A 111,989-nucleotide genomic window follows, 5' to 3' on the forward strand; every position below is an offset into this window, starting at 1 on the left:
AGTTCTCCGAGGTGGTCGACTTCATCCGGGCGGTCGCCCCGCGCCGGGCGTACGCGTTGCACGACGCGCTGCTCAACACGAACGGGCTGGGTGTGCTGGACCGCCAGTACACGGCGCTGTCCCACACCGAGTACCAGCGGCTGGAGCCCGGTACCCGGCTGGACGCCTGACGCGATGGCCGACCCCTCCGCCGAGCTGGTGCGGCAGCTCTACAGCACGCCCCCGGACCGTTTCGTCGCGGCCCGGGACGCGGCGGTCGCCGAGGCCCGGGGTGCCGGTGACCCGGCCGCCGCCCGGCAGATCGCCCGGCTGCGCCGCCCGACCGTGGCCGCCTGGCTGGTGAACCTGCTCGCGATCCGCCGGCCCGAGTTGGTCGCCGACCTGGTGCAACTCGCCGAGGCGTTGCGCACCGCCCAGCGCGAGCTGCGCGGGCCCCGGCTGCGGGAACTCTCCGCGCAGCGGCGGGCGGTGGTCGGCGCGCTCGTCGCCGAGGTGCGCAAGCTCGCCGCCGGGGAGGCCGGCGCCCCGTCGGCCGGGAAGCTGCCGTTGGCCGAGGTGGAGGCGACCCTCAACGCGGCGCTCGCCGACACCGAGGTGGCCGAGCAGATCCAGGCCGGGCGGCTGCTCCGGGCGGCCAGCTACGCCGGCTTCGGCGAGACCCCCCGCCCGCAGCTGCGCCTGGTCACCGGGGGCGACGAGGAGGGCGAGGAAGCGGCGGAGCGCCGGACCCGGCGGGACACCGGACGCGCCCCGGCCCAGCGACCGCCGGGCGGCCGGTCGGCCGACCGGGCCGCGGAACGTGCCGCCCAGGCCGAGCGGGCCGCCCGGGCCGAGCGGGCGCGGCAACGCCGGGCGTTGGAGCGGGAGCTGACGAAGGCGCGTACCGATCAGCGGCGCGCCGAGTCGGACCTGGCGGACGCGACGGCGGCCGAGCGCGACGGCGCTGCCGCACTCGACGGGATCGAGACCGAGCTGGCCGAGCTGGAGCGGCGGCGGGCGGTCGCCGAGCAGGAGCTGAGCCGGGCCAAGCTGGCCCGGCGCGGGGCGGAGCGGACGCTCACCACGGCCCGGCGGCGCACCGGCGAGGTGGAGGCGGCGGTGGAGGCGCTGGAGGCCGACGAGGGGGCTGCCGGGACGGGCGGTGAAGAGGCAGACTGACCTCGATGGACGGACGTGGGATGCGGGCGGGACCGGCCCGCTCCGGCGCGCGCGGGCAGGCCCGATGACGCCGGAGCAGGTGGCCGCGGCCAGCAAGCCGATGGTGCTCGACCTCGGCGACGCGTTCAGCCGCTGCCCGATCACCCTGCGCCGGGCGCGACTGCTCGGCATCTCCGGCTGGGCCTTCTACGTCAGCGGCCGGGCCGGCGCGCTCGGTGACGTACGCGCGGAAACGGCGGCCGCCGCGCTCGGCTTCATCGCGCCGGACGCGGTGGCGGACGGCTGGGACGGCGCGGCCCGCACCGTCCGGCCGTTCGAGGTGGCCGCCGCGACGCTCGCCGAGTGCTGCCGGTGGGGCTCGCAGCACCTGGACAGCGTCCCCGGGGTCGACCGGCTCGCCGGGCTGCTGGAACGCGCGGTCGGCGCGGCCGACGCCAGCGGCATGCCACTCTTCGCCGCGTGGCGGGCGATGCCGGTGCCGGGCCGGACGGCCGGGGCGCGGGCCGCGGCGGCGCTGCGACTGCTCCGGGAGCACTTCGCCGGCGCCTACCTGCTCGCCGTCCGGGCCAGCGGGATGACGCCGCTGGAGTCGGTGCTGGCCGGGCCGGAGGGGGAGGCGGGCGCGATGGCCTGCGGATGGGCGCCGCCCTACCCGCCGGTCGGGCCGCTGGTCCGCCGCCGGCTCTGGGCCGAGGCGGTGACCGACCGGCTGGCCGCGCCGGCGTTCGCGGCGCTCGGCCCGGTCGACGGCGTCGAGCTGCTCGACCTGCTGACCGCCGCCCGGGCGCAGTCGGCCCCGGTGGCCCGGTCCGGCCCGGCCGCCTGATCGGCGATCGCCGCCGGGCGCCGGGCGGTAAATCGGCGGCGCGGCGGGTCGTCCCCTGCCAGGATCGCCCGTGTGACCCTTCCCGCTGGCTGGAGCGCGCGCCGGCCCACCCTCGACGACGTCCCCGCGATCCTCGCCGTGGTGCACGCCGCGGACACCTTCGCCGTCGGCTATCCCGACTTCGACGCCGAGGACGTCGAGGCGGCGCTGACCGGCCCGTACGTCGATCCGGCCCGGGATCACTGGCTGGCCCTGGACCCGGACGGCACGGTGGTCGGTTGGGCCAGCGTCGACAACCCGACCGGCGTGGGGCGGGAGTTCGTGGAGGTCTACGTCGACCCGGAGCAGGGGCACCAGGTACGCGGCCCGCTGCTGGCCCGCCAACTGGACCGGGTCGCCGAGCGGGCCACCGAGCGTGAGCTGCCGGCGCTGACCGTGCGGTGCGCGGTGTTCGAGCCGGAGCGCGACTGGCAGCGCGCCCTGGGCGACGCCGGCTTCACCCTGGCGAAGCGCTACGTCCGGATGCGCCGTTCGCTGGCCGACCTGCCCGCCGAGCCGCCCCCGCCGCCCGGGGTGACGGTCCGCCCGGTCCGCCCCGACGACGAGCTGGACCTGCGGGAGTTCCACCGGATCTTCGACACCGCGTTCCGGGACACCCCCGACTACGAGCCGCTCGGCTACGCCGAGTGGCGCAAGAAGATCACCCAGCACGGCACCACCTGGGACGAGTGGTTCGTCGCCGAGGTGGACGGGGTGGCGGCAGGCGGGCTGCAATCCTCCGACCAGGCGCTCGACCAGAACGAGGGCTTCGTCCGCAGCCTCTCCGTGCTGCCCGCCTTCCGGCGTCGGGGGGTGGGCGCCGCGTTGCTGCGCCGGGCGTTCGCCCGCTACGCGGAGAAGGGCCGCAGCTCGGCCGGCCTCGGGGTCGACCTGGCCAACCCCACCACCCCGCTGTCGCTCTACCGCTCGGTGGGGCTCGCCGAGACCCGGTGGACCGACATGTACGAGCTGGTCGTACCGGCCGCGCCGGGGGCCGGTGTGTGATTGACGACGCTGCCCGGGGTCGGCGAGCGGCCCGGGTCGCGGCGGTAGCAGACTGGCGGTGTGCGACAGCCTCTAGGCCGACGCGGTGCCGGTGGGGCGGGACCGCAGCTCGGTGACGTAGTCGTCCGGCGCGCCCGCCTTCTCGGCGGCGGTCGCGATCTCCGAGAGGTACCACGCGGTCGGCAGGCCACCCTCGTAGCCGTCGAAGACGTAGACCCACGCGGTCACGTCGCCGTCGAGGGTCGAGACCCGGACGTGCAGCTTGCGGTACGTGCCGGCGGTGACGCCCTCGATCTCGTCGAGCTGGGCGGCGTCGTAGGGGTGGATGTCGTAGAGCGCCGCGAAGACCCGGTCGCCGGGGGACTCGACCACGGTGCTCACCGCGCCCTCCCAGCCGATCACGTCGGCGCCGGCGAAGGTCAGCCGCCAGCCCTCCAGCCAACCGGTGCCCACCATCGGCGAATGCGGGCAGTAGGCGCGCATCCGGGCGGGATCCAGGTTTGAGCCGTAGGCGGCGTGAAGACGCACGGCGATGACGATAGCCCGGCGGGCGGGTGGGGGAGAATACGACAGTGCGTGTCGGACGCGTTCGGGAGAAGAAAGTCACTGTGAGCATCGACGAAGGGCGAAGGCTGTGAGCCGGATCGTGATCATCGGCGGGGGGCCGGCCGGCTACGAGGCGGCCCTGGTCGCCGCGCAGCTGGACGCTGAGGTCACCGTGGTGGAGGCCGAGGGCGCCGGCGGGGCCTGCGTGCTGTCCGACTGCGTACCGTCGAAGACCTTCATCGCCAGCTCCGAGGTGGTGACCGGCTACCGGGACACCGAGGAGTTCGGGGTGCACTCCGACGGGCTGGAGGCGGTCACCGTCGACGCCCGGGCGGTGCACGAGCGGGTCAAGCGCCTCGCGTTGGCCCAGTCGGCCGACATCCACGCCAAGCTGCTCAAGGCCGGGGTCACCTTCGTGGCCGGCACCGCCCGGCTCGGCGAGGACACGCTCGGTCACACCCACCGGGTGTTGGTCACCCCGACCGACGGCGGCGACGAGTACTCGATCGAGGCGGCCACCGTGCTGGTCGCCACCGGCGCCACCCCGCGCCAGCTGCCCACCGCACTGCCGGACGGCGAGCGCATCCTGACCTGGCGCCAGGTGTACGACCTGCCGGAGCTTCCCGAGCACCTGATCGTGGTCGGCTCCGGCGTGACCGGCGCCGAGTTCGCCAGCGCGTACCTCGCGATGGGGGTCGAGGTCACCCTGGTCTCCAGCCGCGACCGGGTGATGCCGCACGAGGACGCCGACGCGGCCTCGGCGATCGAGCGGGTGTTCCGGGCCCGGGGGATGAGCATCCTCAACAACTCCCGCGCCGACGCGGTCCGCCGCACGGAGGCGGGCGTCGAGGTCGAGCTCTCCGACGGTCGCAAGGTGTACGGCTCGCACGCGCTGATCGCGGTCGGCTCCATCCCCAACACGGCCAACCTGGGGCTCGCCGAGTACGGCGTCGAGCTGGCCCGCGGCGGCTACGTCACCGTCGACCGGGTGTCCCGGACCAACGTCCCCGGCATCTACGCCGCCGGCGACTGCACCGGGGTGCTGCCGCTGGCCAGCGTCGCGGCCATGCAGGGCCGGATCGCGATGTGGCACGCGCTCGGCGAGGCGGTCCGCCCGCTGCGGCTGCGCACCGTCGCCGCGAACGTCTTCACCGACCCCGAGCTGGCCACGGTGGGGGTCTCCCAGGACGAGGTGGACGCCGGGAAGGTCCCGGCCCGGCAGGTGATGCTGCCGCTCTCCGGCAACGCCCGGGCCAAGATGGACGACCTCGCCGACGGCTTCGTGAAGCTCTTCTGCCGCCCGGCCAGCGGCCAGGTGATCGGCGGTGTGGTGGTCGCACCGAAGGCCAGCGAACTGATCCTGCCGATCACCATGGCGGTGGAGAACAACCTGACCGTCAACGAGCTGGCCCAGACCATCACCATCTACCCGAGCCTCTCCGGCTCCATCACCGAGGCCGCCCGCCAGCTCATGCTCCACGAACTGGAGTAACCCCCTTCGACGCGCCGATCATGGAGTTGTGGTGGGCGTTCCGGGGCGGAACGCCCCTTTCGCGAGGCACCACAACTGCATGATCGCCCGGTGCCCTGCTGAAGGTGAGGGCGATGGTGGCGAGGACGGCGACCTCGGCGAGGATGAGCAGCCGCTCGGCCAGGCCGATCAGCAGCCGGTCGCCGGGGTAGGCGGACCAGATCATCGCCGCCGCGAGGACGAGGCTGGTCAGCACCAGGCCGCGTAGCAACCCGGCGACCGGGGCGAGGTGGGCCCGGCGGGCGAGCAGCCAGCCGGCGACCGGCAGCGCCAGGAAGGCGACCACCGAGGCGTACCGGTGCAGGTACGCGGCGGTGGTCATCGGCGTACCGGGCTCGTTCGTCGGCACGAGGGCGGCCAGCAGCAGCCCGGCCACCCAGGCCCCGAGCAGCAGTTCGGCGGCGGGGGCGCGGGCCCCGGTGCGGCGCAGGCCGGGCAGCAGGACCGCGGTGGCGAGCGCGAGCAGCACCATGGCGACGTCGATGACGCCGCCCCGGTCGGAGACCGCGAAGTCGCTCACGGTCAGCGCCCACGGGTTCAGATCGTCGTTGACTTCGAGGTGACCGATCACGGCGAGCAGGGCCGCGACGGCGATTCCGCCGAGGGCGAGCAGGCCGGCGCTCCGGGTTCCAGGCATGCCTCAGCCTGTCGCCGGAAGCACCCGAAGCGGATCGGGGCCGGCCACCGAAATCGATCCCCGGGACCACCCCTAGGACGCGCGGTCACGCCCCCTGCGGGTACGCCTTCCGGCGCCGGACGCCGCTCATCGACGGATGCGGCCGACGGCCCATGGCGGCGGGCAGGTCAGTCGACCGGGACCTCGGCGCGAGCGTGCCGGGCACTGACCAGGGTCATCGCCCAACCGGCGGCGGCGAAGCCGGCCGCCGCCACGACGGCGATCACCGCGAGCCGCCAGGCCGATTCGGTCAGCGCGGTCCCGCCGAGGTGCCCCACCATCGCGCCGTAGGTCGCCCAGCCGAGCGCGGCGGCCGTCTCGTAGATCATGAAGAGTCGGTACGGGTAGCGGCTGCGGCCGGCCGAGAAGTGGGCCGCCATCCGGCCGCCGGGCACGAACCGGCAGAGCAGGATCACCAGCGGCCCGGGGCGACGTAACCCCTGGGTGACCCGGTCGGCGACCCGCCGGGTCCGGCTCGGCTCGGCATGTCGGGGGGCCCGACGGTCGGGCGCGCTGCGGCCGAGCAGGTAGCAGGCGAGGTCCCCGGCGAGCACCCCGAGGGTTCCCACGGCGATGGTCAGCGGCAGGTCCAGCCCGCCGTACACGGTGAGCGCCCCGCTGGTGATCATGATGACCTGGGTGGGGATCACCGGGATGAAGGCGTCCGCCGCCAGGAGACCGAGCAGCGCGAGGTACGCCCACGTCGGCGAAGCGACGTCAGTTAACAGTTCGGGCACGCCTGCCACCTCGCCGGATCCGGCCGATTGGGTGTACTGAGCCTGACGGCGTGTCCGGCGTCACCGTGGACAGCCCTGGCCGGTGGTGACCGCCGACACGGCAGGGCCACCCAGGTACAACGACCGTCCGGGCCCGCAGGTCACGGGCTGCGTGACGGTCGGCGGATCGGCGTCCGTCGGCGTACCGTTGTCGGCGCGCGGCCCCGTGACCGTCGGATCCCCCGTTTCCGACGATCGGGCCGCGGAGGGCGGCCGGCAGGTCCCGTGCCGGCCGCCCGCCCCTCTCGGGGGCCTGACGACCCAGCCGGAAATTCGCATGATCATCTGCCCCGGTCGGCCGGGGCACGCCGGTACGGTCGGCCGCATGGCCCGGCTTTCTGAGATCACCTTCCGGCTGCCCGACACGCCTGAGGCGCACGCCTTCCTCACCCACCTGCGCACGCTCCTCGCCGACGTGCCGTACGCCTCGGAGGCGGTCGGCCGCCTCAGGCTCACCCCGCCGCGGCCGGACGGAGCCCGGCCGGTGACCACGTTCCTGCTGGCCGACGTGCCGGAGCCGGAGATCGCTCTCGACACCGGGCAGACCATCGGCGGCGGCGGTGGGGCGGCACCCGACGAGCAGGGCCCGCCGGCCGGGATCGAGCTGGCAGAGCTGGCCCGGCGGCTCGCCGGGCACGTCCCGCGCGTCGACCACACGGGGGTGAACCTGCCCACCTGCGCCGTCCGGCCCGAGCAGTGGCAGAGCCTGGTGGCTGCCGTCGCCTCGACCGCGACGATGTACCGCTATCCCACCGGTGAACCGTGGCCGTTCGTGCTTCCGTCGAGCGCTGACGAGCTCCGGCACGGCATCGCGGACTTCGTCGTCGGGCGGGAGCCCCGATTCGAACTGGTCCACGACCCGTGGCGGACGTATCCGGAGTGGCAGTTCGCCCTCTGGACCGACCTGACGCGTGCCCAGCTCGAACTGCTCTTCCCCGACCCTCAGGGGATGACCGCTCCGGGTCTGGAGGACATTTTCCGGGTCGTTCCGATCCGCAGTCCCTGGTCGGGACTCGGGATCCGCTTCGACCTCTGCTACCGCATCGACAACGGCCCGTCGGACTGGGAGACCGGCGAGTGGCTCGTGCGGGCCGGCGGCCGGATCCCTCCGACGCCGTAGGCCGCCGGCGCTGTCCACGGACGGCCCCGGCCACCCGCCGGCGCCGTCCACGGCCGGCCGCGGCCATCTGCCGGTGGAGGGTGGAGCGGGAGGCCCGACCGGAAATCCGGGTGCGGACGCGGCTGACGCACGGATACCGTCGCCGCATGCGCAGCGCGGATCTGACCACGACGCCGGGAATCCCCGGCGCGCCGCACTGACGTCTTCGTCGACGAGGCCCCGGGGCGATCCGCCCCCGACGGCCGCGCGGCGTTCGGTGACCAGATCGCCTCCGGGTCGTACCCGATCAAGGAGAGCGACATGATCGACCACCGCAGGCTCGGCCGTGAGCTGGACCTGTTCGTCTCCCACCCGCTGGCCGGCGCCGGGCTGCCGATCTGGCTGCCCGCCGGCGCCGCCGCCCGGCACGCGGTCGAGGAGTACGTCCGGGAGTTGGAGCGGCGGGCCGGCTACCAGCACGTCTACTCGCCGCCGCTGGGCAAGCGGGAACTCTTCGAACTCTCCGGCCACCTCGGCTACTTCGCCGACGACATGTTCCCGCCGATGCAGGTGAGCGACGACGACGAGTTCGTGCTCCGGCCGGCGCTCTGCCCGCACCACGCCCTGGTCTTCGCCGCCCGGGGCCGCTCCTACCGGGAGCTGCCGCTGCGCATCGCCGAGCTGGGCGGAATGTACCGGTCCGAGCGCTCCGGGGTGCTCGGCGGGCTGTCCCGGGTACGGGCCATCTCGCTCAACGACGCGCACAACTTCTGCGCGCTGGACCAGGTGGGGGAGGAGGTCGCCGAGATCCTCCGGCTGATCCGCGAGGCGCACGCCGCGCTCGGCGTCCGCCCGGCCGGGTTCCGGCTGTCGCTGCGCGGACCGGGGCAGAAGTACGTCGGCGACGACGCCCAGTGGGCGCGCGCCGAGGAGCTGCTGCGCGCCGCCCTGGCCGGGTTGGAGTACGCCGAGGCGCCGGGGGACGCGGCCTTCTACGGGCCGAAGATCGACATCCAGATCGTGGATGCCGCCGGCCGCGAGTCGACCCTCGCCACCGTCCAGCTCGACTTCGACAAGCCGGAGCGGTTCGACCTGTCCTACACCGACCGGGACGGGTCGCGGCGGCGGCCGGTGATGGTGCACCGGAGCCTGGTCGGCAGCATGGAGCGGCTCTTCGCGTACCTCATCGAGGTGCACCAGGGCGCCTTCCCGGCCTGGTACGCGCCGGTCCAGCTGGCGGTGCTTCCGGTCGACGACGGGCAGGCCGCCGCCGCGGCCGACCTCGCCGGGCGGGGCGAGGCGGCCGGGCTGCGGGTCGAGGTGGACGCCGCCGGATCGCTCGGCGCGCGGGTCCGCGACGCGGTCCGCCGCCGGGTGCCGTACGTCGCGGTGATCGGTGCCCGGGAGGCCGCCGGCGGGCTGGTTGCCCTGCGGTTGCGCGACGGCCGGGGGTTGGACCCGATGCCGGTCGAGGCCGCGCTCCGGCTGGTCACCGGCGTGGTGGCCGCCCGCAGCGCCGACCTGCTGCCCAGCTGAACCGGACCCCGCGCCGGCGCGCCGTGCGCCGGGCCCGGCGCCGGCACCCGGCACCTCGAACCCGGCGCCGGCGCCCGGCAGGTCGGTCACGACGACAGCGCCCCCTGGGCCGGCGCGGGCCGCCGGGCGGCGCCGTCGTCGGGCTCGTCGGAGTCGGTGAGCGCCTGGCTGAACTGCGACCGGTACAGCTGGTGGTACGCGCCGCCGGCGGCGACCAACTGCTCGTGCGTGCCCTGCTCGACGATCCGGCCGTTCTCCATCATCAGGATCAGGTCGGCGTCCCGGATGGTGGAGAGCCGGTGCGCGATGACGAAGCTGGTCCGGTCCGAGCGCAGCGCGGCCATGGCCCGCTGGAGCAGCACCTCGGTGCGGGTGTCGACCGAGCTGGTCGCCTCGTCCAGGATCAGCAGGGACGGCTCGGCGAGGAACGCCCGGGCGATCGTGATCAGCTGCTTCTCGCCCGCGCTGACGTTGCTCCCCTCCTCGTCGATGACCGTGTCGTAGCCGTCCGGCAGGCTGCGCACGAACCGGTCCACGAAGGTGGCCCGGGCCGCGGCCAGGATCTCCTCCTCTCCTGCGTCCGGGCGTCCGTAGGCGATGTTGTCCCGGATGGTGCCGCCGAAGAGCCAGGTGTCCTGCAGCACCATGCCGATCCGGCCCCGCAGGTCGTCGCGGCGCATGGTGGTGATGTCCACGCCGTCCAGGCTGATCCGGCCGGCGTCCAGCTCGTAGAACCGCATGATCAGGTTGACCAGGGTGGTCTTGCCGGCGCCGGTCGGCCCGACGATCGCCACGGTGTGCCCCGGCTCGGCGACCAGCGACAGGTCGTCGATCAGCGGCTTGTCCGGCTCGTACCGGAACGAGACGTGGTCGAACTCGACCCGTCCGTGCGGGTCGGTCACCCGGGCCGGCACCGCCGGGTCGGGGCTCTGCTCGTCGGCGTCGAGCACCGCGAAGACCCGCTCGGCCGAGGCCACCCCGGACTGGAGCAGGTTCGCCATCGAGGCCACCTGGGTCAGCGGCTGGGTGAACTGCCGGGAGTACTGGATGAACGCCTGCACGTCGCCGAGGCTCATCGACCCGGACGCGACCCGGAGGCCACCGACCACGGCGATCGCCACGTAGCTGAGGTTCCCGATGAACATCATCGACGGCATGATGATCCCGGAGACGAACTGCGCACCGAAGCTGGCGCGGAACAGCTCGTCGTTCTTCTCGGTGAAGGCGGCCTGCACCTCGCGCTGGCGACCGAAGACCTTGACCAGCTCGTGGCCGGTGAACGCCTCCTCGATCTGGCCGTTCAGCTCGCCGGTGTGCCGCCACTGGGCGATGAACTGCTGCTGCGACCGCTTGGCGATCCGCTGGGTGACCAGCACCGACAGCGGTACGGCGACCAGCGCCACCAGGGCCAGCAGCGGCGAGATCCAGAACATCGCGCCGAGCACGCCGACCACGGTGAGCAGCGAGGTGAGCAGCTGGCTCAACGTCTGCTGGAGGCTCGTCGAGATGTTGTCGATGTCGTTGGTGACCCGACTGAGCAGCTCGCCCCGGGGCTGCCGGTCGAAGTAGGGCAGCGGCAGCCGGTTGAGCTTTGCCTCCACGTCGGCACGCAGCGTCAGCACGGTGCGTTGCACCACGCCGTTGAGCAGCCAGCCCTGCCACCACATGAGCAGGCTGGCGGCGAGGTAGAGGGCGAGCGCCAGCGAGAGCACCCGGCCCAGCGCGCCGAAGTCGATGCCCGCGCCGGGCACCGGGTTCATCCGGGCCAGCATGTCCGCGAACGCGTCGTTGCCGGTCGCCCGGGCCGCCGCCACGGCCTGCTCGGTGGTGCTCCCCGCCGGGATCTGCCGGCCGATCACGCCGGTGAAGATCAGGTCGGTGGCGTGGCCGAGGATCTTCGGTCCGGCCACGCTGAACCCGACGCTCACCACCGCGAGCGCGATGATCGCCATCAGGTGGAGCCGGTGCGGGCGCAGTCGGCCGAGCAGCCGTCGGGCGGACGGCACGAAGTCCATCGACCGCTCGGCGGGCATCCCGGCGCCCATCCACGGCGGGCCGCCGCGCTGCCCGCCGGGCGGCAGCCGCTTCGGCGTCCGCCCTTCGCCGGCCGGCTTCTGCGCGGGTACGGCGGCACCCGGCCGTCCGTTCGCGGTCATGCCGGCACCTCCGCGGTCTGCTGCGAGGCGACGATCTCGGCGTACGTCGGGCAGCTCTGCAGTAGTTCCTCGTGTCGTCCCACTCCGACGACTCCCCCGTCCTCGAGCACGATGATCTGGTCGGCGTCGACGATCGTGGAGACCCGTTGGGCCACGATCACCACGGCGGCGTCGGCGGTGACCGGCCGCAGCGCCGCCCGCAACCGCGCGTCGGTGCCCAGGTCGAGCGCGGAGAACGAGTCGTCGAAGAGGTAGATCTCCGGCTTGCGTACCAGGGCGCGGGCGATCGCGAGGCGTTGCCGCTGCCCGCCGGAGACGGTGGTGCCGCCCTGCGCGATCGGGGCGTTGAGCCCGTCCGGCATCTGGGCGACGAAGTCGGATGCCTGGGCGATCTCCAGCGCCGCCCACAGCTCCGCGTCGCTGGCGTCCGGGTTGCCGTAGCGCAGGTTGCTCGCCACCGTGCCGGTGAAGAGGTAGGGCCGTTGCGGCACCAGGCCGATCCGACGCCACAGCTCGTCCGGCGCCAGCTCCCGGACGTCGACCCCGTCGACCAGGACGGCGCCGTCGGTGACGTCGACCAGCCGGGGGATCAGCGAGAGCAGGGTGGTCTTTCCCGCGCCGGTGCTGCCGATGATCGCCGTGGTCGTTCCCGGGGTGACCCGGAACGAGATGTCCCGCAGCACCGGCTCGGCCGCGCCCGGGTACTGGAAGCGCACCCCGCGCAGCTCCAGTTCTGCCCGGCGCGGCGGCTCGGCGACCGGGCTCGGGGCCGGCACCACCGACGAGTCGGTGTCCAGCACCTCGGTGATCCGTTCGGCGCAGACCGCCGCCCGGGGCACCATCATCAGCATGAAGGTCGCCATCATGACGGCCATCAGGATCTGCATGAGGTACTGGAGGAACGCGGTGAGCGCGCCGACCGCGATCGCCCCGGAGTCGACCCGCTGCGCGCCGAACCAGAGCACGGCGACGCTGGAGACGTTGAGCACCAGCATCACCACCGGGAAGATCAGCGCCAGCAGCCGGCCGGTGCGCAGCGCGGTCGCGGTCAGATCGGCGTTGGCGACCGCGAAGCGGTCCGTCTCGTACGGCTCCCGGACGAACGCCCGGACCACCCGGATGCCGGTGATCTGCTCGCGCAGCACCCGGTTGACGGTGTCGATCCGGGTCTGCATGAGCCGGAAACCGGGCACCATCCGGCGGATGACCAGGCTCAACGCGACGGCCAGCACCGGCACGCTGACCAGCATCAGCCAGGAGAGCCCGAGGTCCTCCTGGAGCGCCATCACCACCCCGCCGACGCTCATGATCGGCGCGGCGACCAGCATGGTGCAGCTCATCAGCACGAGCATCTGCACCTGTTGAACGTCGTTGGTGTTGCGGGTGATCAGCGAGGGCGCGCCGAATCGGGCCACCTCGCGGGCGGAGAAGCGGTTGACGTGCCCGAAGATCGAGGCCCGGACGTCGCGGCCGAAGCCCATCGCGGTCCGCGCGCCGAGGTAGACCGCCGCGATCGAGCAGATGATCTGGACGAGGCTGACCAGCAGCATCCAGCCGCCGGTGCGCATGATGTAGGCGGTGTCGCCCCGGGCGATGCCCTGGTCGATGATGTCGGCGTTGAGGCTGGGCAGGTAGAGCGACGCCATCGTGCCGATGAGTTGGAGCAGCACCACCAGGGCCAGTGGCCGTGAGTAGGGGCGCAGGTGGCCGCGGAGCAGTCGGATCAGCACTGCTGGCCGCCCGGCAGGTCGGTGGGTTCGGTCATGCGTGGGTCCTCTCCACTACCGATGACTTCCAGCAGGAACGCCCGGATCACCGCCTCCTTGGCGGGATCGGCGTCGACCGAGGTGAGCGGCCGGCCCGCTCGGATGAGGGCGCCGATCGCGGCGACTCGCTCGCGGCCGGCCGGGGTGATGGCGAGCCGGACGCTGCGCCGGTCGTTGTCGTCGCGCTGGCGTTCGACCAGCCCGTCGCGTTCGAGGGTGTCGATGATGCCGGTCAGCGTCGCCGGCCGGACGAAGCAGCGTTGGGCCACCTCGCGGTGCGGCAGCGCGCCGTCCTTGTCGAGGGTCATGAGGGTGACCATGCCGGCCTGGGTGAGGTTGAACTTCTCCGCCAGGAAGCGGTTCCACCGCTGGCCGACGAGGTGGCCGGCGACCACCAGGAGTCGGCCCATCGGCACGTCGTTGAGGGTTACCAGGTCCACGGGGAGCAGATTAGCTCCCTGATAGTCAGGGGCCAAACGAAATAACGGTGGCGGCGGCGATGAAGACGAACTGCAGCGCGGTCCGCCTCGCCAGTGGAGTGACCGGTCGCCCGGCCAGGGTGAGGCGGCGTCGGGCCGCCGAGACGTTGGCCGGGAACATCGCGAGCATCAGCAGCCCGAGCGCCGCCGCGGCCCAGCGCGCGGTCGCCGGCACGAGCAGCGCCACCGCCCCGGCGGACTCCAACAGCCCGGTGAGGGTCACCAGCAGGTCCGGCCGCGGCAGCCGGGGCGGCACCATGGCTATCAGGTCGTCGCGGCGCCCGCCGGTGAAGTGCGCGGAGGCGGTGAGCGCGAACATCAGGGCCAGCCCGATCCGCAGGGCGGGCTGCCAGCCGTCGAGCGCGTCGATCCCGACCAGTCCGGCCAGCCGGGCGAGCCCGGTGCCGACGATCAGTGCGATCAGTGGAGCCATGATCTCCTCCTCGTTCGAACTTGTCGATGACAAGATGCCTCGCCGAGCGACATCTTGTCAATGACAAGTTAGGATCGCGGCATGAGCGGAACGCGTGGCTACCATCACGGCGACCTGCGCCGTGCCCTGCTCGACGCGGCGGTGGAGGTGATCGACGAGTCCGGGCCGGCCGCCGTCAGCCTGCGGGATCTGGCCCGCCGGGCGGGGGTCTCGCACGCCGCACCGGCGCACCACTTCGGCGACAAGGCCGGCCTGCTCACCGCGCTCGCCGTGCAGGGCTTCGAGATGCTGGCCGACGCGCTGCGCGAGGCTGGCGACGACCTGCTCGACGCCGGCGTGGCGTACGTCGACTTCGCGGTGCGACACCGCGCGCACTTCGAGGTGATGTTCCGGCCCGAGCTCTACCGCGCCGACGCGCCGGAGGTACGGGCGGCCCGGGAGGGGGCCGGCGACGCGCTGCGGGCCGGGGTGGCCGGCCGCGCCGCCCGCGACGGCGGCCCGGCCGACCCCGGGCGGGACGCGCTCGCCGCCTGGTCGATCGTGCACGGCTTCGCCACGCTCTGGCTCGCCGGCGCGCTACCGACCCGGGTCGGCGACGACCCTCAGCGGGCCGCCCGAGCCGTGATCCGCCGCCTCTTCGAATAGCCCACCGACTTCTCGCGGCGGGCGTGCAACCGAACGTCCGGTGGCGGCCATCCCCTCAGTAACGGGTGAAACGGGAGGGGATGGCCGATGCATGGATTGGTTACGCAGCATGGCGCCGGGTCGAGCGGCGCCGTCAGGTGACCCGGCGGATCGAGGACGACCGGGTGATGGTGGTCGTGTGGCGCGCCCTGCTGGTCGCCGCCGCGCTGGCCGTCGTCGGGGCCGGCGCGGCCGTCGTCGGCTGGGCCGGCTGACCGGCGGGCCCACCGGTCACCAACTGGTCGGCAGCGGCATCCCCTCGGTGTAGCCGGCAGCGCTCTGCACACCCACCAGGGCACGCTCGTGGAACTCCGACAGGTCCCGCGCGCCGGCGTAGGTGAAGGCGCTGCGTACCCCGGCGATGATCTCGTCGATCAGGTCCTCCACCCCGGGGCGGTTCGGGTCGAGGTACATCCGGGCGGAGGAGATGCCCTCCTCGAAGACCGCCTTGCGGGCCCGGTCGTACGGGCTGTCGTCGGCGGTGCGGGCGCTGACCGCCCGGGCCGAGGCCATGCCGAAGCTCTCCTTGTAACGCCGGCCGTCGGCCTCGGTGTAGATGTCGCCGGGGGACTCGTAGGTGCCGGCGAACCAGGAGCCGATCATCACGTTCGAGGCGCCGGCGGCGAGCGCGAGCGCCACGTCGCGCGGGTGCCGGACGCCCCCGTCGGCCCACACGTGCCGGCCGAGTTCCCGCGCCGCCGCCGCGCAGTCGAGGACGGCGGAGAACTGGGGGCGTCCCACGCCGGTCATCATCCGGGTGGTGCACATCGCGCCCGGCCCGACTCCGACCTTGACGATGTCGGCGCCCGCCTCTACGAGGTCGCGTACGCCGTCGGAGGTGACCACGTTGCCGGCCGCCACCGGTACCGCCGGGTCGAGCTTGCGGACCGCCCGCAGCGCGGAGATCATCCGCTCCTGGTGGCCGTGCGCGGTGTCCACCACCAGCGTGTCCACCCCGGCCTCCAGCAGCGCCGCGGCCTTGCCGGTGACGTCGCCGTTGATGCCGACCGCGGCGGCGATCCGCAGCCGCCCGCGATCGTCCACCGCGGGCCGATAGAGGGTGGCCCGCAGCGCGCCCTGCCGGGTCAGCACGCCGACCAGCCGGCCGTCCGCGTCGACCACCGGGGCGAGCCGACGGCGGCCCGCGGAGAGCAGGTCGAAGCCGGTACGCGGATCCGCGTCCGCCGGCACGGTGTGCAGCTCGGTGGACATCACGTGGCGCAGCTGGGCGAACCGGTCGACGCTCACGGTGTCCGCCTCGGTGACCACGCCGAGCGGCCGGCCGGCGGCGTCCACCACGATCACCGCGCCGTGCGCGCGCTTCGGCAGCAGGTGGATCGCGTCGCCGACGGTGTCCGTCGGGCCGAGGGTGATCGGCGTGTCGTAGACCAGATGGCGCTGCTTGACCCAGGCGACGACGGTCGCCACCACCTCGATCGGGATGTCCTGCGGGATGACCGCGATCGCTCCGCGCCGGGCCACCGTCTCGGCCATCCGCCGTCCGGCGACCGCCGTCATGTTCGACACCACCAGCGGGATGGTGGTGCCGGTGCCGTCGCCGGTGGAGAGGTCGACGTCGAGGCGTGAGCCCAGGTCGGACCGGGCCGGTGCCATGAAGACGTCGTTGTAGGTCAGGTCGTGCGCGGGAACCGCGCCATGTAGGAACCGCACCCGGCCATCATTCCTGGCCGCGGGCCGTCCTGCCGCCGCTGGTCATGGAAAACACCTTCGCCGCCGGTTGATCAACCAACCAGCAGCGTCACGGCCAACCCGGCCATCAGCACCGCTATCGCGCCGTCCAGCCACCGCCAGGCGGCGGCGCGCGCCAGCAGCGGCCCGAGGCGGTGTGCGCCGGCGCCGAGCGCGGTGAACCAGCCGACGCTGGCCAGAGCCGCCCCGACGCCGAAGGCCCACCGGTCCGGGTGCTGCTGCGCGAGGCCGCCCAGCAGCAGCACCGTGTCCAGGTAGACGTGCGGGTTCAGGTAGGTGAAGGCGAGGCAGGCCAGGATCGTCGCCCGCAGCGTCGCCGGCGGCCGGTCGGTCGGCACCAGCGCCCCGGGGCGCAGGGCCCGGCGGGCGGCGAGCGCCGCGTAGCCCAGCAGGAAGGCGGCGCCCGCCCAGCGGATCGTGGTCACCAGCGCCGGCCGGTCGGCGACCAGGGTGCCGACCCCGGCGATGCCGGCGGTGATCAGCGCCGCGTCGGAGAGGGCGCAGGTGAGCACGACCGGAAGCACGTGCTCGCGGCGCAGCCCTTGGCGCAGGACGAAGGCGTTCTGCGCCCCGATGGCGACGATCAGGGCGAGGGAGAGTGAGAAGCCGGCGACGGCGGAGCTGAGCACGCTCCGACGGTAGGTGCGCCGATGGCATGAGTCGAACTAAAGATTCTGAACCTGGTTAAGCTGAGCTGATGGACGGCCTCGACTCCACCCAGCTGCGGACGCTCGCGGCGGTGGTCGCGGAGGGCAGCTTCGAGGCGGCGGCCCGGCTGCTGCACATCACACCCTCGGCGGTGAGCCAGCGCGTCAAGGCGTTGGAGGAGACGGTCGGGCAGGTGCTCGTCCGGCGGGCCCGCCCCTGCTTGGCCACCGCAGCCGGTGCGCCGCTGCTGCGCCTCGCCGGGCAGCTCGTGCTGCTCGAACGGGAGGCGCTGGCCGACGCCCGCGGCCCGCTGACCGGCGGGGGCGCCCGGACCCGGCTGGCGGTGGTGGTGAACGCCGACTCGCTCGGCACCTGGTTCCCGGCCGCTCTGGCCCGGGTGCCCGAGCGGCTCGGGCTCTCTTTCGACATTCGCCAGGACGACCAGGAGCACACCGCCGAACTGCTCCGCGACGGCGCGGTGACGGCGGCGGTGACCGCCCAGCGCGAGGCGGTCCAGGGCTGCCGGGTGCTCCCGCTCGGCGCGATGCGTTACCGCGCGCTGGCCGCGCCGCCGCTGGCCGTCGCGCACTTTTCCGGCGGACTCACCGCGGCTGCCCTGGCCGTCGCGCCGGTGGTCGTCTTCGACCGCAAGGACCGGGCGCAGCACCGCTTCCTGCGGGCGGTCACCGGCCGGTCGCTCGACCCGCCGGTGCACTACGTCCCGTCGGTGCCGGCGTTCAGCGCCGCGATCCGGCTCGGGCTGGGTTGGGGCCTGGTCCCCGAGCAGATCGCCGACGACGACCTGGCGGCCGGGCACTGCGTCGACATCGCCCCCGGCCGGCAGGTGGACGTCCCCCTCTACTGGCAGCACTGGCGGCTGGAGTCAGAGGTGCTGACCGCCGTGACCGCCGCCGTTCGCGAGGTGGCCGCCGAGACCCTGCGCTGAGCGGGCCGCCCCGCCCGACGACTGACCGCCGGTCAGGAGATGGTGCAGATCGCCGCGCCCGCGCTGATCACCGCGCCGACCTCCGCGGTCAGCCCGCTGACCGTGCCGCCCTTGTGGGCGTGCAGCGGCTGCTCCATCTTCATCGCCTCCAGCACCACGACAAGGTCGCCCTCGGCGACGGTGTCCCCGTCGGCCACTGCGATCTTGACGATGGTGCCCTGCATCGGCGAGGTGAGCGCGTCACCGCTGACCGTGGCGCCGGCCTTGGCGCCGCCGCCACGGCGGGCCGGCTTCCGGGCGGCCGGCGCGGCGCTGGCCGTACCCGCGCCGACGCCGGCGGGGAGGGTGACCTCCAGCCGCTTGCCACCCACCTCGACCACGACGGTCTCCCGCTCGGCCGGCTCGGCCGCGGGGCCGGCGGTGGCGGTGAACGGCGGGACGGTGTTGTCGAACTCGGTCTCGATCCACCGGGTGTGCACGGTGAACGGCTCGGCGGTGAACGCCGGATCCCGGACCACCAGGCGGTGGAACGGCAGCGCGGTGGCCATCCCGTCGACCACCATCTCGTCCAGTGCCCGGCGGGCCCGCTCCAGCGCCTCCGTCCGGGTCTCCCCGGTGATGATCACCTTGGCCAGCAGCGAGTCGAAGTTTCCGCCGATCACGTCGCCGGCCGAGATCCCGGTGTCGACCCGGACACCCGGGCCGGTCGGCAGCCGCAGCGCGGTGACCGTGCCGGGCGCGGGCAGGAAGTTGCGGCCCGGGTCCTCGCCGTTGATCCGGAACTCGATGGAGTGCCCGCGCGGGGTCGGGTCCTCGGTGATCCGCAGCTTCTCGCCGTCGGCGATGCGGAACTGCTCCCGGACCAGGTCGATGCCGGCGGTCTCCTCGGTCACCGGGTGCTCGACCTGGAGCCGGGTGTTCACCTCGAGGAAGGAGATGGTGCCGTCCGCGCCGACCAGGTACTCCACCGTGCCCGCGCCGTGGTAGCCGGCCTCGCGGCAGATCGCCTTGGCACTGTGGTGGATCTGGGCCCGCTGGGCGTCGGTGAGGAACGGCGCGGGCGCCTCCTCGACCAGCTTCTGGTGCCGCCGCTGGAGCGAGCAGTCCCGGGTGCCGACCACGATGACGTTGCCGTGCTGGTCGGCGAGGACCTGGGCCTCGACGTGGCGGGGCTGGTCGAGGTAGCGCTCGACGAAGCACTCGCCGCGACCGAACGCGGCGACCGCCTCCCGGGTGGCCGACTCGAAGAGTTGCGGGATCTCCTCCATGGTGCGAGCCACCTTGAGCCCGCGCCCGCCGCCACCGAAGGCTGCCTTGATGGCGACCGGCAGGCCGTGGTCCACGGCGAATGCCATCACCTCGTCCGGGCTGCCCACCGGGTCGGGGGTGCCGGGCACCAGTGGGGCGCCGGCGCGCTGCGCGATGTGCCGGGCGGTGACCTTGTCGCCGAGGTCGCGGATCGCCTGCGGGGTGGGGCCGATCCAGGTCAGCCCGGCGTCGATGACGGCCTGGGCGAAGTCGGCGTTCTCGGAGAGGAAGCCGTAGCCGGGGTGCACCGCGTCGGCGTCGGCCTTCGCGGCCACGTCGAGCAGCTTGTCGATGCGCAGGTAGGTGTCGGCCGCGGTGTCCCCACCCAGGGCGTAGGCCTCGTCGGCGAGCGTGGCGTGCAGGGCCTCACGGTCCGAGTCCGCATAGACCGCGACGCTGCCGAGACCGGCGTCGCGGCAGGCGCGGATGACGCGGACGGCGATCTCGCCGCGGTTGGCGATGAGTACCTTGCGCACCGTGGGGGCTCCTCCCAGGAGGTCGTTGACCGGGAGTGTATCGGCCACCCTGCGGGCCCTAACGATCGCTCAGTGTGGGATGCCGCACTGTGTCCACCGGGCCTTAGTCAAACTTGGTTATTACGCTTGCCCGGTGTCTGCAACTCGGATGATGATTCTCGGTCTGGTCAAGTGGATGCAGCCGGTGCACGGCTACGACGTGCGGCGCGAACTGCTCAGCTGGAACGCCGACAAGTGGGCGAACGTGCAGCCCGGCTCGATCTACCACGCCCTGCGCAAGCTGACCGAGGAGGGACTGCTGCGGGCGGTCGCGACCGAACAGGTCGGCGGCCGGCCGGCCCGCACCACGTACGAGGTCACGCCCAAGGGCGACGACGAGTTCGAGACGCTGCTGCGCGGTCTGTGGTGGAAGGTGCACGAGGTCCCGGACCCGTTCACGGCGGCCTTCTCCTTCCTGCCGGCGATGCCGCGCGAGGAGGCGGCCGCCGCCCTGCGCAACCGGGCCACCCAGCTCGGCGCGGGGGTCGAGTGGATGCGGGCCTCGCTGGAGTCGGACTGGATCCGCGACACCAAGCCGGTGCACGTGGCGTGGATGTTCGAGCTCTGGTCGGCCCGGGCGGAGGCCGAGATCGCGTGGTGCGAGCGGATCGCCGAGCGGATCGAATCCGGAGTGTCGTACCTGCCTGCTGGGCTGGACCAGGCGCAGGGTTGGTCGGGCTGGCAGGAGCGGCTGCCGGATCGGCCGGCCGACGCGGAATAATCAACGTTGACCACAGAAGCTATATCGCGTTAGCCTGCTCCCGGCACCACGGGGGGAGTGCGCCGCGCGGCGTCCCCAGGGCAGGCGGCGGCCGGCACGGCCCGGCCCGGACGACCAGGAGCAGAGATGATCGAGACCAGAGGGCTGCGGAAATCGTTCCGCTCCCGGGCGGGTCGGGAGACGAAGACCGTCGACGCCGTACGGGGGGTGAACCTGGAGGTCGCCGAGGGGGAGATCTTCGGCTTCCTAGGCCCCAACGGCGCCGGCAAGACCACCACGCTGCGGATGCTCGCCACGCTCATCGAGCCCGACGGCGGCGAGGCGACCATCGCCGGCGCCGACCTGCGCAAGGCCCCCGGTGAGGTGCGCCGCCGGATCGGCTACGTCGCCCAGGGCGGCAGCACCTGGGACGAGTCCACCGCCCGCGAGGAGCTCGTCCTCCAGGCCCGGCTCTACGGCCTCAGCAAGGCCGAGGCGAGCCGCCGCGCCGTCCGCGCCCTGGAGGCCTTCCAGCTCACCGAGTACGCCGACCGCAAGTGCAAGACCTACTCCGGTGGGCAGCGCCGGCGGGTGGAGATCGCGCTCGGCATCATCCACGAGCCGAAGATCGTCTTCCTGGACGAGCCGACCACCGGCCTCGACCCGCAGAGCCGAGCCCACATGTGGGACGAGATCCGCAGGCTGCGCACCGAGGGGATGACGGTCTTCATCACCACCCACTACCTCGACGAGGCCGACGCGCTCTGCGACCGGATCGCGATCATGGATCACGGCGAGGTGGTCGCCGAGGGCACCCCGGTCGAGCTCAAGCGCGAGATCTCCGGCGACGTGGTGCTGGTCGGGCTGGAGGCCGCCGCGACCCCCCAGGCCGCGCAGGCGCTCGACGGCGAGGCGTACGTCAACAAGCTGGAGACCGCCGACGAGGGCGGCCTGCGGCTCTATGTCGACGAGGGCGCCACGGCGATCCCGCAGATCCTGCGCCGGCTGGACCAGGCCGGCCTCACGCTCGCCTCGATCGAGCTGCACCGGCCCAGCCTGGACGACGTCTTCCTCACCAAGACCGGCCGCTCGCTGCGCGAGTCCTGAGAATCGGAGACCTTGATGAAACTCGCCCGCGACACCTGGCTCATTTTCGAGCGCCAGTTCCAACTGCTGCTGCGCAACCCGGTCTGGGTCTTCGTCGGCGTCTTCCAGCCGGTGATGTACCTGCTGCTCTTCGCCCCGCTGCTCAAGCCGGCGCTGAACGCGCCGACCCAGGCCGAGGCCTACAAGATCTTCGTACCCGGCCTGCTGGTGCTGCTGGCCATCTTCGGCGGCCTGTTCCAGGGCTTCGGCCTGATCGCCGAACTGCGCGCCGGGGTCATCGAGCGGTCCCGGGTCACCCCGGTCAGCCGGCTCGCCCTGCTGCTCGGCCGCTCGCTGCGGGACGTCGTCTCGCTGCTGGTGCAGGCGGTCATCATCACGCTGCTCGCGCTCCTCTTCGACCTGCGGGTGGTGCTCGGCGACCTGCTGCTGGCCTACCTGATGCTCGCGCTGATCGCCCTGATGACCTCGGCCGTCTCCTACGGCGTCGCACTGAAGGTCAAGAGCGAGGACGCCCTGGCGCCGCTGATGAACACCGTCGCCCAGCCGGTGCTGCTGCTCTCCGGCATCCTGCTGCCGCTCACCTTCGCGCCGGGCTGGCTGCAGGGCATCGCCGACTGGAACCCGTTCTCCTGGGCGGTCGACGGCACCCGCGCGCTCTTCGCCGGCGACCTGGCCAACGACAAGGTCTGGCAGGGGCTGACCATCACCGCGGTCCTCGCCGTCGCCGGCGTCTACTGGGCGGCCCGGCAGTTCGCCCGCAGCGTCCGCTGATCGGGAGAGCTGCCTCTCAGTCGAGGCGGGGCATCGGGCCGGCGCTTGTAGCGTAAGGCCCGTGCCCCGCCTCACCCGTGACCAGATCACCTGGTTGGCCTACGCCCAACTGGGCCTGTGGGGCTTCTTCCTCTACGGCTTCGGCCCGGTCGTCCCGCTGCTCCGCGACGAACAGGGCACCAGCGCCGCCGTAGCCGGGCTGCACAGCACCGCCATCGCGGTCGGCTCGCTGATCGGCGGCGCGCTCTTCGCCCCGCTGGCCGGCCGGATCGGTCGGGGCCCCGCGATCTGGACCGGTCTGGCCGGCGTGGCCGTCGGCGTAGCCGCGTTCGGCACCCTCCGCGCGCTGCCCGCCACCCTCGCCGCAGTTGCCGTGATCGCCACCTTCGGCATGGCCGTGATCAGCGGCGTCAACGTGGTGCTCGTCGCCCAGCACGGCCGTGCCGCGCCCGCCGCGCTCGCCGAGGCGAACGCCGCCTGCGCCGGCATGGGCATCCTCGCCCCGTTGGTGATCGGCGCCTGCGTCGACGCCGGGCTCGGCTGGCGGCCCGCGATGGCCGTCGAGGTCGGGCTGATCGCGCTGGTCGGGCTCGTCGCGCTGGCGTCACGGGTACGCCAGCCGAAGCCGTCCTCTGCCCTTGTCGGCGCCGATGCCGCGGCTGCCGGCGGCGATCCTGCCGTTGCCGGCGCTGGCCTCGCCGTTGGCGGCCCTGACCTCGCCGTTGCCGGCCCTGACCTTGCTGATGCCGGCCCCGATCTTGCCGTTGTCGGCGTTGGTCCTGCCGTTGGCGGGCAGGAGACCATGGTGGCGCGGCGGGCGGAACCGGCCGACGTGGGCCGGCGGCTGCCCCGGCCGTACTGGATCGCCTGGACGCTGATGTCGGTGACCGGCTCGATCGAGGTCTGCCTGTCGCTCTGGACCGCGGACGTGCTCCGCTCGCACGCCGCCATGAGCGCCGGCAGCGCGAGCGCCGCCGTCGCCGCGATCGTCTGCGGGATGTTCCTCGGCCGGTTGGCCGGCGGCCGGATCGCGCTGCGGCTGCCGCCGGTACCGCTGCTGCTCGGGGCGCTGGGGATGTCGCTGGCCGGCTTCGCCGTCTTCTGGTCCGCGTCGATCGGCTGGCTGGCGGTGGCCGGGCTGGTCGTGCTCGGCCTGGGCAACGCGCTGCACTATCCGCTGGCCATCTCGATCGCGCTCGCCGTGGCCGGGCCGGCCGCCGACCGGGCGGCGGGCTGGTCGGCGTACTCGATGGGGATCGGTTTTGGCATCGCCCCGGTGCTGCTCGGCCGGGTGGCCGACGGGATCGGCCCGCACCTGGCGTTCCTGCTGCTCCCGGCGTTCATCGCGGTCGCTGCGCTGCTCGCCGTCCGCCTCGGCCGCTCGCTGCGGGCCGCCCACCCGACCGCGGAGCGCGAGCCGGCGACGGTGTTCACGAGCTGACCGGGCGCACGACGCCTGATCAACACAAGGTCGGCGATATTGCGGTGTCCGACCCGCCTGGACACCGCAATATCGCCGAAATCGAGTGGATCAACGACTGCCGGCGGCGCTGATCGCTCGTCGGCGGCCTGGTGGCCGTCGCGGCGGTGCCGGTCCGGGCGTCGGAGCCGGTCAGTGCACCCGGGCGAGGGTGAGCCCGTCGGCGATCGGCAACATGACCGCGTCGACCCGCACGTCGGCGAGCACCTCGTCGTTGAACGCGGCGATCGCCCGGTCGCTGACGTTCTGCGGAGCGAGCACCCGCCCGCCGCGCAACACGTTGTCCACGGCGATGACACCACCGGGCCGCATCCGGGGCACCAACTCCGCCCAGTAGATCGGGTAACCCGTCTTGTCCGCGTCGATGAACGCGAAGTCGAGGTGGCGCTCGTGCGGCAGTTCACGCAGGGTGTCCCCGGCCGGGCCGATGCGCAGCTCGATCCGGTCGGCCACCCCGGCCCGGGCCCAGTAGCGGCGGGCGATGCCGGTGTACTCCTCGGAGATGTCGAAGCAGGTCAGCCGACCGTCGTCGGGCAGCCCCCGGGCGATCGCCAGCGAGGAGAGCCCGGTGAAGGTGCCCACCTCGACCGCCTGCCGGGCCCCCAGCAGCCTGGTGAGGAAGGTCAGGAACGCGGCCTGCTCCGGCGCGACCTGCATCGTCGCCTCGTCCGGGAGCGCGGCGCGGGTTTCCTCGGCAAGGTCGCGCATGATCTCGTCCGGCGGAGATCCGTGCCCGACCAGGTACGCGTGCAGGTCGTCGGTGAGCGGGATCGACTTCGTGGTCATGACTGGACGCTAACCGAGCGGCTCGACCGATTGGCCGCCCGGCGCGACCTTCGTCCAGAGGTCCGTGATCCGCAGGTCCAACTCGGCGAGGAGCCGGCGCAGCAGCGGCAGCGACAGCCCGACGACGGTGCTCTGGTCGCCCTCGATCCGCTCGACGAACGGGCCGCCCAGCCCGTCGATGGTGAACGCGCCGGCCACCGCCAGCGGCTCACCGGTGGCAACGTAGGTCTCGATCTCGTGGTCGCTGATGTCGGCGAAGTGGACGGTGGTCGAGGCGACCGCCTCGGCGCGCCGCCCCGCCGTGACGTCGATCAGGCAGTGTCCGCTGTGCAGCACCCCGCTGCGTCCCCGCATCCGCAGCCAACGCTGGGTCGCGTCCGCCGCGTCGGCCGGCTTGCCGAGGATCTCGCCGTCGAAGCCGAGCACCGAGTCGCAGCCGATCACCAGCGTCCGCTGGTCGGTGGCCGGACGCAGCCGGGTCAGCACCGCCTGCGCCTTCAGCCGGGCCAACTCAAGGCAGAGTTCCTCGGCCCGGTCGGTGACCACCAGAGACTCATCGACGCCGCTGACCAGCACATCCGGCTCGATGCCGGCGGCTTGGAGAATCTTGCGGCGGGCGGGACTGGCCGAGGCGAGCACGAGACGGAGCGGCAGCTGATCAGGCACCTGACCGACGTTACCGGCTGACCCACGGCCGTGCGCGGCACCACCTCTCGACACGTCGCCGGCCGAGCGCCCTTGCGGGTGATGTCATCCCAGCGCGGGTCAGTGACTGATCCGCGGGGGTGGATCATCCCCGCGCCGACGCCGGCGGGCCAGGACGACCCAGGTCGTACCCGCGGCCACGATCACCCCGAGCGTGACCAACCCCCGGACCGTGGCGGCCGAACTGTCCTCGTCGGAGGGCGCCGCCGCCCCCGTCGTACTCGGGTCGCCACCGGCGGTGGCACTCGCCGTCGCAGACTCAAACCCGAGCGGCGGTACGTCTGCGGTCAGCGCCGCCACAATGTCGATGACGCCGTAGCCGTACTCGTCGTCCCGCCCGGGCGGCCCCTTGTCGACCGCCGTGGCAGTAAGCCGGTGCGCAACTTCACGGGCCGGGAGGTAGGGATACTTCGACCGAATCAACGCCGCCGCCCCCGCCACAATCGCCGTAGCGCCCGAGGTGCCGGTGCCCTTCGAATACTTCCCGTCGTAACTGGTGCTGTAGATATCTACTGCGGGTGCCGCTATGTCGATCTCTGGCCCGACTACAGAGACCGTGGCATGTATGCCGCTGCGGTCAACCCCCCCAACCGCAATCACGCCACGATGTGAAGCCGGGTAACCGACGCCTGATCCTTGGGTGGTGTTTCCGGCAGCCGCTACTACCACAATGTCCGCGGCAATTGCTGATTCGATCGCCCTTGCCAGGCGTGGGCTAGACGTTCCTCCGCTGGAGATACTGACCACCCGGGCACTCTGTGAGACGGCGAACTCTATGCCCGCCGCCAAATTGTCTGCCTCACCAAAGTTGTCGGCTGTGGACGACCTAATTGGAAGAATCTTAGCTCTCGGCGCAATGCCGAGTGCTCCAACCTTGTCGCTGCCATGTGCGGCGATCAAACCAGCCATGCTTGTGCCGTGGCTGTTGGGGTCATGTCTGCCATCGCCGGAACCGCCAGCGACGAGGTCGACCCCCCGCAGCAGGTTATTCCGTAAGTCAGGGTGGGGATCTACTCCTGTGTCGGGCACGCCGACGATAACGCCCTCACCCTGGCTGACCTTTTGCGCATCTTCAATATTCAAGTATCGAAGGTGCCACTGATCGGTGCGAATTGACATTGCACCGTCAGGCTTGGGGGCTTGATTCTGGGTATGCGCTTTGGCTGGAAAGGGTGGGAGCAGAACTGTCACTACGAGAGGCAAGACTGATAGCGCCGCCCGATCAACGCGCAACTTCACCTGCTCAGGCCGATAGCTGGACCTGGATCTATCGGCCCCTCCTCGTCTGGGGGGCGGACCACTGGAGGCACGCCTTTACCGGTCTCCCATGGGTTGTCTGGATCCCATTGGGGCTTGTCGCTCGCTTGCTCTTGACGACCCAATCGGCCAGGTGCCTGATTGGGACCACGACCCATGCCGTTGCTGCCAGTCATCCCGGGACTGCCGCCGATCGGTGGCAGGCTATGGGCCGACCCGAGCCCGCGACCCATTCCGGGCCGGGAGCCAGCGCCTCCGGCGGGAGCGGTACCGGCGCCGCCGCCACCGATCACCCCACCTACAGGGTTGATTCGACGTGGAGGGTTGGATCCAGTGCCCGGCTGGCCCAGGCCCATGCCGGGCGCGCCGCCGATCAGTCCTCCCGGCGCCATCGGTCGAGCGGTGACGGGTGGCGTCGAAGGTGGGAAGCCACCTCCGCCTCCGCTTACCGGTCGGCCCATTGACCCGGGCTCTATCGGAAAAGATCCAGTGGCGGGAAGCCGGGGAGGGGCCCCGGGCGGTAGAGCTGGCGTGGCAGTAGCACCAGCAATCGGCGTGGGGGATGGAGGCGCTGACGCCGCAGTCGGGCCTTGGCCAACCGGCGAAGGTGCCAGCCCTGGCCCTGCGCCTCCGAGTACAGGGCCGGTGGTGGGAGCCTTCGGTGTCGGGACCGGGCTCCTTGATGCGTCGGACTTCGGCCCCGGCGAAGCAGTGTTGTTAGTCATCGGAACCGGCACGATCGGGGGTATGACCGGCGTCGCTCCATGGCCACCATAAACGTCCGGGTCGCTGGTCTGATGCCCCGGCCGTGGTGGTGGTGGAGGTGGTTGGCGGAGTGCTACTTGGGCGTGTTGGAGTTCGCTGCTGAGGCCGTACATGATGCCGCGCGCTTGGACGTTGAGGGTTTCCAGGTCGGCGTCGGTCACGGGTTGGTCGGGCACTCGGCTGCCCATGGCGGCCTTCGGGTCGGCGGCGGTCGCCTCGTACGCCTGCTTCTGCTGGAGCTTGGCCGCGTACACCTCGTGGATCTTTTGAAGCGCGGTGCGGGTGCCGCTGATGGCCTGGGTCGCGGCGGCCAGCGCGGTGTAGTTGGTGGCGGCGGCGTCGTGGGTGCGCTGGACCTTGTCGATCAGCTCGTCCAGCTCGGCGAGGTAGGCGCGGGAGGCCGCGTTCGTTGCGGGCGGCCAGGCCTCGGCGAGGCCGCGGCGGTATTCCTGGAGCCGGCTCAGGTGGGTCTGCGCCAGGTCGCAGACCTTGCGCCAGCCGGCCACCTGCTTCCAGTGGTTGGTGGTGTCGTGGTCCTGCAGGCAGGCCCACATGCTGTTCACGTCCATCAGGTGCCAGTCGGTGAGACCGGAGGTGCGGCCGCTGCCCCGTTCGATCACGGCAGCACCACCGAGCCGTCGTCGGGCGCGGTCGGGTCGCGCAGGACCACCGACGGGGCGGCGGGCACCACCGTGCCGGGGCTGGTGAGGGCGTGTTCGACGTCGACCACGCGGGCCGCGGAGAAGGCGTCGGTGCCGGCGTAGTGGTCGGCGACTGTGCCCGCGGCAGCGGCCAGGTGGCCGGTGGCGCCCTGGACGCCCCAGACCATGTCGACGGCCGCCTGCTGGGTCTCGTGATGTGCGCGCAGGAAGTTGACCAGCTCGATGAAGGCGTCGCACGGATTGGGCAGCGGGGCCTTCATGTCGTCGGCGATGTAGGACAGGTGTGGCGCATAGTTGCGCTCCACCTCGGCCGTGAGCCGGTCGGCGAACTCGCGCAGCTGGCGAATGTCGGCCTCGATGCCGCCGTAGCCGCTCAGCCAGGCCGCTGGGCGGCCCTCCTCAGGGATCATCGATCCTCCCCCACCGTCACGGCACCGTTTCCCTGAGTGAGGTTAGCCGCTAGGGCCGACCCTGGCAGCCCCGGACCGCCGATGGGATCAGCGGGGCAGGCCGGAGGCGCGCCAGGCGCCGGCACCCGCAGCGGGTGCCGCGCCGGTCGGTCGTCCGCTGCGCGCCCAGGCGGACGCGGCCACCGGCGCGGGCGCGGTGGCCGGCCGGGTACGCGCCACGATCGCGCCTACCAGCGCGGCCAGTTCCTCGGCGGTGGGCACGCCGCGAACGACCCGGAACAGCGGCTCTTCGGCAGACATGCGGCCAGGGTACGCGTCCAGAACTTGACCTTCGCCGCACAGTGGCGTGCCGGCGGTGTGAGTGTCACGCCCGCCGGGTACCGTCTCAGCGATGTCGAACGCGCTTCCCCAACTCGTCGCTGACCGTTACCGGCTTATTTCGCCGCTCGGTCAGGGCGGCATGGGTCGGGTGTGGAAGGCGCGCGACGAGGTGCTGCACCGGGACGTGGCGATCAAGGAATTGGTCCCGCCGCCCGGCCTCACCGATGACGAGCGCCGTGAAATGCGGGAACGCTCGCTGCGCGAGGCTCGGGCGATCGCCCGGCTCAACAACGTCAACGTCGTGCGCATCTTCGACGTGCTGCGTACCGACGGCGATCCGTGGATCGTCATGGAGTACGTCGCGTCGAAGTCGTTGCAGGACACTCTCGCCGAGTCCGGCCCGGTCACGCCGGCCCGCGCGATCGACATCGGCCTCGGGGTGCTCGGCGCGTTGAAGGCCGCGCACAAGGCCGGGGTCATGCACCGGGACGTCAAGCCGGGCAACGTGCTGCTCGGCGACGACGGCCGGGTGGTGCTGACCGATTTCGGTCTCGCCACCATCCCGGGCGACCCGAACGTGACCCGCACCGGCATGGTGCTCGGCTCACCCGCCTACATCGCGCCGGAACGGGCCCGCGACGGCACCGCCGGGCCGGAGGCTGACCTCTGGTCGCTGGGCGCCACGCTCTACGCGGCGGTCGAGGGCAAGTCGCCGTACGCGCGGCCGTCGGCGATCGGCACTCTCGCGGCGCTCGCCACCGAGCCGATGCCGCCGCCGAAGAACGCCGGACCGCTGAAGCCGGTGCTGCAGGGCCTGCTGCGCAAGGACCCGACCGAGCGGATCACCGCCGAGGTGGCGGAACGGTTGCTGCGTCGGGCCGACGGCAAGCGTTCGCGGGGCATCTCGCTGCTCGACGGCGTACGCCGGCCGGGGCCCAACGGTCCGCGCCTGCCTCGCCCGGCCGTGGTGCCGGCCCCGCGCCCGCCCGAGCGGGTCGACCCGCCGGCCGCTCCGCCGGCGCCTCGCACGCCCCCGGCGGCGGCTGCCGCCGCGGCGGCCCCGGCCGCCGCGGTCGGTGCGGACGACGTCACGACGAAGGTCCCGGCCAGCGCCGACGCCGCGCCGACCGCGAAGGTGGACCGACCGACGGCCGACGCCGACCCGACAAGCAAGCTCGAGGCACCCACGTCACCGGCCTCGGCACTCACGTCCCCGGCCCCGACGGACACGCGATCCGACGCGACCGCGACCGACGAGCCCGGCGACGAGCCGACGGCGGTGGCCGAGCAGGTCCCGGCGGATCCGGCCGGGGCGGCCAATCCGACCTCGGTGCTGCCGGTCAGTCCGTCGGCCGCGCCGGCCGGGCGGGCGCCGATCCCGTTGCCCACCGGGGCGCCGGCCGACCGGAAGCGACGCAATCTGCTGATCGGCGTGCTGGTCGCCGTCCTGCTGCTCGGCCTCGCGATTGTCGTGCCGCTGCTGTCCAGCGGTGACGACCCCGAGGACGGCAAGGCCCCGCAGGCCAACGGCGGTAGCGCCAGCTCGCCGTCGGCGGCACCGCAGACCTCCGCGCCGGCCGCCCCACCGCCGACCAGCGGGGCGCCCAGCGCCACTCCCTCGGCGACCCCGTCCGTCGACCCCAATGCGTTGCCGCCGGGCTGGAAGCTGCACAAGGACCCGGTCGGCTTCGCCCTGCCACTGCCCGACGGTTGGGTGCGTCGCCAGGTCGACTCCACCACCATCGTCTTCGACCAGTCGAACGGGGTCGGTGAGCTGCTGGTCCAGTGGACGGGCACGCCGAAGTCGGACGCGTACGCCGACTGGAAGCGGATCGAGCCGGACCGCAAGAAGCTCGTCAACAACTACCAGTACCTGAGCATCAAGCGCTGCGACTTCTGGAAGACCTGCGCGGACTGGGAGTGGCTGGAGAGCCGGGACGGCACCCGGATCCACGTCCGTAACCGCGGCTTCGTGACCGCCAGCAACCGCGGCTACGCGCTCCGGTGGGAGGTCGCCGAGAAGGACTGGGCGGCCAACCTGCCGAACTTCGATCGGATCGCGAACGGGTTCGTGCCGGACCGCAAGGACTGATCAGCGGGAATCGCATCCGCACGAAACTGATTCGCATGGCCTTCCGTCGTTCGGGGTACCTGATCCTCGACGACGGAAGGAGGTACGACATGAGTTACCGACGGAGGGACACCCGGCCGCGGTTGGCACTGTGGATGCTCGTCGCGCTCGGCGACGCGATCCTGGTCCTGGCCAGCATCGGGATCCCGGTGCTCATCGCGCTGTTCAGCGTCGTGGCCGTCACCGTCGCCGGGGTGAGTGCCCGGCTGCTGATGCGGCGCGGGGCCCTGGTCCGTGAGGAGGCGGTTCCCGCCCGGGTCGCGGTGCCGATGGGCAGCCGGCGCCGGGCCTGACCGACCGGCGTCGAGACTGAGCCGCATAGGTGGCGTGGCGGCAGCCGGACCAGTTGTCAACCGTACGGTGACAGCCGATCCCGCTGCCGCCAACTGCCGGGCCGGGCGGATCAGGCGGTGTTGTTCGCGAGCGCGATCAGCCGGGTGCGGTCACCGTTCCAGTAGTTGCGGTCGACGTTGCCGCTGATCCCGGAGACGGTGCCGGTGCTGGTGTACTGCCAGAAGCTCCAGACGGGCGCGCCGGCCGGCAGGGTGCCGGGAGCGCTGGCCCAGCGGGCGACCCAGAGCGGGTGGTTCGCCCACGGCCCGGTCCAGCTGCCGGTGCACTGGTTCCAGAAGCTGGTCGTGGTGTAGATGACCGCGTAGCGGCCGGTGCGCGAGCGGTAGGTGTTGAGGAAGTCCTGCACCCAGTTGCGCATGCCGGTGGTGCTGAGGCCGTAGCAGTAGCCGCCGCTGTACGGGTTTGCCTCCAGGTCCAGCGCCGCGGGGAGGGTGCGGCTGTCCGCAGACCAGGCGCCGCCGTTGGAGGCCAGGTAGTTCGCCTGGACCGCGCCGGAGGAGATGTTGGGCCGGGCGAAGTGGTACGCCCCGCGGATCACCCCCGCGTTGTACGCGTTGACGTAGTTGGCGTTGAAGTTCGGGTCCTTGTAGCTCGTACCCTCGGTGGCCTTGATGAAGGCGAACTGGATGCCGGCGTTGCGCACGCTCGTCCAGTTGATGCTGCCCTGGTAGCGCGAGACGTCGATGCCGGGGGTGGTGGCGGCTGCGGCCGGGCCGGCGGTGGCGACGAGCCCGGCGGCCGCGGTGGCGAGGACGGTGAGGCCGGCCGCGAGGAGCCGACGCAGCGGAGATCTGGTGGGGGTCATGGGTCCCTCCAAGTAGCCATCGATTGATGCCCATCTTTGGAGGTAATCGCCCATGAACACAAGAGGGGTTAAAGAAACTTTCATTGACGGCGGCGCGGCAGGCTCCGTCATCGACGCCTTGTGCCGGTCGCCGCACAGCCCGTGACGGGCGTGATCGCCCCGTCGGGTGGGGACCTGGCGACGAGCGTGTGGGCCGGTAGGCTCGCGCCCCATGGTGTCGTTCGACGGGCTGACCAACCTCTGGGACCGGCTGATCAGCGCGCAGCCCGACCCGCCGCCACTGCTGGTGCTGCTCACCGCGCTCATCGCGCTGCTGGTGGTCTCGACCCGCCTGCCCTGGCGGGTCGCCCGTAACGCGATCACCATCGCCCACGAGGGCGGTCATGCCCTCGTCGCCCTGCTCACCGGCCGGAAACTGCGCGGCATCCGACTGCACTCGGACACCTCGGGGCTGACCCTTTCCGCCGGCCGGCCGAGTGGGCCCGGCATGATCCTCACCCTGCTCGCCGGATACATCGCCCCGCCGCTGGTCGGGTTGGCCGGCGCGTGGCTGCTCGGCGGCAACCGGATCACGCTGCTTCTCTGGGTGGCTGTTGTGCTGCTGCTCGCCATGCTGGTCATGATCCGCAACGCCTTCGGCGTGGTCTCGCTGCTGGTCACCGGCGGCGTGGTGCTCGCCGTGTCCTGGTACGCCTCGCCGCAGGTGCAGGCGGCGTTCGCGTACACCGGGGTGTGGTTCCTGCTGCTCGGCGGCGTGCGGCCGGTGGTGGAACTGCAGCGGTTGCGCGCGCGGGGGCGGATGCCCGCCTCCGACGCCGACCAGCTCGCCGGGCTCACCCCGTTCCCGCCGTTCTTCTGGGTCACCCTCTTCGCCCTGGTCAACCTGGTCGTGCTGGTGGTCGGCGCCCTGCTCCTGACCGGCCCCATCCTGACCGACGCCGGCCTCACCCTGTAACGGATCGCATCGATCATGCAGTTGTGGTGCCTCACGTAAGCCATGCGACGGGACAACCCGGGCACCACAAGTCCATGATCGACGGTGTGGGCGCGAGGCAGAATGGGCGGATGCGATATGTGATCATCGGGGCCGGGGCGGTTGGCGGGACGATCGGTGTGCGGCTGGCGGAGGCGGGACACGAGGTCACCCTGGTGGCCCGGGGCGCGCATCTGGCGGCGATCCGGGAGCGGGGGCTGACCCTGCGCCAGCCGGAGCAGGAGCTGACCGTGCGGCTGCCCGCGGTCGACGCCCCGGACGGGCGGCCGTTGCCCGCCGACACCGTGCTGGTGCTCACCGTCAAGTCGCAGGACACCGCGACGGCGCTGGCCACCTGGGTGGACGCCCCGGTGGTCGGCGGCGGCACGGCCGGCGAACGCCTGCCGTTGTTCACCGCGCAGAACGGGGTGGCGAACGAGTCCACCGCGCTGCGGCTCTTCGCCCGGGTACACGGGGTGTGCGTCTGGCTGCCTGCCACCCACCTGGAGCCGGGGGTGGTGGTGGCCAACGGCCACCCGCACCCGGGGATGCTGCACCTCGGCCGCCACCCGTCCGGATCGGACGACACCGACCGCGCGGTCGCCGCCGAGCTGACGGCCGCCGGTTTCGTAGCGCCGGTCCGGCCGGACGTGATGCGTTGGAAGTACGGCAAGCTGCTCGGCAACCTGGGCAACGGACTTCAGGCGCTCCTCGGTCGGGACATCCCGGAGGAGTTGGCCGGCCGGGTGCGGGCCGAGGGCGAGGCGGTGCTCGCCGCGGCCGGGATCGCGCACACCAGCCAGGACGAGGAGACTTCCCAGCGGGGCGACCTCGTGCAGCACCGGCCGGTCGGCGGCGAACAGCGGGCCGGTGGCTCCACCTGGCAGAGCCTGGCCCGGGGCGTCGGCTCGGTCGAGACCGACCACCTCAACGGCGAGGTCGTGCTCCTCGGCCGGCTGCACGGCGTACCGACGCCGGCCAACGCCGCAGTGCAGCAGGCGGTACGCCGCGCGGCGCGGGAGCGGATCCCGGCCGGCGAGTTCCCCCGGGTGGAGCTGGCGAAATTGCTCGGCTGAGCAGGCAACCGCCCGCACCGGCCGGCGCGTGTCCACTGCGACCGCCACGGGGAGGTAGCCAGGTGCCGGACGTCGAGGGATTCGACGAGTTCTACCGAGGTAGCCGACAACGGCTGCTCGGCTTCGTCTACGTGCTCACCGGAGATCTCTCCGAGGCTCAGGACGCGGTCCAGGAGGCGTACATCCGGGCCTGGCAGCGCTGGTCGACGGTGAGCGGCTACGACGACCCGGAGGCGTGGACCCGGGTGGTCGCCGCCCGGATCGCGGTGAGCCGTTGGCGCAGCCTGCGCAGCCGGGCCCGGGCCTACCTGCGGCACGGCAGCGTCGAGACCACCCCGGGCCCGGGCACCGAGACGGTCGAGGTGGTCGCCGCGTTACGCCGGCTCCCCGAGGAGCAACGCACCGCGATCGCGCTCTACTACCTGCTCGGCATGCCGGTCGCCGAGGTGGCCCGGGAGACCGACGCCCCGGTGGGCACCGTCAAGGCCCGCCTCTCCCGGGGGCGCGCCGCGCTCGCCGGGCTGCTCGCCGTCTCTGACCTTGAGGAGGCCGCTGATGCGTGACGACCTGACGTTCGTCGAGAAGGTACAGCGGGACCTGCGTGACGTGCGCTGGCCCGGCCCGGAGGAGATCCGGGCCCAGGCCCGCCGCCGCAGCCGTCACAAGGTGATGGCCGCGTCGACCGCGGTGCTCGCGCTCGCCGCAGCCTCCGCCATCGGGGTCGTCGCACCGGGTCGATTCTCGACACCCCCGACCGCCTCGGTCGATCCGAGCGTGCCCGTCCGTGCGGAGATCACAACAGAGGCTCTGCTCCGGCCGGCCGATCTCGGGCTGGCGTCGGCGGATACCCAGCTCACCGGGTCGGGGCTGGCGGAGCCGATCCGGATCGACGACATGCTCGGCGCCTGCCGGACGAGCCAGGGGCTGGCGCAGACCTGGCCGTCCCGATGGTCGCGATCGCAGACCCTCCTGACCGAGCGGCGGGACGGCGTCGACCTCGCGCCCGGCGACGTGCTGGCGATGCAGGACGTCTACCGACTCACGCCGGAGGGGGCCAAGGCGTTTCTCGCCGACCTCGACCAGATCATCGCCCCGTGCGTGCAGTGGCGCAGCGTCGGGCCGTACGAGTCGAAGGGGCGGGCCGGCACGGCGGAGGCGGTACACCAGTGGCGGATCGTCCAGCGAGACTTCGCGGGGGACGATGCCGCCATGGTGCAACACGTCGTGTCCGGGGCCCGCGATGTGAAGACCGGCGAGACGTTCGGCGACGTGCCCCAGCCGACCTACAAGGCGATCATCCGGGTGGGTGACCTCGTCGCGGTGCTCGGCCTCGGGCGATCCGGCACCGAGTCCGAGCTGCTCCAGCTCGCCACGGTGGCGGCCGGACGGTTGTGTCAGGCGGCGAACCCAAGCTGCTGAGCCCGCCGTTGATCCCGCACAACTTCAGGGAAAGTGTCGCCTCCGGGCCGCGGGAGGCCGCAGTTTCCCTGAAGTTGCGCGGATCTTGCCGTGGGCGGCGGGGTCTACAGCGGGATGTTGCCGTGCTTCTTGGGGGGCAGGGTCTCCCGCTTCGTGCGCAGTACGCGTAGCGCCCGGACGATCTGGGTGCGGGTCTCGTGCGGCGGGATGACCGAGTCGACATATCCGCGCTCGGCGGCCACGTACGGGTTGGCAAGCGTGTCCTCGTACTCGGCGATCTTCTCGGCCCGCAGTGCGGCCGGGTCGTCCGCGCCCGCCAGTTCCGACCGGTAGAGGATGTTGACCGCCCCCTGCGCGCCCATCACCGCGATCTGCGCGGTCGGCCAGGCGAAGTTCAGGTCCGCGCCCAGGTGCTTGGAGCCCATCACGTCGTACGCCCCGCCGTACGCCTTGCGGGTGATCACGGTGACCTTCGGGACGGTGGCTTCGGCGTACGCGTAGATGAGCTTGGCGCCCCGGCGGATGATGCCGTCCCACTCCTGCCCGGTGCCGGGCAGGAAGCCGGGAACGTCCACGAACGTCAGCACCGGGATGTTGAACGCGTCGCAGGTGCGGACGAACCGGGCGGCCTTCTCGGAGGCGGCGATGTCGAGCGTGCCGGCGAAGTGCATCGGCTGGTTCGCCACCACGCCGACCGGCCGCCCCTCGACCCGGCCGTAGCCGACCACGATGTTCTGCGCGTAGAGCGGTTGGACCTCCAGGAACTCCCCGTCGTCCAGCACGTGCTCGATCACCCGGTGGATGTCGTAGGGCTGGTTGGCCGAGTCCGGGATCAGCGTGTCCAGCTCCCGGTCCTCGTCGGTGATCTCCAGGTCGGCGTCGGCGGGGTAGACCACCGGCTCGTCGAGGTTGTTCGACGGCAGGTACGACAGCAGCGCCTTGACGTACTCGATCGCGTCGTCCTCGTCGCTGGCGAGGTAGTGCGCGTTGCCGCTGCGCGAGTTGTGGGTGCGGGCACCGCCCAGCTCCTCCATCGCCACGTCCTCGCCGGTGACCGTCTTGATGACGTCCGGGCCGGTGATGAACATGTGCGAGGTCTGGTCGACCATCACGGTGAAGTCGGTGACCGCCGGGGAGTAGACCGCCCCACCGGCACAGGGCCCCATCACCAGCGAGATCTGCGGGATGACCCCGGAGGCGCGGACGTTGCGGAAGAAGATCTCGCCGTAGAGGCCGAGGCTGGCCACGCCCTCCTGGATCCGGGCGCCGCCGGAGTCGTTGATGCCGACCACCGGGCAGCCGATCTTCATGGCCAGGTCCATGACCTTGACGATCTTCTCGCCGAAGACCTCGCCGAGGGAGCCGCCGAAGACCGTGAAGTCCTGGGCGAAGACGCAGACCTGCCGGCCGTCGACGGTGCCGTAGCCGGTCACCACGCCGTCGCCGTACGGGCGGGTCTTCTCCAGGCCGAAGGTGGTGGACCGGTGCCGGGCCAGCTCGTCGAGCTCGACGAAGGAGCCCTCGTCGAGCAGCAGCTCGATCCGCTCCCGCGCGGTCTTCTTGCCCCGGGCGTGCTGCTTCTCGACCGCGCGCGCCGACCCGGCGTGCACCGCCTCGTCGACCCGGCGCTCCAGGTCCGCCAGCTTGCCCGCGGTGCTGTGGATGTTGATCCCGGTCTCGGTAGTCACCCAGGGAATATAACGATGGTTCAGGTCGGCGCCGTTGTGCAGTTCGCCTCAGCTCTGCGCCGAGGGGCCGCAGGTAGGCGCGGGGTGCGCCGTAGGCTGGCGGAATGCCGGGCTCGCCGTACACCGATCTGGACCGCCCGCCGCTCTCGGCGGCGCGGCTGCGGCGGGCGCTGGTCGCCCCCTACGGCCCGTGGGCCCGGCTGGAGCTGCGGGCCGAGACCGGCTCCACCAACGCCGACGTGGCCGAGGCGGCCCGGGCCGGCGAGCCGGAGGGGCTGGTGGTGGTCGCCGAGCGGCAGACCGCCGGCCGTGGCCGGCGCGGCCGGGTCTGGCAGTCGCCGCCGCGGGCGGGCATCGCGACCAGCGTGCTGCTCCGGCCCGGCGAGGCCGTCGCCGAGCGCGGCTGGTCGCCGGCGCCACCCACCGGGTACGGCTGGCTGCCGCTGCTCGCCGGGGTCGCGCTCGTGGAGGCGGTGACCCGGCTGGCCGAGCTGGATGCGGTGCTGAAGTGGCCGAACGACCTGCTCATCGACGGCGCGAAGTGCGCAGGTGTGCTCCTCGAGGCGGTGCCCGGTGGGTCGCCGGCCGCGCCGCCGGCCATCGTGCTCGGCATCGGGCTCAACGTGACACTCCGCGCCGACGAGCTGCCGGAGAACCCGACCGGGCTGCCGGCAACCTCGCTGCGACTGGCCGGGGCCACGGCCACCGACCGTGACCCGCTGCTGCGGGCGCTGCTGCGCTCGGTCGCCGACTGGTACGACCGCTGGCGCACGGCCGGTGGGGACGCGACGGCCAGCGGCCTGCGGGAGGCCTACCTCGCCGCCTGCGCCACGGTCGGTCGCCCGGTACGTGTGCTGCTGCCCGGGGGGCAGGAGCTGACCGGCACGGCCACCGGGGTGGACCCGGACGGCCAACTGGTGGTCGACACCGCCGACGGCGAGCGTCATCTCGCCGCCGGGGACGTGCTGCACCTGCGCTGAGTGCCGGCTCCGGCACGGGGTGCGGTCGTGCGCCGGTGAGCGGAGCGCGCAAGATCACCTCGCTGGGTCGGTGCCGGCCGCGCGGCTGATGGCCCGTCGCGCCGTGACCGGTTACGGTCAGCGCGTCCGTTCCTGCGAGGAGGTTTCCGTGGCGTTCCCCGAAGACGTGCTCACCGAGGACGAGCACGTCGTGCTGCACCTGCATCCGCACTGGAAGGCGCTGATCCGGCCGGTCGCGGTGCTGGTGCTCGCCGTCGCCGCGGTGGTGGTCGGCGTGCTCCTGCTGCCCGCGGGCGGCGGTGGCTCGATCGCGCTCGCCGTGATCGGCGTCATCGCCCTGGTGGCGGTGCTCTGGCTCGCGCTCTGGCCGTTCCTGGTCTGGCGCACCACGCACTATCTGTTCACGAACGAGCGGGTGCTGCTCCAGCAGGGCGTGTTCTCCCGGGATCGGCGGGACATCCCGCTCACCCGGATCAACGACCACGCGATGAACCAGCGTTTCGTCGAGCGGCTGCTCGGCTGCGGGACGCTGACCATCGAGTCGGCCGGCGAGCGCGGGCAGTCCGTGCTCACCGACGTGCCCCGGGTGGGCCAGGTGCAGACCAAGCTCTACGAGTTGGTCGAGGCCCACCACGACAAGCACTCCCTGGGCGACGGCGAGATGCGGGAGATCCTCGCCGACATGCGCGAGGGCAAGCCCCTCCGCGACCCCACCGCCTAACCCACCCGTCCCCGCGCGTTTCGTCCGCGCGTTCGTCCGCGTTGATCATGAAGTTGTTGTCCCGACACGCCGTGCCCGGTGGCAATAACTTCATGATCAACGCAGTTGCCCCCGGCCGAAGCGGCCGGGGGCTCTCGCGTGGGTTGGGTTGGTCAGCGGCGGGGCGAGCGGCGGGTGGCGGCGGCCTGGAGTTCGGCGGCCAGCTCCGCGTCCAGATCCGTACCGGCCAGGCGAGCGTCCATGACGCCCGGGCGCCCCTGGGTGGGCGCGCCGGGCTGGCCGGCTCCGGTCGCCGCTCCTGGTTGGCCAACCGACGGCTCGGACTCCTCGAGCTCGGAGACCGACTCGGCCAGCTCGGCGACCGGATCCATCTCGGCCATGGTGTCCCACTCGTCACGTGGGATGCGGTGCCAGTTCTCCTCCTCCGGCGCGGGAGCCGGCTGGAAGACGAACGTCCGGTAGGACCAGAACCGGAACAGGGTGGCCAGCAGGACACCGCCGGTCTTCGCCACGTTCAACGCCAGCAGGCTGTTCACGCCGAGGCCGTACTTGGCTGCGGCGAGTACGCCCAGCTCGATGAAGAGACCTGTCGCGTTGAAGAGGAAGAACAGGACGTACTCGCGCCGTAGCGCCGATTTGGGTCGGTCCCGGTACGTCCAGTGACGATTCATCAGATACGACGTGATCGTCGCCACCACGGTGGCGATCACGGTCGCCTTCAGCTGACCGTCGACGAAAACTGTCAGTGCCAGGGCATTGAACACCGCGTAATTGATGACGGTGTTGATGCCGCCGACGATGCCGAATTTGAGCGCCTCGTGGATGAACTTCTGCCAGCGCTCAGGCAGCAGACGGACAAGACGCATGCGGAACACCTTAGGGCAGTCGGTTTAGCCGGCAGGCTCCGGCCGGACGGGATGGGCGGCAGGTCACGCCCCGTGGTCTCGGTCGTGCTTCACTTCCGGAACGGTTGGGGTTCCCGCTTCCACGAAGACGAACCGTCGGTAGGACCAGAATCGGAACAGCGTCCCGAGCCCGGTGCCGACGATGAAGCTGGCGATGTTGTCGGCCAGCGGGGTCTGGAAGACCTCCGGCCAGATGCTGCCCAGCCCGTAGCGGCTGATGGCGAGGCAGGCCACCGCGATGCCGAGCCCGACGGCGTTGAAGAAGAAGAACAGCGCGTACTCGCGCGCCGGGTTGTTGCGCTGGCGGTGCCGCCAGGTCCAGAACCGGTTGCCAAGGAAGGCGATCGTCGCGGCGATCACGGTGGAGATCGTCTTCGCGGTCACCTGCTCCATGCCCCGCATGGTGGTCAGGTAGTTGAAGAGCGCGAAGTCGAGCAGGAAGGCGACCCCGCCCACGGTGGCGAACTTGCTCAGCTCGTGGATGAGGTGACCGAACCGGTTCAGCAGGGCGCCGATCAGACCCGTGCGGGTCTGCGGAGAGCCCGGTTGCTCTCCGGTCATCGTCGCGGCCACCCGCCGAGCCTACCGGCTGCTGACACGTCGCACGGGTAGCAACGGCGAGCAGGGGCGGCCGGCACGGGCGGGCCGCGCGGCGTCCGCGATGGACATGAACAGAGCGTAACCGCAGGGACTGCGGATCCGGACCGGATTCGGCGATCCGGGAGGCATCGACGCCAGCCGTGCGGGTACTCGATGTGTGCCGCGCGATCCAGGCGCGGTGGAAGGTCCACCGCAAGATTTGCGTGAAACTGCGCGGAAAAACGGGTATCAGCTCGCGATGTCGCAGCGTGGCCGTACCTTGTGCAGTTCTTCACAACCAGTCCCACTGACTCGGGAGGCTGCCCGGTTTACGCTGAGCGCAATCCCAGGTTTCCACGATGGCGACGCGGTTCCCGCCCGCCAAGACTCGTGCATCCCATAGATCGGTCAGCGTCGACCACAAGGAGATGTGTCATGGTTGCTCCGGCTGTTGTTCGGGGTATCGATCAGGCCCCGACGTCCCATCCCAAACTTCTTGCCTGGGTCCGTGAGGTCGCGGAACTGACCACCCCCGAGCGGGTGGTCTGGGTGGACGGGTCCGACGAGGAGTGGCGCCGCCTCACCGATGAGCTGGTGGAGGCCGGCACCCTGATCCGCCTCAACCCGGAGAAGAAGCCGAACTCGTTCTACGCGCGCACTGACCCGTCGGACGTCGCCCGGGTCGAGGAACGCACCTACATCTGCTCCGTCGACGAGGCGGACGCCGGCCCCACCAACAACTGGATGGCGCCGGCCGAGATGAAGCGCACGATGACGGACCTCTACCGCGGCTCGATGCGGGGCCGGACGATGTACGTCATCCCGTTCGTGATGGGGCCGGTCGAGTCCGAGAGCCCCATGTTCGGCGTCGAGATCACGGACAGCCCCTACGTGGTCGCCTCGATGCGGATCATGACCCGGATGGGCGCGTCGATCCTCGAGGCGATGGGGACCGACGCCGACTTCGTGCACGCGCTGCACTCGATCGGCGCGCCGCTCGCCCCCGGCCAGCAGGACGTGGCCTGGCCGTGCAACGAGACCAAGTACATCTCGCACTTCCCGGAGACCCGGGAAATCTGGTCGTACGGGTCCGGTTACGGCGGCAACTCGCTGCTCGGCAAGAAGTGCTACTCGCTGCGGATCGCCAGCGTGATGGGGCGCGACGAGGGCTGGCTCGCCGAGCACATGCTGATCCTCAAGATCACCTCGCCGGAGGGCAAGGTCTACCACATCGCAGGCGCGTTCCCGTCCGCCTGCGGCAAGACCAACCTGGCGATGGTGGAGCCGACGATCCCGGGCTGGAAGGTCGAGACCATCGGCGACGACATCGCCTGGATGCGGTTCGGTGAGGACGGGCGCCTCTACGCGGTCAACCCGGAGTACGGCCTCTTCGGCGTCGCGCCGGGCACCGACTGGAAGACCAACGCCAACGCGATGCGCACCCTCGACCGGGGCAACTCCATCTTCACCAACGTGGGCCTCACCGACGACGGTGACGTCTGGTGGGAGGGCATGGGCGAGCCGCCGGCGCACCTGATCGACTGGAAGGGCAACGACTGGACGCCGGAGACCGACAGCCTCTCCTCGCACGCGAACAGCCGGTTCTGCACCCCGATCACCCAGTGCCCGATCCTGGCCGAGGACTACTACGACCCGAACGGCGTGCCGATCGACGCGATCCTCTTCGGCGGCCGTCGTAAGGACACCATCCCGCTGGTGACCGAGGCCCGCGACTGGGTCCACGGCGTCTACATGGGTGCCACGCTCTCCTCGGAGACCACCGCCGCCGCGTCCGGCGCGGTCGGCGTGGTGCGGCGGGACCCGATGGCGATGCTGCCGTTCATCGGCTACCACGCCGGGGACTACTTCCGGCACTGGATCGAGATGGGCAAGGGCGCCGACGGCGACGAGGCCAAGCTGCCGAAGATCTACTACGTCAACTGGTTCCGTAAGGACCCGGAGGGCAACTTCCTCTGGCCGGGCTTCGGCGAGAACTCCCGCGTGCTCAAGTGGGTCGTCGAGCGGATCGAGGGACGGGCCGACGCGGTGGAGACCCCGGTCGGCATGGTGCCGGCGCCCGACGCGCTGGACGTCGACGGTCTCGACATGACCCCGGAGGACGTCCGGATCGCGCTGAAGGTCGACCCGGACGAGTGGCGCAACGAGCTGCCGCTGGTCACCGAGTGGTTCGAGAAGTTCGGCGACAAGCTGCCCGGAGTCCTCTGGGCGGAGTTGGACGCGCTGCGCGCGCGGCTCGACGCGGAGCAGCCGCAGCGGTAGGTGTACCGCTTGCCCGCGCGGGGCATCATCGGATCCCATGAGGACGGCCGCCGAGACCGAGGTCCGGCGGCCGTCCGCCGTCCGGGCGCTGACCTCGCTGCTCGCGGTCACGGCGGCGGCGACCGTCGTGATCGAGCTGCTCAACTGGTGGTACGCCCCGGAGCAGGGCTTCGGCCTCGCGGTCCGGACCGGCTGGGCGATGCTGCGCTCGCTCGGCTTCCTGGTGCTGATCGGGCACGTCCGTCGCGGTAGGACGGTGGCCCGGCCGTTCGGGCTGATCCTCGCCGTGACCACGGTCTTCGCCGTCGGCCGGCTGATCGTGCCCCGGCAGGGGGTGCCGCCGCTGCCCGGGATATTCGGCTTCGCCCTGCTCAGCGCGCTCTGCGTGGCAGTGGTCTGGCTGCTCTACCGTTCCCCGGCGCTCGCCGACCATCTGGTCAGGCACCGGCCCCGGCTGGTCATCGACCGCGCCGGCATCTCCTGGCGCGAGGTGCCACCGCGTCGCCCGGAGGCCAGCGGCTGGCTGCTCACCAGCCGGGTGGCGGCGTTCACCTACAGCCCGCTCATGCTGGTACCCGCGCTGATCGCCGGCGGCGCGGTGCTGGACGGGCGGTTGGTCGCGGTGCCGGCCGTGCTGCTCTGGTTCGGCGCCGGGATCGTGGCCAGCTACGCGGTGCTCTTCTGCACCGCTTTCCTCATGCGTGGTCGGCGTTGGGCCCGGGGCCTGCTGGCGGCCGTGACCGCGGTGGTGCTCGCCGTCGACCTGCCGCTCTGCCAGTGGTTGCTCGGCCTGGACGGGCTGATCCGCGACGGCGGCCCGCTGGTGGCCGCCGCCGGGGTGGCGCTCTACGGGCTCTGGCGCGCGAACCGCGCCGAGCAGACCGGCTGACCCGCCGCTGGCCGACCCTGACCTCGTGCCCCGGATATGGGGCAGGTCGACAGCATCGACGCGCCTGGGGCCAGCCGGATCGGGACGACGTCCGTCGCCGCACGGTGCAGGGATCGAAGAACTTCCGGTGCGGTATCGGCGATGGTGCCCGCTGACCGGGGAGGATGGGGCTCGGCGGGCGCCGGTCGGGAACTGCGGGGGCCACGCCGGGGGCGGTGGGCCGCAGATGCTGCCGAAGGAGGGCGACGCGATGAGCGACGAATTCGACGTGGTGGTGGTCGGGGCAGGTCCGGCGGGGTCGGCCGCCGCGTTGGCGGCCCGCCGGGGCGGTGCCCGGGTGCTGCTGCTGGACCGGGCCGACTTCCCCCGGGACAAGGCATGCGGGGACGGCATCGCCGCGCACGCGCTGGACGTCCTCGACGAGCTGGGGGTGCGGGACGCGGTGGCCGGGTACCGCCCGCTGCCGGCGCTGCGGCTGGTCGGCCCGGGCGGCGACACCGTCGCCCGGACGCTGCCCCGGCCGGCGTACACGGTGCCCCGGGAGGTCTTCGACGCCCGGCTGGTGGCCGCGGCGGTGGCCTCCGGCGCGGAGCTGCGCCGGCACGCCGTCCGCCGGGTCGAGCAGCGCGACGACCGGGTGGTGCTCGACGGGGAGCTGGCCGCGCGGGTGGTGGTCGGCGCGGACGGCGCCGGGTCGGTGGTCCGGCGGGCGCTCGGGCATCCGGTGAACCCGGACCGCCATCTGGCGCTGGCCATGCGGGGGTACGCGGCCGCCCGGCCCGGGCCGCCGGAGCAGCTCATCGTCACCGCGGACGCCCGCTGGCCCGCGTACGCCTGGTCCTTCCCGATCGGCGACGGGCGGGCGAACATCGGGTACGGGGAGGTGCTGCGGGGCGAGCCGCTGACTCGGGAGCACCTGCTCGACCGGCTCGCCGCGCTGCTGCCCGGGACGGACCCGGCCGCCGTCGACGGGTTGCGCGCCCACCACCTGCCGCTGTCGACGCACCGGCCGTCGCCCGGCCGGGGGCGGGTGCTGCTGGCCGGTGACGCGCTGTCACTGATCAATCCGTTCACCGGCGAAGGGATCTTCTACGCCCTGCTCTCCGGAGCGCTGGCCGGCGCCGCGGCGGCCGGGTCGCCGGGGCGCGCCGCCGCGCGGTACACCGACAACCTGCGCCGCCGGCTCGGTGCGCACCTGCGGCACAGCTCGATGGCGGCCTGGCTGGCCCGGCACCGCCGGGTGGTCGACGCCGCGATCCGGGCCGCCCGGCGCGACGACCGGGTCTACCGCAGCGTCGTGGAGCTGGGACTCGGCGACGGACGGCTGGACGCGCGCACTCTCGGCATGATCGGCATCGGTCTCGCGCGGCCGGATCAGCCTCCGAGGCGGTGATCCCACCAGCAGGTCGCTACGCTGCTAGGTGATGTCTCTGCGGAACCTTATCTACTCCGTGTACGAGCGCCGCCTGACGGCGAAGCTCGTGGGTAAGCCGGTGCCCCGACACGTCGGAGTGATGTGTGACGGCAACCGGCGGTGGGCCAAGGAGATGGGCTACGTCGACCCGAACGACGGGCACCGGGTCGGCGCCGCCAAGATCAAGCATGTGCTGGGCTGGTGCGACCAGGCCGGTATCGCGCACGTCACTCTCTACCTGCTGGCCACCGACAACCTGCGCCGGCCGGCCAGCGAGCTCGACCCGCTGCTCCAGATCATCGAGGACCTGGTGGTGGAGCTGGCCGAGGAGGGCAACCCCTGGCGGCTGCGGATGGTGGGCGCGCTCGACCTGCTGCCCGCGCAGACCGCGGCCGCGCTCAAGGCGGCCGAGGAGCGCACCCGGGACCGCAGCGGCGGGGCCGAGGTGAACATCGCGGTCGGCTACGGTGGCCGGCGGGAGATCACCGACGCCGTCCGGTCCCTGCTGCTGGAGCACGCGGCCGCCGGCGGCACCATCGAGGAGCTGGCCGAGGTGCTGGACGTCGAGCACATCGCCGAGCACCTCTACACCCGTGGCCAGCCCGACCCTGACCTGGTCATCCGGACCAGCGGCGAGCAGCGTCTCTCCGGCTTCATGCTCTGGCAGTCGGCGCACTCCGAGTTCTACTTCTGCGAACTCAACTGGCCCGACTTCCGGCACATCGACTTCCTCCGGGCGCTGCGCTCGTACGCCAACCGCCAACGCCGCTACGGCACCTGACCCCGAGCGGGCGGCCCGGAGGCCGGGGGCCGGCTCTCAGGCGAGGCGGTGGGTGGCCTCGGTGAGGAAGTCGCCGAGGTCGGCGGGGGAGTCGATGGTGAGGTCGGCCGCGGTGGCCACCTCCTGGCCGGTCTCCGGGTTGGCCACCGCCACGCAGACGGCGAAGAAGTCCGGGTCGGCGGCGGCCCGCGCGCGCAGCGCGGCGAACGCCTTGATGTCGGAGACGTCGTCGCCGAAGTACCAGGCGGCACCGGCGTCGCGGATCACCTCGCCGATCACCATGCCCTTGTCCCGATCGACCGGGGGCTTGAGCTCGAGCACCATGCGACCCGCCTGCACCCGCAGCCCCAGGCGGTCGGCCTGGGCCCGGCCCCACTCCTGCACCGCCTCACCGAGCTGCGGCGCGGTGCGCCAGTGCAGCGCCACGGAGAGCCGCTTGAACTCGACGAGGGTGCCCGCGGGAAGTTCGCGGCGGGCCAGGTCGGCAAGCTCGCCCATGGTCGGCACCCAGGGCAGCGCGGCCGGTTCGGTCACCGTCTCGCCGCCCGAGTGGCTGTGCTCCAGGCCGTAGAGGCCGTAGAGGTCGACCCCGGCGAGGCCGCCGAGGTGCTCGCGGAGGAACTCCACCGGACGGGCCGAGACGATCGCGACCCGTCGCACCAACGGCGCGAGCGCCTCGATCGCAGCCACCACCTTGGGGGCGGGCTGCACGGCGGTCGGGTCGTCGTCGACCGGCGCGAGGGTGCCGTCGAAGTCGAAGAAGAGCACGGTTCCGGCCGCCCGATCGGCGGTCGTCTGCCAGGCCTCATCGGCGTTCAACGGGGTCCTCGGCTGCTGGTTGCCCAGATTCAACGGCGGCACGCGCGTCAGCGTACCCCGCTTCCGGCGGCGCATTCGTGGCCGAGACGACCCCTTGGCGAGGGCGCGGGAATCAGCGTTCGGCGGCTCCCCGTCCACGGCGTCCGAAGGGCACCACCGCCGCCTCCTGGCCGTGGCTGAGCAGGTAGCCCTCCACGAAGCCGGTGTTGCGGTCGCCGGTGTGCGACTCGATCTCGTTCAGCCGCGCCACCAGGAACTCGGTGAGCGCGCTGACCCGGTCGTTCAGCCGTTCGTGCAGCTCGGCCAGCACGGCCAGGATGACCGCGGTGCCGGCGATGGTGAGCGCGAAGAGGTTCACGAGCAGCGGAAGCTGCCCGCCGTCGACCGCGAGGGTCACCGCGTTCCCGGTGACGCACAGCGTCAGCGACACCGTGGCCACCACAACTGCCAACCATTTCAGGGTCATGGACAGACCCCTCCTTCTGTCCCGCAGGGCTGGGTTCGGCCTTGTCCCGTCCCCCCGCCGACGACGAGCCCAAGCAGTACGAATAGGGACGCTAGCGTGCCCGTTCCTGCCCCGGAGCGAAACGAATGAGTCTGACCTGCCGTTCTTTCGCCATCTGAGGAACTACCCGGCTTGTTTCCCTCGCTTTCGGACATCGACCGGGAGAGTTGGGCGATAAGCGAGGTAGCGAATGGTTTCACGGATGTGGAACTTCTCCGCGTCCGACACGTTCGGGTCGACCAGCCGGCGCAGCAGCGCCTCCACGTCCGGGTCCATCGGCGGGGCGGGCTGACCGCCCCGTGGGGCGGCGGCGGTGCGGTCCCAGCCGAGAGCGGCGAACGCGGCGGCCGGATTGAGGCCGAGGCCCTCGCAGAAGGCCACCACCCGTTCGGCCTCCGGGTCGCTGGCCCAGTCGCCGCGGACCCACCGGTTGATGGTCTGCCGGGAGACGCCGGTGCGTCGAGAGACCTCGGTGCCGCTCCACGCCCGGGTGGCACGCGCCTCGTCGAGCGCGCGTCGGACGAAGGTGGCGAAGGCGATCTTTCGTGCGTTGGCCGTCTCGGTCACCTCGTGACGGTACGGCCAGTCGGCCCGGGACGGGGTCCCCGGCACGCTGCTGTCACGCGAACGTGACGGGAGGTTCGGATTCCCGGTAAACGATCCACGGCCGCTTCTGAGGGGTGTCACCTGGGCAGAATAGATCACCGTAGGTGTCAGGGTAAACGGACGAAAAGCTGATACTGTCACGCCCATGGGACAACCTACGGTGTGTCACGTGCCTGAGACGATTGGTGCTCACATGCGTCACGCCCCCGGTGCGAGGGGGGTGTGGTGACCGAACTCGCGACCCGTGCCCAGGCCTTCAGCCTGATCGCCCAGGGGGTCGAGGCCGGCCTGAGCGCCCCCTGGCGCCTCTACCTCGCCCGGGGCTGCCGGTACCTCTCGCTGAGCGTGGGCGACCGGGCCGAGTGGAACGCCTGGCGCACCCACCTCAACTGCCCGGAACTGAGCGTCCGGGTCTACGACGCCGGCGGGGAGATCCGCCGGTCGTCGGTGGCCGAGGTGGTCCTGGACGGCTGCCGGATCAGCGTCGAGCTGGTCGAGGAGGTCAGCACCGACGACCTGGACCGGCTGCTGGTCGCCGATCCCACCTCGGTCGAGCCGGAGGAACGATGACCCGGTATCCGCGGCACACCGGAGCCGCCCGATGAGCCCGTTCCTCGCGATCTTCCTGGTGTTGGTGCTCGGCGCGACCAGTTACGCCGCCGGCCGGCTGCACGGGCAGCTCAGCTACCGCATCGGCTACCGGTTCGGCTACCGGCAGGGCTACTTCGACGGCGACCGCGGCGCCTGGAACCGGCGGCGCCGGGACGCGCAGGCCGCCATCGCGTCGGCGCTCTCCGCGACCCCGCCGAGCACGATCCGGGTGGGCGGGACGGTCGTCCGCCCCGGCACCACCTACACCGGCTCGTCGTTCACGGCGCCGGCCGCCCCGGTCACCGGGCGGCACCCGACCGGCACCCTGGTCCGACGGACCGGTTGAGACGGCCGGTGGGGCAACCCCGGGCGGGGCGCCCCACCGGCCGGCGACCAGACGCGGTGCGTCGTCCGCGGCGGACACGCACCGTCGGGGCCACGTCAGACCGGTGACGGTGGCCCCACCGGCCGGGATGCGCGCAGGGGGCATGCATCCCGGCCGGCTCCGCCGCCCGTGGCTCGGCAGCCGGCGTGCCCGATCGCGCCGGCTGCCGCTGGCCGTCCGGCCGTTCACCGGGCGGTCTCCGAAGATCCACGATCGCCCTCTAGCCGGGATGCCCGGACGCGGCTAGCGTCTAGGCATGGCACGGGGTTCTCCCGGGCCAACCGGCCGCCCGGACCTGCGACCTCGCGCACGGGGCCCCGCATCCGACCCCGTGTCCCCGGGCACCGGAGGAGGCGGAACACGGGTGGCGGGTGCCCATCCGTCGGAGCAGGCCTGTGACGACTCGCCGTAACACCGCCGGTGCCGACCAGATCCCGGCCGCGACTGCCACGACCCGCCGAGCAGGCCGGAGCCGCCGTACCGCGGCCGCCGCGCCGGCCGACCCGAAGGAGCCGCGACCAGCAGGCCAGGTCTTCGTCCTGGACACCTCGGTACTGCTCTCCGATCCTGCCGCGTTCCACCGCTTCGCCGAGCACGAGGTGGTGCTGCCGCTGGTGGTGATCTCCGAGTTGGAGGGCAAACGGCACCATCCCGAACTCGGCTGGTTCGCCCGTCAGTCGCTGCGCATGCTGGACGAGTTGCGGGTACGCCACGGCCGGCTGGACCGGCCGGTGCCGGCCAACGACGCCGGTGGCACGCTGCGGGTGGAGCTGAACCACAGCGACGACGGCGTGCTGCCGCCCGGCTTTCGTACCGAGTCCAACGACGCCCGGATCCTCTCGGTGGCGCTTAACCTGGCCACCGAGGGCAGGGCGGTGACCCTGGTCAGCAAGGACATGCCGCTGCGGGTCAAGGCCGCCTCGGTCGGCCTGCGGGCCGACGAGTACCGGCACGGCCAGGCCGGCGACCCGACCTGGACCGGGATGTCGGAGCTGGAGCTCAGCGAGGAGCAGATCGGCCGGCTCTACGCCGGTGAGGCGCTCGACCTGGACGAGGCGGCCGGGCTGACCTGCCACACCGGCCTGGTGCTGCACTCGGGGCGGGGGTCGGCGCTCGGTCGGGTGCTGCCGGACAAGACCGTACGGCTGGTCCGCGGCGACCGGGAGGCGTTCGGTGTGCACGGGCGCTCCGCCGAGCAGCGGATCGCACTGGACCTGCTGCTGGACGAGTCGATCGGCATCGTGTCGCTCGGTGGGCGGGCCGGCACCGGAAAGTCCGCCCTGGCGCTCTGCGCCGGCCTGGAGGCGGTGATGGAGCGGCGCCGGCACAAGAAGGTGGTCGTCTTCCGCCCGCTCTACGCCGTGGGCGGCCAGGAGCTGGGCTACCTGCCCGGTTCCGAGTCGGAGAAGATGTCGCCCTGGGCGCAGGCGGTCTTCGACACCCTCGGCTCGGTGGTGCACGAGAACGTGTTGGAGGAGGTCACCTCCCGCGGCCTGCTCGAGGTGCTGCCGCTGACCCACATCCGGGGGCGGAGCCTGCACGACGCGTTCGTGATCGTGGACGAGGCCCAGTCGCTGGAGCGGGGGGTGCTGCTCACCGTGCTGTCCCGGATCGGGCAGGGCTCCCGGGTCGTGCTCACCCACGACGTCGCGCAGCGGGACAACCTCCGGGTCGGCCGGCACGACGGGGTGACCGCGGTGATCGAGGCGTTGAAGGGCCATCCGCTCTTCGCTCACGTCACCCTCAGCCGTTCGGAGCGGTCTCCGATCGCCGCGATGGTGACGGATCTTCTGGAGGACACCCCCGGTTGATGACCGTTATGTAGCTATTCGTCCGCATATTTTTTGTGGTGCAAGTCACAAAGGCGTCTCTTGGTTTCCCATCAGCCTCACTGTGCGCGATGGTGTCCCACGAGCGCCCGCGCCCCGGAAAGATCGTCGAGAATCGTTCGCCCCACTGGAGCGAGATCGGCGGATGCCGGTCCGTCGGCGTTGGCCGGCGACGGTCGGGGCGCTCACGGCGCGGGATCGGCCTCGACGGTCCGGGACCGCGCCGTGTCCTTGCCCCCGACGAAGGGAAACTTCGTGAGTCGGCTGTGGAGCCGGTTGGGTGCCCGTACGGCCGCCGTCGCACTGCTCTCCGTGGGCGTTGCCGGCGGCTTCTATCTGGGCGAAGACCGGGAGACCCAGCAACAGGGCCTCACCGCGCAGGTCGGCGCGGAGGTCGACCAGGCGGAGTACGACTATCAGCGTGAGCGGCAGGCCGCCCACCAGATGCAGTCCGCCAAGCAGCGCGCGGCCGAGTACCAGGCCAAGCTGCGCGCCGCCGAGGCCGCCAAGGAGGCCGCCGAGCGGGCCCGCAAGGCCGAGCAGGCCGCCGCGTCCCGCAAGCGCGACCGGGAGGCGGCCCAGAAGGCGGCCGCCAAGCCGTACACCGGGCCGATTCCCGCCTCCTGCTCGGAGTTCAGCGGCAACCGGAAGATCGGCTGCGCGGAGATGATCAAGGCGGGCTTCGGCATCGCGGAGTTCCCCTGCCTGGACAAGCTCTGGACCAAGGAGAGCGGCTGGAACCACAAGGCCCGCAACTCCTCGTCCGGGGCGTACGGCATTCCGCAGGCGCTGCCGGGCAGCAAGATGGGCTCGGTCGCCGACGACTGGCAGACCAACCCGGCGACCCAGATCAAGTGGGGCCTGGGCTACATCGAGGGCCGCTACGGCACGCCCTGCAAGGCGTGGGCGCACTCGCAGGACGTGGGCTGGTACTGATCCGGATGTGAGACCGGCGGGGCGGATGGATCACCATCTGCCCCGCCGTCGCCGTCCGGGCGGCCGGGACGCGAGTGGCGGTCGGCCCCGTTTGCTGATAGCAGTTGGAGGGTGACCCTGCTCCCCGGAAGTGGCGACCCCCACCGGTTCGGTACCGAGGCGTTCTACGCCGCCCTCGGTCGGGCCTTCGTCGCGATGTGCGCGGTGGTGCCGTTCCTCTTCCTCATCGAAGCCCTCGACCAGGGTCTCGCCTTCAGTCTCGACACCACGGCCGGGATCATCCCGCAGCGCATCGACGGCCTCGACGGGGTCTTCTTCTCGCCGTTCCTGCACCACGGCTTCGACCACCTCTACAGCAACAGCATCCCGCTGATCCTGCTCGGCACCTTCGTGCTCGCCGCGGGCGCCCGCCGGTTCCTCTGGTCCACCCTGGTGATCATCCTGGTCAGCGGGCTCGGCGTCTGGTTCACCGGCTCGCCCAACTCGGTGGTGGTCGGGGCGAGCGGCGTCATCTTCGGCTACCTGGGGATCCTGCTCACCCGCGGCATCGTCGAGCGCAGCTGGTGGAACTTCGCGGTCTTCCTGCTGGTCGGCCTGCTCTACGGCTGGCAGTTGGTCGGCATCCTCCCCACCGACGAGCGGATCTCCTGGCAGGGGCACCTGTTCGGGCTCCTCGGCGGGGTCGTTGCCGCGATCCTGTTCCGCCGGCGTCGCATCGACCGGGGTGGCCCCTACCACTCGGAGTCCTCGCTAACCCTGCCCTGAGCCGGGCCGCGCGGCACCCCGTTCGGATCGACGACCCGGCCGCGCCGGATCGGGACGTGCTTGCCCGGGCGGCGTCGCCGCCCTACCGTCGGCATCAGCACGCGTTGATCCGCGAGCGGGAAGCGACGGTACTCCATGCGCGAGGTCGATGTCGCCGTGATCGGGGCCGGTCCGGCCGGTCTCTTCGCCGCGTACTACGCCGGGTTCCGGGGGCTCTCGGTGGCGGTGATCGACGCCCTGCCCGAGCCGGGCGGCCAGGTCACCGCGATGTACCCGGAGAAGCTGATCCTCGACGTCGCCGGGTTTCCGTCGATCAAGGGCCGTGACCTGGTGGCCAACCTGGTCGCCCAGGCGGCGCCGTTCGACCCGGGCTACCTGCTCGGCACCCGGGCCGAGAAGCTCTCCTACGCCGACGGGCGGCCGGTGCTCGGCCTCGCCGGCGGCGAGCAGCTCAGCTGCGGCGCGGTGATCGTCACCGGTGGGTTGGGCAGCTTCACCCCCCGCCCGCTGCCGGTCGCCGAACACTTCGTCGGCGCGGGAATCGTCTACTTCGTACCGCAGCCGGCCGAGCTGGCGGGCCGGGACGTGCTGATCGTCGGGGGTGGCGACTCGGCCTTCGACTGGGCACTCACCCTGCATCCGCTGGCCCGCTCGGTGACGCTGGTGCACCGGCGGGAGAAGTTCCGGGCGCACGCCGCGACCGTCGCGAGGGTGCTGGCCCTGCCGATCCGGGTGGTGGTCAACGCCGAGCTGACCCGGCTGCACGGCGACGGCGCCGTCACCGGTGCCGAGATCACCGTCCGGGGCGGCGCGGCCGAGACCCTGCCGGTCGACACGGTCGTCGCGGCTCTCGGCTTCACCGCCGACCTCGGACCACTCGCCGAGTGGGGGCTGCGACTGGACCGCCGGCACATCGTGGTGGACAGCGCCATGGCCACCAACCTGCCGCGGATCTTCGCGGCCGGTGACATCACCGAGTACCCGGGCAAGGTCCGGCTGATCGCCACCGGCTTCGGCGAGGCGGCGACGGCGGTGAACAACGCGGCCGTGGTGATCGACCCGAGCGCGCACCTCTTCCCGGGCCACTCCTCCGACGGCAGCTGACCGGGACCGGTACCGGAAGCTGTTCCTGGCGTGGCCGGATCGAGATCCGGCGCTGCGACCGTGAGCCGATGACCGACCTGTCCCCGCCCCGCGACAGCGCGCCGGTGGCCCTGGCCTGGCTGGGGCACCCGTTCTCCGTGGCCGCCCTGGTCCTGCTCGTGGTCAACGACCAGCTGCTCAAGGCGGCCTTCCCGGGGCTGGTGACCGGCAAGCTCAGCGACGTCGCCGGCCTGGTGATCGCGCCGCCACTGGTCGCTGTCCTGCTGACCCTCGTGGCGCCCCGGCTGCCGGTCCGCGCCGCCGTCGGGGTCGGGCTCGGTCTGGTCTGCGTCGGCTTCGCGGTGGTGAAATCGAGCGGGTACGCCGCCGCCGGCGCCTCGGCGGTCTGGAGCGTGGTCAGCGGGCCCTCGCTGGTCCGGGCGGACCGCACCGATCTGCTCACCCTGCCCGCGCTGCTCGTGGCCGCCTGGAGTTGGTCCCGAGCCCGGCGTGAGCCGGTAGGCCGTCGCTCGGCGCGGCTCGTCCGGCTGCTGGTGCTGCTCCCCGCGGCGATGTTCGCAGTCGCCGCGACGAGCCCGGTGCACTACCCCGACGCGGTCCAGGCGACGGTCGCCGACGGGCGGTTGGTCGCCGGCTTCGGGACCGGTTACGACAGCTACGCCTCCTTCGCCAACACCTGGCGGCTGAGCGCGGACGGCGGAACGACCTGGCGGGATCCGACCGGGACCGAGGAGGAGGCGCTGAGAAGCCGGATCCTGCCGGCGGCCGAGCCGGTCCGGCAGGGCTGCTCGGCCGCGGTGCCGGCGCGGTGCTACCGCCTGGCGTCGGGACGGATCCGTGTGGAGCAGAGTGACGACGCGGGCCGGACCTGGCGCCTGGCCTGGGAGGTGACCAAGGCGCAGCGGGCCGTGCTGATCCAGCAGTACCAACAGCCCGGCCGGGGTGGCGAACGGGTCGCCGGACAGGAGTTGACCGTGCAGGACACCGACGACGGCCGGCACGTGGTGCTGGTCGCCAACGGCCGGGACGGCTTCGCCCTGCGCCGAGCGGATGGTGTCTGGGAGCGGGTCGGCTTCGCCGGAGCCGTGGTGCGTAACCATCCGTTCGAGGGACGGCCACCGACGCTCGGCGGGAGCACCCCGGCTGACCGGGGCACGGATCCGCTCCGGGCGGTGCTCCTCGGGCTCGCGCTGATCGCGACGGTGCTCACGGTCTCCGGCGCCCGGGCCGGGCGTCGCGCCGGCATCGGCTCGTGGCTGCCGGGCACCCTGGTCGGGCTCGGAATCCCGGCCGTGGCGCTACTGGTCGCGGTCTGGCTCGACAACTCCATTCTGGCCACGGTGGAGTTGGTCGCGTTCCTGCCGTTGCTGGTCGGCGTGCCGCTGCTGGCCCTGATTCCGGCCTGGGCTCGCGGCGCCCCCGCCCAGTGGACGGTGGAGGTCTTCCTGGCCGCCGCGCTCGCCGCCGCACTGGCCGTCCTGCCGCTGGGCGGCTGGCTCTACGGGCGGCCCGCGTACACCTGGGCGGCGGTGCTGCTGGCCCTGCTGGCCAGCGTGCCGGGGTTGCTCCTGGGGTGGCGCGCGGCCCGGCTGGTCGGACGGCCCACCGCTACCGCCGCGACCACCGATCCGCCATATCCGCCGCTGTCAATCATGTCGACCGGCTGACCGGCCGCGGGTCAGGGTAGGCCGATCAGGTCGGCCATCAGCGCGGTCTGACCGCTCCGGCCTCGGGCGCTCGCTCAGCTCGGCCGGGCTGGCGCCAACGCGGCGACGAGCACGGCGACCAGGGTGAGGGCGGCGCCGAGCAGGGTGGTGAGGCTGGGGTGCGAGGCCTCCGTCGGGAGGGCCAGGTCCAGCAGGACGGCGCCGACGATCTGACCGGCGATGGTGGCCAATCCGAGCAGCAGGACGCCGGTGAAGCGCACGATGGCGGCGGCGAGCGCGATGAACACGATGCCGATCGGGCCGCCCAGGTAGAGCCAGGGCTCGGTCGGCAGGCTCCCGGCCGGCCAGCCGCGTACCGCGATGTCGATGGCGAACGCGACCAGCAGCGCGGTCGTGCCGACGGCGAAGTTGATCAGGGTGGCGGTCAACGCGCTGTCCGCGGCGGCCCGGACCCGTCCGTTGACCGCCTGCTGCCAGGCGATGCCGATCCCGGCCAGCAGCGGCAGCACCGCCAGCACCAGGGCACCCGGGTCGCCGAGCCGGTCGCTGACCGCCAGCAGTACCGCGACCACGGTGAGTGCGGCGCCGGTGAGGCGCTGGGCGGTGACCGCCTGTCGGCCGGTCGGGCCGATGCCGGCCCGGTCCACCGCCAGGCTGCTGCCGGACTGGCCGGCGACCACCGCGACGGTGAACACCGCCACGCCGAGCGTGCCGATGGTGAGCCCCTGGGTGGCCACCAGGAACGCGCCGCACACGCCGCCCAGGCACTGCCAGGGTCGCAGGGCGCCGGCAGCGAGTGCCCTGCGGACGGCGACCAGGCCGCGCCGCCCGGTCGGGGTGGCGGGGACCAACGCCAGCAGCACCAGCAGACCCACGCCGAAGGAGACCACCGCGGCGGCGAAGCCGTCGGCCAGGCGTACGCCGAGTTCGCCGTTGATCCGGGACTGCCCGGCCACGGCGAGGCCGGAGACGGTCGCCAGGCCCACCCCGACGATCCGCTGGGTCGCCGGCAGGGTGGCCTGTTCGGTTGTGCCCGCGCTCACTCCTGTTCGGCCAGGGGCCGGCCGTCGAAGTCGACGGCCGAGTAGAGCGCCAGCTTCTCGAGCCGGTGGTACGAGTCGATCACCCGGATCGTGCCGCTCTTGGAGCGCATCACGATCGACTGGGTGTACGCGCCACCGGCCCGGTAACGCACCCCGCGCAGCAGGTCGCCCGAGGTCACGCCGGTCGCCACGAAGAAGCAGTTGTCCCCGGTGACCAGGTCGTCGGTGGTGAGTACCCGGTCCAGGTCGTGCCCGGCGGCCAGTGCCTTCTCCCGCTCCTCGTCGTCCTTGGGCCAGAGCTTCGCCTGCATCACCCCGCCCATGCACTTCAGCGCGCAGGCTGAGGTGATCCCCTCCGGGGTGCCGCCGATGCCCATCAGCACGTCGACGTCCGACTCGCCCCGGGCCGCCGCGATGGCGCCTGCGATGTCGCCGTCGGAGATGAACCGGATGCCGGCGCCGGCCCGCCGGATCTGGCTGACCAGGTCCTTGTGCCGGGGCCGGTCGAGGACGCAGACCGTCACCTCGGAGATGTCGGTGCCCTTGACCTTGGCGATCCGGCGCAGGTTGTCGGCCACCCCGGCGTTGATGTCCACCACGTCGGCGTAGACCGGGCCGACGGCGAGCTTCTCCATGTAGAAGACCGCGCTGGGGTCGAACATCGCGCCCCGCTCGGCGACCGCCAGCACCGCGAGGGCGTTCGGCATGCCCTTGCTCATCAGGGTGGTGCCGTCGATCGGGTCGACCGCGACGTCCACCTCCGGACCGGTCCCGTCACCGACCTCCTCACCGTTGAAGAGCATCGGTGCGTTGTCCTTCTCGCCCTCGCCGATCACCACGACGCCCCGCATCGGGATCGAGTTGATCAGTTTGCGCATGGCGTCGACGGCGGCCCCGTCGCCGCCCTCCTTGTCGCCACGGCCGACCCACCGGCCGGCGGCCATCGCCGCTGCCTCTGTGACGCGGACCAGGTCGAGGGCAAGGTTGCGGTCCAGATTCTGCGGGATCCGGGTCCTGGTGTTCGTCATGACGGCTCCTCCTCGCGACGGTGCGGGGTGGACCGGCGGTACGGGCGTCCGCTGCCGCCGGCTTTGTCGCTGATCCTCACACGATGGCGGATCGGGTGCCGGGCCGGGGCGGTGATGGCCCGGATACCGCCGGTCGGGCGGCTGCGAGAATGGTGGGGTGGAACCCGCACAGCCTGCCGACCGCGTACCCGCCGAGCCGACGCCGACCGGCGACCCGACCCCGACCGGCCCGGGCGTCCCGCCCGCCGACGCCCAGGCTGCCGACGCCCGGGCCGCCGACGCCACCGCGGGCGAGCCGGCCATGGTCGAGCCGACCGGTCCCGGGCCGCAGGTGCCGCCGTCCGTCGCCGGGCGGCAGCCGATGGTCGCCGCGCCGCTGGATCCGCCGGCTCCGCCGGCCGCCGTCGACGCCCGCCGATCGGAGCGGTCGCCGAAGGACATGGCGATCTCGCTGCTGGTACTGCTGATCCCGATCGCTCTGCTGCTGGCGTTCTACCGGGGCTTCCTCGGCGGGGACCAGGCGAGCACGGTCGACCCGACGGCCGCGATCGACCAGGCCCGGTCGGCCAACGCCTTCCCGGTCAGCCAGCCGGCCGACCTCGGCTCCGACTGGCGTACGGTCAGCGCCAACTACCAGACCGTCGAGGGCGGCGCGAACCTGCGGATCGGCTACCTGACCCCGGAGGGCCGGGGCGCCCAGCTGGTGCAGAGCAACGTGCCGGCCGAGCGGCTGCTGCCCGCCGAGCTGACCGACCAGGCGCAGCCGCAGGGGCAGGCCGACCTCGCCGGGCGGAACTGGCAGCGGTACACCGCGCGCGGCAACGAGCAGGCGCTGGTGCTGCTGGAGCCGGGCCGGACGGTGATCGTGGTGGGTGACGCCCGGGAGACCGAGCTGCGTCAGCTGGCCGCCGCACTTCGCTGACCGTCCGGCGCGCCTCTTCGCGGTCCGGCTTCACCGGCTCCTCCGCCGCCCCTTTCGCGTACCCGAACGGGGTAACCGGACAGAACGGTGATTGTGCGACGCCCCGACAGGGAACAGGAGAGGAGCGGACCCGGCCGGCTCGGGTTCGCGCGGCGCAGTCGACGGTCGTGCTGCGTCGCCCGGTTTCCGGCGCCGTCAACGCGTCGGGTGACCCCCTCTTGGGAGACGCAGATGACTGTTCGACGACTGAGCGCCGGCCTGGTGGCCGCCGCGTTGTTCACTCCCGGCCTGGCCGCCTGCAACGCCGCCGGCACACCGGGCAGCTCCGCCTCGCCGAGCGCCTCGGGAACGGCCACGGCCACCGCCGGTGGCACCGCGTCGCCGGCGGCGGGCGACGCCAAGCAGGCCCTGCTCGCCTCGACCACGGCGATCCGGGACGGAAACTTCCGGTTCAGCATGACCGGCGGGGGCAGCACCGCCGAGGGACTGGTGCACGAGCCGTCCCAGAGCGCCCAGATGCGGGTGTCGATCGGCGACGCATCCTCGGACCTGTCGATGACGCTCGACGTCATCCACTCCCGGCCGGACAGCTGGGTGAAGGTGGACCTGGGCGGCAAGGCGGCCAGCAGCGTGCCCGGCCTGCAGAAGCTGAACCTCGGCAAGTACCAGCACCTCGACCAGACCCGGATCAAGGGCAACCGCAACCTCGGCTTCGACTTCGACAAGCTCGACCCGGCCGGCAGTGAGGTGCTGACCCAGGGGGTCACCGAGGTCCGGCAGACCGGCGAGGGCACGTACGCCGGCACCATCGACGTGTCGAAGGCCGCCGAGGCCGGCTCGCTGGACGCCACGATGATCACCGCGCTCGGGCCGCAGGCCCAGTCGGTGCCGTTCACCGCGAAGGTGGACCCGCAGGGCCGGCTCAGCGAGCTGGTGATCCAGATTCCGGCGGCGGGCCAGGCCAAGGCGCAGGACGTCCGGATCACCTACTCCGACTACGGCAACGCCACGGCCGCGCAGAAGCCGCCGGCGGCCCAGGTCGTCGAGGCCCCGCCGGAGCTGTACAACCTCTTCAACTGACCCTCGTCGCGCGGGCATGGGGAGCCTCCCCGTGCCCGCGCGTCGCTCCGGCCGGGCGGGTCAGGAGGCGGGTTCCTGCCGGGCCGCGTCGATCCGGGCCCGGGCACCGTCCAGCCAGCGCTGGCAGATCACCGCCAGCGCCTCGCCGCGCTCCCAGAGCGACAGCGACTCCTCCAGCGAGGTGCCGCCGGCCTCCAGCCGCTCCACCACCGACGCCAGTTCGGCGCGAGCCTGCTCGTAGCTGAGCCGCTCGTCCGGCCCGGCCTTCGTCTCGTCAGTCATCGGCTCCATCCCAGCACACGCCGGCGCGCCGGCTCATCCGTCCACCGTCGCGGCCAGTTCGCCGTCGGCGAGGCGTACCCGCAGCGGGTCGCCCTTGCCCACCTCGGAGGCGGCGCGGACCACGTGCCCGTCGGCGCGCTGCACGATCGCGTACCCCCGGTCGAGGGTGGCGGCCGGGGAGAGCGCGCGCAGCCGGGCCAGGGTGTGGCGCAGCTCGTCGCCCGCGGCGGCCAGCCGGTGGTCCAGGCAGCGGCCGGCCCGCTGGCGCAGCGCGGTCAGCTCGGTGGCCCGCTGGTCGACCATCACCTGCGGGCGGGCCAGCACCGGCCGGGAGCGCACCGCGTCGAGGCGGTGCGCCTCGCGGTCGACCATGTTGCGCACCGCGCGCTCCAGCCGGTTGCGGGCCTGGCCGATGAGGCGTACCTCCTCGGCGAGATCGGGGACGACCCGCTTGGCCGCGTCGGTGGGGGTGGACGCCCGCACGTCGGCGACGTAGTCCAGCAACGGGGTGTCCGTCTCGTGGCCGATGGCGCTGACCACCGGCGTACGGCAGCCGAAGACCGCCCGGCAGAGCGCCTCGTCGGAGAAGGGGAGCAGATCCTCGATGCCGCCGCCACCACGGGCGATGATGATCACGTCGATGGTCGGGTCGGCGTCGAGCACCTTGAGCGCGTCCACGATCTGCGGCACCGCGCTCGGGCCCTGCACCGCCACGTTGACCGTCCGGAACTCCACCGCCGGCCAGCGCCGCCGGGCGTTGGTGAGCACGTCCCGCTCGGCCGCCGAGGCCCGACCCGTGATCAGCCCGATCCGGCGGGGCAGGAACGGCGGGCGGCGCTTGCGGGCCCGGTCGAAGAGCCCCTCGGCCGCGAGCAGCTTTTTGAGCTTCTCCAGCCGGGCCAGCAGCTCACCGAGGCCCACCTGGCGGATCTCGTCGGCGCGCAGGCTCAGCGTGCCGCGCGCGGCGTAGAACTCGGGCTTGGCGTGCAGCACCACCCGGGCGCCCTCGCTCAACTCCGGAGCGCCGGAGTCGAGGACGTCCCGGTTGGTGGTGACGGTCAGGCTCAGATCGGCCGACGGGTCGCGCAGGGTGAGGAAGACCGTGCTGGCCCCGGGCCGGCGGCTGATCTGCGCCACCTGCCCGTCGACCCACACCCAGCCGAGCCGCGCGATCCAGGCGCCGACCTTCTGGCTGACCACCCGGACCGGCCACGGCTCCTCGGACGTGCTCCGCCCCACCTCGTCCGTGCTCACCCGCCCACCCTACGGACCTCCCCGGTGATCAAGAAGTTTGCGTCACCCCAGGCGCGTTTCTGACCCGAATCTCTTGATCACCGGGCCCGGGGTCACGCGCGCAGCGGATGTCCCCTTCTCGGCCGGCACGTACGATGGGCGGGTGACCGAGGTTCAGGCGACTCCCCAGACCGGCAAGCGCGTGCTCCTGGCCAAGCCCCGCGGCTACTGCGCGGGCGTCGACCGTGCGGTGCAGACCGTGGAGGAGGCGCTCAAGCTCTACGGCGCGCCGATCTACGTCCGCAAGGAGATCGTGCACAACAAGCACGTGGTGCAGACCCTTGAGGCGCAGGGCGCGATCTTCGTGGAGGAGAACGACGAGGTGCCGGAGGGCGCCACCGTCATCTTCTCCGCACACGGGGTCGCCCCGGAGGTCTACGAGCAGGCCCGGGCGCGCTCGCTGAAGGCGATCGACGCGACCTGCCCGCTGGTCACCAAGGTGCACCACGAGGCGAAGCGGTTCGCCGCCGACGACTACGACATCCTGCTGATCGGTCACGAAGGGCACGAGGAGGTCATCGGCACCGCCGGTGAGGCCCCCGCGCACATCCAGCTCGTCGACGGGCCGGAGGATGCCGACAAGGTCACGGTCCGCGACCCGAACAAGGTGGTCTGGCTCTCCCAGACGACCCTGTCGGTGGACGAGACGCTGGAGACGGTCGCGCGGCTGAAGAAGCGGCTGCCGATGCTCCAGTCGCCGCCCAGCGACGACATCTGCTACGCCACCTCCAACCGCCAGCACGTGGTCAAGGAGATCGCCGCGGAGTGCGACGTGGTGATCGTGGTGGGCTCGCGCAACTCGTCCAACTCGGTCCGCCTGGTCGAGGTGGCGCTGGATGCCGGCGCCCGCGCCGGCCACCTGGTCGACTTCGCCCACGAGATCGACGACGCCTGGCTGGAGGGGGCCCGCACGGTCGGCCTGACCTCGGGTGCCAGCGTGCCGGAGGAGCTGGTTTCGCAGGTGCTGGCGCACCTCGCCGCGCGCGGTTTCGCCGACGTGGAGGAGATCACCACCGCCAACGAGCGGCTGACCTTCTCGCTGCCGCAGGAACTCAAGCGGGACATGCGGGCCGCCGCCGCGGCCCGAGGCTGACCGCGCCCGGGAACGACCGGCCACCCCGGCACGTCTGATACGGGTATGAAGACCCTTCGACTCACCGTCGTAGCCCTGCTCGCCGGCGTGGCCCTGACCGCGTGCGGCGCGGCGGACGACGCCGGCACCCCCACCTCCACGGCGACGGGAGCACCCCCGGTGACCGAACAGCCCGCGACCCCGGCGACGACCCCCACCCCGGCGACCCCGCCGGCACCCTCGACCAGCCCGACCCGCCCGCCGAAGAGCCCCGGTGGTCCCACCCTGCCGCCGCCGGTGGGCGCCACCACGCTGACGGGCACGATCGCTCCCGGGGTCGAGCCGGGCTGTCTGCTGCTCGACGGCTACCTGCTGGTCGGCGGCCCGCGCAACGTGCTGACCGCGGGAGCGAAGGTCACCGTCAGCGGCCGGGTCGAGCCGAACATGATGACCACCTGCCAGCAGGGCACCCCGTTCGTGGTGGAGAGCGCGCAGCGGGCCTGACCAGGCCTGACCGAGCCGGCCCGCCGGATCAGCGGGCCGGCAGCTCGCCGTCGGTCGAGTCGAGCAGCTCCGGCGCCTGCGGCTGCCGGGGCGCCAGCTCCACCTGCGGCGGCGCCGTCAGCTCCTGGTCGGAGACGCCCAGCTCGGCGAGCTTGCGGGCGCTGACCAGCACCCGGGCCTCCAGCGAACCGACCGCCCGGTTGTAGGCGGTCACCGCGCTACCCAGCGCGGAGCCGAGCTTGCCGACGTGGTCGCCGAGGGTGGCGAGCCGGCCGTGCAGCTCCCGGGCCAGCGAGTGCACCGCCACCGCGTTGCGGGCCAGCGCCTCCTGCCGCCAGGAGTAGGCGACGGTGCGCAGCAGCGCGACCAGGGTGGCCGGCGTGGCCAGCACCACGTTGCGGGCGAAGGCGTGCTCCAGCAGCGTCGGGTCGCGCTGGAGGGCCACGTCGAGGAACGGGTCGGCCGGCACGAAGAGCACCACGAACTCCGGCGTGCTGTCGAAGGCCGACCAGTAGGACTTGGCGGCCAGCGCGTCGACGTGCGCGCGCAGGTGCCGGGCGTGCGCGTCGAGGTGGGTGTCCCGGCCCCGCTCGTCGCGCGCCTCCATCGCGGTCAGGTAGGCGTCGAACGGCGCCTTGGCGTCGACCACCACCGACCGGCCGCCGTGCAGCCGGACCACCAGGTCGGGGCGGACCACCTGCTGGTCGGTGGTGGTCGAGGTGACCTGCTCGGCGAAGTCGCAGTGCTCCAGCAGACCGGCCGCCTCGATGATCCGGCGCAGCTGATGCTCGCCCCAGCGCCCGCGTACCTGGGGTGCGCGCAGCGCCGCCACCAGCTGTTTGGTCTCGGTGCGCAGCTCGCCGGAGACCGCGCTCATCGAGCGGACCTGCTCGCGCAGCTCGGCGTAGGCGTCGACCCGGTCGTGCTCCAGCTCCGCCACCCGCTGCTCGTAGCGGCGCAGGGTGTCGTGCAGCGGGGCGACCGCCCGGGCCACCGCCTCCTGCGACTGGGCCGTCGCCTCGTAGCTCAGCGCCCGCATGGACTGCTCAAGGCGCCCCTCACCCTCCCGGGTGGCACGCAGCGTCGCGTCCAGCCGGGCGATCTCGGCCGCGGAGCGGGACCGGGCCGCGAGCCAGCCCACCGCGCCGCCGGCGCCGAGGCAGAGCACCACCACGGCCAGCGTCGGGAAGTCCATCACTGAAGCTTGCCAAACGCGTACGACGTTGCCTGCCCGGGTACCTTCGTGCCCATGGAACTTCTGCTGGTGGTCATCCTGGTGGTGCTGCTGCTGGGGGCGTTCGTCTGGTGGCGGCGGGAGGCCGCCGCGCGGGAGGCCCGGAGCCTGGCCGACGTGCGGGCGGACGCCCAGCGCTGGTACGAGCGCCTGGGCGGTCAGGTGATGAACCTGCACGGCGACGCCCCGGCGGTCCGGCAGGCGCTCGTCGACGCCGGTGAGCGGTACAACGCGGCCGGCAGCCAGCTCGAGCAGGCCCGCACGGTGCAGCAGTACCGGCTGGCCCGGGAGACCGCGCTGGAGGGGCTCGCCTACGCGCGGGCGGCCCGGATCGCGCTCGGCATCGACCCTGGGCCCGAGCTGCCGCCGCTCGCCGCCGCGACGGGCACCGGCGAGCTGACCCGGGAGCGCCAGGTCGAGGTGCAGGGGCAGACCTTCAAGGCCGGCCCGCAGCCGGGCCGGGACACCCCCTACTACTACCCGGGCGGGCGCTACCAGGGGCGTCCGGTGCCGGCCGGTTGGTACTCGACGCCGTGGTGGAAGACCGCCCTCGGCGCCGGTGCCGGTGTGCTGGGCGGCATGTTGATCGCCGACGCGCTCTTCTCCCCGGCCTTCGCCGACCCGGGCTACGGCTACGAGGCCGGCTACCAGGAGGGCTTCGGCGACGGCGCCGACTACGGCGACGGCCAGGGCGGCGACGGTCAGGGCGGCGAGGCCGGTGGTGACCAGGCCGGCGACTTCGGCGGTGGGGACTTCGGCGGCGGCGACTTCGGTGGTGGGGACTTCGGCGGGGGCGACTTCGGCGGCGGCGGCGACTTCTGATCCTGCTGACGACTGAGCGGCAGCCACCTGACAGGCGGCTGCCGCTCACTCGTGTGTCGGGTCGGGTCAGCCGGTGTTGCGCATCCCGGCGGCGATGCCGTTGACCGTGGTGAGCAGGGCGCGCTCCAGCGCCGTACCGTCGCTCGGCGCCCGGCGGCCGCCCGGCGCGGTGGCCACCGCCCGACCCGCCGCGCCCGACTCCCGGTACTGCCGCAGCAGCGCCACCTGAAGGTGGTGCAGCGGCTCCAGGTAGGTGTCGCGCACCGCGAGGGTGCGCTGCAGGACCGGGGAGTTCTCCAGCAGCGCGGGGGAGGCTGTCACCGCCAGCACCTCGCGCTTGGTCAGCTCGTACTCCTGCTCGATCTGGTGGAAGATCGGGTGCAGCGCCTTGGGCACCAGCGTCTCGACGTAGCGGCGGGCGATGCTCAGGTCGGTCTTGGTGAGCATCATCTCCACGTTGGAGAGGAACGTCCGGAAGAAGTGCCAGTTCCGGTGCATCTCGGCCAGTACGTCCGCCAGCCCGGCCTCGCGGGCCGCGGCCAGCCCGGAGCCCACGCCGAACCAGCCGGGCACGATCTGGCGGGTCTGCGTCCAGCCGAACACCCACGGGATGGCCCGCAGCCCGGCCAGGCCGGCGCCGGTGTTGGGCCGCTTCGCCGGGCGTGAGCCGATGTTGAGCGCGCCGAGCAGCTCGGTCGGGGTGGACGCCCAGAAGTACGCGGGCAGGTCCGGGTCCTCGACCAGCGAGCGGTACGAGCGGTACGCCGAGTCGGAGACCACCTCCATCGCGGCGTCCCAGCGCTCCAGCAGCTCGGCGGGCTGCCGGGGTGCGGTGTGCAGCAGGGTGGCCTGGAGCACCGCGGCCAGCGTCAGCTCCAGGTTCTCCCGGGCCAGCGACGGCAGGGTGTACTTGTCGGAGATGACCTCGCCCTGCTCGGTCACCTTGATCGCGCCGTCCAGCGTGCCGTACGGCTGGGCCAGGATCGCCTCATGCGTGGGCCCGCCGCCGCGTCCCACCGTGCCGCCCCGGCCGTGGAAGAGCCGCAGGTGCACCCCGTGCCGGGCGGCCACGTCACGCAGCGCGCGCTGCGCCCGGTGGATCGACCACTGGCTGGTGGTGATGCCCGCCTCCTTGTTGGAGTCGGAGTAGCCGAGCATGACCTCCTGCACGTCGCCCCGGGCCGCGACCAGCGCCCGGTACGCCGGCAGGGAGAGCAGCTCGTCCAGCAGCTCGCCGCCCGCGTTGAGCTCGGCCGGGGTCTCCAGCAGCGGGACGAAACCGATCCGGGCCCGGCCGGTGTGCACGTCGACCAGCCCGGCCTCCCGGGCGAGCACCACCGCGGCAAGCACGTCGTCCACGCCGAGGGTCATCGAGATGATGTACGACTCGATCACCTCGGCGCCGAACCGGTCCTGCGCCTCCCGGATGGTGCCGAAGACGTCGAACGTCTTGCGGGCCGACTCGGTGAGCGGAGTGTCCACGGTGGAGAGCGGGCGGCGGCCGGTCAGCTCGTCGGCGAGGAGCTTGGTCCGCTCCAGCCGGGTCAGCGCCGGGTAGTCGGAGACCTCGCCGACGGCCGCGTAGAGCTGGGCCAGCACCTCGTGGTGCTTCTCGGCGTGCTCCCGGACGTCCATCGTGGCCAGGTGCAGACCGAACGCGGAGACCGTCCGGATGGTGGAGGCCAGTCGGCCGACCGCGGTGAGCTGGCCGGAGTTGCGGGCCAGTGAGGCGCGCAGCAGCTCCAGGTCGGCGATCAGCTCGGCCGAGCCCCGGTAGTCGCGACCGGGCACGTGTGCGGTGCCCTGGCGCAGCCGCTGCCGGGTGTTGGTCAGCTTCGCCTTCACGCAGCGCGCCTTGAGCCGGTAGGGCTCCTCGGCGTTCACCCGGCGGAACCGGGGCGCCACCTCGGGCAGCGCGTCCAGGTCGGCCGCGAGGCTGGCCGAGAGGTCCAACGACACCCCGCGCAGCCGGCGGGAGACGGAGACCTCGTTGATCAGGTGGTCCATCGCCTTCTCGGTGGCCGCGATGCCGTGCTCGTGCTGGATGCTCAACACGTCACGGGTCACGGTCGGGGTGACGAACGGGTTGCCGTCCCGGTCACCGCCGATCCAGGTGCCGAAGCTCAGCGGCCGGGCCGTCGGCGAGGTCTCCACGCCGAGGGTGCGCAGGGTGTCGGCGAGGTCGTCGAGGACCTGCGGGGCGGCCTCGGCGTAGAGGTCGCGCAGGTAGTAGATGGCGTTGCGCGCCTCGTCGGTCGGGTCCGGCCGGTCCAGCCGCAGCTCGTCGGTCTGCCACATCAGGTCGAGCAGCTCGGCCAGCCGCCGGTTCGCCGGCCCCTCGTCGCTGGCGCCGTAGAGGATCGCGTTCGCGGTCTCGGCGTCCAGCTCGTCGGCGATCGCCCGCAGCTTCGACAGGATCGAGCGGCGGGCCGCCTCGGTCGGGTGGGCGGTGAAGACCGGTCGGACCGCCAGCCGGCGGGCCACCGCGGCGATCTCCTCGGCCGGCACCCCACGTTCGGCGATCATCTTGGCCGCCTGGTCGAGCCAGCCGCCGTGCACCGCCCGACGGCGGCGCAGGTCGCGGGCCCGGTGCACCTGCTCGGTGATGTTGGCCAGGTGGAAGTAGGTGGAGAAGGCCCGGGCCAGCTTGGTGCCGGTGGTGACGTCGAGCGTGCCGAGCCGCTGGGCGGCGGTCGGGGCGTCGGACCGGACCAGCGCGCGGATCTCCTCGACAAGGTCGAGCAGGGGGCGGCCCTCCTGGCGGGCCAGGGTCTGCCCGAGCAGGGTGCCGAGGCGGCGGATGTCGGCCCGCAGTGCGGCGTCGGGGCCGTCGTGGTCGTGCTGGTCGGTCACGATGCGCTCCTTACGTGGATACGAAGGACAGCGCTGTCCGACTCCCTGGATGGTATCCGCGCGGACCCCGAAGGCAGGAGGGGCCCCGGAAGATCCACTCTCCGTCCAGCGGCCTTTTGCGGCGTGATCTCAGCCACCCTGGTCGCACGCCGGCGAGCGGGGCGGGCCGGCGCGGCGGCCGCGGACCAGGCTCGCGGCGACCAGACCGACCCCGCCGGCCAGCGCCCAGAGCGCGAGCAGGACGGCCGGCCAGCCGGCCGACCACCAGTCGAAGTACACCGCGGACTTGGTCAGGTCGTTGGCCAGCCCGGGGATGTTCCAGCGGTGCATCGTTCGTAGCCAGCCGGGCAGGAACTCCGGGGCGAAGATGCCGCCGGATCCCGGATTGCCGAGCACCACCAGGAGCAGGATGACCAGCGCGGTGCCGGCGATGCCGAGCCAGCCCTGGACGGCGCTGGCGATCATCGCGGCGGCGAAGACGGCCAGCGCGCCGACGGCGGCGATCGTCAGCAGCTCGTCGTTCCAGATTCCCAGGCCCGGCCCCACCACGAGCGAGCCGGCGACGCCGAGCAGCACGCTGTAGACGGCGAGCGCGGCGATCCGCAGCCCCGCCCGGCGGGGCGAACGGGGGGTGGTTCCGGCGGCGATCCCCAGCACGGTCGAGGCGAGATAGCCGCCGAGCACGTACCCGACGTTCAGGTAGAAGGGCACCACGCCGCGTGGGTCGGCCGACACGACCCGCACCTCGTCGGTGATCTTCAGCGGGGTGCCGGCGCGCTCGGCGGCGGCGCGGAGCACCTCGGTGATCGCCCCGGTGGCGCTCGGCCCGGACGCGCTGGCGATGGTGAGCAGCAGACCTTCCGGGCCGGCGGTGAGCACCCCGTACACCTGGCGGTTCTTCAGGCCGTCCGCGGCGGCGCCCGGGTCGTCGTACTCGATCGGTTTGATGATGTCGGTCTGGCCGCGCACGGCGGCGAGGACCTCCTCGGCGCGCTGGTCGCCAAGGGCGAAGCCGACCGGCAGGTCCCGCGGGGTGGGCTGGTGCAGCGCGCCGACGTAGGCCGCGATGAACGCGGTGGCCAGCGCGAGGGTGCCGAGCAACAGACCGGCGGTACGCGCCAGTGAGTCGCGCGCCCGCACCTCCCGCGCCTCCCGCGCCTGGTCCACGCCGCCAGCCTAGGGCCGGTTCAGCAGCATTTGAGGTGATTCGCCGGGCGGAAATCGGTTGGCCGGTCCGCTAGCTTCTGATCATGGTGACGTTGCGCTACCCCCCGAAGCCGCGCCCCGGTGACCGGGTCGCGGTGGTCTCGCCCTCCGCCGGCCTGCCGGCCATCTTCCCGCACGTCCACGAGCTTGGGCTGCGTCGGCTGCGCGAGGAGTTCGGCCTGGAACCGGTCGAATACCCGACCACCCGGGTGCTCGGCGCCGACCCCCGGGACCGGGCGCGGGATCTCACCGCCGCGTTCGCCGACCCGTCGATCACGGCCGTGCTGGCGACCGTCGGCGGAGACGACCTGATCACCGTCACCCCGCACCTCGACGACGCGGTGCTGCGGGCGAACCCGAAGCCCTACTTCGGCTACTCGGACAACACCAACGTGCTCAACCACCTGTACCGGCTCGGCATCGTCGGGTACCACGGCGGGTCCGTCCTTGTGCACCTCGGCCGGTCGGGCACGCCGCACCCGTCGACCTTCGACTCGCTGCGCGCGGCGCTCTTCACCACCGACTGGTACGACCTCAGCCCGGCCACCGAGTGGGGCGACGAACCCCGCGACTGGCAAGATCCAGCGTCCCTCGCCGACGAGCCGGTGATGTTCCCCGGCGCCGGCTGGCACTGGCAGGGGCCGGCGACCGTGGTGCACGGCCGCACCTGGGGCGGCAACCTGGAGATCCTGCACTGGCTGATGGCGGCCGACCGGGTGCCGTCGGCGGCGGAGCTGGCCGGCTCGGTGCTGATCTTCGAGACGTCCGAGGAGCTACCGTCCGCCACCGAGGTCTTCCGGATCGTGCGGAACATGGGGGAGCGAGGGCTGCTCGCCGCCTTCCCGGCGGTGCTCGTCGGCCGGGCCAAGGCCTGGGACTTCGACCGCCCGCACACCCTCGACCAACGGCGGGCCTGGGCGGACGACCAGCGCGCGGCCGTCACTCGGGCGCTCGCCGACTACGCCGACGACCCGGTCGTGGTCTTCGACGTCGACCTCGGTCACACCGACCCACAGTTGATCATCCCGTACGGCGGAGAGGTCCGGGTCGACGCCCTCGAGCGCCGCATCTCGGTGCGCTACTGAATCCCGTCCGTACCGGCGGCCGTTGGCGTCCCGTGGCCGACGGTGGCCTGTGGCGGCCCGGCGTCTCGTTTCGACCGGCATTCCGTGGCCGCCGCGTGATCGACTCCGTGTCGCCGATATTGCGGTCTCCAAGGCGGTCGGAGACCGCAATATCGGCGATCTGGTGATGATCTCGGCCGGCGGACGATCGGCCGGCGGACGATCGGTCGGCGGTGGGCGGCCGCCAGCCGGCGGTCAGCGGTCGGGCGGTTGGTCGTCGGCCCCGGCCTCCTGCGCCTACCGAGGCGAGGTCAGGTGTCCAGGACGGCGAAGGCGCGGACCGGGAAGGTGCCCATGCCCGCGACCAGCGGCGGCGCGGCGGTGAACCGGAAGCCGTCCGGGGGCAGGGCGCCCAGGCCGGTCAGGTGCTCCACGATCGGGATCCCGGCAGCCAGCAGAATGCTGTGCGCGGGGCGCTCGCCAGCCGCCGCCGGGCTCATGTCGTCGATGTTGATCGAGTCGATGCCGACCAGCGCCGCGCCCGCGTCGGCCAGCGCCCGGGCCGCGTCCCCGGTCAGGTACGGCGCCTCCGGCGCGCCGTACCGGTCGGTGCCGAAGTGCGCGTCCCACCCGGTCTGCAACAGCACCGCGCGACCGGCCACGTCGTACGGGGCGAGCATCAGTCGCTCCACCGCCCGGGTGCCGGTCGGTACCCGGACCACGATGCCGGGCAGGTCGGCGAGCCGGTCCAGCGGCAGCCCGGACAGGTCGGCCCCGTCGGCCCAGCGGTGCGATGGTGAATCCAGATAGGTGCCGGTGTTGGCGATCATGTCGACCCGGGTCACCTGGAACTCGGTGCCCGGGGCGTAGTTCGCGCGCGACGCCTCGCGGCTCAGCCACTCGGTGATCCGCGGCCCCGGCCAGCCGGGCAGGGTGGTCATCCCGTCCCGGATCACGTGGCTCAGCTCGACCAGCCGCCGACCGGCGTCACCGCCGGGCTGGCCACCCGTGACGCCGCGCCCGCCCTTGTGCGGCTCCTGGATCAGCGTCTTGTTGCTGATCCGTACCTCGGCGACCATCAGCAGGCCGAGGTGCCGGACCAGCAACGCGGCCAGGTCTTCGTCGCTGATCTCCTGGCCCGGTATGTCCAGCCGGAACCCCTCGGTCCGCAGCCCGCCACCGTTGGCGAAGCTGACCTCCGCATCGAACTGCGCCCGCCACTCCTCACTCATCCCCGAACCCGATCACGCCCGCCCCGAACGGTCAAGATCCACCCAGCCGGCCGTGCCGGACCGTGCCGGACCGGGCCGGGCCGGGCCGGGCCGGGCCGGGCCAAGATCCACACAACTTCCCGGAAACTGTGGTGTCGCGGCCGGTCGGAGGCCCCAACTTCACGGAAGTTGCGTGGATCTTGGCCACGGCCCGCGGGGAGCGGGCGGGGCAAGGGGGTGCGGGCGTGGCCTGGGCGGGAAGGGGGTGGGTGTCGGTCGGCGGAGATAGGCTGGCAGTCGTGCACCCCCCGTCCGGCCGGACGCGGGGGATCTGTCGTGTGCACCGACTCCCCTGGAAGTGATTCGCATGCTCACCGGACTCTTCTCCGCCGCGCTGGCCGACCCCGGGCTGGCCCGGGCGCGTGACCTGGCGCGCACCGGTGCCGCGCAGGTCGACGGGCTCGACATCACCGCCCCGCCGGCACTGCGCCCCTTCGCGGTCGCCGCCGTCGCCGCGGACGCCGCCGAGGCCGCCGAGGCCGCCGAACGGGGCAGCGCCGCACAGCCAGGCGCCGGGCAGCCAGGCGCCGGGCAAGCAGGCGCGCGCCAGGGTGGCGCAGGGCGGCCGGTGCTCGCGGTCACCGCGACGACCCGGGAGGCCGACGACCTGGCCGCCGCGCTGGGCAGCCTGCTGCCGTCGGAGCAGGTGGCGGTCTACCCGTCCTGGGAGACGCTGCCGCACGAGCGACTCTCGCCCCGCTCGGACACCGTCGGCCGGCGGCTCGCCGTGCTGCGCCGGCTGGCGCACCCGGAGTCGGTCGACTCGCACGGTCGTAGCGGGCCGCTGCGGGTGGTCGTGGCCCCGGTGCGCTCGCTGCTGCAACCGCAGCTCAAGGGGCTCGGCGACCTGGAGCCGGTGCAGCTCGCGGCCGGCGAGGAGGCCGACCTGGAGGAGGTCGCCCGCCGGTTGACCGGCATGGCGTACGCCCGGGTCGACCTGGTCACCAAGCGCGGCGAGTTCGCGGTCCGGGGCGGCATCCTCGACGTCTTTCCGCCGACCGACGAGCACCCGTCGCGGGTCGAGTTCTGGGGCGACGAGGTGGAGGAGATCCGCACCTTCGCCGTCGCCGACCAGCGGACCATCGAGCAGGTCGCCCAGCTCTGGGCACCGCCGTGCCGCGAGCTGCTGCTCACCCCCGCGGTGCGCGAGCGGGCCGCGGCGTTGGCGGAGCAGCACCCGGAGCTGATCGAGATTCTGGACAAGCTCGCCGAGGGCATCCCGGTCGAGGGGATGGAGTCGCTGGCTCCGGCGCTGATCGGCGCCGACTCGATGGAGCTGCTGCTGGACGCGATGCCGGCCGGCACCCACGTACTCCTTTGCGACCCGGAGCGGATCCGCACCCGGGCCCACGACCTGGTCCGTACCTCGGAGGAGTTCCTCCAGGCCAGTTGGGCCGCGGCCGCGGTCGGCGGCCAGGCCCCGGTGGACCTGGGCGCCGCCGCCTTCCGCAGCCTCGCCGAGGTGCGCGCGGCGGCCGGCAAGCTGGGCCAGCCGTGGTGGACGCTCTCCCCGTTCGGCCTGGCCGAGCCGGCGGCCGTCGAGGCGCGCCAGCCCTGGGAGGACGCGCCGGAGGCGGTCAGCGTCACCCCGGACGACGCGATCGCGGTCACGCTCGCCGCCCAGCCGGCGCCGCTCTATCACGGCGAGACGTCCCGGGTGGTCGACGACCTGAAGCGCTGGGCCGGCGAGGGCTGGTCGATCGCGCTGGTCTTCGAGGGGCACGGCCCCGCCCAGCGCGCCGTCGAGGTGCTGCGCGACGCGGGGCTGGGCGCCCGGCTGACCGAGACCGTGCCGGTCGCGCCGGACGCGGGCGAGGTGCTGGTCACCTGCGGCTCGCTGGGCGCCGGCTTCGTCGACGAGTCGTCCCGGTTCGTGCTGCTCACCGGCAACGACATCACCGGCGGTCGGGGCACCTCGACCCGCGACATGCGCAAGATGCCGAGCCGGCGGCGCAACACCATCGACCCGCTGGAGCTGAAGGCCGGCGACCACGTCGTGCACGAGCAGCACGGCATCGGCCGCTACGTCGAGCTGGTGCAGCGCACGGTCAACGGCGCCTCCCGGGAGTACCTGGTCATCGAGTACGCCGCCAGCAAGCGCGGCCAGCCCGGCGACCGGCTCTTCGTCCCCACCGACCAGCTCGACCAGCTCAGCCGGTACGTCGGCGGCGAGCAGCCGACCCTGCACAAGATGGGCGGCTCGGACTGGCAGAAGTCGAAGGCCCGGGCCCGCAAGGCGGTCCGCGAGATCGCCGCCCAGCTGATCCAGCTCTACGCCGCCCGCAAGGCGTCCAAGGGGCACTCGTTCGGCCCGGACACCCCGTGGCAGCGTGAGCTGGAGGACGCGTTCCCCTGGCAGGAGACGCCCGACCAGCTCGCGGCCATCGAAGAGGTCAAACGGGACATGGAGCAGACCGTCCCGATGGACCGGCTGATCTGCGGCGACGTCGGCTACGGCAAGACCGAGATCGCGGTGCGGGCGGCGTTCAAGGCCGTCCAGGACGGCAAGCAGGTGGCCGTGCTGGTGCCGACCACGCTGCTCGTGCAGCAGCACTACAACACGTTCGCCGAGCGGATGGGTCAGTTCCCGGTGACGATCCGGCAGCTGTCGCGGTTCCAGACGCCGAAGGAGGCCGAGCAGGCCCTGACGATGGCGGCCGAGGGCACCGCCGACATCGTCATCGGCACCCACCGGCTGCTCCAGGCCGCCACCCGGTTCAAGTCGCTCGGGCTGGTCATCGTCGACGAGGAGCAGCGGTTCGGCGTCGAGCACAAGGAGCACCTGAAGTCCATGCGTGCCTCGGTCGACGTGCTGAGCATGTCGGCCACCCCGATCCCGCGGACGCTGGAGATGGCGATCACCGGCATCCGGGAGATGTCCACCATCGCCACCCCGCCGGAGGAGCGCCACCCGGTGCTCACCGCCGTCGGGGCGTACGACGACCGGCAGGTGGCCGCCGCCATCCACCGGGAGCTGCTCCGCGACGGGCAGGTCTTCTACCTGCACAACCGGGTGGAGTCGATCGATCGGGCGGCCCGGCGGATCCGCGAGCTGGTGCCCGAGGCGCGGGTCGCGGTGGCGCACGGCCAGATGGGTGAGGAGGCGCTCGAGAAGGTCATGGTCGGCTTCTGGGAGAAGGAGTTCGACGTCCTGGTCTGCACCACGATCGTGGAGTCCGGCATCGACATCCCGAACGCCAACACCCTCATCGTGGAGCGCGCCGACCTGCTCGGCCTGTCCCAGCTGCACCAGATCCGCGGCCGGGTGGGCCGGGGCCGGGAGCGGGCGTACGCCTACTTCCTCTACCCGGCGGACAAGCCGCTCACCGAGAACGCGCACGAGCGGCTGGCCACCATCGCGCAGCACACCGAGCTGGGCGCGGGCATGTACGTGGCGATGAAGGACCTGGAGATCCGGGGCGCCGGCAACCTGCTCGGCGGCGAGCAGTCCGGGCACATCGAGGGCGTCGGCTTCGACCTCTACGTGCGGATGGTCGGCGAGGCGGTGCAGGCGTTCAAGGGCGAGCGTCCGGAGGAGGAGGTCGACGTCAAGATCGACCTGCCGGTCGACGCGCACCTGCCGCACGACTACGTCGCGGTGGAGCGGCTGCGGCTGGAGATGTACCGCAAGCTCGCCGAGGCGCGCGACGACGACCGGCTGCGCGAGGTGGTCGCCGAGATGACCGACCGGTACGGCGAGCCGCCGGCCCCGGTGCAGAACCTGGTCGCGGTGGCCCGGTTCCGGCTGCTCGCCCGCCGCTACGGCCTCACCGACGTCTCGATGCAGGGCAAGCACCTGCGCTTCGGTCCGCTGCCGCTGCCCGACTCGAAGCAGCTGCGGCTCAAGCGCTACCACCCGGATTCGGTCTACAAGCAGGCCACCGACCAGGTGAGCGTGCCGCGGCCGAGCACCCGGCGGATCGGCGGCGAGCCGCTGCGCGACCAGGCTCTGCTGGAGTGGTGCGCCCAACTGCTCACCGACGTCCTGGGCGCGCCGGCCTCGGCCGTCCCGGCGGGGGCGAGCGCCTGACCCGTCAGGCTCCTGTCGACTGGGGAAGGTGTCGGCGCCCGGGCGGCGGCGGCACCTTCCTGGTCGTCGTGCCCGGGACCCCTCGGGTGGGGCGGTGGGGGGCGTCACAGCGACGGGTGCTGGCGTGAGAGAGTGACCGTCATGCGTGCTCGCCGTCTTGTCGCCGTCGCCAGCGTGGCGGTCGGTCTCGTCGCCCTTGCCGGTTGCCGTACCGAACCGGGGGTCGCCGCCTATATCGGTGATCACCGGATCACCGAGGAGCAGGTCACCTCGATCGTCGGGGAGTTGAGGCCCGAGACCTCGGCGAGTCCGTCGGCGAACGAGGAGCAGGCGGCGAATCCAGCGCAGGCCGCGGCGCCGGTGGTGAGCCGCGGCGAGGTGGTGACCACCCTGGTGCTGCTCGACGTGTGCCGGCAGCTCTCCGCCGACAACAGCTACGAGCCGCGCGGGCAGGTGAGCCCGGAGCAGGTGGCCCAGCAAACGGGGCTCCCGGCGGAGGCCACCTACGTGAAGCGTTTCGCCGAGTTGCACACCTGCATGTCCGGTGTGCCGGGGTCGCAGCCCGTCGCGCCCACCAAGGCGGAGCTGGACAAGGTCATCGAGATCGGGCGGGCCGCGGGGTCCATCCCCGCGGACGTCACCGACGAGCAGGCCGCCAGCCAGTTGGACGGCGACCAGCTGCGGGCGGCGCTGGCCAGCCGCAAGACCCTCGTCGACGCGATCGACGGCTACGACGTCTCGGTCAACCCCCGCTACCGTCCGCTGGCGTACCCGCTGCTCAGCTTCGAGGCCGGGGTGCCCGCCGTCAGCGTGCCGCTCGGTGAGGAGGGCTCCGCGGTGACCGAGGTGTCCACCCCGGAGCCGGTTCCGTCGAGCGAGGCTCCGGAGGCCGAGGGCACGGAAAGCTGAGCATGTCGGCACGGATCGTCCTGCTGGTCACCTCGCCCCGACTGCCGGCCGGCCTGCTGACGGCGGCCGCCTGGGACGTCGTACGGTCCGCCCCGGTGTTGACCGGCGCGGAGAGCGAGCTGACCGCCGCCGTGCGCGCGGCGGGCGCCGAAGTCACGGTGGTGGACGGCCCGGCGACGCAGGCGCTGCTGGACGCGGTGGCGGCGCACGGCACCGCGGTCTGGCTGGCCGGGCCGGCCGGCGACGAGTCGCTCGCCCGGGAGCTGGGGCTGCGGTTGGCCCGGGAGCCGGGCCTGGCCGAGCTGGAGCTGATGTACGGCTCGTGGGATCCGCCCGGCGCCCGGCTGCTCGACGCGGTCGCGGTGATGGACCGGCTCGCCTCGCCAGGCGGCGACCCGTGGAAGCGGGCGCAGACGCACCAGAGCCTCGCCGGCTTCCTGCTGGAGGAGTGCTACGAGGCGTACGACGCGATCAGCGCCGGGGACACCGACGCGCTGCGCGAGGAGTTGGGCGACGTGCTGCTCCAGGTGGTGCTGCACGCCCGGCTCGCCGAGGAGCTGCCCGAGGGCGAGCGGTGGAACGTCGACGACGTGGCCGGCGGGCTGGTCGACAAGATGATCCGCCGTAATCCGCACGTCTTTGCCGGGGCGGAGGTGGGCACGCTGGACGAGATCACCGCGAACTGGGAGCGGATCAAGCGGGCCGAGAAGGCGCGGGGTTCGGTGCTCGACGGCATCGCCTTGAGCCAGCCCGCGCTGGCCCTGGCCGCGAAGATCCTGGAGCGCGCCGGCCGGGTCGGCCTGGCCGTGCCGCCACCGCTGGCGGAGTCCCAGGTGGACCCGGAGGCGCGGCTCGGCGCCGGCCTGCTGGCCACGGTCGCCGCCGCCCGCGAGGCCGACCTCGACCCCGAGGCGGCTCTCCGCCGTGCCGCCCTCGCCTACGCCGACGCCGTCCGCGCCGCCGAACCCCCACCCGACCAGTAGATCGATCATGAACTTGTTGCCCGGACACGCCGGTGTTCCTGGCAACAACTTCATGATCAACGTGTGCCGGGCGACCAGGTGGTGGGGCCGGTAGGGTCGGTGGGTGGAATCGTTCGTGCCGCTCGCTGAGCGGATTGTTGACGCGCTGCTGGAGAGCCGGCCCGGGCTGGCCACGTCGGCCGGCGACCACCGCTACGACGACCGGCTGCCCGACTTCTCCCCGGACGGGCGCGCCGCCGACCGAGCCATGCTCACCGACGCGGCCAACGCGCTCTCCGAGCTGGACCCGGAGGCGTTGGAGGTCGAGGAGCAGGTCGACCACGCGCTGCTCAGCGCCCTGGTCGACCGGGAGCTGTTCGAGCTGACCGAGATCCGCGGCTACGAGTGGGATCCGCTGCGGCACAATCCCGGCCCGCTGCTGCACGCGCTGATCGCCCGCCCGTACGCCCCGGCCGAGGTGCGGCTGACCCAGCTGGCCGGGCGGCTCGCGGCCGTGCCGGACGCGCTGGCGATCGCCCGCGGGACGCTGCGCGACATGCCCCGGATCCACGCCGAGACGGCGGTCGGGCAGTTCACCGGCGCCGCCGCGCTGATCCGCGACGAGGTGCCGGCGCTGCTCGCCCAGGTCCCCGGCCTGCACGGTGTGGTCGAACCGGCCGCCACCGCCGCGATCGCCGCGCTGGAGGAGTTCGTCGCCTGGCTGCGGATCGGGCTGGCCGGCGACGCCGGGCCGGGTCGTGATCCGCGGCTGGGCCGGCGTCGCTGGGAGGCTCGGCTCTGGCACACCCTCGACACCGAGCTGGGCGCAACGGAAATCCGCCGCCGTGCCTGGGCCAACCTCGACCGGGTGACCGCGGAGATCCGGGAGGCGGCGGTCGAGCTGGTCGGCGGCCCGGCCGACGACGAGACGGTCCGACGCGCGCTGAACCTGCTCGCCGCCGAGCACCCGGACGACCACACCATCGTCGACCTGGCCGGGGTGACCCTCGACGAGGCGACCGACTTCGTCCGCGCCCACGACCTGGTGACCCTGCTCGACGACCCGTGCGTGATCCAGGAGATGCCCGAGTTCGCCCGGGGCGTGGCCGTCGCCTACTGCGACTCACCCGGCCCGCTGGAGATCGCGGACGTGCCGACCTTCTACTGCATCGCGCCCACCCCGGCGGAGTGGCCGGCGCACCGGGTCGAGTCGTTCTACCGCGAGTACAACGACCACATGATCCGCAACCTGACCGTGCACGAGGCGATGCCCGGGCACTTCCTCCAGCTCGCGCACGCCCGCCGCTACGCCGGCGGCACCCGGGTGCGGGCGCTGGCCGAGTCCGGCCCGTTCATCGAGGGCTGGGCGGTCTATGCCGAGGAGCTGATGGCCGGGCTCGGCTTCGGTGGCCTGCCGGTGCGGCTGCAGCAGCTCAAGATGCAGCTGCGGATGACCATCAACGCGCTGCTCGACCAGCTGGTGCACTGCGAGGAGCTGCCCGAGGCCGAGGCGATGGCGCTGATGACCGAGCGCGGCTTCCAGGAGGAGGGCGAGGCGGCGGGCAAGTGGCGCCGCGCGTTGCTCACGTCGACCCAGCTCTCCACCTACTTCGTCGGCTACAGCGAGGTCGCCGAGATCGCCGCGGCCCGGCCGGACGGGGTGTCGGTGCGCGAGTGGCACGACGCGATGCTCGCGCACGACTGCCCGCCCCCGCGCCACCTGCGCACCCTGCTCGGTCTCTGACCGCCACCCGCCGGTCGGACCGGCCGCGGAGCAGGGGGATCAGCGCCGCACGCCGGTCGCGGTCGCGTCGATCAGCCAGCGGGAGATGGAGTACGCGGGCGGCAGCTCGGCCGGCAGCGCGTCCACCGGGAACCAGCGGGCCTGCACCAGCTCCCGCCCGTCCACGACCGGTTCGGCGGCCGGGTCGGCGGCGCTGGCGGTGAAGCCGGTGAGCAGCACCCCCGGGCCGGACATCGCCCACGGCTGACTGCCGTAGTAGGTCAGCCCGTCGACGGTCAGCCCGACCTCCTCGCCGACCTCCCGGTGCACGGCCGCCTCCAGCGTCTCGCCCGCCTCGACGAACCCGGCGACCAGCGCCCAGAGGTCCGTCGGCCCGTACGCGTGCCGGACCAGCAGCAGCTGGTCGGGGCGGCCGGCGGCTCCGGGTCGGGTGATCGCGACCAGCACCGCGGGGGAGAGCCGCATCGGCGCGTAGAGGTCGCAGTCGGGGCAGCGGCGGGCGGACTCCCCGGGCACGTCGGCCAGCTCGGCCCGGCAGGCCCCGCACCAGCGGTGGCTGTGCCGCCAGGTCACCACCTGCAACGCCCGCCCGGCCAGCGCGGCCAGCGGCTCGGGCAGCTCGGCGGCGAGCCTCCGCCAGCTGACCCAGCGGCCGGCACCGGCCTTGCTCCCGGCGGCCCAGACCGGCACGTCGTCGAGCGTGCCGATCGGCACCCAGTCGTGATCGCCGGGCAGGTCGGCGATCCGGGTCAACCGCCCGTCCGGGCCGAGCAGCAGCTTGCGGCCGGCCACCAGCAGCGCGAGATGGTCCGGTTCGGGCGGCCCGGTATGTCCCGCGCCGGGCACGAAGCGGGGGCCGTCGGTCACGAGGTGGTCGTACGCCGGTCGACCACGCCCGCCCCGGACGGCAGGTCGAAAGCGGCGCCGTCGACCGTGTCGGAGTAGCGGGTCAACGTCAGCTCCATCGGCTTGCCGTCGACGTCGCCGGTGAAGCTGCCGAGCACCCCCTCGGTGGTCATGCAGGCGGAGAAGTCACCGGCAGCCTGTTCGACATCCATGCAGGTGGCGTGGTGTCCGGCCAGGGTGGTGTCGCTCTGCTCGATGACCGCCTCCGGGTCGAGCGCGGCGGTGGTCAGCATCCCCACCACCACCGGTGGGGTGACCAGGCCACGCCGCTTGGCCTCGGCGAAGACCGTCACGGCGGGCTTGCTGCCGGGCGCCGGGGGCGCCACCAGGGTGCAGGTGGTCCGGCCGCCGGTCGCCTCGCACTGGGCGGTGGCGTCGGCGGTGACGGTGAGCCGGCCACCCGGGTAGCGATAGGCGGAGCGGGCCGGGTCCTGCGCCTGCGCGATGGAGGCGGTCTGCCCGCCCGGGAGTTGGTAGTCGGCCGAGTAGGTCAGCTCCAGCGCCCGGTCCAGTCGGGCGGCGAAGTCGTTGACCAGATCGGCCCGCCCGATCGACCGTCCGGCGTCGTCGAGGGCCTGACAGCCGGTAACTGTGAGCGACGCGATGACCGACACGGCGAGCATGCGGAGGGTGGTCGAGGCGGCGGGCATGCCGCCCAGCCTGATAGATCGGGTCCGTGCTACGCAAACCCGTTGCCGGTTGGCGCCCGAGAATCCGGGAATGTCCGGGTAAGCCGCCGTCGAGGGCAGGTTTCGGGCCGGCCTGCGGCCGACCGGACGGGCCCCGTGCGCGCCCGGACGGCCCGCGCTCGAGCGCCGCCCGATACGCTGCGTTCAACACCTGCCTCAGCCGCACCGTCGCGGCTCGCACCGGAAACACACATACGAGGAGCGACTCAGTGGCAACCATCGAGGGAATCGTCGCCCGGGAGATTCTCGACTCGCGGGGCAACCCCACCGTCGAGGTCGAGGTCGGCCTGGACGACGGCACGGTGGCTCGCGCCGCGGTGCCCTCCGGCGCCTCCACCGGCGCTTTCGAGGCGATCGAGCTGCGCGACGGTGACGCCGACCGCTACCAGGGCAAGGGCGTCGAGAAGGCGGTCTCGAACGTCGAGGACCGCATCGTCGACCAGATCATCGGCTACGAGGCCAGCGAGCAGCGCCTGATCGACCAGAAGATGCTCGACATCGACGGCACCGACACCAAGTCCGAGCTGGGCGCGAACGCCATCCTGGGGGTCTCCCTCGCGGTGGCGAAGGCGGCGGCCGGCAGCGCCGAGCTGAGCCTCTTCCGCTACCTGGGTGGCCCGAACGCGCACCTGCTGCCGGTGCCGATGATGAACATCCTCAACGGTGGCGCGCACGCGGACTCCAACGTCGACATTCAGGAGTTCATGATCGCGCCGATCGGCGCGCCCAGCTTCCGCGAGGCGCTGCGCTCCGGCGCCGAGGTCTACCACGCGCTGAAGTCGGTTCTGAAGAAGAAGGACCTCTCCACCGGCCTGGGTGACGAGGGCGGCTTCGCGCCCAACCTGCCCACCAACTCCGCGGCGCTGGATCTGATCGCCGAGGCGGTCGAGAAGGCCGGCTACCGGCTCGGCACCGACATCGTCTTCGCGCTCGACGTGGCGGCGACGGAGTTCTTCGACAACGGCACCTACACCTTCGAGGGCGCCGCGAAGTCCGCCGAGGAGATGAGTAACTACTACACCAAGCTGGCCGGCGACTACCCGATCGTGTCGATCGAGGACCCGCTGGCGGAGGACGACTGGACCGGCTGGCAGACGCTGACCGCGTCGATCGGCGACCGGGTCCAGATCGTCGGCGACGACCTCTTCGTCACCAACCCGCAGCGCATCGCCCGCGGCATCGCCGAGAAGGCCGCCAACGCGGTGCTGGTGAAGGTCAACCAGATCGGCTCGCTCACCGAGACCCTGGACGCGGTGGACCTGGCCCACCGGGCCGGCTTCAAGTGCATGATGAGCCACCGCTCGGGCGAGACCGAGGACACCACCATCGCCGACCTGGCGGTGGCCACCGGCTGCGGCCAGATCAAGACCGGTGCCCCGGCCCGTTCGGACCGGGTCGCGAAGTACAACCAGCTCCTGCGGATCGAGGAGGAGTTGGCCGACGCGGCGCGGTACGCCGGTGCGGGCGCCTTCCCGCGCTACCGTTCGGCCTGACACGCGCGAAGCCTCGGGGGAGGGGTGTGGGATGCAGCAGCGCCGCACACCGGGTGGTCAGCGTCCCGCCCGCCGGCCCGGCCAGTCCGGCCGGCCGGGCGGGGCCCGCAGCGCCCGGACGCCGGTCCGGGAGGCCGGCGTGCGTGCCGAGCCGCGTGGCGCGGCCGGTCGCGCGCCGAGCGCCGCGCGGGGCAGCGAGGGCGTACGCTCCGCGAGCCGGCCCGCCGCCGCCCGGCGTACGGCGGCCGGCGGCTCGGTCAAGCGGCTCTCCGCACCCCACCCCCGACGCTTCACCGGGCGGGCCACCGTGCTCTTCGCGGTGCTCATCGCGCTCGCCCTGGCGTACACCTTTCCGGTCCGGGTCTACCTGAACCAGCAGGCCGACATCGAGCGGATGGAGGCCGCCCAAGCGGCGCAGGAGAAGCTGATCGCCGACCTCTCGGCCGAGGCGGCGAAGTGGCAGGACCCGGCCTTCATCGAGACCAAGGCCCGGGAGCGGTTCTACATGGGCCGGCCGGGCGAGAAGCTGGTGATTCTGCTCAACGACCCGGAGGGCGCCGCCCGGGACGCGGGCCGCTCCGCCCCCGGCGCGCCGACCTCGCCCGACCCCTGGTACGACACCCTGTGGTCGAGCGTCCGGGCCGCCAACGGCGAGCAGCCCGCCAGCTGAGCACCAGTCGAGCATCGAACGAGAGATGGGCACCGTGACTGTCGTACCACCGCAGGAGTCGGCGGCGGATTCCGTACCCCCGCCGAAGCGGGAGCCGGCCACCGAGGCCGACCTGGCCGCGGTGGCCGCGCAGCTCGGACGCCCGCCCCGCGGCACCCGGGCGGTGGCTCACCGCTGCCCGTGCGGCCTCCCCGACGTGGTCGAGACGACGCCTCGGCTCTCCGACGGCACCCCGTTCCCGACGCTCTATTACCTCACCTGTCCGCGGGCGACCGGGGCGTGCAGCCGGCTGGAGTCGGCCGGGCTGATGAAGGAGATGGCCGAGCGGCTGGCCGCCGATCCGGAGCTGGCCGCCCACTACCGCGCTGCGCACGAGGACTACCTGGCCCGGCGGGAGGCGATCGGCGAGGTGCCGGAGATCGCCGGCATCTCCGCCGGTGGCATGCCCGGTCGCGTGAAGTGCCTGCACGTCCACCTCGGGCACGCGCTCGGCGCCGGGCCCGGGGTCAACCCGTTCGGTGACGAGACGCTGGCGCTGATCGAGCCCTGGTGGACGGCGGGGCCCTGCGTGGACGTGCCGGCAACGGAATGAGCGCCCCCGTCGAACGGCCGGCGGGCCGGGCCGCCGAGGACGAGATCGTGGTCCGGCGGGCCCGCACCGGGGACGTGCGGGGAATCCGCCGGCTGGTGGACACCTACACCGACGACCGGCGGCTGCTCAGCAAGGCCACCGTCACCCTCTACGAGGATGTGCAGGAGTTCCGGGTCGCGGTACGCGCCGACGACGGCACGGTGGTGGGCTGTGGCGCGCTGCACGTGATGTGGGAGGACCTGGCCGAGATCCGCACGGTCGCGGTCGACCCGACCTGCCGGGGCCGGAAGATCGGGCACCGGATCGTCGGCGAGCTGATCGACGCGGCCCGCGAGCTGGGGGTGGCCCGGATCTTCGTGCTCACCTTCGAGACGCGCTTCTTCGGCTCGTTCGGCTTCACCGAGATCGACGGCGCGCCGGTGCCGCAGCCGGTCTACGAGCAGCTGCTGCGCTCCTACGACGAGGGTGTCGCGGAGTTCCTCGACCTGGAGCGGGTCAAGCCGAACACCCTGGGCAATTCCCGGATGCTGCTGCGCCTCTGAGCCGACGATCGCCGCCGGCGCGCGGTGGTCGCGGAGAGTGACGTCGACGGCCGTCACCGCGCCCTGTCTCCGACGCTGTGCTCTGGGGTGCCGGCAGGATCGCCGGTCGGCCGGGGCCGTCTGGAGCGGTGCGGCGGTCGGCCCGCCGACCTGTCGTAGGGTGGCGGACGTGACGACGCGCGTGGCCGCCATTGACTGCGGGACCAATTCGATCCGGCTGCTGGTGGCCGACCTGCCCGACCCGGATGCCGGGCCGGAGGCGCCGCTCGCCGACGTGAGCCGTCGGATGGAGATCGTCCGGCTGGGCCAGGGGGTGGACCGGACCGGTCGGCTCGCGCCGGAGGCGATCGAGCGCACCCGGGTCGCGCTGGCCAGCTACGCGGGCGAGATCGAGAAGCTCGGCGCCGAGCGGGTCCGGATGGTCGCCACCTCGGCGACCCGGGACGCCGCCAACGCGGAGGACTTCCGGACGATGGTGCGGGAGACCCTCGGGGTCGCCCCCGAGGTGGTCACCGGCGACGAGGAGGCGCGGCTCTCGTTCACCGGGGCGGTGCGCGGGCTGCCCGCCGGCGCCGAACCGCCGTACCTGGTGGTGGACATCGGAGGCGGCTCGACCGAGTTCGTGGTCGGCACCCGGGACGGCGGCGTGCAGGCGGCGTTGTCGGTGGACATCGGCTGCGTCCGGATGACCGAGCGGCACCTGCACGGCGACCCGCCGGGGCTGGACGAGATCGCCGCCGCGCGGGCCGACATCACCGTCGCGGTCGACCGGGCGCTCGCCGTCGTGCCCGGGCGCGAGGCCGCCACGCTGGTCGGGCTCGCCGGGTCGGTCACCACCGTGGTCGCCATCGCTGAGGGACTGCAGGCGTACGAGCCGGCGCGGATCCACCACGCTCGGGTCTCCTACGAGGCGGTGGCCGGGGTGACCGCCGACCTGCTCGGCAAGACCCGCGAGCAGCGGCTGGCCATTCCGGTGATGCACCCGGGGCGGGCCGACGTGATCGGAGCGGGCGCCCTGGTGCTCCGGGTGATCATGGAGCGGGCCGGCATGCCCTCCGTGGTCGCGTCCGAGCACGACATCCTCGACGGCATCGCCTGGAGCCTTCAGTAGTCGGCCGCGCCCGCCGCGAGCCACTGATCGCACAGATGTGGGCCAGTGACCGGCGGGTGCGGCTACGACGGGAAGTCGGTTCCGCTGAGAATCGCCGCTCGGTAGTCTTTCGTTGACGGTACTGCGCATCGCACAGTAGTGTGCGTTGCGTGGACACCACCCAGCTGTTGAAGGGCGTGCTGGATCTCGCGGTGCTCGCCGTCCTCCGCGACGAGGACGGCTACGGCTACGACATCCTGCGTCGACTGCGCGAGGCCGGCCTGGAGGAGGTCGGCGACGCGTCGGTCTACGGCACACTGCGCCGGCTCTTCGCCGCCGGCCTGCTCACCACCTACGTCGTGCCGAGCGAGTCCGGCCCGCACCGCAAGTACTACTCGCTGAACGCGGCCGGCCGGGATCAGTTGACCCGTTCCGGCAAGCTCTGGCGCTCGTTCGCCACCACCATGGACACACTGCTCGACGATCGGGGGATGGCGGCATGACCGTCACGGAGCAGGAGATCGCGGACTACGTCGGACGGGTCCGGGCAGCGCTGGCCGACCTGCCGCCGGCCGTCCGCGACGAGCTGACCGAGGACCTGCCGGAACACCTCGCCGAGGTGGCCGCCGAAGCCGACGGCTCGCTGGTCGAGCGGCTCGGTCAGCCCGAGGCGTACGCCGTCGAGCTGCGGGTCGCGGCCGGCGCGCAGAGCGTCGCCGGTCGCAACATGGAGCGACGGATCGCCGCGGCCGTGCTCCGCGCCCGTGGTCGGCTGCACGCCCTGGACACCCGGCTCGGCCCGCCCCTCGGCTACCCGACCGCGAGCGAGTTCCTGCGGCTGCTCCGCCCGGCCTGGTGGGTGCTGCGCGGCTACCTCGCCGCGATGCTGGTCACCGTGATAACCACGGGCGGCACCTTCGGTCTGCTGCCCCGCTTCGGCGGTGAGCTCCTCGCCGGCCTGGTGATGCTCGTCGGCCTCGTGCTCGGGTCGGTGTGGCTCGGCCGCCGCTCCGAGCGGTTGCGCGGCTGGCCGCGCTGGGCGATGCACGCCAGCAGTCTGGTGCTCGTCGTCTTCGCGCTGTCCGCACTGGCCAATGCCGAAGATCGCGCCGGCTACTACCCCTACGACCAGATCGCGGTGAACAACCCGTACGACCGGGTGCGGGACGTGTTCGTCTACGACAGTGAGGGTCGGCTGGTGGAGAACGCCCGGCTCTTCGACCAGAACGGCGACCCGATCCGGCTCGGTTACCCGGACTGCGTCGACGAGCGGGATCCGAACGGCAACAACCCGCTGCTGCGCCCCTACCCGTACTGCCCGGAGCAGGCGCCCTTCGCGCCGCGGGCCCCGGCCGGGTCCGCGCCCACACCGGTCCTGCCGCCGCTGGCCACTCCGTCGCCCACCGATACGCCCGAGCCGACCGGCAGCGCGGACCCGGCCGCGACGGCGACTCCGGCCGCGACGGCGACTCCGGGTGCCACGGCGAGTCCCACCGACACCCCGGAGCCCACCCCCACCGCCACCCGCTGACCTCTCACCGGCACTCCCGGTCACCGCCCGCCGGTGACCGGGAGTGCCTGCTAGCACCCGAAGCTGGGAAATGGCTGAACGGATGAGGCCAGCGGGGCGGCGGGCGCGGTTGATCATCGTTACGGTGTCGTCTGCTCCTCAACCCCTCGGAAGGAACCCTCGTGTCAGAGCAGGTCGCACCGCCCCCCTCGGCTGACGCCGAGCAGCCCCAGCCAGCCGTGCAGGCGCCGCCGCCGGCTGAGCCGGAGGCGAAGAAGTCCGGTGCCAAGAAGGCGCTCGGCATCGTCGGCGCGATCGTCGTCTTCCTGGTCATCGCCGGTCTCAAGTTCGGCCTGGCCAGCGCCATCGGCAACTTCTTCGACAAGGACGCCACCGCCGAGGCGAAGGCCGGCGACTGCATCGCCGAGCTGCCCGAGGTCACCGGCGCCGAAGAGGAGGAGGTCGACAACGCCAAGGTCGTCGACTGCACCTCGACCGAGGCCGCGTACAACGTGGTCGGCCGGGTCGACGGGCAGACCGAGGCGCAGGCGAAGGCCGGCACCGCGTGCGAGCAGTACATCAAGGAGAACGAGGACGGCTACCTCTTCTACAGCATCGAGCCGGGCAAGACCGGGTACCTGCTCTGCCTGACCAAGAAGGCCTGAGCCGGCACACCCACCGGCCGGGCCGGAGCCCGGCCACAGCCACCGCCGACGGCGGCGCGGAGATCCTCCGCGCCGCCGTCGGCGTACGCAGCGTCACCCGCGGGCGAACGGGAGGTGAATGCCACTGTTCCGGCATCTTCCCGGCGCGGGCGCGGCGTGGCAGGCTACCGACACTGGGCGACCAGCCAACGATGACTGACCGCTAGGAGGACGGCCAATGGGCGAAATGGTGAGCTACCGCAGCAACGGCGGTACGAGCGAGGGTTATCTCGCGATACCCTCCGGCGGTGCGGCCAGCCCTGCGGTCATCGTCATCCAGGACTGGTGGGGCCTGGTGCCGCACGTACGGTCGGTCGTCGACCGGTTCGCCGAGGCGGGTTTCGTCGCGCTCGCCCCGGACTTCCGGCACGGCGAGCCGGCCAGCAAGCCGACCGAGCCCCGGCAGATGCTGAACAGCGCGCAGATGGACGAGGCGGCGACGGAGATCGCCGCTGCCGCCGACTACCTGGCCGGTCGCAGCGAGGTCACCGGCAAGGCCGGGTGCGCCGGCTTCTGCGCCGGGGCGAGCCTGGCCCTCTGGGCGGCGACCCGGTCCGAGCGGATCGTCGCGACCGCGGCCTTCTACCCCCGGCTGCCGTGGGACGGGATGCGTCCCGAGTGGGCCGACTACGCGGGCAAGGCCGCCATCATCCACTGCTCCGAAGCGGACGGCACCTCGGCCGACGAGGGCGTGCAGACCGTACGCCGGGCCATCGAGACCGCCGGCGGCAACTGCCAGACCTACGACTACCCGGGCACCGCGCACGCCTTCTTCAACGAGGACCGGCCGGAGAACTACGACCAGCGCGCCGCGGCCACCGCGTGGGCGCGGACCCTGGAACTGTTCCGGGCGAAGCTTGGCTGAGCCGCGTACGCCCGAAGAGGTGGTCGCCCGCGCCGCGCGGGCGACCGACCTGGCCGACCTCGACGCCGCGGTGAGCGACTGCTTCGCCTGCCCGCGGCTGGTCGACTGGCGGGAGGAGGTCGCCCGGACCCGCCGGGCGGCCTTCCGCGACCAGCGGTACTGGGGCCGACCGGTGCCCGGCTTCGGCGCCGCGGACGCGCGGATCGGCATCCTCGGTCTCGCGCCCGCCGCGCACGGCGGCAACCGCACCGGCCGGATCTTCACCGGCGACCGCTCCGGCGACGTGCTCTTCGCCGCGCTGCACCGCGCCGGGCTGGCCAACCAGCCGACCAGTGTCGCCGCCGACGACGGGCTCGCCCTGCGGGACACCCGGATCTTCGCCGCGGTGCGCTGCGCGCCGCCGGACAACAAACCGACGCCGCAGGAGCGCGACACCTGCGCACCCTGGCTGCACCGCGAGGTCTCGCTGATCCGGCCCACGCTGCGGGTGGTGGTCGCGCTGGGCGCCTTCGCCTGGGCGGCGTGGTGGCCGACGCTGCGCCAGGTGTACGGACTCCGTCCGCCCAGCCCGCGACCGGTCTTCACCCATGGGGCACACTGGTCCGGCACGGCCGCACCGGATCTGCTCGGCTGCTACCACGTCAGCCAGCAGAACACCTTCACGGGACGGCTGACACCAGGAATGCTGGACGATGTGTTCGCCCGGGCGAAGCAGTTGGCCGGAGTGGACTGACCTGCGTGGGGTGGTGGCGATGACGGACGGAACGCGCCGGCCCACGCCGTACCCCCCGGCGGGCGACGGCGAGCCGGGGGCCGGCCTGGGCCTGGTGCGCCGCTGGTGGCCGGTCGGCGTGGTGGCCCTGCTGCTCGCCGTGGCCGCGCTCGCTGCGTCGCACTCGTCGATCGGGGCGAGCCGGATTCCGCCCGCCGCCGAGAACATTCCGTGGGTGCCCGAATACCCGTCGGTGGAGCCGGAGCAGTCGATCCCGGCCGAGCCCCGCGACCTCGATCCGCCGCAGATCCCACAGTGGATGGTCACCGCCGCGCTCGTCCTGCTCGGGCTGGCCGTCCTCGGCGCGTTCGGCTACCTGACCTGGGTGTTGATCCGCGGTGCGATGCGCCGTACCAGCCGGGCGTTGCCGAAGCAGCGGCACCGGCGCTCCACAGCGGGCGCCACCCGCGACGTGGTGGCGGCCCTGGACGCCGGCCTCATCGACCTGGACGACCAGGACACCGACCCCCGGGTCGCGGTCATCGCCTGTTGGGTACGCCTGGAGCAGGCCGCCGCGGCGGCCGGCGTTCCTCGGCTGGCCGGCGACACCCCCACCGACCTGGTCAGCCGGCTGCTGCGCGGTGACCCCTCGGCCGGGGTGCCGGCCATCGTCAGCGCCGACGTGCTGGCCGAGTTCGCGCACGTCTACCGGGAGGCCCGCTACGCCACCCGGCCTGTCGACGAGAGCACCCGCGACCAGGCGCGAGCCGCGCTGCGCCGGCTACGCGGCGAGCTGACCGCGACCACACCGGGTGAGGTGTCGTCGTGAGCAGCGGCGCCAGCATCGATGACCTGCTCAGCTTCGAGGAGGAACGCTCCCGGCCGGACGACCGCGACCGCGGCGGCCGGGTCGGGCAGGTGCTGCGCACCCTCGCCGGTGTCGCGTCGGTGGTGGTCGTGCTCGTCGTCGGCCTGCGCGCGGTCGGTCTGCGGGTCTCGCTGCTGATCCTGATCGCCGGGGTGGTCGCGTTGTTCCTGGTACGCCGGGTCGTCGCCGCGCTGGCACCCACGCCGCCACCTCCGCCCGGCACCCGGGCGCCGGTGACCGCCGCGGACGACGGCACCTGGAATTGGAGCGCCCGGGACGCGCTGCGGACCGCGATCAACGGCTGGGAGGTGCCGCTGGACTGGTCGGCGACCCGGCCCGAGCGGTTCACCGGCGTGGTCCTGCCCCGGCTCGGCGAACTGGCCGACGAGCGACTTCGTCTCAGGCACGGGGTGACCCGCGATTCGGATCCGGCCCGCGCCCGCAGTCTGCTGGGTGAGCGGCTCTGGACGTTCCTGGAGACCCCGCCCCGCCGCACCCCGTCGCCGCGCGATCTCGCGGCGATCGTCGCCGAACTGGAGAAGATCTGATGAACGACGTGGACCGGAGCATGCCCGCCGCCGAGGTCGGCCAGCTGGCCCGGGCGGTGCTGGACGCCGTCGGCTCGGTCGTGGTCGGCAAGCGGGACGCTCTGGAGCTGGTCCTCGCCGGGATCCTGGCCGGCGGGCACGTCCTGCTGGAGGACCTGCCCGGCCTGGGCAAGACGCTCACCGCGCGTTCCTTCGCCCAGGCGCTCGGGTTGGACTTCCGCCGGCTCCAGTTCACCCCGGACCTGCTCCCCGCCGACGTGACCGGGTCTTTCCTCTACGACCAGCGCAGCGGCGACTTCGCGTTCCGGGCCGGCCCGGTCTTCACCAACCTGCTGCTCGCCGACGAGATCAACCGGACCCCGCCGAAGACCCAGTCGGCCCTGCTCGAGGCGATGCAGGAGAAGCAGGTCTCGGTGGAGGGCGTCACCTACCGGCTGGACGAGCCGTTCCACGTGCTGGCCACCGCCAACCCGATCGAGTACGAGGGCACCTACCCGCTGCCCGAGGCGCAGCTCGACCGCTTCCTGCTCCGGGTCTCCTTCGGCTACCCCGAGCACGAGGAGGAGTGGGAGGTGCTGCGCCGAAGGATGGCCCGCCGCCGCGAGGAAGCCGAGATCAAGCCGGTGGTGGACGCGGCGACCCTGCGGGCGATGCAGGCCGCGCTGGAGGACGTGGTGGTCGAGGACTCCGTCGGCCGGTACATCGTCTCGCTGACCGCGGCCACCCGGGAGCACCCGTCGGTCCTGGTCGGCGCCTCGCCGCGCGGCTCGCTGGCGCTGCTGCTGCTGTCCCGCGTCCGGGCCGTGTTCGCCGGACGGGACTACGTGGTGCCGGAGGACGTCAAGGAGGTCGCCGCGCCGGCGCTGGCCCACCGGATCACGCTGCGCCCGGAGATGTGGCTGCGCCGGGTCGACCCGTCCTTCGTGGTCGGTGAGGTGCTCGAAGGCACCCCCGCCCCGGCCAGCGGCGCGCTGCCCAGCTACGCGGCCGGTCGGCCCGCGCGCTGATGACCGTGCCGAGCGTGCCGCAACAGCGAAGCGTGCCGGGGCAGGAGCCAGCTGCGGCAACCGGCTGGACGCCCACCCGGGCGCTCGGCCGTGCCGTGCTGCTGACCGGCCTGCTGCTGGTGGCCGCGGTGGTGCTCGGGCGGATCGATCTGATCGTGCTGGCCGCCCCGTTCGCGCTCGGCACCGCGTACGCGCTGCGCCGCCGGCCGGTCGCGTTGCCCCAGGTGTGGGTCGAGGCCGACGACGGCCACCTGGTCGAGGGGGGTGAGCTGACCGGCGCGGTGACGGTCGGCAACCCGGACGTCGTCGACTACGAGCTGGTGGTGCTCCGGACCCGGGTCTCACCCTGGCTGCGGATCGAGCGGGTCGGCTTCGCCGGCGCCGGGGCGGCCGGCGGCGGATCGGTGGCCGACCGACCGTTCGTGACATCGGTGCCGACCGCCTCGGCGATCGACCTGGAGCTCTCCGGCAGTGCGCTGCGCTGGGGGCGGCACCCGGTCGGTCCGGCCGGCGCCCGGGTCGCCACCGCCGGCGGGCTGCTGGTCTCCCGCGCGGTGATCACCGATCCGGTCCGGGTCCGGGTCTACCCGAAGACGGAGCCGTTCGAGGCGGTGGAGGCGATGCCCCGGGCCGCCGGCCTGGTCGGCGCGCACCACTCCCGCCGGCCCGGCGAAGGCGGCGAGCTGGCCGGCGTGCGGGTCTTCGCCCCCGGTGACCGGCTGCGCCGGATCGACTGGCGGGTCTCGCTGCGGGCCCGGCAGCTGCACGTGGCCGCCACCCTCTCCGACCGGGACGCCGAGGTGGTCGTGCTGCTCGACGTGCTCGCCGAGGCCGGTCGCTCGGGCGGCGTCTCCGGCGCGGCCTCGGTGCTGGACACCACCGTGCGGGCGGCAGCGGCGATCGCCGAGCACTACCTGCACCGGGGAGACCGGGTGTCGTTGCTCGAGTACGGGCCTGCGGCGCGCCGGCTGCGTCCGGGGGCCGGCCGCCGGCAATACCTGACCGTCCTGGAGTGGCTGCTCGACGTCCGGGCCGAGGCGAGCCCGCACGAGCCGTACGACCAGGTCTTCGGCCCGCAGCTGCTCTCCGCCGACGCGCTGGTGGTGGTGCTGACGCCGCTGCTCGACGAGCGGTCGGCGCAGATGCTGGCCCGGCTGGCCCGGTCCGGCCGGTTCGTGGTGGCGGTGGACACGCTCCCCGCCGACCTCGCGCCCCCGAAGGACCGGGGCTGGGCCGAGGTGGCCTACCGGCTGTGGCGGCTGGACCGGGACACGATGATCGCGCAGTTGCGCGAGCACGGCGTGCCGGTGGTCCCCTGGGCCGGCGCGGGCAGCCTGGACCAGGTGCTGCGGGACGTCGCCCGGCTCGCCACCGCCCCCCGGGTGGGTGGCCGGTGAGCGCCGTGCGGGTCGGTGGCCGGCCGGGGGACGGAGGCGAACCGCGATGATCGACACCGTCACCGAACGGGTCCGCGCGCTGCGGTCGGCGGCGAGCCGGATCAGCCTGACGCCGCTGCTGATCCGGGCCGGTGTCTACCTGACCGTGCTGGCGGGCTTCGTGCTGGCCTTCCCGGCGGAGGTGCTGGCCGGGCAGCAGCTCGGCGCGCTGGTGCTGGTGGCGCTGCTACCGGCGGTCGGCCCGCGCCGGGTCTGGCCGACCTTCGCCGCGCTGGTCACCGTGGGTGGGTGGCTGATCTCCACCGACGGTTACGGCCGGCCGGTCACGCTCTGGCGGTTGCTGGCCCTGGCCGGGGTGCTCTACCTGGGGCACACGCTCTGCGCGCTGGCCGCGCTGCTCCCGTACGACGCGGTGGTCGACCCGGAGCTGATCACGCGGTGGCTGCTGCGGGCCGCCCTGGTGCTGCTGGCAGCGTCGGTGCTCGGGGTGCTGCTGATGGGGTTCGGGGAGCTCGGTGGAGACGCCGGCTACCAGCTGGCCACGGTGGCCGGGCTGCTCGTGGCGGTAGGGGTGGCGGCGTTGCTCGGGTGGCTGCTGCGTCGCCGGTGACATTGTGGTGACGCGGGGGTTGCGCAGGTCACAGCGGTTGTGCTCCGTCACAGAACGGGGGCGCGCGCGGGATTAGCTGAGCAACCCGGGGAAAGATAGATGACGTGAATCCGAAGCGGATCCTTGTGGTGGGTGCGGGACATGTCGGCCTCTATGCGGCCCTGCGCCTGTCGAAGAAGCTGAGCTCCCGTGAGGCTGAGGTCATCGTGGTCGACCCCCAGCCGCACATGACCTACCAGCCCTTCCTGCCGGAGGCCTCGGCGGGCAACATCTCCCCTCGGCACGCGGTGGTGCCGCTGAGGCGGGAGTTGCGCAGGTGCAAGGTGGTGGCCGGCACGGTGACGCGGGTCGAGCACGACCGTAAGGTCGCCACGGTCCAGCCGATCTCCGGCCCGCCCCGGGAGATCGCCTACGACCACGTGATCGTCGCCCCGGGCTCGGTGTCCCGGACGCTGCCGATTCCCGGCCTGCACGAGCAGGGCATCGGGTTCAAGACCATCGGTGAGGCGATCTACCTCCGCAACCACGTGCTGGATCGGCTCGACGTGGCGGCTGTCACGCCGGACCCGGACGTCCGCCGCACCGCGCTTACCTTCGTCTTCGTCGGTGGTGGCTACGCCGGCATCGAGGCGCTCGCCGAGATGGAGGACATGGCCCGCGACGCCCTGCGCTACTACCCGGAGCTCAAGCCGGAGGAGATGCGCTGGGTGCTGGTCGAGGCCACCCAGCGGGTGCTGCCCGAGGTCGACCGGGACATGGGCGCGTACACGGTGCAGCAGCTGCTCAAGCGGAACATGGACATCCGGCTGGACACCCGGCTCGAGTCCTGCGTCGACGGGGTGGTCAAGCTCTCCGACGGCGACAGCTTCCGCGCCGACACCATCGTCTGGACGGCCGGCGTCAAGCCGTCGCCGCTGCTCGACAGGACCGACTTCCCGCGGGACGAGCGGCGCCGGGTGACCTGCCTGCCGACCCTGCAGGTGGTCGACGGCGACCGGGTGGTCGAGGGCGCGTGGAGCGCGGGCGACTGCGCCGCCGTGCCGGACCTGACCGGCCCGCCCGGGGCGTACTGCTCGCCGAGCGCCCAGCACGCGGTGCGGCAGGCCGCCCGGATGGCGGACAACATCAAGGAGGTCATCCGGGGCCGGCAGCCGGTGGAGTACCGGCACAAGCACGTCGGCAGCGTGGCCAGCCTGGGGCTGCACAAGGGCGTGGCCCAGGTGTACGGGGTCAAGATGACCGGCTGGCCGGCCTGGTTCATGCACCGGACGTACCACATGAGCCGGATCCCCTCCTTCAACCGGAAGGTCCGGGTGGTCGTCGACTGGTCCCTGGCCTTCTTCCTGAAGCGTGAGGTGGTCGCCCTCGGCCAGCTGCACGACCCGCGCGAGGAGTTCGCCGAGGCGTCCCAGCCGGTCGGCGCCCGCCGGGGCTGACCGCGACGTACCCGAGAAAGGCCCCTCCGCCGTCCGGTCGAGGGGCCCTTCTCGTGGTGGGCGAAGTGGCGCGGGCGTCAGACCCGCGCGGGATGTGGTGGCGCGGGGCCTCAGACCCGCCAGATCCAGGCGTCGGCGACCCGGGTCGACGGGCCGTAGAGCTGCTCCAGGGTCGCCCGCAGGCTCTCCGCGTGCGGGGTGTCCTCGGCGAGCGCCACGCAGGAGGCGCCCCAGAAGTCGGCGTCCTGGGCGGCCTGCCGGCGCTGCTCGTCGCCGATCACCGGCTGGTCGCCGCGGCGCGCCACGTCGCTCAGCAGGGCGGAGGTGGGCTGCTGGTAGGTGCCCATGGCCGCGGTGCCATTACGTCCGTACGGGCCGATGAAGAAGCCCTCCGGCGTGGCGAAGGCGGCGTCCGCGGCGGCGGCCCAGCGCATCGGCCAGGGCTCCTTCGGGGTGGGCAGCGGGACCGGCACCAGCACCCCGCCCGGGCGGACACACTGCCGCCAGTGGCCGCCGGTGATGAACTCCGGCAACGCCGGGCGCTCGGCCGTCGGCAGCGGGGTGGGGAAGAGCGGCAGCAGCGCCGCGCCGACCGCCGCCGGGATCAGCCGCCGAGCCCGGCCGGTGCCGCGCAGCGCCCGGTCGACGGCCAGCACCAGCAGCGTTCCGGCCAGCGGCAGTACGGCGAGGGCGAACCGCATCGGCAGCGCGCCGTCCACCACCGGCAGGCCCGCCAGCAGGGCGTACGGGCCGGGCAACCCGGTGCGGGTGCCGCCGACCACCACGGCCGGGCCGAGCGCGAGCCCGCCCATCACCAGAGCGGCGACGGCGCAGGCGACCGCCAGCCGGCGGCGGCCCAGCCAGAGCGCACAGCCCGCGGTGACCAGCAGCAACGGCCAGCCGAGGAAGGTGTTGTACTCGGCCGGGCCGGTGGTGAGCCGGGCCGCGTCGTCGTCGCCGGCCACCGACAGCGGGGAGATGGTCCACCAGCTGCGCAGGTCCGCCGAGAAGTAGTGCGGGCTGAACATGCCGTCGGCGACGCCCTGCGGGCCGGCGAACTGGAACCAGAGTGGGTAGCCGAGCACGATCAGGGCCAGCCCGGCGGCGAGCGCCATCCCGCCGGCGAAGCCGGGCAGCGCTCGGCGGGCCAGTTCCCGGTCCACGGTGGCGTAGGTGACGGCCATGATCAGCAAGGTGAGCGCGGTGAGGAAGAGCACCTCCTCGCCGATGAAGACCTGGGCGGTGATCGCGGCGGCGAGGCCGACCGCCGAGCTGACCATGCGGCGCCGGTCCGGGCCGAGCACCACCGTGCTGCCGGCCGGATCCGCCGGATCTTCGGGGCCGATCCGCTCCGGGTCGGCGGCGCGTAGCAGCCGCACCACCAGCCAGACGATGACCGGGACCAACCACTGCGCGGTCATGTGCAGGTGACTGTTGGTCTGCGAGATCATTCCCGGGCCGAAGCCACAGAGGCCGGCGCCGAGCCCGGCGGCGAGCCGACGGGCACGCAGCGTCCGGGTGAAGAGCAGGTACCAGGCGACCGCCGTGCCGGCCAGGTTCGCCGCCGCCAGCAGGGCGAAGGTGACCGGCGCGCCGAGCAGCAGGGTGACCGGGGCGAGGGCGATGCCGAGCGCGATGACCGTCGTGTTGGTCATCAGGTTCACCCCGTCCGGCGCGTTGAGCCGGTCGGTGAGCAGGCTGAAGTCGCCGAGCAGGGCCCGCGCGTCGACCGCGAGGAACCACTCGTAGAGGGTCTGGTCCGCCGCGTTGAGCGCCAGCGTCCGGGAGCCCGGGTCGGGCCACAGCCCGTGGGTGAGCCAGCCGGCCAGCAGGAGAAAGAAGAGCGCGACCGCGAGGTCCGCGCGGTGCCGGCCGAGAGCGGCCAGCAGCCGGGCCGTCCGGGGCCGGCGGGCGGCCCGGTCGGCGAGGCGGAGAGCCTGCTCAGGGGCGGCGTCGGGGGCCGTGGGGGCTGCGCTGCTCACGGCATCGACCCTAATGTGGCGACCGTATCGGGGTACGCCGGGTAGCCACAGACCGGTTACCGTGACACTGCACCGCGGCGTGTCGACGCACCGGTGCCGCCCGGCCCGGGTGGTGGAACGGCAGACACGGCCGCCTTAAAAGCGGCTGCCGAAAGGCGTGCGGGTTCGATCCCCGCCCCGGGCACCGACACATTTCCACCTCTCTCCCCGCTCAGCGATCTCCACGGATGGCCAGGGCAGTTACTCTTGTGTGTGCACGTTCACGTGCACACGACCCCCTGAGGGAGGCCAGACAGTGAAGACCTCGAACCCGGTGCTCGCCCGGCTCGGCCAGGCGGCCGAGCGGGAGCGCTCCGCCGGGTACGCCCCGGCCGGGCCGTACGGCGCGCCCGGCATTCCGCAGCAGTACCCGACCGAGGCCGGCTACCCGGCCGCGCCGCCGACGGTGGCGCCCATGTCCATCGACGACGTGGTGGTCAAGACCGTCACCCTGCTCGGCATCCTCGGCGTCTCCGCCGCGGCCGCGTGGGTGCTCGTCCCCGACGCGCTGGTCGGTGTCGCCTGGATCGGCGCCGCGGTGGTCGGCCTGGTCCTCGGCCTGATCATCTCGTTCTCCCGGATGGCGAACCCGGCGCTGGTCGTCACGTACGCCGTCATCGAGGGCGTCTTCGTCGGCATGGTCAGCAAGTTCTTCGAGTCGGCCTACGACGGAATCGTGATCCAGGCCGTGGCGGCCACCTTCGGCGTCTTCTTCCTGATGGCCATGCTCTACAAGGTGCGGGCCATCCGGGCGACCCCGGCGTTCGTCAAGGGCGTGACCGCCGCGATCGTCGGCCTCTTCGGCGTGATGCTGATCAACCTGGTGCTGGCGCTCTTCGGCATCAACACCGGCCTGCGCGACGGCAGCCCGCTGGCCATCGGGTTCAGCCTGGTGGTCATCGTGGTCGCGGCGCTGAGCTTCGTGCTCAGCTTCAAGGAGGTCGAGGACGGCGTCCGGATGGGCCTGCCGCAGCGCTACTCCTGGGTCGCCGCGTTCGGCATCCTGGTCAGCCTGGTCTGGCTCTACATCGAGATCCTGCGCCTGCTGAGCTACTTCCAGGGCGACGACTGACCCCGTCTGCTCCGCTGACCGCCGGCGCCCGTCCCCGCACCGTGGGGGCGGGCGCCGGCGTTTTCCCGACGCGGCCAGACCCACCGGGGCAGAGTGACTGCGAGGGGTAGGGCGGCGAGGGGGTGGCGGTGCGCAGTACCAACCCGGTGCTGAACCGGCTCGACGAGACCACCCGGCTGGAGAGCCGGGTGCTCGGCGTCGGGGCCGCGGAGGAGATGACCGTCGACGACGTGGTGGTCCGGACCGTCGGCCTGCTCCTGATCACCGGTGCGACCGCGCTGCTGGCCTGGCTGTTCGTCCCGCAGGCGGTCTGGGTGCCGGCCGCGCTCGCCGGCAGCGCCCTGGCCGCGATCGCGCTGGCGCTGGTCATCTCGCTGCGCGCCATCACCAACCCGGTACCGATGGTGGCGTTCGCGCTGATCGAGGGGTTGCTGCTGGGCGTGGCGAGCCGCGCGTTCGAGCTGGTCTACCCGGGCATCGTGGCGCAGGCGGTGGCCGGCACCTTCGGCGTCTTCCTCGGCATGGCGCTGCTCTACCGGGCCCGGCTGATCCGGGCCACTCCCCGGCTGGCCCGGCTGGTCATCGGGACCCTGCTCGGCATCGTCGCGATCAGCGTGGTGAACCTGGTGGTCTACCTGGTGACCGGGCGGCAGGGGTTGGAGATCTACAGCCTCACCGGCGAGGTGGGCGGCCTGGCGTACGTGATCGCGGTGGTGGCCATCATCGCGGGCGCGTTCAGCTTCATCCTCGACTTCGACCTGATCGAGCGGTCGGTGCGCGCCGGTCGGCCACGGCGCTACGCCTGGCTCTGCGCCTTCGGGCTCCTCACCGGCCTGGTCTTCCTCTACTGGCAGCTGCTGCGGCTGCTCAGCTATCTGCGCCGGTGAACCGCTCACCCCGGTGATCCGGTGACCTCCGGTCCGTACACTCTTCGGCGATGAGCGCAGCAGAACTGGACCGTGCGGTGCAGCTCCTGGTCGGCCAGGTCGGGCACTGGGAGCAACCACGCTGGGCGGCCGCCGCCGCCGGCGGGAACGCGGCCCGCGCCGACCTGGTGCACCGGCTGGTGCAGGAGATCGCCAACCTGGCGGCCGACGCCGAGGGGGAGCCGCGCCGCACCGTGCCCCGGCTGGCGAACGACCTGGCCCTGCCCGACCAGCTCCGGGTGGTCGCCGCGGATCTGATGGCCGCTGACCCGGAGCCGGCGGCGCTGGCCCGGGCCGCCGGCGAGGTGACGGCGACCCGAACCGCGCTCTGATCGGGGCGGTACGGCTCAGCTGAGCCGTTCGAGCACCATCGCCATGCCCTGGCCGCCGCCGACGCACATGGTCTCCAGTCCGATGGTCCCGTCGTGCCACTCGAGGGCGTTGAGCAGGGTGCCGGTGATCCGGGCGCCGGTCATGCCGAACGGGTGACCGACGGCGATCGCTCCGCCCATCACGTTCAGCTTCTCCAGCGGGATGTCCAGCTGCCGGTACGACGGGATCACCTGGGCGGCGAACGCCTCGTTGATCTCGACCAGGTCGACGTCGTCGATGGTCATCCCGGCCCGCTTGAGCGCCTGCCTTGACGCCTCCACCGGGCCGAGGCCCATGATCTCCGGGGAGAGCGCGGTGACGCCGGTCGAGAGGATCCGGGCCAGCGGGGTGATGCCGAGGTCCCGGGCGCGCTGGGCGCTCATCACCACGACCGCGGCGGCCCCGTCGTTGAGCGGACAGCAGTTGCCGGCGGTGATCCGCCCGTCCGGCCGGAACACCGGCTTCAGGCCGGCCACGCCAGCCAGGGTGACCCCGGGGCGCGGGCCGTCGTCGGTGCTGACCACCGTGCCGTCCGGGGTGGTCACCGGGGTGATCTCGCGGGCCCAGAAGCCGTCCGCGATCGCCTTCTCGGCGAGGTTCTGGCTGCGTACGCCGAACTCGTCCATGTCGGCGCGGGTCACGTCGTAGACCTGGGCCAGGTTCTCCGCGGTCTGACCCATGGTCAGGTAGATGTCCGGCAGCTCGCCGGACTCGCGCGGGTCGGACCAGACCTCGGCGCCACCCTGGGCGCGGGCCTTCGACCGCTCGCGCGCCGCGCCGAAGCGCGGGTTCTCCCAGCCGCCACCGACCAGCTCCTGGGCCTGCGGGGGCAGGCCGTCGGAGTTGCCGCGGGCGTAGCGGGAGACGGTCTCGACGCCGGCGGAGATGAAGACGTCACCCTCGCCGGCCCGGATCGCGTGCATCGCCATCCGGGTGGTCTGCAACGAGGAGGCGCAGTAGCGGGTGAGGGTGGCGCCCGGCAGGGTGTCCAGGCCCATCAGTGTGGCGACCACCCGGGCCATGTTGAAGCCCTGCTCGCCGCCGGGCAGGCCGCAGCCGAGGTAGAGGTCGTCGATCTCGCCTGGGTCGAGCTGGGGGATCTTGTCGAGGGCGGCCTGGACGATGGTCGCGGCGAGGTCGTCCGGTCGGACGTCGCGCAGGGACCCCTTCTGGGCGCGGCCGATGGGGGAGCGGGCGGTGGCGACGATGACGGCGTCGCGGGACGACTCAGTCGACATGAGCCAACGTTAACCCGCCGGTAACTTGGCGCGGAAGCCACGCGGGCGGCGGGAAATGTCACCCCGCCGCCGCCTTCGGCAGCGGGGTCAGTGCCGGGACGCGACCGCCGCGGCGGCCGCGACCGCGGGCAGCAGCGCGTGCGCCCAGACCCGGTAGCCGTCGGCGGAGGGGTGGTAACCGTCGTGGCAGAGGGTGTTGGCGTCGGCGCGGAACACCGGCCCGGTCTCGGTGCCCAGGTCGACCACCGAGCCGCCCGCGTCGAGCACGGCGGCCGTCTGGGCGCGGGCGATCCGCCGCCCGGACCAGCCGACCAGTTGGCGCAGCGGCGGGGCGATCGCGCGGACCGCGCCGAGATCCGGGCAGGTGCCGACGACGACCTCCACCCGCGCCTCGCGGAGCCGGTGCACGGCCGCGCCCAGGTAGGCGGACACGTCGGACGGGCGGCGCAGCCCGGTGGCGTCGTTCGCTCCGATCAGGATCAGCGCCACGTCGGGACGTTCACCGAGCAGAGCGCGGGCCACCTGGGTGGCGAGGTCGGTCGTGCGGGAGCCGGAGACCCCGACGCAGGAGAGGTGCACCAGCCGGCCGGTGGGCCCCTCGCTCAGCAGGTTGGCCAGCTGGCCGCCGATGGTGTCGTCGAGCCGGTCGACCCCGACGCCCAAGGCGGACGAGTCGCCGAGCAGGACCAGCCGCAGCGGCGGCGCACCGGCCCGGCCGACCGTGGCCCGCAGCGCGAGCCCCAGCTCCGGCTGGGCGTAGCGCCGGTGTCGGGCGATGAACGCCTCCCCGGCGAGGACCGCGGCGCCGCCCACGGTGCCGGCGATCAGGGAGAGCATCGCCGCCCGACCGAGCCGGCCGGCGAGCCTCGTGGCGATGTCCTGCTCGGTCATGCCAGTCCCTCCACTGTGGGTGAGTCGGTGGCCGGGCCGGACTGCGGCACGGTGCCGACGCCGAAGAACGCCCGCCGGCGCAGCTGCGCCCATCGGCCGGCCGGGCCGCGGTCACGCCCCCGGACCTGGGTGGCGCTGACCTCCGTGCCGGCGTGCCGGGCCGCCTCCTGCGCCGCCTCCGGCAGCGACCGTACGCCCTGACCGGCGGTCGGCGCTCGCCGCTCCGCCCCGGCGTCGAGCGCGGAGAGCACCGTGGGCAGCAGCGCCGCGGCGGCCATCGCGTAGCCCTCGGCGGAGGGGTGGAAACGGTCCCAGGCGAACATCCGGGCCGGCTCCGCCGCGAACCGTGGGCCGAGCAGGTCGCCGAGGGAGACCGTCCAGCCGCCGGCCTCGACCACGGCCACCGTCTGAGCGGCGGCGAGCTGTCGGCTCCAGCGCCGGGCCAGCCAGCGCAACGGCGGCTGGATGGGTTGGATCGCTCCCAGGTCGGGGCAGGTGCCGACGACCACCTCGCAGCCGGCGTCGCGCAGCGTGCGGACCACCTCCACCAGATAGCGGACGGCGAGCGCGTGCGGGGTGCGGTTGGTGATGTCGTTGCCGCCGATGAGGATCACCGCGACGTCCGGCCGGCACTCCAGGGCCGCCTCGACCTGGTGCCGCAGCACGGCGGAGATCGCTCCGACCACGGCGAAGCGGTGCAGCCGCACCGGACGCTGGGTGCGGCGGGAAAGGCCGGTGGCGAGCAGCGCGCCGGGCGTCTCCCGGCGGCGGTGCACCCCGTAGCCGGCCGCCGAGGAGTCGCCGAGCACCACCATCGTGAGCGGCTCACCGTGGAACTTCGCGCCGTAGACCCCGTCGCAGCGAGGTGGCGGCGCCTCGGCCATCGGGATGGTGCGACGGGCGCGACGGGCCTGGCCGATCAGCACCCCGGCGCTCGCCACCGTGGCCGCCGCGGTGGCACCCGTGCCGATCGCCGCCAGGCGGGCGATCCGCCGGGCGCGCCGCCAGCGCGGACCAACGGGTACGACGGAACCAGCCACCCCCATACCGCGACAGTATCGCGCCGGCCCGACACGGCGCTGTCGTCGTAGCGGCAGACGGGTGGCTGGCGGACCGTCGTTCTGGGTACGTCTCTCCCGGGTGACACCCGGCGCGGGTCGACCGGTCCGGCGGGCTTGCGCCAGGACGCCACGCTGTCCCCGGAGAGGAGCACGATGATGGGGAAGACACTGAAGCGGAGCGCGGCCTTCACGGCCCTGGCCCGGGCCCTGGCCGCCGGGGCCCGCGGCGGCCCGTCACTGGGCAGCCGGCTGGCGGCGCTGCCCCGGATGATCCGGGCGACCACCCGCGGCGAGTACGACGGCGGCCTCCGGCTGGCCCTGATGACCGCGGCGACGGCGTACATCGTCTCGCCTGTCGACCTGCTCCCGGAGATCCCGTTGGCGATCTTCGGGCTGGCCGACGACGCGGTCATGGTCACCTGGCTGGCCGGCAGCGTGCTCGCCGAGACTGAGCGCTTCCTGGAGTGGGAGGCGCGTCGCGACTCCGTCATCCCCGGGCGTGTGGTGCCCTGACGGGCCGTACCCTGGGCGCTGGGAACCCCCGAACCACCTGCCCGGCCGCCGTCGCCGGCGCCGAGAGAAGGACACATCGAGGTGCAGTACTACGACAACGTCGTCGACCTGATCGGCAACACCCCCCTGGTACGGCTGCGCAACGTCACGGCCGGCATCCAGGCCACCGTGCTGGCGAAGGTGGAGTACCTGAATCCGGGCGGTTCGGTGAAGGACCGGATCGCGCTGCGCATGGTGGAGGACGCCGAGAAGGCCGGCATCCTGCGGCCGGGCGGCACCATCGTCGAGCCGACCAGCGGCAACACCGGTGTCGGGCTGGCCCTGGTGGCCCAGCTCAAGGGCTACAAGTGCGTCTTCGTCTGCCCCGACAAGGTCAGCCAGGACAAGCAGGACGTGCTGCGGGCGTACGGCGCCGAGGTGGTGGTCTGCCCCACGGCGGTCGCCCCGGAGGACCCGCGCTCCTACTACAACGTCTCCGACCGGCTGGCCCGGGAGATCCCCGGCGCCTGGAAGCCGGACCAGTACAGCCACCCGGCGAACCCGCGCTCGCACTACGAGAGCACCGGCCCGGAGCTGTGGAAGCAGACCGAGGGCGAGATCACCCACTTCGTCGCGGGCGTGGGCACCGGCGGCACCATCTCGGGCATCGGCCGCTACCTGAAGGAGGCCTCCGACGGGCGGGTGCGGATCATCGGCGCCGACCCGGAGGGCTCGGTGTACTCCGGCGGCACCGGCCGGCCCTACCTGGTCGAGGGCGTCGGCGAGGACTTCTGGCCGCAGACGTACGACCGGGGGGTCGCCGACGAGATCGTCGAGGTCTCCGACAAGGCCTCGTTCGAGATGACCCGGCGGCTGGCCCGCGAGGAGGGGCTGCTGGTCGGCGGCTCCTGCGGGATGGCCGTGGTGGCCGCGCTGGAGGTGGCCCGCAAGGCCGGCCCGGACGACGTGGTCGTGGTGCTGCTGCCGGACGGTGGCCGGGGTTACCTCTCCAAGATCTTCAACGACGCGTGGATGGCCCGGTACGGCTTCCTGGACAACTCCGGCGCCGAGCCGACCGTGGCGGACGCCCTGGCGAGCAAGCCGGGCGCCCTGCCCGAGCTGGTGCACGTGCACCCGACCGAGACGGTCCGCGACGCGATCGACTACATGCGCGAGTACGGCGTCTCCCAGCTGCCGGTGCTCAAGGCCGAGCCGCCGGTGGTCACCGGCGAGGTGGCCGGCTCGATCGCCGAGAGGGACCTGCTGGACGCGCTCTTCACCGGTCAGGCGCACCTGCACGACACGATCGAGCGGCACATGGGCGCGCCGCTGCCGATGATCGGCGGCGGGCAGCCGGTGAGCGAGGCGGTCGGCCTGCTGGAGAAGTCCGACGCCGCGCTCGTGCTGGTCGACGGCAAGCCGAAGGGCGTGCTCACCCGGCAGGACCTGCTCGCCCACCTCGGCGCGCACTGACCCGACGACGACACGACGGCGCCCTCCCGGCCGGGAGGGCGCCGTCGCGCTGTGGCGATGAGCGGGCGACGGACCGCGCGCGACACGCCGAAGCGCGGGTCACCCGTCAGCGGGCGAGTTCCGTGGGGACGGCCACCACGTCGACCAGGGCGCCCTTGCGCAGCACCGTCACCGGCAGCCGGGCGCCGATGGCCGGGCCGAGCATGAGCCGTTGCAGGCCCTGACCGTCGCGGACCGGGCGGTCGCCGGCGGAGAGGATCACGTCGCCCAGGTAGATCCCGGCCAACCCGGCCGGGCTCCCCGGAACGACCTCCACCACCCGCAGGCCGCGCCGCTGGCCGGTCCGCGCGGTCACCTCGGGCGGGAGCGGCACCGGCACGCCGGCCACCCCCAGCCAGGCCCGGCGGACCCGGCCGTGGGCGGTGAGGTCGGCGATGATCTGCCGGGTGGTGGCGTTGATCGGCACCGCCAACCCGAGCCCGTACCCGGCGACCGCCGTGTTGACCCCGATCACCCGGCCGGCCGAGTCGGCCAGCGCCCCGCCGGAGTTGCCCGGGTTCAGCGCCGCGTCGGTCTGGATCACGTCCTCGATGAGCCGGGTGACCCGGCCGTCCCGGGCCGGCAGCGAGCGGCCCAGCCCGGAGACCACGCCGGCGGTCACCGAGCCGGCCAGCCCCATCGGGTTGCCCACGGCGACCACCAGCTGGCCGATCCGCAGCCCGTCGGCGTCGCCCAGCTCGACCGGTGGCACGGTGGTCTCCTCGACCCGCAGCACGGCGAGGTCCGACAACGGGTCGGCGCCGACCACCCGGAACCGGGTCTCGGTTCCGTCGGCGAAGGCGGCTGACCCGTCCTGCGCGCCCTGCACCACGTGCGCGCTGGTCAACAGCAGGCCGTCGGTGCCCACGGTGACCGCGGAGCCGGCGCCGGCCCCGCGCGCGGTCCGCACCGACAGGGCGGCCACGCTGGGCAGCACCCGGGCCGCCACGCCCGTGACCACCTGGGAGTACGCGTCCAGAGCGGCGGCCTCGGTCGGCTCCGGCGCGGTGTGCTCGGTGTCCATGACCCGAGCAACGCGGCCGGATCGACGGGCATGCCCGGATCAGCTCAGAGCGAACGGCCGGTTACCGCGAACGATCGGTCAGCGCGCTCTGGCGGGTCACAGGGGGCGGGCGTAGCGCAGCTGGGTGGTGACCGCGGGGCCGATCAGGTCCTCCCGCTTCGCGCCGGTCGGCGTCCAGCCGCCGCGTTCGTAGAACCGGCGGGCGGAATCGTTCTGCGCGAGCACCCAGAGCACCGCCCGGCGCCAGCCCCGGCTCCGCATGGTGTCCAACGCGTCGGTCATCAGTTCCCGGCCCAGGCCGCGTCCCCGTTCGGCGGGGTCGAGGTGGATGGCGTTGAGCAGGCCGGTCGCCGGGTCGCCCTCGTCGTCCGGGCCGACGTAGCTGAAGCCGACCAGCGTGCCGTCGCGTTCGGCGACGGTCATCAGGTGGTCGTCCCGCTCCCAGGCCCACCGTTCGGCCCAGTAGCGCCCCATCGCCTCCGGCGTCGGTTCGGCGAGCGCCTCAGGCGACAGGAAGGACGAGTAGGTGGCGACCCGGGAGCGCTGGTGCAGCGCGCCGATCGCCAACAGGTCGTCGGCGGTGGCCCGGCGGAGGATGACGGTCATCGGGGCGAGGTTACCCGGCGCGGCGGCACCTGGACGGTGGTCAGGTCCTCGGCGATCACCAGCTCGCCGTCGAAGTGCGCGCGGGCCTCGTCGTGGAACCGGCGCGGGTCGGAATACCGCTGGGAGAAGTGGGTGAGCACCAGCCGGCGTACCCCCGACTCGGCCGCCACCCGGGCGGCCTGCGCCGCGGTGAGGTGGCCGACCTCGGCGGCGAGCGCGGCCTCCGATTCGAGGAAGGTCGACTCGATCACCAGCAGGTCCGCGTGTTCGGCCAGGGCGTAGACCCCGTCGCAGAGGCCGGTGTCCATCACGAAGGCGAACCGTTGCCCCGGCCGGGGGAGGCTCACCTCGTCGCGGGTGATCCGGCGCCCGTCCAGGTCGAGGTGGCCGACCCGGATCAGCTCGCCGACGGCCGGCCCGGCGATCCCGTACGCGGCCAGCTTCTCCGGCAGCATCCGGCAGCCGTCCGGCTCGACCAGCCGGTAGCCGTACGTCTCGATGGGGTGCCGTAGCCGGCGGGCCTCCAGCGTGCCGCAGCTCAGCGCGATCCGCTGCCCGTCCGCCTCGATCGGTTCGACGCGCAACTCGGCGGTCTCGTAGAAGGAGGTGGCGTGCCGCAGTCGGGCGAAGTACTCGGCGCCGCCGGCCGGGAAGTGCACCGCGACCGGGTGCGGCACCCGGTCCAGGGAGAGGCGCTGGATGGTGCCGGGCAGGCCGAGGCAGTGGTCACCGTGGAAGTGGGTGACGCAGATGCGGGTCAGGTCGGTCGCCGTGACCGTGGTGTGCAGCAGCTGCCGCTGGCTGCCTTCGCCCGGGTCGAAGAGGATCACCTCGTCGTCCCAGCGGAGCACGTACCCGTTGTGGTTGCGCTGCCGGGTCGGCGCCTGGCTGGCCGTTCCGAGCACCACCAGCTCGCGCATCGACATCGTCGGTCTCCCAGACATGAAGCGACCCCCGGGGCGTCCGCGCTTGCGCGCGGGCCGGCTGGACTGGGCCGGCGCCCCGGGGGTCGGGTGGCTGTCGTGGTTTCGCCGCACCGCTGCCACACGGTCTCGACGATGGTGCAGTGCCCGCCTAGCGACGGACGTGATCACTGTCGAGGACAGCGGCTAGCGGACAGCCACCTCACGAGTCCGATTGCTATACAAGTCTGGACCACCTCCTTTCGCGTGTACCGCCACGCTATCGAGTCTCCGCGCGGCTCGGCAACGGATTTCGATCACAGGGGGAAACGGGAATGCCCGGCCGCCTCGTCGGCGGCCGGGCATCGGGATCGCCCAGGTGAGGGCGGGTCAGCCGGCGGTACGGGCCACGCCCACCGGGCAGCTCAGCCCGTTCGGGCCGTGGTTGCAGTACCCGTTGGGGTTCTTCGTCGGCGCCAGATACTGCTGGTGGTAGTCCTCGGCCAGGTAGTAGCTGCCGAGCCGGTCGATCTCCGTGGTGATCTCGCCCTTACCGGCGCGGGCCACGATCGGTGCGAACGCGTCGCGGGAGGCGATCGCGGTGGCCAACTGCTCGTCGGTGCTGGCGTAGATCGCGGACCGGTACTGGGTGCCCACGTCGTTGCCCTGGCGCATGCCCTGGGTCGGGTCGTGGTTCTCCCAGAAGACCTTCAGCAGGTCCTCGTAGCTGATCTTCGAGGGGTCGTAGACGACCTGGACCGCCTCGGCGTGCCCGGTCCGCCCCGAGCAGACCTCCTCGTACGTCGGGTTCGGCGTGTAGCCGCCCGCGTAGCCGGCGGAGGTGGTGATCACGCCGGGCAGGGTCCAGAACAGTCGCTCGGCACCCCAGAAACACCCCATGCCGAAGACGGCGATCTGGCTGCCCTCGGGGAACGGGCCCTTCAGCGGGGTGCCCAGCACCTCGTGCCGATCGGCGACCGGCATCGAGATCGGGCGGCCCGACAGGGCCTGGTCGGGAGAAATCATCTCGGCCTTCATTCGGCGCAGGAACACGGTGGGACTCCTCTCGTACCTCTCCCAGCGTGTAACACCAGCGGGTCCCTCAGCCTTACCCGCTGCACCCCGAGTCAGGCCGCCGGGAGGGGTGGGAGAGATCGTGGACGGTTCGTGCCGATATCTCCCGCCGGTCAGAGCGCGGCGCTGATGCGGTCCGCGTACTCCTGCGCCTCGGCGTCGTCGGTGTAGCGGGTGCGGGGCCAGAAGAAGCCGCGCAGCCCGTCGCCCTTGGTCCGGGGTACGACGTGGGTGTGCAGGTGCGGGACGGACTGGGACACCTTGTTGTTCATCGCCACGAACGTCCCGCCGGCTCCCAGACCGGACTCCACCGCCACCGCCACCCGCTGGACCAGGCCGAAGTAGCCGGCCAGATCCTCTGCCGGCAGCTCGGCCAGCGTCACCAGGTGGGTACGCGGCACCACCAGCACATGGCCCCGGAAGACCGGCCGGGTGTCCAGGAACCCCACCCCGTCCGGGACGTCGACGACCCGGAACGCGGGCACCTCACCCGCGACGATCCCGCAGAACACGCACCCGGCCACCGACCCAGGCTAGTGCCGTCGCCGCTGAACCGCCCGCCCCGCCCGCGTGATCATCATCGTTCGTCCAGGTAGCTTTCCCACTCGCTCTCGGCGATTCCGGCCGGGCCGGTTTCGCCGGTCGCCAGGCGGACCCTGATGTCGGACTCCCACCGTCTCGCCCAGCTTCGCAGCTCCGTGACTTCGGAGTCGCTGAGGCCGTAGGACCGGAATGTGCGTCCGTCCCGCTCATCGACGGCGCCAAGCCGATCGGCCAGCTCCTCCAGTGAGAAGCCGGCGGTGTGACGAGCGCCGAGCCGTTCCAGCTCGGCCCACTCGAGCCGGCCGTTCGCGGCGTGGATGTCAATGAAGTCACGATGGGCGGCCCGGTCGTGCAGGGCGCGTACCTTCAGCCCGACCGGGTCCTCGAACGCGAGGACCGGACCAATGCTCAACCGGGCTGGCGGCCCAAGTGCTTCCTTGAGCAGATCCACCTCGCACGAGCCTGTCGCGTCAGACACCACCATTCGGGCCATCCGAGGAGTGACCTCGATGATCTGGGTGACGAAACCGGCGCCCGAGAAGGCGGCGGAGAGCCGGTTCACCACCGCCGAAAGCGGTAGCGCGGTAGCGGTGGCGAAGTCGATGTCCTGCGAAGGCCGGTCGAGCAACTCGTGCGCACACATGGCGTACCCGCCAGCCAGCACCAGACCGAGATCGTCACCAGCCTCGAAGCCGATCTCAAGTAGTTGGCGGTGCAGGGCGTCCATCAGGCAGTCGCGAGGCCGGGCAGCAGCCGTTCCCAGAGGGAGATCACCCGTCGGGCGGTCAGCCGCCGGATGCGCGGCCAGTCCTGTCGCAGCAACCCGGCGTTGACGTAACGAATGACGTCATCGCGCTGCCCGCAGTCGAGCAGGAGGCAGTAGAGGGTCAATCGCTGCCGTGGGTCGGTGACGTCGAAGTCGTTCGGCCCGGATCAGGCCAATCGGACGGGAAGCTCCACGCGGCCGGTTTCCGGCCCGGCCAGCAGTTCGAGCGAGGCCGGGATGCGGTCTGCCGCGCCGATCAGGCGGGAGGGCAGGGCGGCGGTCGAGGTCACGAAGCCAGTATCACCGACCGGTACGACACGGCGCTGACGTGACCCGCGCCGGGTTGCGCCCGATGGGTACGGGTGGCGGACTAACGTCACGGGAATGAGTCACGGCTTTGAGACGCTCGCGATCCACGCCGGTCAGGACCCCGAGGCCCGCACCGGCGCGGTGATCACACCTATCTTCCAGACCAGCACGTACGCACAAGACGCCGTCGGGGCGCCGCGCCTCGGCTACGAGTACAGCCGCTCCGGCAACCCGACCCGGGACGCGCTCCAGGAGTGCCTGGCCGCGCTGGAGGGCGGGCCGGTCGGGCTGGCCTTCGCCAGCGGACTGGCCGCCGAGGACACGCTGCTGCGGACCGTCTGCAAGCCGGGTGACCACGTGGTCATCCCGGACGACGCGTACGGCGGCACCTACCGGCTCTTCGCCCGCGTCGTGGAGCGGTGGGGCCTGGACTTCACCCCGGCGAAGGTCTCCGACCCGGACGCGATCCGCGCCGCCGTGCAGCCCGGCCGGACGAAGATCGTCTGGGTGGAGACGCCGACCAACCCGCTGCTCGGCATCGCCGACATCGCCGCGCTGGCGACCATCGCGCACGACGCGGGCGCCCTGCTGGTGGTCGACAACACCTTCGCCTCGCCGTACCTGCAGCAGCCGATCGCGCACGGCGCCGACGTAGTGGTGCACTCCACCACCAAGTACATCGGCGGGCACTCCGACGTGGTCGGTGGCGCGCTGATCGCCGCCGACGCCGGGCTCGGCGAGGAGCTGCGCTATCACCAGAACGCGATGGGCGCGATCAACGGGCCGTTCGACGCCTGGCTCACCCTGCGCGGCATCAAGACCCTGGGCGTACGGATGGACCGGCACTGCGACAACGCGGAGCGGCTGGCCGCCTACCTCGACGGGCACGCCAAGGTGTCCCAGGTGATCTACCCCGGGCTGCCCTCGCACCCCGGTCACGAGGTGGCCGCGAAGCAGATGCGCCGGTTCGGCGGCATGATCTCCTTCCGGGCGGCCGGGGGCGAGGAGCACGCGGTCGAGATCTGCAACCGGGCCAAGCTCTTCGTGCTCGCCGAGTCGCTCGGCGGGGTGGAATCGCTGATCGAGCACCCGGGCCGGATGACACACGCAAGTGCTGCCGGCTCGCCGCTTGAAGTTCCCGGCGATCTCGTGCGACTGTCTGTCGGCATCGAGACGGTCGAGGACCTGCTCGCCGATCTGGAGCAGGCGCTGGGCTGACCGCTGGCTGGGGAGGGTGGCCGTGCAGGACATCATGCCGACCTGGGTGGGGGCGACCGCGAAGCAGATCGCTCGCGGCGTGCGGCGGGGCGACGTCTCCGCCACCCAGGTGGTGGCCGACCACCTCGACCACATCTCCCGGGCCGACGCCGAGCTCGCCGCGTTCCGGGCGGTTCGCGGCGGCGAGGCGATCACCGAGGCGGAGAAGGTCGACGAGCAGGAGGATCTCGCCAACCTTCCGCTGGCCGGGGTGCCGGTGGCGGTCAAGGAGAACACCCCGGTCGCCGGCCTGCCCACCTGGAACGGTTCGGCGGCGGTGCGTACCGGAGTCGCCGAGGCCGACCACGAGGTGGTCCGCCGGCTGCGCGGCGCCGGTGCGGTGATCCTCGGGGTGACCCGGATGCCGGAGCTCGGCCTCTGGGCGCTCACCGACGACGAAACCGGGGTGACCCGCAATCCGTGGGACACCGCGCGTACGCCGGGCGGCTCGTCCGGCGGCGCCGCGGCCGCGGTGGCCGCCGGACTGGTGCCGATCGCGCACGGCAACGACGGCCTCGGCTCGATCCGCATCCCGGCGGCCTGCTGCGGCCTGGTCGGGCTCAAGCCCGGCCGGGGCGTGATCCCGTGCCAACTCGGCGCGGAAGACTGGTTCGGCCTCACCGAACATGGCATGTTGACCACCACGGTCGCCGACGCCGCGGTGGGCTTCTCGGTGCTCGCGGGGCGGCGTCCGGAGAAGCTGGTGCCGCCGCAGCGACTGCGAGTCGGTGTCTCGCTCCGCTCGCCGGTGCGTGGCGTCTCCCCGGACGCGCCCAACCGGGACGCGGTCGCCACCGCCGGGCGGCTGCTCGCCGCAGCCGGTCACGACACCGTGCCGGCGAATCCGGTCTACCCGACCCGGCTCGGCCTTCAGGGCATCGCCACCTGGTTCGCCGCGGCGGCCGCGGACGTCCGGGCCACCGGCATCCAGCGCCGCGACCTGCAACCGCGCAGCCGCCGGCACGTCGCGCTCGGCGAATGGGCGCAGCGGCGCGGGTACGTCCGGGAGGCCGACCGGGCCGCCTGGCGGGAGCGGTCCATCGGCTTCTTCACCGACCACTCGATCGACCTGCTGCTCACCCCGGCGTTGGCCGGTCCGCCGCCGGAGGCCGCCGTCTGGTCCGGTCGGTCCTGGCGGGCCAACATGGCGGCCAACATCCGGTACGCCCCGTTCGCCGCGCCGTGGAACATCGCCGGTCTGCCGTCGATCGTGGTGCCGGTCGGGCGCCGCCCGGACGGACTGCCGGTGGCCGTGCAGCTGGTCGGGCCGCCCGGCTCGGAGCTGCTGCTGCTCGGGGTGGCCGGCCAGTTCGAGATGGCCGCCCCGTGGTCCCGGCACGCCCCCGGCTATCCGCGGGTCGGCACGGGGTCGCCAGCCGTCGCATGATCGTCTAGCGTGTGCGCGCGCACCCACGCGCCGCACCCTGGACGGTCACCATGCAGTGCCAGACCTGCGGGGACGCCACGTCCCCGAGCTTCAACGAGTGCCAGACCTGCCGTACGCCGATCGGCCAGCCGGCCGTGACGCCGGGGCTTCCGACGTACGGGGTGCGTGGCATCGGCTTGGCCGCCTCGATCGCGGTCGGCGTGACCACGCTGTTCTTCCTCCTGGCGGAGCTCTTTCCGATCTACGGGCAGGCGCTCGTCCAGCAGGCCGCGGCCGACCGGGATGCCGACAAGCTGCTCGGCGCGATGATCGTCGAGCTGGCGCTGAGCGTGCCCTTCCTGCTGGCCTACGTGACCGCGGCGGTGCTGGTCGTCATCTGGACGTGGCGGGCGCGCAAGAACACCGACGTCTTCCCGGGCGCGCTGCCCTCGATGGGCGCCGGCTGGGCGATCGCCGGGTGGCTGGTGCCCTTCGTCAACTTCGTGGTGCCGGCCCGGGTGGTGGCCAACATCGCCCGGGACAGCCTCCGGCACGGCACCGGTGGACTGGTCGCGCTCTGGTGGATCGCCTGGCTG

At 72.8% G+C, this 111,989-nt stretch carries 108 protein-coding genes, 1 tRNA gene and 2 pseudogenes (2 of these 111 running past the window's edge); 67 read left to right on the forward strand and 44 right to left on the reverse strand.

Translation table 11 applies throughout. The features are described 5' to 3' along the window. The 4 genes from ACIP9D_RS08925 to ACIP9D_RS08940 all read left to right on the forward strand — a co-directional run. Positions 1–170 carry the 3' portion of an MBL fold metallo-hydrolase gene (locus ACIP9D_RS08925; protein ID WP_350867394.1) on the forward strand. Its footprint begins 457 nt before the window's first position, so 170 of the gene's 627 nt are visible here — the last part of the coding sequence; its start codon lies beyond the left edge, outside the window; it ends in the stop codon at positions 168–170. Positions 171–174: 4 nt separating this feature from the next. Then, positions 175–1,158, forward strand: coding sequence for a hypothetical protein (locus tag ACIP9D_RS08930; RefSeq protein ID WP_350867392.1), 984 nt, complete (start codon positions 175–177; stop codon positions 1,156–1,158). Between the two features lie 64 nt (positions 1,159–1,222). After that, the gene (locus ACIP9D_RS08935) at positions 1,223–1,984 is read left to right on the forward strand and encodes an SCO6745 family protein (RefSeq protein ID WP_350867391.1); all 762 of its coding nucleotides are present in this window, start codon (positions 1,223–1,225) and stop codon (positions 1,982–1,984) included. A 72-nt stretch (positions 1,985–2,056) separates the two neighbouring features. Beyond that, positions 2,057–3,028, forward strand: coding sequence for a GNAT family N-acetyltransferase (locus ACIP9D_RS08940; protein ID WP_350867389.1), 972 nt, complete (start codon positions 2,057–2,059; stop codon positions 3,026–3,028). A gap of 72 nt (positions 3,029–3,100) precedes the next feature. Here the strand turns inward: ACIP9D_RS08940 and ACIP9D_RS08945 are convergent, their stop codons facing one another. Further along, positions 3,101–3,556: a gamma-glutamylcyclotransferase gene (locus ACIP9D_RS08945; RefSeq protein WP_350867388.1), complete on the reverse strand. Its 456-nt coding sequence runs from the start codon at positions 3,554–3,556 to the stop codon at positions 3,101–3,103. Positions 3,557–3,662: 106 nt separating this feature from the next. On the opposite strand from ACIP9D_RS08945, the gene ACIP9D_RS08950 reads away from it, so the two are divergent. Then, positions 3,663–5,066: an NAD(P)H-quinone dehydrogenase gene (locus ACIP9D_RS08950; RefSeq protein ID WP_350867386.1), complete on the forward strand. Its 1,404-nt coding sequence runs from the start codon at positions 3,663–3,665 to the stop codon at positions 5,064–5,066. On the opposite strand, the gene ACIP9D_RS08955 is transcribed toward ACIP9D_RS08950, so the two are convergent. Next, positions 5,044–5,742: a DUF998 domain-containing protein gene (locus tag ACIP9D_RS08955; protein ID WP_350867384.1), complete on the reverse strand. Its 699-nt coding sequence runs from the start codon at positions 5,740–5,742 to the stop codon at positions 5,044–5,046. The genes ACIP9D_RS08950 and ACIP9D_RS08955 overlap by 23 nt on opposite strands. Before the next feature lie 167 nt (positions 5,743–5,909). Next, the gene (locus ACIP9D_RS08960) at positions 5,910–6,518 is read right to left on the reverse strand and encodes a DedA family protein (RefSeq protein ID WP_350867382.1); all 609 of its coding nucleotides are present in this window, start codon (positions 6,516–6,518) and stop codon (positions 5,910–5,912) included. A gap of 364 nt (positions 6,519–6,882) precedes the next feature. Here ACIP9D_RS08960 and ACIP9D_RS08965 point away from each other — a divergent pair, with 364 nt between their 5' ends. Both ACIP9D_RS08965 and thrS read left to right on the forward strand, forming a co-directional pair. Next, positions 6,883–7,677: a hypothetical protein gene (locus tag ACIP9D_RS08965; protein ID WP_350867380.1), complete on the forward strand. Its 795-nt coding sequence runs from the start codon at positions 6,883–6,885 to the stop codon at positions 7,675–7,677. 300 nt (positions 7,678–7,977) lie between these two features. Further along, a complete protein-coding gene (gene thrS / locus ACIP9D_RS08970) occupies positions 7,978–9,192 on the forward strand; it encodes a threonine--tRNA ligase (RefSeq protein ID WP_350867378.1) in 1,215 nt (404 codons plus the stop codon). 86 nt (positions 9,193–9,278) lie between these two features. Here thrS and ACIP9D_RS08975 read toward each other — a convergent pair whose 3' ends face one another. Genes ACIP9D_RS08975 through ACIP9D_RS08990 form a run of 4 tightly spaced genes read right to left on the reverse strand, consistent with a single transcriptional unit; the run spans position 9,279 to position 14,026 of the window. Further along, positions 9,279–11,348: an ABC transporter ATP-binding protein gene (locus tag ACIP9D_RS08975; protein WP_350867376.1), complete on the reverse strand. Its 2,070-nt coding sequence runs from the start codon at positions 11,346–11,348 to the stop codon at positions 9,279–9,281. Beyond that, on the reverse strand, positions 11,345–13,078 hold the full coding sequence (locus ACIP9D_RS08980; RefSeq protein ID WP_350867374.1) for an ABC transporter ATP-binding protein: 1,734 nt from the start codon (positions 13,076–13,078) through the stop codon (positions 11,345–11,347). The genes ACIP9D_RS08975 and ACIP9D_RS08980 overlap by 4 nt, the downstream gene beginning before the upstream one ends. Further along, on the reverse strand, positions 13,072–13,554 hold the full coding sequence (locus ACIP9D_RS08985; protein WP_350867372.1) for a MarR family transcriptional regulator: 483 nt from the start codon (positions 13,552–13,554) through the stop codon (positions 13,072–13,074). Before ACIP9D_RS08985 ends, ACIP9D_RS08980 begins: the two co-directional genes overlap by 7 nt. Before the next feature lie 25 nt (positions 13,555–13,579). Continuing rightward, the gene (locus ACIP9D_RS08990) at positions 13,580–14,026 is read right to left on the reverse strand and encodes a DoxX family membrane protein (protein WP_350867370.1); all 447 of its coding nucleotides are present in this window, start codon (positions 14,024–14,026) and stop codon (positions 13,580–13,582) included. 81 nt (positions 14,027–14,107) lie between these two features. Here ACIP9D_RS08990 and ACIP9D_RS08995 point away from each other — a divergent pair, with 81 nt between their 5' ends. Further along, on the forward strand, positions 14,108–14,671 hold the full coding sequence (locus ACIP9D_RS08995; protein WP_350867369.1) for a TetR/AcrR family transcriptional regulator: 564 nt from the start codon (positions 14,108–14,110) through the stop codon (positions 14,669–14,671). A gap of 270 nt (positions 14,672–14,941) precedes the next feature. On the opposite strand, the gene ACIP9D_RS09000 is transcribed toward ACIP9D_RS08995, so the two are convergent. Together ACIP9D_RS09000 and ACIP9D_RS09005 are read right to left on the reverse strand one after the other, a co-directional pair. Then, positions 14,942–16,381: a GuaB1 family IMP dehydrogenase-related protein gene (locus tag ACIP9D_RS09000; protein ID WP_350867367.1), complete on the reverse strand. Its 1,440-nt coding sequence runs from the start codon at positions 16,379–16,381 to the stop codon at positions 14,942–14,944. 71 nt (positions 16,382–16,452) lie between these two features. Next, positions 16,453–17,049, reverse strand: a complete 597-nt coding sequence (locus ACIP9D_RS09005; RefSeq protein WP_350867365.1) for a LysE/ArgO family amino acid transporter — start codon at positions 17,047–17,049, stop codon at positions 16,453–16,455. A gap of 68 nt (positions 17,050–17,117) precedes the next feature. Between ACIP9D_RS09005 and ACIP9D_RS09010 the strand changes: the two genes are divergently transcribed. Next, entirely contained in the window at positions 17,118–18,014 is an 897-nt protein-coding gene (locus tag ACIP9D_RS09010; RefSeq protein WP_350867363.1) for a LysR family transcriptional regulator ArgP, read from the forward strand. A gap of 32 nt (positions 18,015–18,046) precedes the next feature. On the opposite strand, the gene ACIP9D_RS09015 is transcribed toward ACIP9D_RS09010, so the two are convergent. After that, positions 18,047–19,798 (reverse strand): biotin carboxylase N-terminal domain-containing protein, encoded by a 1,752-nt coding sequence (locus ACIP9D_RS09015; protein ID WP_350867361.1) that lies wholly within the window; start codon positions 19,796–19,798, stop codon positions 18,047–18,049. A 148-nt stretch (positions 19,799–19,946) separates the two neighbouring features. Between ACIP9D_RS09015 and ACIP9D_RS09020 the strand changes: the two genes are divergently transcribed. The 4 genes from ACIP9D_RS09020 to ACIP9D_RS09035 all read left to right on the forward strand — a co-directional run bounded on the left by ACIP9D_RS09020 (position 19,947) and on the right by ACIP9D_RS09035 (position 23,856). Then, positions 19,947–20,558, forward strand: coding sequence for a PadR family transcriptional regulator (locus ACIP9D_RS09020; protein ID WP_350868767.1), 612 nt, complete (start codon positions 19,947–19,949; stop codon positions 20,556–20,558). Positions 20,559–20,684: 126 nt separating this feature from the next. Next, entirely contained in the window at positions 20,685–21,644 is a 960-nt protein-coding gene (locus tag ACIP9D_RS09025; RefSeq protein WP_350867359.1) for an ATP-binding cassette domain-containing protein, read from the forward strand. Positions 21,645–21,659: 15 nt separating this feature from the next. Further along, complete coding sequence (locus tag ACIP9D_RS09030) at positions 21,660–22,415, forward strand: ABC transporter permease (protein WP_350867357.1); 756 nt, start codon at positions 21,660–21,662, stop codon at positions 22,413–22,415. A 61-nt stretch (positions 22,416–22,476) separates the two neighbouring features. After that, positions 22,477–23,856 carry an MFS transporter gene (locus ACIP9D_RS09035; RefSeq protein WP_350867355.1) on the forward strand — a complete coding sequence of 460 codons (1,380 nt, stop codon included), beginning with the start codon at positions 22,477–22,479 and terminating at the stop codon, positions 23,854–23,856. Between the two features lie 171 nt (positions 23,857–24,027). On the opposite strand, the gene ACIP9D_RS09040 is transcribed toward ACIP9D_RS09035, so the two are convergent. The 5 genes from ACIP9D_RS09040 to ACIP9D_RS09060 all read right to left on the reverse strand — a co-directional run bounded on the left by ACIP9D_RS09040 (position 24,028) and on the right by ACIP9D_RS09060 (position 28,780). Beyond that, positions 24,028–24,681: an O-methyltransferase gene (locus ACIP9D_RS09040; RefSeq protein ID WP_350867353.1), complete on the reverse strand. Its 654-nt coding sequence runs from the start codon at positions 24,679–24,681 to the stop codon at positions 24,028–24,030. A gap of 9 nt (positions 24,682–24,690) precedes the next feature. Beyond that, complete coding sequence (locus tag ACIP9D_RS09045) at positions 24,691–25,347, reverse strand: nucleoside triphosphate pyrophosphatase (protein WP_350867351.1); 657 nt, start codon at positions 25,345–25,347, stop codon at positions 24,691–24,693. 99 nt (positions 25,348–25,446) lie between these two features. Then, complete coding sequence (mycP, locus tag ACIP9D_RS09050) at positions 25,447–26,505, reverse strand: type VII secretion-associated serine protease mycosin (RefSeq protein ID WP_350868766.1); 1,059 nt, start codon at positions 26,503–26,505, stop codon at positions 25,447–25,449. A 1,519-nt stretch (positions 26,506–28,024) separates the two neighbouring features. Beyond that, positions 28,025–28,480 carry a hypothetical protein gene (locus tag ACIP9D_RS09055; RefSeq protein ID WP_350867350.1) on the reverse strand — a complete coding sequence of 152 codons (456 nt, stop codon included), beginning with the start codon at positions 28,478–28,480 and terminating at the stop codon, positions 28,025–28,027. Positions 28,481–28,567: 87 nt separating this feature from the next. Further along, the gene (locus tag ACIP9D_RS09060) at positions 28,568–28,780 is read right to left on the reverse strand and encodes an acyl-CoA carboxylase epsilon subunit (RefSeq protein ID WP_350867349.1); all 213 of its coding nucleotides are present in this window, start codon (positions 28,778–28,780) and stop codon (positions 28,568–28,570) included. A 91-nt stretch (positions 28,781–28,871) separates the two neighbouring features. On the opposite strand from ACIP9D_RS09060, the gene ACIP9D_RS09065 reads away from it, so the two are divergent. Together ACIP9D_RS09065 and ACIP9D_RS09070 are read left to right on the forward strand one after the other, a co-directional pair. Continuing rightward, the gene (locus ACIP9D_RS09065; protein ID WP_350867348.1) at positions 28,872–30,893 is read left to right on the forward strand and encodes a protein kinase domain-containing protein; all 2,022 of its coding nucleotides are present in this window, start codon (positions 28,872–28,874) and stop codon (positions 30,891–30,893) included. An 89-nt stretch (positions 30,894–30,982) separates the two neighbouring features. Then, positions 30,983–31,225: a hypothetical protein gene (locus ACIP9D_RS09070; protein WP_350867347.1), complete on the forward strand. Its 243-nt coding sequence runs from the start codon at positions 30,983–30,985 to the stop codon at positions 31,223–31,225. 110 nt (positions 31,226–31,335) lie between these two features. Here the strand turns inward: ACIP9D_RS09070 and ACIP9D_RS09075 are convergent, their stop codons facing one another. Then, positions 31,336–32,091, reverse strand: a complete 756-nt coding sequence (locus tag ACIP9D_RS09075) for a GH25 family lysozyme (RefSeq protein WP_350867346.1) — start codon at positions 32,089–32,091, stop codon at positions 31,336–31,338. Positions 32,092–32,302: 211 nt separating this feature from the next. On the opposite strand from ACIP9D_RS09075, the gene ACIP9D_RS09080 reads away from it, so the two are divergent. The 4 genes from ACIP9D_RS09080 (at position 32,303) to ACIP9D_RS09095 (ending at position 35,559) form a co-directional block, all read left to right on the forward strand. After that, on the forward strand, positions 32,303–33,046 hold the full coding sequence (locus tag ACIP9D_RS09080; RefSeq protein ID WP_350867345.1) for a M50 family metallopeptidase: 744 nt from the start codon (positions 32,303–32,305) through the stop codon (positions 33,044–33,046). A 110-nt stretch (positions 33,047–33,156) separates the two neighbouring features. Further along, positions 33,157–34,140 carry a 2-dehydropantoate 2-reductase N-terminal domain-containing protein gene (locus ACIP9D_RS09085; RefSeq protein ID WP_350867343.1) on the forward strand — a complete coding sequence of 328 codons (984 nt, stop codon included), beginning with the start codon at positions 33,157–33,159 and terminating at the stop codon, positions 34,138–34,140. Between the two features lie 62 nt (positions 34,141–34,202). Further along, positions 34,203–34,703, forward strand: a complete 501-nt coding sequence (locus ACIP9D_RS09090; RefSeq protein ID WP_350867342.1) for a SigE family RNA polymerase sigma factor — start codon at positions 34,203–34,205, stop codon at positions 34,701–34,703. After that, positions 34,696–35,559: a hypothetical protein gene (locus ACIP9D_RS09095; protein ID WP_350867340.1), complete on the forward strand. Its 864-nt coding sequence runs from the start codon at positions 34,696–34,698 to the stop codon at positions 35,557–35,559. The genes ACIP9D_RS09090 and ACIP9D_RS09095 overlap by 8 nt, the downstream gene beginning before the upstream one ends. A 104-nt stretch (positions 35,560–35,663) precedes the next feature. Here the strand turns inward: ACIP9D_RS09095 and ACIP9D_RS09100 are convergent, their stop codons facing one another. Then, entirely contained in the window at positions 35,664–37,247 is a 1,584-nt protein-coding gene (locus tag ACIP9D_RS09100; protein ID WP_350867338.1) for an acyl-CoA carboxylase subunit beta, read from the reverse strand. 104 nt (positions 37,248–37,351) lie between these two features. Here ACIP9D_RS09100 and ACIP9D_RS09105 point away from each other — a divergent pair, with 104 nt between their 5' ends. Both ACIP9D_RS09105 and ACIP9D_RS09110 read left to right on the forward strand, forming a co-directional pair. Further along, entirely contained in the window at positions 37,352–38,227 is an 876-nt protein-coding gene (locus ACIP9D_RS09105; RefSeq protein ID WP_350867336.1) for a biotin--[acetyl-CoA-carboxylase] ligase, read from the forward strand. 148 nt (positions 38,228–38,375) lie between these two features. After that, the gene (locus ACIP9D_RS09110) at positions 38,376–38,948 is read left to right on the forward strand and encodes a PH domain-containing protein (RefSeq protein ID WP_350867334.1); all 573 of its coding nucleotides are present in this window, start codon (positions 38,376–38,378) and stop codon (positions 38,946–38,948) included. A gap of 152 nt (positions 38,949–39,100) precedes the next feature. Here ACIP9D_RS09110 and ACIP9D_RS09115 read toward each other — a convergent pair whose 3' ends face one another. Together ACIP9D_RS09115 and ACIP9D_RS09120 are read right to left on the reverse strand one after the other, a co-directional pair. Then, complete coding sequence (locus tag ACIP9D_RS09115) at positions 39,101–39,814, reverse strand: GtrA family protein (protein ID WP_350867332.1); 714 nt, start codon at positions 39,812–39,814, stop codon at positions 39,101–39,103. A 63-nt stretch (positions 39,815–39,877) separates the two neighbouring features. Continuing rightward, a pseudogene (locus ACIP9D_RS09120) lies at positions 39,878–40,728 on the reverse strand (GtrA family protein). 139 nt (positions 40,729–40,867) lie between these two features. Between ACIP9D_RS09120 and ACIP9D_RS09125 the strand changes: the two are divergent. The 4 genes from ACIP9D_RS09125 (at position 40,868) to ACIP9D_RS09140 (ending at position 45,796) form a co-directional block, all read left to right on the forward strand. Then, on the forward strand, positions 40,868–42,712 hold the full coding sequence (locus ACIP9D_RS09125; RefSeq protein WP_350867330.1) for a phosphoenolpyruvate carboxykinase (GTP): 1,845 nt from the start codon (positions 40,868–40,870) through the stop codon (positions 42,710–42,712). Between the two features lie 37 nt (positions 42,713–42,749). Then, positions 42,750–43,601: a hypothetical protein gene (locus ACIP9D_RS09130; RefSeq protein WP_350867328.1), complete on the forward strand. Its 852-nt coding sequence runs from the start codon at positions 42,750–42,752 to the stop codon at positions 43,599–43,601. Between the two features lie 250 nt (positions 43,602–43,851). Beyond that, positions 43,852–44,994: a geranylgeranyl reductase family protein gene (locus tag ACIP9D_RS09135; protein ID WP_400449586.1), complete on the forward strand. Its 1,143-nt coding sequence runs from the start codon at positions 43,852–43,854 to the stop codon at positions 44,992–44,994. A gap of 31 nt (positions 44,995–45,025) precedes the next feature. Then, positions 45,026–45,796: an isoprenyl transferase gene (locus tag ACIP9D_RS09140; RefSeq protein WP_350867324.1), complete on the forward strand. Its 771-nt coding sequence runs from the start codon at positions 45,026–45,028 to the stop codon at positions 45,794–45,796. Between the two features lie 36 nt (positions 45,797–45,832). On the opposite strand, the gene otsB is transcribed toward ACIP9D_RS09140, so the two are convergent. From otsB to ACIP9D_RS09155, 3 genes are all read right to left on the reverse strand, one after another. Then, a complete protein-coding gene (gene otsB, locus ACIP9D_RS09145; RefSeq protein WP_350867322.1) occupies positions 45,833–46,657 on the reverse strand; it encodes a trehalose-phosphatase in 825 nt (274 codons plus the stop codon). A 70-nt stretch (positions 46,658–46,727) separates the two neighbouring features. Beyond that, entirely contained in the window at positions 46,728–47,081 is a 354-nt protein-coding gene (locus ACIP9D_RS09150; protein WP_350867320.1) for a hypothetical protein, read from the reverse strand. Positions 47,082–47,243: 162 nt separating this feature from the next. Then, positions 47,244–47,687: an XRE family transcriptional regulator gene (locus ACIP9D_RS09155; protein ID WP_350867318.1), complete on the reverse strand. Its 444-nt coding sequence runs from the start codon at positions 47,685–47,687 to the stop codon at positions 47,244–47,246. A 264-nt stretch (positions 47,688–47,951) separates the two neighbouring features. On the opposite strand from ACIP9D_RS09155, the gene ACIP9D_RS09160 reads away from it, so the two are divergent. The 7 genes from ACIP9D_RS09160 (at position 47,952) to ACIP9D_RS09190 (ending at position 55,003) form a co-directional block, all read left to right on the forward strand. Next, positions 47,952–48,296 (forward strand): hypothetical protein, encoded by a 345-nt coding sequence (locus ACIP9D_RS09160; RefSeq protein WP_350867316.1) that lies wholly within the window; start codon positions 47,952–47,954, stop codon positions 48,294–48,296. Between the two features lie 31 nt (positions 48,297–48,327). After that, a complete protein-coding gene (locus ACIP9D_RS09165; RefSeq protein ID WP_350867314.1) occupies positions 48,328–48,663 on the forward strand; it encodes a hypothetical protein in 336 nt (111 codons plus the stop codon). A gap of 434 nt (positions 48,664–49,097) precedes the next feature. Further along, entirely contained in the window at positions 49,098–50,513 is a 1,416-nt protein-coding gene (locus tag ACIP9D_RS09170) for a PhoH family protein (RefSeq protein ID WP_350867312.1), read from the forward strand. Positions 50,514–50,786: 273 nt separating this feature from the next. Continuing rightward, a complete protein-coding gene (locus ACIP9D_RS09175) occupies positions 50,787–51,467 on the forward strand; it encodes a lytic transglycosylase domain-containing protein (protein WP_350867311.1) in 681 nt (226 codons plus the stop codon). 111 nt (positions 51,468–51,578) lie between these two features. Further along, the gene (locus tag ACIP9D_RS09180) at positions 51,579–52,232 is read left to right on the forward strand and encodes a rhomboid family intramembrane serine protease (RefSeq protein ID WP_350867309.1); all 654 of its coding nucleotides are present in this window, start codon (positions 51,579–51,581) and stop codon (positions 52,230–52,232) included. Positions 52,233–52,367: 135 nt separating this feature from the next. Next, positions 52,368–53,336: an NAD(P)/FAD-dependent oxidoreductase gene (locus ACIP9D_RS09185; protein ID WP_350867307.1), complete on the forward strand. Its 969-nt coding sequence runs from the start codon at positions 52,368–52,370 to the stop codon at positions 53,334–53,336. A gap of 68 nt (positions 53,337–53,404) precedes the next feature. Next, entirely contained in the window at positions 53,405–55,003 is a 1,599-nt protein-coding gene (locus ACIP9D_RS09190; RefSeq protein WP_350867305.1) for a hypothetical protein, read from the forward strand. A gap of 74 nt (positions 55,004–55,077) precedes the next feature. Here ACIP9D_RS09190 and ACIP9D_RS09195 read toward each other — a convergent pair whose 3' ends face one another. Both ACIP9D_RS09195 and glpX read right to left on the reverse strand, forming a co-directional pair. After that, positions 55,078–56,016, reverse strand: coding sequence for a DMT family transporter (locus ACIP9D_RS09195; protein WP_350868765.1), 939 nt, complete (start codon positions 56,014–56,016; stop codon positions 55,078–55,080). Positions 56,017–56,042: 26 nt separating this feature from the next. Next, positions 56,043–57,074, reverse strand: coding sequence for a class II fructose-bisphosphatase (gene glpX / locus ACIP9D_RS09200; protein ID WP_350867303.1), 1,032 nt, complete (start codon positions 57,072–57,074; stop codon positions 56,043–56,045). 157 nt (positions 57,075–57,231) lie between these two features. Here glpX and ACIP9D_RS09205 point away from each other — a divergent pair, with 157 nt between their 5' ends. Continuing rightward, positions 57,232–57,996: a DUF4245 domain-containing protein gene (locus tag ACIP9D_RS09205; RefSeq protein WP_350867302.1), complete on the forward strand. Its 765-nt coding sequence runs from the start codon at positions 57,232–57,234 to the stop codon at positions 57,994–57,996. Positions 57,997–58,227: 231 nt separating this feature from the next. Then, positions 58,228–59,076: a hypothetical protein gene (locus ACIP9D_RS09210; RefSeq protein ID WP_350867300.1), complete on the forward strand. Its 849-nt coding sequence runs from the start codon at positions 58,228–58,230 to the stop codon at positions 59,074–59,076. A gap of 60 nt (positions 59,077–59,136) precedes the next feature. On the opposite strand, the gene ACIP9D_RS09215 is transcribed toward ACIP9D_RS09210, so the two are convergent. Beyond that, positions 59,137–59,358, reverse strand: coding sequence for an exodeoxyribonuclease VII small subunit (locus tag ACIP9D_RS09215; RefSeq protein WP_350867298.1), 222 nt, complete (start codon positions 59,356–59,358; stop codon positions 59,137–59,139). A 33-nt stretch (positions 59,359–59,391) separates the two neighbouring features. Continuing rightward, entirely contained in the window at positions 59,392–60,612 is a 1,221-nt protein-coding gene (xseA, locus tag ACIP9D_RS09220) for an exodeoxyribonuclease VII large subunit (RefSeq protein WP_350867296.1), read from the reverse strand. A 142-nt stretch (positions 60,613–60,754) separates the two neighbouring features. Between xseA and ACIP9D_RS09225 the strand changes: the two genes are divergently transcribed. Both ACIP9D_RS09225 and ACIP9D_RS09230 read left to right on the forward strand, forming a co-directional pair. Continuing rightward, complete coding sequence (locus ACIP9D_RS09225; RefSeq protein WP_350867295.1) at positions 60,755–61,744, forward strand: 4-hydroxy-3-methylbut-2-enyl diphosphate reductase; 990 nt, start codon at positions 60,755–60,757, stop codon at positions 61,742–61,744. 45 nt (positions 61,745–61,789) lie between these two features. Further along, positions 61,790–62,227, forward strand: coding sequence for a hypothetical protein (locus ACIP9D_RS09230; protein WP_350867293.1), 438 nt, complete (start codon positions 61,790–61,792; stop codon positions 62,225–62,227). A gap of 28 nt (positions 62,228–62,255) precedes the next feature. On the opposite strand, the gene ACIP9D_RS09235 is transcribed toward ACIP9D_RS09230, so the two are convergent. Further along, a complete protein-coding gene (locus ACIP9D_RS09235) occupies positions 62,256–63,422 on the reverse strand; it encodes a DNA recombination protein RmuC (protein WP_350867291.1) in 1,167 nt (388 codons plus the stop codon). A gap of 54 nt (positions 63,423–63,476) precedes the next feature. Here ACIP9D_RS09235 and ACIP9D_RS09240 point away from each other — a divergent pair, with 54 nt between their 5' ends. Beyond that, positions 63,477–64,283, forward strand: coding sequence for a hypothetical protein (locus tag ACIP9D_RS09240; protein ID WP_350867290.1), 807 nt, complete (start codon positions 63,477–63,479; stop codon positions 64,281–64,283). A 66-nt stretch (positions 64,284–64,349) separates the two neighbouring features. Here the strand turns inward: ACIP9D_RS09240 and ppc are convergent, their stop codons facing one another. Together ppc and ACIP9D_RS09250 are read right to left on the reverse strand one after the other, a co-directional pair. After that, on the reverse strand, positions 64,350–67,136 hold the full coding sequence (gene ppc, locus ACIP9D_RS09245; RefSeq protein WP_350867288.1) for a phosphoenolpyruvate carboxylase: 2,787 nt from the start codon (positions 67,134–67,136) through the stop codon (positions 64,350–64,352). Positions 67,137–67,265: 129 nt separating this feature from the next. After that, positions 67,266–68,303, reverse strand: a complete 1,038-nt coding sequence (locus ACIP9D_RS09250) for a hypothetical protein (RefSeq protein ID WP_350867286.1) — start codon at positions 68,301–68,303, stop codon at positions 67,266–67,268. Positions 68,304–68,386: 83 nt separating this feature from the next. Here ACIP9D_RS09250 and ACIP9D_RS09255 point away from each other — a divergent pair, with 83 nt between their 5' ends. Next, a complete protein-coding gene (locus tag ACIP9D_RS09255; RefSeq protein WP_350867285.1) occupies positions 68,387–69,427 on the forward strand; it encodes a S66 peptidase family protein in 1,041 nt (346 codons plus the stop codon). A gap of 290 nt (positions 69,428–69,717) precedes the next feature. Here the strand turns inward: ACIP9D_RS09255 and ACIP9D_RS09260 are convergent, their stop codons facing one another. Further along, complete coding sequence (locus ACIP9D_RS09260; protein WP_350867283.1) at positions 69,718–70,638, reverse strand: cyclase family protein; 921 nt, start codon at positions 70,636–70,638, stop codon at positions 69,718–69,720. Between the two features lie 346 nt (positions 70,639–70,984). On the opposite strand from ACIP9D_RS09260, the gene mfd reads away from it, so the two are divergent. The 4 genes from mfd to ACIP9D_RS09280 all read left to right on the forward strand — a co-directional run bounded on the left by mfd (position 70,985) and on the right by ACIP9D_RS09280 (position 78,322). After that, complete coding sequence (mfd, locus tag ACIP9D_RS09265; protein WP_350867281.1) at positions 70,985–74,707, forward strand: transcription-repair coupling factor; 3,723 nt, start codon at positions 70,985–70,987, stop codon at positions 74,705–74,707. Between the two features lie 141 nt (positions 74,708–74,848). Next, positions 74,849–75,616 (forward strand): hypothetical protein, encoded by a 768-nt coding sequence (locus tag ACIP9D_RS09270; RefSeq protein WP_350867279.1) that lies wholly within the window; start codon positions 74,849–74,851, stop codon positions 75,614–75,616. Positions 75,617–75,618: 2 nt separating this feature from the next. Continuing rightward, a complete protein-coding gene (locus ACIP9D_RS09275) occupies positions 75,619–76,599 on the forward strand; it encodes a nucleoside triphosphate pyrophosphohydrolase (protein ID WP_350867277.1) in 981 nt (326 codons plus the stop codon). Between the two features lie 103 nt (positions 76,600–76,702). After that, positions 76,703–78,322, forward strand: coding sequence for a DUF885 domain-containing protein (locus ACIP9D_RS09280; RefSeq protein WP_350867275.1), 1,620 nt, complete (start codon positions 76,703–76,705; stop codon positions 78,320–78,322). Between the two features lie 39 nt (positions 78,323–78,361). Here the strand turns inward: ACIP9D_RS09280 and nudC are convergent, their stop codons facing one another. Together nudC and ACIP9D_RS09290 are read right to left on the reverse strand one after the other, a co-directional pair. Beyond that, complete coding sequence (gene nudC, locus ACIP9D_RS09285; protein WP_350867273.1) at positions 78,362–79,189, reverse strand: NAD(+) diphosphatase; 828 nt, start codon at positions 79,187–79,189, stop codon at positions 78,362–78,364. Next, on the reverse strand, positions 79,186–79,878 hold the full coding sequence (locus tag ACIP9D_RS09290) for a hypothetical protein (RefSeq protein WP_350867271.1): 693 nt from the start codon (positions 79,876–79,878) through the stop codon (positions 79,186–79,188). Before ACIP9D_RS09290 ends, nudC begins: the two co-directional genes overlap by 4 nt. A gap of 248 nt (positions 79,879–80,126) precedes the next feature. On the opposite strand from ACIP9D_RS09290, the gene eno reads away from it, so the two are divergent. The 16 genes from eno (at position 80,127) to ACIP9D_RS09370 (ending at position 93,961) form a co-directional block, all read left to right on the forward strand. Beyond that, the gene (gene eno, locus ACIP9D_RS09295; protein ID WP_357048622.1) at positions 80,127–81,410 is read left to right on the forward strand and encodes a phosphopyruvate hydratase; all 1,284 of its coding nucleotides are present in this window, start codon (positions 80,127–80,129) and stop codon (positions 81,408–81,410) included. A gap of 31 nt (positions 81,411–81,441) precedes the next feature. Further along, the gene (locus ACIP9D_RS09300; RefSeq protein WP_350867268.1) at positions 81,442–82,080 is read left to right on the forward strand and encodes a septum formation initiator family protein; all 639 of its coding nucleotides are present in this window, start codon (positions 81,442–81,444) and stop codon (positions 82,078–82,080) included. A 34-nt stretch (positions 82,081–82,114) separates the two neighbouring features. Continuing rightward, a complete protein-coding gene (locus ACIP9D_RS09305; RefSeq protein ID WP_350868764.1) occupies positions 82,115–82,672 on the forward strand; it encodes a DUF501 domain-containing protein in 558 nt (185 codons plus the stop codon). Then, positions 82,669–83,214, forward strand: a complete 546-nt coding sequence (locus tag ACIP9D_RS09310) for an amino-acid N-acetyltransferase (protein WP_350867266.1) — start codon at positions 82,669–82,671, stop codon at positions 83,212–83,214. Before ACIP9D_RS09305 ends, ACIP9D_RS09310 begins: the two co-directional genes overlap by 4 nt. A gap of 181 nt (positions 83,215–83,395) precedes the next feature. Then, the gene (locus ACIP9D_RS09315; RefSeq protein ID WP_350868763.1) at positions 83,396–84,325 is read left to right on the forward strand and encodes a Ppx/GppA phosphatase family protein; all 930 of its coding nucleotides are present in this window, start codon (positions 83,396–83,398) and stop codon (positions 84,323–84,325) included. A gap of 149 nt (positions 84,326–84,474) precedes the next feature. After that, the gene (locus ACIP9D_RS09320; RefSeq protein ID WP_350867264.1) at positions 84,475–84,807 is read left to right on the forward strand and encodes a PadR family transcriptional regulator; all 333 of its coding nucleotides are present in this window, start codon (positions 84,475–84,477) and stop codon (positions 84,805–84,807) included. Continuing rightward, a complete protein-coding gene (locus ACIP9D_RS09325) occupies positions 84,804–85,835 on the forward strand; it encodes an HAAS signaling domain-containing protein (RefSeq protein WP_350867262.1) in 1,032 nt (343 codons plus the stop codon). Before ACIP9D_RS09320 ends, ACIP9D_RS09325 begins: the two co-directional genes overlap by 4 nt. 161 nt (positions 85,836–85,996) lie before the next feature. Then, positions 85,997–86,479: a hypothetical protein gene (locus tag ACIP9D_RS09330; RefSeq protein WP_396694367.1), complete on the forward strand. Its 483-nt coding sequence runs from the start codon at positions 85,997–85,999 to the stop codon at positions 86,477–86,479. A 217-nt stretch (positions 86,480–86,696) separates the two neighbouring features. Further along, a complete protein-coding gene (locus ACIP9D_RS09335) occupies positions 86,697–87,383 on the forward strand; it encodes a dienelactone hydrolase family protein (RefSeq protein ID WP_350867260.1) in 687 nt (228 codons plus the stop codon). 19 nt (positions 87,384–87,402) lie between these two features. Beyond that, positions 87,403–88,116 (forward strand): uracil-DNA glycosylase, encoded by a 714-nt coding sequence (locus ACIP9D_RS09340; protein WP_350868762.1) that lies wholly within the window; start codon positions 87,403–87,405, stop codon positions 88,114–88,116. Between the two features lie 19 nt (positions 88,117–88,135). Then, entirely contained in the window at positions 88,136–88,924 is a 789-nt protein-coding gene (locus ACIP9D_RS09345; protein WP_350867259.1) for a DUF4129 domain-containing protein, read from the forward strand. Next, on the forward strand, positions 88,921–89,511 hold the full coding sequence (locus ACIP9D_RS09350; RefSeq protein WP_350867258.1) for a hypothetical protein: 591 nt from the start codon (positions 88,921–88,923) through the stop codon (positions 89,509–89,511). The genes ACIP9D_RS09345 and ACIP9D_RS09350 overlap by 4 nt, the downstream gene beginning before the upstream one ends. Next, complete coding sequence (locus ACIP9D_RS09355; RefSeq protein ID WP_350867256.1) at positions 89,511–90,518, forward strand: MoxR family ATPase; 1,008 nt, start codon at positions 89,511–89,513, stop codon at positions 90,516–90,518. The genes ACIP9D_RS09350 and ACIP9D_RS09355 overlap by 1 nt, the downstream gene beginning before the upstream one ends. After that, positions 90,518–91,915, forward strand: coding sequence for a DUF58 domain-containing protein (locus tag ACIP9D_RS09360; RefSeq protein ID WP_350867254.1), 1,398 nt, complete (start codon positions 90,518–90,520; stop codon positions 91,913–91,915). The genes ACIP9D_RS09355 and ACIP9D_RS09360 overlap by 1 nt, the downstream gene beginning before the upstream one ends. Positions 91,916–91,964: 49 nt before the next feature. Then, positions 91,965–92,525, forward strand: coding sequence for a hypothetical protein (locus ACIP9D_RS09365; protein ID WP_400449611.1), 561 nt, complete (start codon positions 91,965–91,967; stop codon positions 92,523–92,525). 104 nt (positions 92,526–92,629) lie between these two features. After that, positions 92,630–93,961, forward strand: a complete 1,332-nt coding sequence (locus tag ACIP9D_RS09370) for an NAD(P)/FAD-dependent oxidoreductase (protein ID WP_350867251.1) — start codon at positions 92,630–92,632, stop codon at positions 93,959–93,961. A 110-nt stretch (positions 93,962–94,071) separates the two neighbouring features. Here the strand turns inward: ACIP9D_RS09370 and ACIP9D_RS09375 are convergent, their stop codons facing one another. Continuing rightward, positions 94,072–95,943, reverse strand: coding sequence for a hypothetical protein (locus ACIP9D_RS09375; protein WP_350867249.1), 1,872 nt, complete (start codon positions 95,941–95,943; stop codon positions 94,072–94,074). A gap of 103 nt (positions 95,944–96,046) precedes the next feature. Between ACIP9D_RS09375 and ACIP9D_RS09380 the strand changes: the two genes are divergently transcribed. From ACIP9D_RS09380 to ACIP9D_RS09395, 4 genes are all read left to right on the forward strand, one after another. After that, positions 96,047–96,127, forward strand: a tRNA-Leu gene (locus ACIP9D_RS09380). 111 nt (positions 96,128–96,238) lie between these two features. Next, positions 96,239–97,054 carry a Bax inhibitor-1/YccA family protein gene (locus tag ACIP9D_RS09385; protein WP_350867247.1) on the forward strand — a complete coding sequence of 272 codons (816 nt, stop codon included), beginning with the start codon at positions 96,239–96,241 and terminating at the stop codon, positions 97,052–97,054. 128 nt (positions 97,055–97,182) lie between these two features. Further along, on the forward strand, positions 97,183–97,941 hold the full coding sequence (locus ACIP9D_RS09390) for a Bax inhibitor-1/YccA family protein (protein WP_350867245.1): 759 nt from the start codon (positions 97,183–97,185) through the stop codon (positions 97,939–97,941). Positions 97,942–97,991: 50 nt separating this feature from the next. Then, positions 97,992–98,312 (forward strand): hypothetical protein, encoded by a 321-nt coding sequence (locus tag ACIP9D_RS09395; RefSeq protein WP_350867243.1) that lies wholly within the window; start codon positions 97,992–97,994, stop codon positions 98,310–98,312. Between the two features lie 15 nt (positions 98,313–98,327). Here ACIP9D_RS09395 and ACIP9D_RS09400 read toward each other — a convergent pair whose 3' ends face one another. The 3 genes and pseudogenes from ACIP9D_RS09400 to ACIP9D_RS09410 all read right to left on the reverse strand — a co-directional run. Next, positions 98,328–99,590, reverse strand: a complete 1,263-nt coding sequence (locus ACIP9D_RS09400) for an acetyl-CoA C-acetyltransferase (protein WP_350867242.1) — start codon at positions 99,588–99,590, stop codon at positions 98,328–98,330. 87 nt (positions 99,591–99,677) lie between these two features. Then, positions 99,678–100,481 carry an SGNH/GDSL hydrolase family protein gene (locus ACIP9D_RS09405; protein ID WP_350867240.1) on the reverse strand — a complete coding sequence of 268 codons (804 nt, stop codon included), beginning with the start codon at positions 100,479–100,481 and terminating at the stop codon, positions 99,678–99,680. Then, positions 100,470–101,527 (reverse strand): annotated as a pseudogene (locus tag ACIP9D_RS09410) (SGNH/GDSL hydrolase family protein); the annotation flags it as partial. The gene ACIP9D_RS09405 and the pseudogene ACIP9D_RS09410, both read right to left, overlap by 12 nt. A 171-nt stretch (positions 101,528–101,698) precedes the next feature. Between ACIP9D_RS09410 and ACIP9D_RS09415 the strand changes: the two are divergent. Further along, positions 101,699–102,055, forward strand: coding sequence for a YkvA family protein (locus ACIP9D_RS09415; RefSeq protein WP_350867236.1), 357 nt, complete (start codon positions 101,699–101,701; stop codon positions 102,053–102,055). 81 nt (positions 102,056–102,136) lie between these two features. Next, on the forward strand, positions 102,137–103,507 hold the full coding sequence (locus ACIP9D_RS09420) for a cystathionine beta-synthase (RefSeq protein WP_350867235.1): 1,371 nt from the start codon (positions 102,137–102,139) through the stop codon (positions 103,505–103,507). A gap of 106 nt (positions 103,508–103,613) precedes the next feature. Here ACIP9D_RS09420 and ACIP9D_RS09425 read toward each other — a convergent pair whose 3' ends face one another. The 8 genes from ACIP9D_RS09425 to ACIP9D_RS09460 form a co-directional block, all read right to left on the reverse strand. Then, positions 103,614–104,570 (reverse strand): trypsin-like peptidase domain-containing protein, encoded by a 957-nt coding sequence (locus ACIP9D_RS09425; RefSeq protein WP_350867233.1) that lies wholly within the window; start codon positions 104,568–104,570, stop codon positions 103,614–103,616. A 96-nt stretch (positions 104,571–104,666) separates the two neighbouring features. Further along, positions 104,667–105,176, reverse strand: a complete 510-nt coding sequence (locus ACIP9D_RS09430) for a GNAT family N-acetyltransferase (RefSeq protein ID WP_350867231.1) — start codon at positions 105,174–105,176, stop codon at positions 104,667–104,669. Next, the gene (locus tag ACIP9D_RS09435) at positions 105,173–106,102 is read right to left on the reverse strand and encodes a ribonuclease Z (RefSeq protein WP_350867229.1); all 930 of its coding nucleotides are present in this window, start codon (positions 106,100–106,102) and stop codon (positions 105,173–105,175) included. Before ACIP9D_RS09435 ends, ACIP9D_RS09430 begins: the two co-directional genes overlap by 4 nt. A 366-nt stretch (positions 106,103–106,468) precedes the next feature. After that, positions 106,469–107,131, reverse strand: a complete 663-nt coding sequence (gene msrA, locus ACIP9D_RS09440; RefSeq protein WP_350867227.1) for a peptide-methionine (S)-S-oxide reductase MsrA — start codon at positions 107,129–107,131, stop codon at positions 106,469–106,471. A 134-nt stretch (positions 107,132–107,265) separates the two neighbouring features. Next, positions 107,266–107,676 (reverse strand): HIT family protein, encoded by a 411-nt coding sequence (locus tag ACIP9D_RS09445; protein WP_350867225.1) that lies wholly within the window; start codon positions 107,674–107,676, stop codon positions 107,266–107,268. Positions 107,677–107,729: 53 nt separating this feature from the next. Then, positions 107,730–108,422, reverse strand: a complete 693-nt coding sequence (locus ACIP9D_RS09450; RefSeq protein ID WP_350867224.1) for a nucleotidyl transferase AbiEii/AbiGii toxin family protein — start codon at positions 108,420–108,422, stop codon at positions 107,730–107,732. Further along, on the reverse strand, positions 108,422–108,586 hold the full coding sequence (locus ACIP9D_RS09455; RefSeq protein ID WP_350867223.1) for a hypothetical protein: 165 nt from the start codon (positions 108,584–108,586) through the stop codon (positions 108,422–108,424). The genes ACIP9D_RS09450 and ACIP9D_RS09455 overlap by 1 nt, the downstream gene beginning before the upstream one ends. 42 nt (positions 108,587–108,628) lie before the next feature. Further along, positions 108,629–108,751 carry a hypothetical protein gene (locus ACIP9D_RS09460; RefSeq protein ID WP_350867221.1) on the reverse strand — a complete coding sequence of 41 codons (123 nt, stop codon included), beginning with the start codon at positions 108,749–108,751 and terminating at the stop codon, positions 108,629–108,631. A gap of 94 nt (positions 108,752–108,845) precedes the next feature. Between ACIP9D_RS09460 and ACIP9D_RS09465 the strand changes: the two genes are divergently transcribed. The 3 genes in view from ACIP9D_RS09465 to ACIP9D_RS09475 are tightly spaced (at most 16 nt apart) and all read left to right on the forward strand, a layout consistent with a single transcriptional unit that may run on beyond the window. Further along, positions 108,846–109,988, forward strand: coding sequence for a cystathionine gamma-synthase (locus tag ACIP9D_RS09465; protein ID WP_350867219.1), 1,143 nt, complete (start codon positions 108,846–108,848; stop codon positions 109,986–109,988). A gap of 16 nt (positions 109,989–110,004) precedes the next feature. Further along, positions 110,005–111,414, forward strand: coding sequence for an amidase family protein (locus ACIP9D_RS09470; RefSeq protein WP_350867218.1), 1,410 nt, complete (start codon positions 110,005–110,007; stop codon positions 111,412–111,414). A gap of 11 nt (positions 111,415–111,425) precedes the next feature. After that, a protein-coding gene (locus tag ACIP9D_RS09475; protein WP_350867216.1) for a DUF4328 domain-containing protein crosses the window boundary here: on the forward strand, positions 111,426–111,989 show its 5' portion. The gene runs 393 nt beyond the window's last position; the window shows 564 of its 957 coding nt (coding positions 1–564); the start codon lies at positions 111,426–111,428; its stop codon lies off the right edge, out of view.

It is taken from the genome of Micromonospora sp. NPDC093243, from assembly GCF_044753725.1.
Classification (GTDB): domain Bacteria; phylum Actinomycetota; class Actinomycetes; order Mycobacteriales; family Micromonosporaceae; genus Micromonospora.

What these genes read in the sequence shown, in the direction of transcription:
- ACIP9D_RS08965 (WP_350867380.1), top strand. Translation starts at nt 6,883, where the DNA reads ATGGCCCGGCTTTCTGAGATCACCTTCCGGCTGCCCGACACGCCTGAG.
- ACIP9D_RS09260 (WP_350867283.1), bottom strand. Translation starts at nt 70,638, where the DNA reads ATGAGTGAGGAGTGGCGGGCGCAGTTCGATGCGGAGGTCAGCTTCGCC.
- ACIP9D_RS08995 (WP_350867369.1), top strand. Translation starts at nt 14,108, where the DNA reads ATGAGCGGAACGCGTGGCTACCATCACGGCGACCTGCGCCGTGCCCTG.
- ACIP9D_RS08990 (WP_350867370.1), bottom strand. Translation starts at nt 14,026, where the DNA reads ATGGCTCCACTGATCGCACTGATCGTCGGCACCGGGCTCGCCCGGCTG.
- ACIP9D_RS09400 (WP_350867242.1), bottom strand. Translation starts at nt 99,590, where the DNA reads ATGTCGACTGAGTCGTCCCGCGACGCCGTCATCGTCGCCACCGCCCGC.
- ACIP9D_RS09130 (WP_350867328.1), top strand. Translation starts at nt 42,750, where the DNA reads ATGAGGACGGCCGCCGAGACCGAGGTCCGGCGGCCGTCCGCCGTCCGG.
- ACIP9D_RS08975 (WP_350867376.1), bottom strand. Translation starts at nt 11,348, where the DNA reads ATGACCGCGAACGGACGGCCGGGTGCCGCCGTACCCGCGCAGAAGCCG.
- ACIP9D_RS09020 (WP_350868767.1), top strand. Translation starts at nt 19,947, where the DNA reads ATGATGATTCTCGGTCTGGTCAAGTGGATGCAGCCGGTGCACGGCTAC.
- ACIP9D_RS09270 (WP_350867279.1), top strand. Translation starts at nt 74,849, where the DNA reads ATGCGTGCTCGCCGTCTTGTCGCCGTCGCCAGCGTGGCGGTCGGTCTC.
- ACIP9D_RS09140 (WP_350867324.1), top strand. Translation starts at nt 45,026, where the DNA reads ATGTCTCTGCGGAACCTTATCTACTCCGTGTACGAGCGCCGCCTGACG.
- ACIP9D_RS09335 (WP_350867260.1), top strand. Translation starts at nt 86,697, where the DNA reads ATGGGCGAAATGGTGAGCTACCGCAGCAACGGCGGTACGAGCGAGGGT.
- ACIP9D_RS09255 (WP_350867285.1), top strand. Translation starts at nt 68,387, where the DNA reads ATGGTGACGTTGCGCTACCCCCCGAAGCCGCGCCCCGGTGACCGGGTC.
- ACIP9D_RS09105 (WP_350867336.1), top strand. Translation starts at nt 37,352, where the DNA reads ATGCCGGGCTCGCCGTACACCGATCTGGACCGCCCGCCGCTCTCGGCG.
- ACIP9D_RS09215 (WP_350867298.1), bottom strand. Translation starts at nt 59,358, where the DNA reads ATGACTGACGAGACGAAGGCCGGGCCGGACGAGCGGCTCAGCTACGAG.
- ACIP9D_RS09095 (WP_350867340.1), top strand. Translation starts at nt 34,696, where the DNA reads ATGCGTGACGACCTGACGTTCGTCGAGAAGGTACAGCGGGACCTGCGT.
- ACIP9D_RS09115 (WP_350867332.1), bottom strand. Translation starts at nt 39,814, where the DNA reads ATGCGTCTTGTCCGTCTGCTGCCTGAGCGCTGGCAGAAGTTCATCCAC.
- ACIP9D_RS09075 (WP_350867346.1), bottom strand. Translation starts at nt 32,091, where the DNA reads ATGACCCCCACCAGATCTCCGCTGCGTCGGCTCCTCGCGGCCGGCCTC.
- thrS (WP_350867378.1), top strand. Translation starts at nt 7,978, where the DNA reads ATGATCGACCACCGCAGGCTCGGCCGTGAGCTGGACCTGTTCGTCTCC.
- ACIP9D_RS09355 (WP_350867256.1), top strand. Translation starts at nt 89,511, where the DNA reads ATGAACGACGTGGACCGGAGCATGCCCGCCGCCGAGGTCGGCCAGCTG.
- mycP (WP_350868766.1), bottom strand. Translation starts at nt 26,505, where the DNA reads ATGTCAATTCGCACCGATCAGTGGCACCTTCGATACTTGAATATTGAA.
- ACIP9D_RS08935 (WP_350867391.1), top strand. Translation starts at nt 1,223, where the DNA reads ATGACGCCGGAGCAGGTGGCCGCGGCCAGCAAGCCGATGGTGCTCGAC.
- ACIP9D_RS08930 (WP_350867392.1), top strand. Translation starts at nt 175, where the DNA reads ATGGCCGACCCCTCCGCCGAGCTGGTGCGGCAGCTCTACAGCACGCCC.
- ACIP9D_RS09150 (WP_350867320.1), bottom strand. Translation starts at nt 47,081, where the DNA reads ATGACCCTGAAATGGTTGGCAGTTGTGGTGGCCACGGTGTCGCTGACG.
- ACIP9D_RS09395 (WP_350867243.1), top strand. Translation starts at nt 97,992, where the DNA reads ATGAGCGCAGCAGAACTGGACCGTGCGGTGCAGCTCCTGGTCGGCCAG.
- glpX (WP_350867303.1), bottom strand. Translation starts at nt 57,074, where the DNA reads ATGACGAACACCAGGACCCGGATCCCGCAGAATCTGGACCGCAACCTT.
- ACIP9D_RS09165 (WP_350867314.1), top strand. Translation starts at nt 48,328, where the DNA reads ATGAGCCCGTTCCTCGCGATCTTCCTGGTGTTGGTGCTCGGCGCGACC.
- ACIP9D_RS09030 (WP_350867357.1), top strand. Translation starts at nt 21,660, where the DNA reads ATGAAACTCGCCCGCGACACCTGGCTCATTTTCGAGCGCCAGTTCCAA.
- ACIP9D_RS09465 (WP_350867219.1), top strand. Translation starts at nt 108,846, where the DNA reads ATGAGTCACGGCTTTGAGACGCTCGCGATCCACGCCGGTCAGGACCCC.
- ACIP9D_RS09040 (WP_350867353.1), bottom strand. Translation starts at nt 24,681, where the DNA reads ATGACCACGAAGTCGATCCCGCTCACCGACGACCTGCACGCGTACCTG.
- ACIP9D_RS08955 (WP_350867384.1), bottom strand. Translation starts at nt 5,742, where the DNA reads ATGCCTGGAACCCGGAGCGCCGGCCTGCTCGCCCTCGGCGGAATCGCC.
- ACIP9D_RS09290 (WP_350867271.1), bottom strand. Translation starts at nt 79,878, where the DNA reads ATGCCCGCCGCCTCGACCACCCTCCGCATGCTCGCCGTGTCGGTCATC.
- ACIP9D_RS09360 (WP_350867254.1), top strand. Translation starts at nt 90,518, where the DNA reads ATGACCGTGCCGAGCGTGCCGCAACAGCGAAGCGTGCCGGGGCAGGAG.
- ACIP9D_RS09435 (WP_350867229.1), bottom strand. Translation starts at nt 106,102, where the DNA reads ATGTCGATGCGCGAGCTGGTGGTGCTCGGAACGGCCAGCCAGGCGCCG.
- ACIP9D_RS09235 (WP_350867291.1), bottom strand. Translation starts at nt 63,422, where the DNA reads ATGGACTTCCCGACGCTGGCCGTGGTGGTGCTCTGCCTCGGCGCCGGC.
- ACIP9D_RS09065 (WP_350867348.1), top strand. Translation starts at nt 28,872, where the DNA reads ATGTCGAACGCGCTTCCCCAACTCGTCGCTGACCGTTACCGGCTTATT.
- ACIP9D_RS09450 (WP_350867224.1), bottom strand. Translation starts at nt 108,422, where the DNA reads ATGGACGCCCTGCACCGCCAACTACTTGAGATCGGCTTCGAGGCTGGT.
- ACIP9D_RS09190 (WP_350867305.1), top strand. Translation starts at nt 53,405, where the DNA reads ATGACCGACCTGTCCCCGCCCCGCGACAGCGCGCCGGTGGCCCTGGCC.
- ACIP9D_RS09085 (WP_350867343.1), top strand. Translation starts at nt 33,157, where the DNA reads ATGCGATATGTGATCATCGGGGCCGGGGCGGTTGGCGGGACGATCGGT.
- ACIP9D_RS09055 (WP_350867350.1), bottom strand. Translation starts at nt 28,480, where the DNA reads ATGATCCCTGAGGAGGGCCGCCCAGCGGCCTGGCTGAGCGGCTACGGC.
- ACIP9D_RS09185 (WP_350867307.1), top strand. Translation starts at nt 52,368, where the DNA reads ATGCGCGAGGTCGATGTCGCCGTGATCGGGGCCGGTCCGGCCGGTCTC.
- ACIP9D_RS09210 (WP_350867300.1), top strand. Translation starts at nt 58,228, where the DNA reads ATGACTGTTCGACGACTGAGCGCCGGCCTGGTGGCCGCCGCGTTGTTC.
- mfd (WP_350867281.1), top strand. Translation starts at nt 70,985, where the DNA reads ATGCTCACCGGACTCTTCTCCGCCGCGCTGGCCGACCCCGGGCTGGCC.
- ACIP9D_RS09070 (WP_350867347.1), top strand. Translation starts at nt 30,983, where the DNA reads ATGAGTTACCGACGGAGGGACACCCGGCCGCGGTTGGCACTGTGGATG.
- ACIP9D_RS09060 (WP_350867349.1), bottom strand. Translation starts at nt 28,780, where the DNA reads ATGTCTGCCGAAGAGCCGCTGTTCCGGGTCGTTCGCGGCGTGCCCACC.
- ACIP9D_RS09310 (WP_350867266.1), top strand. Translation starts at nt 82,669, where the DNA reads ATGAGCGCCCCCGTCGAACGGCCGGCGGGCCGGGCCGCCGAGGACGAG.
- ACIP9D_RS09325 (WP_350867262.1), top strand. Translation starts at nt 84,804, where the DNA reads ATGACCGTCACGGAGCAGGAGATCGCGGACTACGTCGGACGGGTCCGG.
- ACIP9D_RS09405 (WP_350867240.1), bottom strand. Translation starts at nt 100,481, where the DNA reads ATGACCGAGCAGGACATCGCCACGAGGCTCGCCGGCCGGCTCGGTCGG.
- ACIP9D_RS09010 (WP_350867363.1), top strand. Translation starts at nt 17,118, where the DNA reads ATGGACGGCCTCGACTCCACCCAGCTGCGGACGCTCGCGGCGGTGGTC.
- ACIP9D_RS09240 (WP_350867290.1), top strand. Translation starts at nt 63,477, where the DNA reads ATGGAACTTCTGCTGGTGGTCATCCTGGTGGTGCTGCTGCTGGGGGCG.
- ACIP9D_RS09345 (WP_350867259.1), top strand. Translation starts at nt 88,136, where the DNA reads ATGACGGACGGAACGCGCCGGCCCACGCCGTACCCCCCGGCGGGCGAC.
- ACIP9D_RS09135 (WP_400449586.1), top strand. Translation starts at nt 43,852, where the DNA reads ATGAGCGACGAATTCGACGTGGTGGTGGTCGGGGCAGGTCCGGCGGGG.
- ACIP9D_RS09275 (WP_350867277.1), top strand. Translation starts at nt 75,619, where the DNA reads ATGTCGGCACGGATCGTCCTGCTGGTCACCTCGCCCCGACTGCCGGCC.
- ACIP9D_RS09230 (WP_350867293.1), top strand. Translation starts at nt 61,790, where the DNA reads ATGAAGACCCTTCGACTCACCGTCGTAGCCCTGCTCGCCGGCGTGGCC.
- ACIP9D_RS09125 (WP_350867330.1), top strand. Translation starts at nt 40,868, where the DNA reads ATGGTTGCTCCGGCTGTTGTTCGGGGTATCGATCAGGCCCCGACGTCC.
- ACIP9D_RS09425 (WP_350867233.1), bottom strand. Translation starts at nt 104,570, where the DNA reads ATGGACACCGAGCACACCGCGCCGGAGCCGACCGAGGCCGCCGCTCTG.
- ACIP9D_RS09415 (WP_350867236.1), top strand. Translation starts at nt 101,699, where the DNA reads ATGGGGAAGACACTGAAGCGGAGCGCGGCCTTCACGGCCCTGGCCCGG.
- ACIP9D_RS09080 (WP_350867345.1), top strand. Translation starts at nt 32,303, where the DNA reads ATGGTGTCGTTCGACGGGCTGACCAACCTCTGGGACCGGCTGATCAGC.
- ACIP9D_RS09300 (WP_350867268.1), top strand. Translation starts at nt 81,442, where the DNA reads ATGCAGCAGCGCCGCACACCGGGTGGTCAGCGTCCCGCCCGCCGGCCC.
- ACIP9D_RS09025 (WP_350867359.1), top strand. Translation starts at nt 20,685, where the DNA reads ATGATCGAGACCAGAGGGCTGCGGAAATCGTTCCGCTCCCGGGCGGGT.
- ACIP9D_RS09430 (WP_350867231.1), bottom strand. Translation starts at nt 105,176, where the DNA reads ATGACCGTCATCCTCCGCCGGGCCACCGCCGACGACCTGTTGGCGATC.